General features: G+C 52.2%; 72 protein-coding genes and 1 pseudogene. 39 read left to right on the plus strand and 34 right to left on the minus strand.

The window, feature by feature from the left end:
• Positions 1 to 81: 81 nt before the first annotated feature.
• From ACVBEF_RS02630 to ACVBEF_RS02660, 7 genes are all read left to right on the plus strand, one after another.
• On the plus strand, positions 82 to 378 hold the full coding sequence (locus ACVBEF_RS02630) for a DUF3579 domain-containing protein (protein ID WP_447122458.1): 297 nt from the start codon (positions 82 to 84) through the stop codon (positions 376 to 378).
• Between the two features lie 359 nt (positions 379 to 737).
• Positions 738 to 3,578 (plus strand): bifunctional diguanylate cyclase/phosphodiesterase, encoded by a 2,841-nt coding sequence (locus ACVBEF_RS02635; RefSeq protein WP_447122390.1) that lies wholly within the window; start codon positions 738 to 740, stop codon positions 3,576 to 3,578.
• A gap of 46 nt (positions 3,579 to 3,624) precedes the next feature.
• Positions 3,625 to 5,016: a class II fumarate hydratase gene (gene fumC, locus ACVBEF_RS02640; protein WP_447122391.1), complete on the plus strand. Its 1,392-nt coding sequence runs from the start codon at positions 3,625 to 3,627 to the stop codon at positions 5,014 to 5,016.
• Between the two features lie 103 nt (positions 5,017 to 5,119).
• Positions 5,120 to 6,910, plus strand: a complete 1,791-nt coding sequence (locus ACVBEF_RS02645) for an autotransporter assembly complex protein TamA (RefSeq protein WP_447122392.1) — start codon at positions 5,120 to 5,122, stop codon at positions 6,908 to 6,910.
• Positions 6,911 to 6,975: 65 nt separating this feature from the next.
• A complete protein-coding gene (locus ACVBEF_RS02650; RefSeq protein ID WP_447122393.1) occupies positions 6,976 to 11,001 on the plus strand; it encodes a translocation/assembly module TamB domain-containing protein in 4,026 nt (1,341 codons plus the stop codon).
• A 1-nt stretch (position 11,002) separates the two neighbouring features.
• Positions 11,003 to 11,530 (plus strand): YgjP-like metallopeptidase domain-containing protein, encoded by a 528-nt coding sequence (locus tag ACVBEF_RS02655; RefSeq protein ID WP_447122394.1) that lies wholly within the window; start codon positions 11,003 to 11,005, stop codon positions 11,528 to 11,530.
• Positions 11,527 to 12,129, plus strand: coding sequence for a DUF938 domain-containing protein (locus ACVBEF_RS02660; RefSeq protein ID WP_447122395.1), 603 nt, complete (start codon positions 11,527 to 11,529; stop codon positions 12,127 to 12,129). The genes ACVBEF_RS02655 and ACVBEF_RS02660 overlap by 4 nt, the downstream gene beginning before the upstream one ends.
• An 18-nt stretch (positions 12,130 to 12,147) precedes the next feature.
• On the opposite strand, the gene ACVBEF_RS02665 is transcribed toward ACVBEF_RS02660, so the two are convergent.
• A complete protein-coding gene (locus ACVBEF_RS02665; RefSeq protein WP_447122396.1) occupies positions 12,148 to 13,539 on the minus strand; it encodes an MFS transporter in 1,392 nt (463 codons plus the stop codon).
• A 194-nt stretch (positions 13,540 to 13,733) separates the two neighbouring features.
• Between ACVBEF_RS02665 and pabB the strand changes: the two genes are divergently transcribed.
• Positions 13,734 to 15,710, plus strand: a complete 1,977-nt coding sequence (gene pabB, locus ACVBEF_RS02670; RefSeq protein ID WP_447122397.1) for an aminodeoxychorismate synthase component I — start codon at positions 13,734 to 13,736, stop codon at positions 15,708 to 15,710.
• Here pabB and ACVBEF_RS02675 read toward each other — a convergent pair.
• Positions 15,704 to 17,068 carry an MgtC/SapB family protein gene (locus tag ACVBEF_RS02675; protein ID WP_447122398.1) on the minus strand — a complete coding sequence of 455 codons (1,365 nt, stop codon included), beginning with the start codon at positions 17,066 to 17,068 and terminating at the stop codon, positions 15,704 to 15,706. The genes pabB and ACVBEF_RS02675 overlap by 7 nt on opposite strands.
• 131 nt (positions 17,069 to 17,199) lie before the next feature.
• Between ACVBEF_RS02675 and ACVBEF_RS02680 the strand changes: the two genes are divergently transcribed.
• Complete coding sequence (locus ACVBEF_RS02680; RefSeq protein ID WP_447122399.1) at positions 17,200 to 17,454, plus strand: AbrB/MazE/SpoVT family DNA-binding domain-containing protein; 255 nt, start codon at positions 17,200 to 17,202, stop codon at positions 17,452 to 17,454.
• Entirely contained in the window at positions 17,454 to 17,822 is a 369-nt protein-coding gene (locus ACVBEF_RS02685) for a type II toxin-antitoxin system PemK/MazF family toxin (protein WP_447122400.1), read from the plus strand. The genes ACVBEF_RS02680 and ACVBEF_RS02685 overlap by 1 nt, the downstream gene beginning before the upstream one ends.
• A gap of 23 nt (positions 17,823 to 17,845) precedes the next feature.
• On the opposite strand, the gene ACVBEF_RS02690 is transcribed toward ACVBEF_RS02685, so the two are convergent.
• On the minus strand, positions 17,846 to 18,787 hold the full coding sequence (locus tag ACVBEF_RS02690) for a LysR family transcriptional regulator (RefSeq protein ID WP_447122401.1): 942 nt from the start codon (positions 18,785 to 18,787) through the stop codon (positions 17,846 to 17,848).
• Positions 18,788 to 18,970: 183 nt separating this feature from the next.
• Here ACVBEF_RS02690 and ACVBEF_RS02695 point away from each other — a divergent pair, with 183 nt between their 5' ends.
• Positions 18,971 to 19,747: an SDR family NAD(P)-dependent oxidoreductase gene (locus ACVBEF_RS02695; RefSeq protein WP_447122402.1), complete on the plus strand. Its 777-nt coding sequence runs from the start codon at positions 18,971 to 18,973 to the stop codon at positions 19,745 to 19,747.
• Positions 19,748 to 19,755: 8 nt separating this feature from the next.
• Positions 19,756 to 20,679, plus strand: coding sequence for an SMP-30/gluconolactonase/LRE family protein (locus tag ACVBEF_RS02700; RefSeq protein ID WP_447122403.1), 924 nt, complete (start codon positions 19,756 to 19,758; stop codon positions 20,677 to 20,679).
• Positions 20,680 to 21,069: 390 nt separating this feature from the next.
• Here the strand turns inward: ACVBEF_RS02700 and ACVBEF_RS02705 are convergent, their stop codons facing one another.
• Together ACVBEF_RS02705 and ACVBEF_RS02710 are read right to left on the minus strand one after the other, a co-directional pair.
• A complete protein-coding gene (locus ACVBEF_RS02705; protein ID WP_447122404.1) occupies positions 21,070 to 21,741 on the minus strand; it encodes a serpin family protein in 672 nt (223 codons plus the stop codon).
• A 3-nt stretch (positions 21,742 to 21,744) separates the two neighbouring features.
• Positions 21,745 to 23,910: an FUSC family membrane protein gene (locus tag ACVBEF_RS02710; RefSeq protein ID WP_447122405.1), complete on the minus strand. Its 2,166-nt coding sequence runs from the start codon at positions 23,908 to 23,910 to the stop codon at positions 21,745 to 21,747.
• 151 nt (positions 23,911 to 24,061) lie between these two features.
• Between ACVBEF_RS02710 and ACVBEF_RS02715 the strand changes: the two genes are divergently transcribed.
• Positions 24,062 to 24,205, plus strand: a complete 144-nt coding sequence (locus ACVBEF_RS02715) for a hypothetical protein (protein ID WP_447122406.1) — start codon at positions 24,062 to 24,064, stop codon at positions 24,203 to 24,205.
• Between the two features lie 101 nt (positions 24,206 to 24,306).
• Here ACVBEF_RS02715 and ACVBEF_RS02720 read toward each other — a convergent pair whose 3' ends face one another.
• Positions 24,307 to 25,962 (minus strand): hypothetical protein, encoded by a 1,656-nt coding sequence (locus ACVBEF_RS02720; RefSeq protein WP_447122407.1) that lies wholly within the window; start codon positions 25,960 to 25,962, stop codon positions 24,307 to 24,309.
• 235 nt (positions 25,963 to 26,197) lie between these two features.
• Positions 26,198 to 27,109, minus strand: a complete 912-nt coding sequence (locus ACVBEF_RS02725) for a hypothetical protein (protein WP_447122408.1) — start codon at positions 27,107 to 27,109, stop codon at positions 26,198 to 26,200.
• Positions 27,110 to 27,487: 378 nt separating this feature from the next.
• On the opposite strand from ACVBEF_RS02725, the gene ACVBEF_RS02730 reads away from it, so the two are divergent.
• From ACVBEF_RS02730 to ACVBEF_RS02765, 8 genes are all read left to right on the plus strand, one after another.
• Positions 27,488 to 27,592: a potassium ABC transporter ATPase gene (locus ACVBEF_RS02730; protein ID WP_447122409.1), complete on the plus strand. Its 105-nt coding sequence runs from the start codon at positions 27,488 to 27,490 to the stop codon at positions 27,590 to 27,592.
• The gene (gene kdpF, locus ACVBEF_RS02735; RefSeq protein WP_322236400.1) at positions 27,589 to 27,678 is read left to right on the plus strand and encodes a K(+)-transporting ATPase subunit F; all 90 of its coding nucleotides are present in this window, start codon (positions 27,589 to 27,591) and stop codon (positions 27,676 to 27,678) included. The genes ACVBEF_RS02730 and kdpF overlap by 4 nt, the downstream gene beginning before the upstream one ends.
• On the plus strand, positions 27,678 to 29,510 hold the full coding sequence (gene kdpA, locus ACVBEF_RS02740) for a potassium-transporting ATPase subunit KdpA (RefSeq protein WP_447122410.1): 1,833 nt from the start codon (positions 27,678 to 27,680) through the stop codon (positions 29,508 to 29,510). The genes kdpF and kdpA overlap by 1 nt, the downstream gene beginning before the upstream one ends.
• A gap of 14 nt (positions 29,511 to 29,524) precedes the next feature.
• Positions 29,525 to 31,612, plus strand: coding sequence for a potassium-transporting ATPase subunit KdpB (gene kdpB / locus ACVBEF_RS02745; protein ID WP_447122411.1), 2,088 nt, complete (start codon positions 29,525 to 29,527; stop codon positions 31,610 to 31,612).
• Positions 31,613 to 31,622: 10 nt separating this feature from the next.
• On the plus strand, positions 31,623 to 32,219 hold the full coding sequence (kdpC, locus tag ACVBEF_RS02750) for a potassium-transporting ATPase subunit KdpC (RefSeq protein WP_447122412.1): 597 nt from the start codon (positions 31,623 to 31,625) through the stop codon (positions 32,217 to 32,219).
• A 444-nt stretch (positions 32,220 to 32,663) separates the two neighbouring features.
• Entirely contained in the window at positions 32,664 to 35,495 is a 2,832-nt protein-coding gene (locus tag ACVBEF_RS02755) for a DUF4118 domain-containing protein (protein WP_447122413.1), read from the plus strand.
• Between the two features lie 10 nt (positions 35,496 to 35,505).
• The gene (gene kdpE / locus ACVBEF_RS02760; RefSeq protein ID WP_447122414.1) at positions 35,506 to 36,204 is read left to right on the plus strand and encodes a two-component system response regulator KdpE; all 699 of its coding nucleotides are present in this window, start codon (positions 35,506 to 35,508) and stop codon (positions 36,202 to 36,204) included.
• Positions 36,205 to 36,208: 4 nt separating this feature from the next.
• Positions 36,209 to 36,433, plus strand: coding sequence for a hypothetical protein (locus ACVBEF_RS02765; protein ID WP_447122415.1), 225 nt, complete (start codon positions 36,209 to 36,211; stop codon positions 36,431 to 36,433).
• Here ACVBEF_RS02765 and ACVBEF_RS02770 read toward each other — a convergent pair.
• Both ACVBEF_RS02770 and ACVBEF_RS02775 read right to left on the minus strand, forming a co-directional pair.
• Positions 36,419 to 37,588, minus strand: coding sequence for an IS4 family transposase (locus ACVBEF_RS02770; protein WP_447122416.1), 1,170 nt, complete (start codon positions 37,586 to 37,588; stop codon positions 36,419 to 36,421). The two genes, ACVBEF_RS02765 and ACVBEF_RS02770, sit on opposite strands and share 15 nt — an antisense overlap.
• 450 nt (positions 37,589 to 38,038) lie before the next feature.
• The gene (locus ACVBEF_RS02775) at positions 38,039 to 38,803 is read right to left on the minus strand and encodes a carbonic anhydrase (protein WP_447122417.1); all 765 of its coding nucleotides are present in this window, start codon (positions 38,801 to 38,803) and stop codon (positions 38,039 to 38,041) included.
• A 178-nt stretch (positions 38,804 to 38,981) separates the two neighbouring features.
• Here ACVBEF_RS02775 and rpiA point away from each other — a divergent pair, with 178 nt between their 5' ends.
• Positions 38,982 to 39,653, plus strand: a complete 672-nt coding sequence (rpiA, locus tag ACVBEF_RS02780; RefSeq protein ID WP_447122459.1) for a ribose-5-phosphate isomerase RpiA — start codon at positions 38,982 to 38,984, stop codon at positions 39,651 to 39,653.
• 73 nt (positions 39,654 to 39,726) lie between these two features.
• Here the strand turns inward: rpiA and gltS are convergent.
• The 4 genes and pseudogenes from gltS to argA form a co-directional block, all read right to left on the minus strand.
• A pseudogene (gene gltS, locus ACVBEF_RS02785) lies at positions 39,727 to 40,934 on the minus strand (sodium/glutamate symporter).
• Between the two features lie 395 nt (positions 40,935 to 41,329).
• A complete protein-coding gene (locus ACVBEF_RS02790; protein ID WP_447122418.1) occupies positions 41,330 to 44,101 on the minus strand; it encodes a M16 family metallopeptidase in 2,772 nt (923 codons plus the stop codon).
• A 280-nt stretch (positions 44,102 to 44,381) separates the two neighbouring features.
• On the minus strand, positions 44,382 to 44,654 hold the full coding sequence (locus tag ACVBEF_RS02795) for an oxidative damage protection protein (RefSeq protein ID WP_447122419.1): 273 nt from the start codon (positions 44,652 to 44,654) through the stop codon (positions 44,382 to 44,384).
• Positions 44,655 to 44,733: 79 nt separating this feature from the next.
• Complete coding sequence (argA, locus tag ACVBEF_RS02800; protein WP_447122420.1) at positions 44,734 to 46,044, minus strand: amino-acid N-acetyltransferase; 1,311 nt, start codon at positions 46,042 to 46,044, stop codon at positions 44,734 to 44,736.
• A 187-nt stretch (positions 46,045 to 46,231) separates the two neighbouring features.
• Between argA and ACVBEF_RS02805 the strand changes: the two genes are divergently transcribed.
• Complete coding sequence (locus ACVBEF_RS02805) at positions 46,232 to 47,203, plus strand: XdhC family protein (protein ID WP_447122421.1); 972 nt, start codon at positions 46,232 to 46,234, stop codon at positions 47,201 to 47,203.
• A gap of 117 nt (positions 47,204 to 47,320) precedes the next feature.
• Here ACVBEF_RS02805 and ACVBEF_RS02810 read toward each other — a convergent pair whose 3' ends face one another.
• Together ACVBEF_RS02810 and ACVBEF_RS02815 are read right to left on the minus strand one after the other, a co-directional pair.
• Complete coding sequence (locus tag ACVBEF_RS02810) at positions 47,321 to 47,686, minus strand: hypothetical protein (protein WP_447122422.1); 366 nt, start codon at positions 47,684 to 47,686, stop codon at positions 47,321 to 47,323.
• Positions 47,687 to 47,694: 8 nt separating this feature from the next.
• On the minus strand, positions 47,695 to 50,979 hold the full coding sequence (locus ACVBEF_RS02815) for an nSTAND1 domain-containing NTPase (protein WP_447122423.1): 3,285 nt from the start codon (positions 50,977 to 50,979) through the stop codon (positions 47,695 to 47,697).
• A 264-nt stretch (positions 50,980 to 51,243) separates the two neighbouring features.
• Between ACVBEF_RS02815 and ACVBEF_RS02820 the strand changes: the two genes are divergently transcribed.
• The 6 genes from ACVBEF_RS02820 to ACVBEF_RS02845 all read left to right on the plus strand — a co-directional run bounded on the left by ACVBEF_RS02820 (position 51,244) and on the right by ACVBEF_RS02845 (position 60,016).
• Positions 51,244 to 52,053: a hypothetical protein gene (locus ACVBEF_RS02820; RefSeq protein WP_447122424.1), complete on the plus strand. Its 810-nt coding sequence runs from the start codon at positions 51,244 to 51,246 to the stop codon at positions 52,051 to 52,053.
• Positions 52,054 to 52,296: 243 nt separating this feature from the next.
• Positions 52,297 to 54,375, plus strand: coding sequence for a hypothetical protein (locus ACVBEF_RS02825; protein WP_447122425.1), 2,079 nt, complete (start codon positions 52,297 to 52,299; stop codon positions 54,373 to 54,375).
• A gap of 180 nt (positions 54,376 to 54,555) precedes the next feature.
• Positions 54,556 to 58,587 (plus strand): ATP-dependent RNA helicase HrpA, encoded by a 4,032-nt coding sequence (gene hrpA / locus ACVBEF_RS02830; protein WP_447122426.1) that lies wholly within the window; start codon positions 54,556 to 54,558, stop codon positions 58,585 to 58,587.
• A 132-nt stretch (positions 58,588 to 58,719) separates the two neighbouring features.
• Complete coding sequence (gene dcd / locus ACVBEF_RS02835; RefSeq protein ID WP_447122427.1) at positions 58,720 to 59,286, plus strand: dCTP deaminase; 567 nt, start codon at positions 58,720 to 58,722, stop codon at positions 59,284 to 59,286.
• Between the two features lie 26 nt (positions 59,287 to 59,312).
• Entirely contained in the window at positions 59,313 to 59,579 is a 267-nt protein-coding gene (locus ACVBEF_RS02840; protein WP_447122428.1) for a hypothetical protein, read from the plus strand.
• Positions 59,580 to 59,827: 248 nt separating this feature from the next.
• Entirely contained in the window at positions 59,828 to 60,016 is a 189-nt protein-coding gene (locus ACVBEF_RS02845; protein ID WP_447122429.1) for a hypothetical protein, read from the plus strand.
• A gap of 104 nt (positions 60,017 to 60,120) precedes the next feature.
• On the opposite strand, the gene ACVBEF_RS02850 is transcribed toward ACVBEF_RS02845, so the two are convergent.
• Together ACVBEF_RS02850 and ACVBEF_RS02855 are read right to left on the minus strand one after the other, a co-directional pair.
• Positions 60,121 to 62,385: an Orn/Lys/Arg family decarboxylase gene (locus ACVBEF_RS02850; RefSeq protein WP_447122430.1), complete on the minus strand. Its 2,265-nt coding sequence runs from the start codon at positions 62,383 to 62,385 to the stop codon at positions 60,121 to 60,123.
• 232 nt (positions 62,386 to 62,617) lie between these two features.
• On the minus strand, positions 62,618 to 63,124 hold the full coding sequence (locus tag ACVBEF_RS02855; RefSeq protein WP_447122431.1) for a dihydrofolate reductase: 507 nt from the start codon (positions 63,122 to 63,124) through the stop codon (positions 62,618 to 62,620).
• A 359-nt stretch (positions 63,125 to 63,483) separates the two neighbouring features.
• Here ACVBEF_RS02855 and ACVBEF_RS02860 point away from each other — a divergent pair, with 359 nt between their 5' ends.
• From ACVBEF_RS02860 to ACVBEF_RS02875, 4 genes are all read left to right on the plus strand, one after another.
• The gene (locus ACVBEF_RS02860) at positions 63,484 to 65,064 is read left to right on the plus strand and encodes a glucan biosynthesis protein G (protein WP_447122432.1); all 1,581 of its coding nucleotides are present in this window, start codon (positions 63,484 to 63,486) and stop codon (positions 65,062 to 65,064) included.
• Positions 65,037 to 67,634, plus strand: a complete 2,598-nt coding sequence (gene mdoH / locus ACVBEF_RS02865; RefSeq protein WP_447122433.1) for a glucans biosynthesis glucosyltransferase MdoH — start codon at positions 65,037 to 65,039, stop codon at positions 67,632 to 67,634. The genes ACVBEF_RS02860 and mdoH overlap by 28 nt, the downstream gene beginning before the upstream one ends.
• 231 nt (positions 67,635 to 67,865) lie before the next feature.
• Entirely contained in the window at positions 67,866 to 69,260 is a 1,395-nt protein-coding gene (locus ACVBEF_RS02870; RefSeq protein ID WP_447122434.1) for an efflux RND transporter periplasmic adaptor subunit, read from the plus strand.
• Between the two features lie 11 nt (positions 69,261 to 69,271).
• A complete protein-coding gene (locus ACVBEF_RS02875; RefSeq protein ID WP_447122435.1) occupies positions 69,272 to 70,735 on the plus strand; it encodes an efflux transporter outer membrane subunit in 1,464 nt (487 codons plus the stop codon).
• 162 nt (positions 70,736 to 70,897) lie between these two features.
• Here ACVBEF_RS02875 and ACVBEF_RS02880 read toward each other — a convergent pair whose 3' ends face one another.
• A complete protein-coding gene (locus tag ACVBEF_RS02880) occupies positions 70,898 to 71,983 on the minus strand; it encodes a hypothetical protein (RefSeq protein ID WP_447122436.1) in 1,086 nt (361 codons plus the stop codon).
• A 413-nt stretch (positions 71,984 to 72,396) separates the two neighbouring features.
• Here ACVBEF_RS02880 and ACVBEF_RS02885 point away from each other — a divergent pair, with 413 nt between their 5' ends.
• Positions 72,397 to 72,519 (plus strand): hypothetical protein, encoded by a 123-nt coding sequence (locus tag ACVBEF_RS02885; protein WP_447122437.1) that lies wholly within the window; start codon positions 72,397 to 72,399, stop codon positions 72,517 to 72,519.
• A gap of 69 nt (positions 72,520 to 72,588) precedes the next feature.
• On the opposite strand, the gene ACVBEF_RS02890 is transcribed toward ACVBEF_RS02885, so the two are convergent.
• The gene (locus ACVBEF_RS02890; protein WP_447122438.1) at positions 72,589 to 73,563 is read right to left on the minus strand and encodes a thymidylate synthase; all 975 of its coding nucleotides are present in this window, start codon (positions 73,561 to 73,563) and stop codon (positions 72,589 to 72,591) included.
• Between the two features lie 352 nt (positions 73,564 to 73,915).
• On the opposite strand from ACVBEF_RS02890, the gene ACVBEF_RS02895 reads away from it, so the two are divergent.
• Together ACVBEF_RS02895 and purU are read left to right on the plus strand one after the other, a co-directional pair.
• Entirely contained in the window at positions 73,916 to 74,464 is a 549-nt protein-coding gene (locus ACVBEF_RS02895; RefSeq protein WP_447122439.1) for a bactofilin family protein, read from the plus strand.
• A 160-nt stretch (positions 74,465 to 74,624) separates the two neighbouring features.
• Positions 74,625 to 75,494: a formyltetrahydrofolate deformylase gene (gene purU, locus ACVBEF_RS02900; protein ID WP_447122440.1), complete on the plus strand. Its 870-nt coding sequence runs from the start codon at positions 74,625 to 74,627 to the stop codon at positions 75,492 to 75,494.
• Between the two features lie 88 nt (positions 75,495 to 75,582).
• Here the strand turns inward: purU and ACVBEF_RS02905 are convergent, their stop codons facing one another.
• The 7 genes from ACVBEF_RS02905 to yjgA form a co-directional block, all read right to left on the minus strand.
• Complete coding sequence (locus tag ACVBEF_RS02905; RefSeq protein ID WP_447122441.1) at positions 75,583 to 75,948, minus strand: copper-binding protein; 366 nt, start codon at positions 75,946 to 75,948, stop codon at positions 75,583 to 75,585.
• 181 nt (positions 75,949 to 76,129) lie between these two features.
• Positions 76,130 to 76,633, minus strand: a complete 504-nt coding sequence (locus ACVBEF_RS02910; protein WP_447122442.1) for a cupredoxin domain-containing protein — start codon at positions 76,631 to 76,633, stop codon at positions 76,130 to 76,132.
• A 31-nt stretch (positions 76,634 to 76,664) separates the two neighbouring features.
• Positions 76,665 to 77,069 (minus strand): Cu(I)-responsive transcriptional regulator, encoded by a 405-nt coding sequence (gene cueR, locus ACVBEF_RS02915; RefSeq protein WP_447122443.1) that lies wholly within the window; start codon positions 77,067 to 77,069, stop codon positions 76,665 to 76,667.
• The gene (locus ACVBEF_RS02920) at positions 77,059 to 79,551 is read right to left on the minus strand and encodes a heavy metal translocating P-type ATPase (protein ID WP_447122444.1); all 2,493 of its coding nucleotides are present in this window, start codon (positions 79,549 to 79,551) and stop codon (positions 77,059 to 77,061) included. The genes cueR and ACVBEF_RS02920 overlap by 11 nt, the downstream gene beginning before the upstream one ends.
• A gap of 209 nt (positions 79,552 to 79,760) precedes the next feature.
• Positions 79,761 to 80,429 (minus strand): alpha/beta hydrolase, encoded by a 669-nt coding sequence (locus ACVBEF_RS02925; RefSeq protein ID WP_447122445.1) that lies wholly within the window; start codon positions 80,427 to 80,429, stop codon positions 79,761 to 79,763.
• Between the two features lie 21 nt (positions 80,430 to 80,450).
• Positions 80,451 to 81,086, minus strand: coding sequence for a molybdopterin adenylyltransferase (gene mog / locus ACVBEF_RS02930; protein ID WP_447122460.1), 636 nt, complete (start codon positions 81,084 to 81,086; stop codon positions 80,451 to 80,453).
• Positions 81,067 to 81,666, minus strand: a complete 600-nt coding sequence (gene yjgA / locus ACVBEF_RS02935) for a ribosome biogenesis factor YjgA (protein WP_447122446.1) — start codon at positions 81,664 to 81,666, stop codon at positions 81,067 to 81,069. Before yjgA ends, mog begins: the two co-directional genes overlap by 20 nt.
• 357 nt (positions 81,667 to 82,023) lie before the next feature.
• On the opposite strand from yjgA, the gene pmbA reads away from it, so the two are divergent.
• Positions 82,024 to 83,388, plus strand: coding sequence for a metalloprotease PmbA (pmbA, locus tag ACVBEF_RS02940; RefSeq protein WP_447122447.1), 1,365 nt, complete (start codon positions 82,024 to 82,026; stop codon positions 83,386 to 83,388).
• Positions 83,389 to 83,489: 101 nt separating this feature from the next.
• On the opposite strand, the gene ACVBEF_RS02945 is transcribed toward pmbA, so the two are convergent.
• From ACVBEF_RS02945 to ACVBEF_RS02975, 7 genes are all read right to left on the minus strand, one after another.
• The gene (locus tag ACVBEF_RS02945) at positions 83,490 to 83,744 is read right to left on the minus strand and encodes an AbrB/MazE/SpoVT family DNA-binding domain-containing protein (protein ID WP_447122448.1); all 255 of its coding nucleotides are present in this window, start codon (positions 83,742 to 83,744) and stop codon (positions 83,490 to 83,492) included.
• Between the two features lie 37 nt (positions 83,745 to 83,781).
• The gene (locus tag ACVBEF_RS02950) at positions 83,782 to 84,495 is read right to left on the minus strand and encodes an ABC transporter ATP-binding protein (protein WP_447122449.1); all 714 of its coding nucleotides are present in this window, start codon (positions 84,493 to 84,495) and stop codon (positions 83,782 to 83,784) included.
• Complete coding sequence (locus ACVBEF_RS02955) at positions 84,492 to 85,253, minus strand: ABC transporter ATP-binding protein (protein ID WP_447122450.1); 762 nt, start codon at positions 85,251 to 85,253, stop codon at positions 84,492 to 84,494. Before ACVBEF_RS02955 ends, ACVBEF_RS02950 begins: the two co-directional genes overlap by 4 nt.
• Entirely contained in the window at positions 85,253 to 86,140 is an 888-nt protein-coding gene (locus ACVBEF_RS02960; protein ID WP_447122451.1) for a branched-chain amino acid ABC transporter permease, read from the minus strand. The genes ACVBEF_RS02955 and ACVBEF_RS02960 overlap by 1 nt, the downstream gene beginning before the upstream one ends.
• Positions 86,141 to 86,143: 3 nt before the next feature.
• On the minus strand, positions 86,144 to 87,025 hold the full coding sequence (locus tag ACVBEF_RS02965; protein WP_447122452.1) for a branched-chain amino acid ABC transporter permease: 882 nt from the start codon (positions 87,023 to 87,025) through the stop codon (positions 86,144 to 86,146).
• Between the two features lie 109 nt (positions 87,026 to 87,134).
• On the minus strand, positions 87,135 to 88,292 hold the full coding sequence (locus ACVBEF_RS02970) for an ABC transporter substrate-binding protein (protein WP_447122453.1): 1,158 nt from the start codon (positions 88,290 to 88,292) through the stop codon (positions 87,135 to 87,137).
• Positions 88,293 to 88,517: 225 nt separating this feature from the next.
• A complete protein-coding gene (locus tag ACVBEF_RS02975; RefSeq protein ID WP_447122454.1) occupies positions 88,518 to 88,745 on the minus strand; it encodes a hypothetical protein in 228 nt (75 codons plus the stop codon).
• 214 nt (positions 88,746 to 88,959) lie between these two features.
• Here ACVBEF_RS02975 and ACVBEF_RS02980 point away from each other — a divergent pair, with 214 nt between their 5' ends.
• Positions 88,960 to 89,670, plus strand: a complete 711-nt coding sequence (locus ACVBEF_RS02980; RefSeq protein WP_447122455.1) for an NYN domain-containing protein — start codon at positions 88,960 to 88,962, stop codon at positions 89,668 to 89,670.
• Between the two features lie 54 nt (positions 89,671 to 89,724).
• Here ACVBEF_RS02980 and argH read toward each other — a convergent pair whose 3' ends face one another.
• Positions 89,725 to 91,119, minus strand: coding sequence for an argininosuccinate lyase (gene argH / locus ACVBEF_RS02985; protein ID WP_447122456.1), 1,395 nt, complete (start codon positions 91,117 to 91,119; stop codon positions 89,725 to 89,727).
• Positions 91,120 to 91,518: 399 nt separating this feature from the next.
• On the opposite strand from argH, the gene ACVBEF_RS02990 reads away from it, so the two are divergent.
• On the plus strand, positions 91,519 to 93,117 hold the full coding sequence (locus ACVBEF_RS02990) for a hypothetical protein (protein ID WP_447122457.1): 1,599 nt from the start codon (positions 91,519 to 91,521) through the stop codon (positions 93,115 to 93,117).
• The last annotated feature ends 17 nt before the right edge of the window (positions 93,118 to 93,134 follow it).

Consider the following 93,134-nt stretch of genomic DNA (forward strand, 5'->3'; position numbering starts at 1 on the left):
GTCTCCGACTCAGTAGTTCTATGCCGAGTACCACGGACAAGCACGAATCGATCCTCAAATGCGCCTGCCCGCGAATTTTTTATTCAGGGATTAACTTCTGACGGAAGACAGTTTCGCCCCAGCGACTGGGCGGAGCGATTATGCGGCGCGATGTCCTGTTTCCGACCTGAGGGTAGTGGCGGACGCAATGCGCATCTGCAATATTCTCCCTATGTCCGACCTGTGATGTTGAATGGCGTGCGCTCAGTCGTTGTCAATGAAGATTTACGCGAAATCGAGCCGCTGGCTTACCATTTTGTCGTCAACTTTGCCAAAGATAATGATTTGCAAATCGTGCATGCTTGCCTTTTGCCTGATATAGATTCATCGAATAAATAGCCAATAGCCAATCGCCGGGTAGAGGGATCTGTCGATGCTTCAACTGGCGTACATCACCTAGGAGCCTGTCGGACTTAGGGATAATCGGCTGCAAAATGTGCTGGCCGGTCCATATTTCACCAGCTTCTTGACCAATAGCTCGCTAGGGCGCTGCAAGTTTGACTAAGAACCAGCGACAAAATCTGTCCTCGCCCAGCATATTTTTGGCCTCGATCCCCTAACTCCGACAAGCTGCTAGTATCACCAAAAAAAATGTATAAAATTTATTTCGGCATTACTGTAAAAAAGACATCACAGTAAGACGTTTCCAAGCCAAAGTCCGTGTAATATTTCGCACAATTATGTGCCATGGAGTGGAAATGTTTCGAAGTAATAAGCCATTCATTTTGCCCATTGCAGCCGTATCAGGATTGTTGCTTGGCCTCACTATTACGCTGGCTGGATTTGTCGGAGTGCGGTATCTCGAGCGCCAGAAAATACAGGCCGATTTCACGCAAAGCGCCAACATTCAAATACGTAGCATCGTCAACGGCTTCGCAGACGTGGTCTATAAGTTACGAACAGTCACGCAATTATTTGCCGTGGTTGATCACGTTAGCCGCGAACAATTTCATGACTTTACAGCGGCATTATTAATTCATTCGCCCTATATTCAGGCACTTAGTTTTCAGCGTTTGATGTCACCACTACAGCGTGCCGCTTATGAAGTTGACATTCGTAAGCAGTATCCTGACTTTCATGTCCGTGAAATGCCGGGTGCCAAGCCAGAAGCAAGCTCCCCCGAGACACGCTACCGTGTTGTTGATTATCTGGAGCCGATGAAGGGTAATGAAGCTGCGTTCGGCTTGAATATGACCAATAATCTGGCGCAGATCGAGGCGATTGAACGTGCCCGCGATACCGGTCAACCATCGGCTACTGGCGTGCATGCCGTTTCACAGCCCCGGGCCTATAAATATGGCGTCGTTATTCTCGCCCCAATTTATCAGCGCGGTGCAATCCTCACAACTGTGGAAGACAGGCGACAGGCTGTGATGGGATATGCAGGGGCGGTGCTACGCGCCGAAGAAGTCATCGGGAAGTTGTTAGTCAGAGAGGACAATGGGCCGCTGACCGATATAGCGCTCAGCGTGTACGCCAATGCGGCACCAGTTGCCTCGGGTCTGATCTATCGAAGCGGCAATAAAGCCCTGAATTCTCTTGCATCCCCCAACGCCCTGTTGACGTGGATTTTCCAGGACCAGCAGTCCAGCATCGCACGTAGTTTCGACGTTGGCGGAAAGACGTGGTTTATCGTCGCCACCACAGCGCAACCCGGTTTTATCAAGGATCATCTCGGGTCCTTGCTAGTGCTCATCGTGGGAAGTTTATTGAGTTTGTTTGGTGCTGCCTATGTGTATGCCGTCACCACGCGCTCGCGACGCATTTTGCAACTGGTGGATGTCCGTACCCGGCAAGCCCGGCTGGCAACTGAATTAATGAAAGAAGACAGTGTTGCGCGCAAACGTGCAGAATTAGCGTTGCAATTATGCGAGCGGGCGATTGAAGCCAGCGCCCACGCGATTATTATCATGAGTGCGACCCTGCGCGATCATCCTGTTGAGTATGTTAATCCAGCGTTTGAACGTATCACCGGTTACACCGCCGATGAGGTAATCGGACGCAATATTGCCGTACTACACGGTCCCGATACCGATCAGGCTGGCGTCATAGAAATTCGTACCGCCCTCAGAGAACAGCGCAGCGCCAACGCGATATTTCGGAGTTATCACAAAGATGGCGCGTTGTTTTGGAATGACGTCTACATCGCACCGGTCAAGGATGATGCTGATAACGTCACCCATTTTGTCATCGCCTTGTATGACATTACAGAAATGAAGCGCTACGAAGCTGAACTCGAACATCAAGCCCGCTACGACACCTTGACCGGGCTGGTTAATCGTAACGTGTTGCGTGATCGCCTGAGTCAGGCAATTGTGTACGGCGCGCGTTACAACCATCAGATATGGGTGTTATCGGTTGATCTGGATCGCTTTAAATTCGTCAACGACACGCTCGGCCACACCGCAGGTGATCAGGTATTAAAGAAGGTCGCCGCGCTGCTCAAATTATTTACGCACGAAGGCGATACCCTTGCACGCCTAGGGAGTGACGAGTTTGTCCTGATTCTGCCTGAGGGACGCCAACAAGGTGTGAGCGTCCAATTGATACGGCAGATCATGGAAGCGATAGAAATACCGCTGGAGATCGAAGGAAAAAACTTTTTCCTGACATGCAGTATCGGCGTAGCCGTCTATCCCGATGATGGCCAGGATGCGGAGTGTCTGCTCAAACATGCCGATATCGCCATGTGTCGCGCCAAAGAACTGGGTAACAATAACTATCAGTTCTACACCGCCGAAATGAACGAACGCGCGCTGGAAAGATTGCAAATTGAAAGCGACTTGCGCAGCGCCTTGATGCGTAATGAATTCGTCCTGCATTACCAGCCGCAACTTGATTTGCGCACCGGTCGTATCATAGGCATGGAAGCGCTGATCCGCTGGAACCATCCCACGCTAGGGGTCGTAGCGCCGGGGCGGTTTATTGATCTGGCAGAAGAAACGGGCCTCATTGTCCAGATCGGTGCCTGGGTATTGCGCACCGCTTGCGAAGACATCAAAGCGTTGCAGCTCAAGGGATTGGGCTATTTACGGGTCTCAGTTAATTTGTCGGTACGCCAGTTTTATCAGCATAATCTGGTGGAGTCGGTCGTCAAGGTATTAGAAGAAACCGGTCTTGCACCGCATTATCTGGAGTTCGAATTAACCGAAAGTCTGGTGATGACCGACGTACAATTGGCCGTCAGTATTCTGGAACATTTAAAAACGGTTGGTGTGCAATTGTCGATTGATGATTTCGGAACCGGCTATTCCAGTCTGGCGTATCTGAAGCGCTTTCCCATTGACGCCCTCAAGATCGATCAGTCTTTTGTGCGCGATATTACCCGCGATCAGGACGATGCCGCCATCGTTACCTCGATCATCTCACTGGCACATAATCTACGCTTGCAGGTGATTGCCGAGGGAGTCGAAACACGCGAACAATTAGCCTACTTACAGCGCCATCGGTGCGATGAAATGCAGGGTTATTATTTTAGTCCGGCAGTGCCTGTCGGCGAGATTGAGACGATGTTGCGTGAGGGTAAATCACTATCCTAAGGCTGTCGCCTTGCGTGCCAATCACAATTCACTTTTGGAGCGAACCATGACCACGACCAGAATCGAACGCGATACCTTCGGCAATATTGACGTCCCGACAGAGCGGCTGTGGGGCGCACAGACCCAACGCTCACTTGCGCATTTCCATATTTCTACCGAGCGCATGCCGACCGAATTCATCACCGCATTAGCAGCTGTCAAATATGCTTGCGCCCAAGTCAATCTGGACCTTGGAAAACTCCCCGCGCAGAAGGCTGAGGCCATCATGCAAGCGGCAGAAGAAGTCATCGGCGGCAAGCATCCGGACGAATTTCCACTCGCCATCTGGCAGACTGGTTCCGGCACTCAAAGCAACATGAACATGAACGAAGTGCTCGCCAATCGCGCCTCTGAATTAATCGGCGGTGAACGCGGCGAAGCACGGTTAATTCACCCCAACGACGCCGTTAATTTAAGCCAGTCGTCGAACGATATTTTCCCCACTGCAATGCATGTCGCAGCGGTAACGGGCATTAGCGTATCGTTACTACCAGCATTGCAGGCCTTGCGCGCGACCTTGCAAGAAAAATCGCTGGCGTTCGCCGACATCGTCAAAATTGGCCGCACCCATTTGCAAGACGCAACGCCGCTCACGCTAGGTCAGGAATTTTCAGGCTATGTTGCGCAGCTTGATTTTGCCGAGCGCATCATCGTCGCGTCCTTAGACGGCCTGTACGCACTTGCTGCTGGCGGCACAGCCGTTGGCACCGGGATGAATGCGCATCCCGAATTTGGCGCCCGCGTTGCCGCCGAATTGAGTAACTCTCTCGACCAGCCTTTTTGTACTGCAGAGAATAAATTCGCCGCGTTGGCCGGTCACGACGCCTTGGTCGCCGCCCACGGTGCATTAAAAACTCTGGCTGCGGCCCTGATGAAGATCGCCAACGATGTCCGTTGGATGGCCTCCGGACCGCGATCCGGCTTGGGTGAACTGAGTATTCCAGAAAACGAACCCGGCAGTTCGATCATGCCTGGCAAGGTCAACCCAACTCAATGCGAAGCGCTCACCATGCTCTGTTGCCAGGTATTCGGCAACGATGTCGCCATCAATTTCGGCGGCGCGTCTGGTAACTTCGAACTCAATGTATTTAAACCACTGATTGCACATAATTTTTTGCAAAGTGTCCGCTTGCTGGCCGACGGCATGTTGAGCTTTGATCATCACTGCGCACGCGGTATCGGTGCCAATGAAGATCGGATTGCCGATTTAATGGCGCGTTCTCTCATGCTGGTCACCGCACTGGCCCCGCATATCGGTTACGATAAGGCCGCGCAAATTGCCAAGCATGCGCATCACGATGGCAGCACATTAAAGCAGGCCGCCCTCGATCTTGGTTATGTTACCGAGCAAGAATTTGCAGAATGGGTACAGCCTTCTAAAATGACGGCTCCACATTAAAGAACTATGTTTCAACTCCTATTTTCCTATTCAAAATCGTGGATCGATGTTGCGTTTGTCCACGGTTTTTTTTCGTCTGTTTCTTCTGTTTTGTCTATTACGTATGACGACGCGCCCAGATAAGCCGGCATCATGCCGGGTCTCTCCTATTTTCGGCATTCTGTTCAGTCTGCTGTGCCTTCCGACAACTGCAGCTCTGGCAGCCTATAAGGTTGAGATTGACGCCCCGAGCGCTATCAGCGCATTGCTAAAAGAGCATCTGGATCTGGTGCGCTACAAGGATCGCGATGATCTCAGCGATGATCAACTCAAGTTCATGCTCGATACCGTGAACGATCAAGTCACACAACTCGTCTCCACCGAGGGGTATTTTTCACCGACCACCGAGATCACGGTCGAGCCGGGCGAGATCAAACTTATCCGTCTGAAAGTCGATGCGCATGAGCGCACTATCGTTTCCACCGTCAAGCTCGATATCACCGGACATGTGGTCACAGAAGTGCCGGAAAGAATCGGCCGTATTGAGCGCAACTGGCGTCTGCCCGTCGGTCAGCCATTTCGCCAGAGTGATTGGGATGCAGCGAAAGAACACAGTTTGGGTTTACTGCAATACAAAGGTTTTCCAGCGGCCAAAATTGTGCGCTCCGAGGCCCGGATTGAACCTGAGAATAATGATGCGCAATTGTCGGTCCAGTACGATAGCGGACCGTCCTTTACCCTCGGCCCGTTAGAAATTAGCGGTACTAAGCGCTATCCGCAAAGCATTATCGAGAACATTAATCCGCTCAATGTCGGTGAGAACTACGATCTTGATCGCTTACTGTATTTGCAGCGTCAAATTCAAAGCACCGGTTATTTCGGCAATGTGATCGTCGGTATCGATGACGATCCGGCGCATCCGACGTTAACCCCGGTGAAGGTGCAAGTGACTGAATTTCCAGCGCAACGGGTGCGTGCCGGTGTCGGCTATGCGACCGATACCGGCGCACAGGTGCAAGGAAACTATACAAATTTCAACGTATTTGGAAATGCCTGGGTGTTTGATAGCCAGGCTAAGCTTGAACAACAGCGTCAGTATGGATCGCTGCAACTCAATATGCCGCCGGACCAACGTGGCTTCGTCAACGGCATCAATACCTCGATCGATCGTACGACCCTGCAAGGGGTCGACTTGCGCAGTCAGCGCATAGGCTTAAAGCGTACACGCACGTTGGAGAACTACGATACGACACTGACGCTCGATTTTTATCGCGATTCTTTACAGCAAACCGACGGTGCAGTACTGCCAACCAATACGGTTGTTTTACCGGGCAAGCACCAAGCCGTCGTGCCCGGATTTAGCTGGACCCGGCGCGATGTCGACGATCAGATTTTCCCGACAGACGGTCATATATTTTCAGTTCAGACAGGCTTAGCCGTACAAGGGTTGCTGACCGACCAGAGCTTTTTCCGCGCGTATCTACGGTACAAGAAATTCATCCCCATAGCCAAACGCGACATCATGATTTTTCGTATAGAGGGTGGGGCGGTATTCACCAAGGGCGGCAGCGCAGAAGTGCCTGCGTCGCTGCTGTTCCGCGCCGGTGGCAACGAATCTGTGCGTGGGTATGGCTATCAAAGTATTGGTAACACGCAAAACGGTACTGTCTATCCAACTAAATATATGGTCACCGCTAGTGCCGAATATCAGCACTGGCTCAATCACACCTGGGGTGGGGCTGTGTTTTACGATATCGGCGCGGCCACCAATAACTGGTCCGACAAGGAAATCAAAGTCGGCACGGGCGTGGGTTTGCGCTACCGTAGCCCGGTTGGCCCGGTCAATGTTGACCTTGCTTACGGCGTGCAGGCCAAAAGCTTCCGGCCACATATTTCGCTCGGGATTGCTTTCTGAACGTCAGTTTTGACAAGTCCTGATAGTTACGCATTTTATTTATTTTTCACAAGAAGACATAGCGCATGACCAGAGCATCAACATCTGCAGAACCTGATCCAGACCAGCCTTCCAAAGGCCAGCGCAATGGCGGCTCGCATGTTCTCCGCAGAATAGTCGCATTATTTTTATCTCTGCTATTGATCGCCGTGTTGGCAACGGTCGCCTTGTTGGTCGGTGTGCGTTCCGAATCCGGCACACAGGCAATCTGGAAAGCCGCTATCGGTTTATCCCAGCACCATCTCAGCGGCCAGTTCGAAGGCGGCACGCTCAAAGATGGCATACGCCTGAAAAATGTCGTCTACCGCGACGCGACGCAGCAATTTTCTATCGATAAAATTGACGCCGACTGGCAACTGAGTTTCTCTCCGCTCAAGTTCAGCGTAGGCCATCTGCACGTCGGCACTGTGAACGCTAAGATGCAGCCCAAACCGTCCGAACCATTAACCCTGCCAACCAGCCTGCGACTGCCGCTGGCCTTGTCGCTGGAAAATATCACGCTCGATAAACTGGTCATCGAGCAAGGCGCGACGGTGACCGAATTGCGCAATCTGTCTCTGCACGGACAATCCGATCGCCTGCACCATACGCTGGTAGTCGAGCAGCTCGATACCCCATTCGGTAGTGCTAACGCCACGCTGCATGTACAGGGCGACGCGCCCTTCGTCATTAGCGGCGGTGCGCAATTGCAGGGCGCGTACGCGCAGGAAAAATATCAACTCGATCTCACTGTCGCCGGATCATTGTCGGCATTGAATCTCGACCTCCATGGCAGTGGCGATAAATTGCGCGCCACCGCCAACATCGCCGCCACCCCATTCGCGACGATCCCTTTTCAACGCATACAACTGCGCGCCAGCCACGTTAATCCAAAATTGTTCAGTGCCGCAGCGCCGCTCGCCGATCTGAGTATCGAGGCTGATCTGGCCCCGGTCACAGCATCGGTCACGACCAATGCCGATTTGAGCATGCTCGCAGTCAGCGGCCCGCTGCGCATCACCAATGCCATCCCGGGTGCCATCGATAAAGATCGCCTGCCGCTGATGTCTGCCTCTGCCAGGTTACGGCTGGACGCACACAATCAGCAGCTCTCTGAGGTGCAGATAAAGTTAGTCGATAAAGCCACCATCAACGGTGCCGGTGAATACCATAGCGATGGCAAACAAAAAAACACCGGCAAATTTAACTTCGAAGTTGCCGGTCTTGATTTACATGCCTTGCACGGCCAGTTACAAGCAACGCAGTTACGCGGACCTGTCGGCATTGTACTGGCACCGCAGACGCAAGCCATTACCTTGGCGCTTGCCGATCCGCATTATTCGGCCAAAGTCGACGCTCTGATCGACGCACAGAAAATCGATATCCGCCAGGCCCAGTTGCTTGCCGGGTCGGCGCATCTGGACGCGAGCGGAACGCTGGGGCGTGAGGGCGAAATGGCCTACACGGTCAAGGGAAAGTTGCGTGATTTCGATCCCGCTTTATGGATAAAAAACAGCGCATCGAAAAAAATTGTCACTAAAAATCACATCAATCTGGATCTGGATGCGGCAGGTAAGTTGACCCCGGCACTCCAGCTAAAGCTGAAATTCAATGTTCTCGACAGCGTCTATGATAATTTGCCGATGACCGGCAATGGCGCCATTAATCTGATCGGAAAACGGCTGCTGCCAAGTGATGCGCAATTGTCAGTGGCCGGAAACAACGCACAGTTAAACGGCAGTTTCGGCGCGAGTGGTGACCGTCTTAACGTCAAAATCGAGGCCGCACAATTACAGCGATTAGGCTTTGGTTTATCCGGCGCACTGTATCTGGACGGGCAAGTAACCGGCAGCATGCAACGGCCTGCCGTGAAGGCCAGTTACCGTGCAGAAAAATTACAATTCGGCGGGCATCAGATCGACAGTTTGTCCGGGCAAGCTGACATTGAGACCGACCTCAGCGCTAAGCTCAGCGCTGCTGCGAACCGGCTGCAACTGAGCATCGATGCGCAGGGTTATCGCGGACCGGACATCGTGCTCAAGACAATGAAGGCACATCTTTCGGGCACCTTTGGCAGTCACAGCCTGACGCTGGAAAGCGCCGGTACTGTGCGCGAAAAACCATTGGACCTGAGCGTCGCCGCACAAGGAAAACTGATCGACAGCGCGACCGGATACGGTTGGCAAGGGACCTTAAACACATTCAAAAATCAGGGCACTCCCCGCATCTCGCTTGATACGCCGCTCACGATTAGCGTGGCAGCCGATAAGCTCGTGTTAGGTGCTACGCGCCTGACGATTGCAGACGCCGTCCTGGAATTAAAAAGTTTAACGATCGACCACGGCAAAATACAATCGGCGGGTGCGATCAATACGCTGAAGATCGATACCGTACTCGATTTGATCCACGAATTTACCGGGAATGCACCACCGATTAAAACCGATTTGGTGCTCGACAGCCGTTGGGATGTCGGATTGACCGACCACGCTACCGGCTTTGTTGAGATCAATCGTCGTAGTGGCGATATTCGTTTGAATACAGGGCGCGGCGACACGGCGTTGAGCTTATCTGAACTACGCTTGCGGGCCGATTTTCAGGGAACCCAGGTCAAGCTCAATGCGGCATTGGCAGCCCAGCGGATCGGGACCGCCAATGCGCAAGTACAACTAGGATTGACGCGTGTAGGAAATAGTCTGACGCTCACAGATAACGCCTCATTGTCTGGCACCGTCAACGCCAGCGTACCGCAATTGAAAACCGTCGGCGGCCTGATCGGGCCGCAGGTTGCTTTGGATGGCAGTCTGACGATGGCATTAACGCTGGCGGGTACCTTGGGTCAGCCTGTGATGTCCGGTCCTGTCACCGGCGATAAACTCGCTGTGACCCTGTTTGATCAGGGCATAAAATTGCGTGACGGGGTGGCCCGGATCAATGTGGAAAAAAATGTCATCGCGTTGCAGCAGTTAGAGTTTCATGGCGGTGACGGTACATTGCGCGCCAGCGGACGCATCCAGCCAGGCAAATCCAATCCCGATTTAAGCGCAACGATCGTGGCTGATCGCTTGCAGCTTTTTGCCAGCCCGGATCGCCAATTAATGTTATCGGGGCAAGCCAAGGTCGCCAACGTGAATGCGCAGTTGCACATCGACGGCAAGTTCACGGTCGATAAGGCGCTGTTTGATTTACCCAAGAGCAGTGCGCCTGTGCTGGGCGACGATGTGGTCATCGTGCGGCGTGACACCAAGACGCGTGCTACGGCCCTGACTGACACAGAAAAAATGACCAGGACCGCAGAAAAACCCGCTGGCAGCCTGAGCCCGATCATGAATATCGACGTTGATTTCGGCAGCAATTTCCGCTTTCGCGGTAGCGGTGCCGATTTGCGTTTGGGTGGGACCATGACGGTGCATAGCGAACCCTTTTCACCATTGCGCGCCAGCGGCACGATCCGTGTGACTGACGGAACCTACGAAGTGTTTGGCCGCAAACTAGCGATTGAGCGCGGTCTGATTAACTTCAGGGGACCGATCAATAATCCGAACATTAATATTCTCGCCATGCGGCGCAATCAGGATGTTGAGGCCGGTGCAGAAATCAGTGGCTACGCATCGGCACCGAGGATAAAACTGGTGTCCGAGCCGAACGTTCCCGATGAAGAAAAGCTCTCCTGGCTGATGTTCGGCCACGGCAGCGACAGCAGCGCGCTTGGCCAGCGCCAGGCAGCAGGTCAGGCCTTAGCATTTTTGGGTAATTATGGCGGCAAAAAAATTGCGCAAGGCATCGGGCTCGATGAGTTCTCGATCGGATCAAGCGAATCTGGTTTGACAGATGAGCAGGTTGTCAATATCGGCAAAGCGATTACCGACAAAATCAATCTCGGCTATGAACAAAGTCTGACCGGAGCGGCCAGCGTATTGAAACTCACCTGGCAATTCTCGCGCCGTTGGTCAGCGGTCTTGCGCGGCGGCACGATCAATGGATTTGACGTACTGTTTACGCGCCGCTTCGATCAGTTTTTTAAAGATAAGACCGCTACCATTCCGGCCGAAAAAAAGGATGCGGAGGCACCATAAAATGACGCCACTCAAATACCTTCAAGCCTACCCGCAGGCATTGCAAGACCAGATCCGCCAGCTCATCTTAGAGAACCGTTTGGGCGACTATTTGCTCAAAAAGTATCCGGGCAAGCATGCGGTGCAAAATGACAAAGCCTTATACGCCTATACCCTTGGGCTCAAGCAGGCACATTTAAAAAATGCACCGAATATCGATAAAGTGCTCTACGACAGCCGACTTGATCTCACGCATAAAGCGCTGGGTTTGCATACCGCTATCTCACGCGTGCAGGGCGGCAAACTCAAGGCCAAAAAAGAAATTCGTGTCGCTGCTTTATTTAAAGAAGCCGCCCCGGAATTTTTGCAAATGATCGTCGTACACGAACTGGCGCATCTCAAAGAGCAAGATCACAACAAAGCGTTTTATAAACTTTGCGACTACATGTTGCCGGGCTATCACCAGCTTGAGTTCGATCTTCGGGTGTTTTTGACGTATCGGGAACTACTAAAAAATACGCCGGTAATGGCTGATAAAGGATCGCAGTGAACCAACAATTTTCTCTAGCCTGCGAGCGTAATCGCCAGCCAATCGCCATCGTTCTGGCGACGCAATTGACAACGCCGCAACGGGTACTCGAAATCGGTAGCGGCACAGGTCAGCACGCGGTGTATTTTGCGGCCCAATTTGCGCAAGTGATCTGGCAAACCAGTGATCTGCCGCAAAACCATCCGAGTATTTTGGCCTGGCAGCAGGAGGCAGGATTGTCAAATGCATTACCGCCACTCACGCTCGACATGGACGATGCGGCATGGTCGCACACGCTCACTGATCAGTACGATGCGGTGTACACGGCCAATACTTGCCACATCATGTCGTGGCCGCAAGTGCAAACCATGTTTGCTGGGGTGGGGCGTGTGTTGACGTCAGGCGGTCGCTTCTGGACCTATGGGCCGTTTAACGTCGATGGGCAATTCACTAGCGCTAGCAACGCGGCTTTTGATGCCAGCCTGAAAGAATATGCGGCGCATATGGGGATACGCGATATGGCCGAGTTAATCGTTTTAGCGGCAGCGAACGGTCTAACGTTACGGGCCGATCATCCCATGCCAGCGAACAACCGTTTGCTGGAATGGGAGCGGGTTTGATTGACTAGATTAACCGGATTAAGCGCGACGCCCTGTCATTTCTGCGCCAGCATCCGGGCGCAGCTTCATGGCAAACGGCAGCGTGCCCAGAGCGATGATGGCAATGGTTAAAAATGCCGGCCAGAAGTCGGCGCTGACGATGGTGGCATGGCCTTGCAGATGATTCGATAATTGCAGTGCGTAACCGCCGACTGTTACGCCCATGCCGATGGCGAGTTGCTGGGCCACGCTGGTTAAGCTGGTGGCCTGACTCATTTGTTGCGGATTGATATCGGCGTAGGCGATGGCGTTAATACTGGTGAATTGCATGGAGCGGATACAGCCGCCGATGAGCAACAAAGCGCCCGTGATGACATGGGGGGTATCGGCGGTGAGTGCGCAAAATGCCGCCATCGATGCCGCACCGAACAGGGTGTTATACATCAGCACGGTGCGAAAGCCAAAGCGTTTTAGCACCACCGTAGTAATGGTTTTAACAAACATTGCACCGATGGATGATGCGCAGGTGAGTAAGCCCGATTGAAACGGTGACATCCCGAATCCAAGCTGAAACAACAGCGGCAGCAAGAACGGCAAAGCACCGATCCCAATTCGAAACAGCGAGCCGCCATAAATATTCATGCGCAGCGTAGGAATCGACAGCAGACGCAGATTGAGCAGCGGATGCTCGCAATGAAACGCATGCCAGACATACGCCGCTAGCGAGAGCGTGCCAACGACCACGCAGATCAGGGAGACGTCACTATCGACCAGATGGCGACCAGCGCTGGCCAGACCAAACATCAGACAAGAGCAGCCGATGGCTGAGAGTAAAAAACCGATCCAGTCGAGCGGTACGGTTTGCTCTTCGCGCAGGTTTTGAATATATCGATTGGCAAGATAGATGCCGAAGATGCTGATGGGGATATTGATAAAAAATATCCAACGCCAATGAAAATACGTCGTGATAAAACCACCTAACGGTGGCCCGATAACCGGGCCGATCAGCGCTGGAATGGTCAGATAACTGAGCGCCTTGACCAGATCGGCTTTGGATACCGTGCGCAAAATAACCAGCCGCCCGACCGGGACCATCATCGCGCCGCCGATGCCCTGAAAAAATCGCGCGGCAACAAATTCGGTCAGCGTGTGCGACATCCCGCACAGAATCGAGCCGAACATGAACACGCCGATGGCGGTACGAAAAACTGTGCGCGCGCCAAAACGATCGGCCATCCAGCCGCTAATCGGAATGAACACCGCCAGACTCACCAGATACGAGGTCATCGCCAGTTTCAGCGCAATCGGACTTTCGCCCATATCGAGGGCCATGGCCGGTAATGATGTTGCAATCACAGTCGCATCCATGTTCTCCATGAAGAGCGCGCAGGCGACGATTAAGGGGGTAAGGAAAACGCGAGAGATTGCCATTAGTGTGATGAGCGGGGGTGAGCAGGTATGAGTACTTGGCCCGACTTTGGGAGCCGAATAGCCTGATTTAAAGCCGCCTAGTATAGCCCTTTGGCGTATCCTTCGTTGATCGGGTAGCATACTTGCCTGTCCCTGTTTTTGGATCATTTTGCGCATCCACAGCGCTCTTTTGGAACTGCGATTCTGCAATAAATATGACCGTAACCCTTCCATCCAGCTCCACCATGAATTCAGATTTTTTCGACGTAATACCAACGGAACCAGAGAGCGCAGCCGTCAACGTTACCAACGTTACGCATCCCGATCAGGGATGTTTTGCGCTACTCGACGACCGCAGCGCTGGGCAAACTGCCGCCGTTTCGCGTTTGTACACCGGCTATCAGCGCACCTTGCAATGTCATGATATCGGGCAATTTGCGTCATTGCTCGAGCAGATGCAGCAAGCGTTGCGAGAGGGTATGCAGGCGGTAACGCTATTGCGCTACGAGTTGGGCGCTGCGCTGCATGGGGTGCCAGCGGTTGCCGTTGATGCGCCGCTGGCAGAAGTATTGCTCTTCACGCACTGCCAGAAATTGACCATGACAGAGGTTGATTCCTGGTTGGAACAGCATGCTTGTGAAGAAGAACGTAAAGCGATGGCCGCCGGCTCCGCCTGCATCCCCGTTTCCGGCATCGCTAAGGTGCGACCCAATATCGATACGACAGAATTTAACGCCGCCATCGCCCGCATCCACGCCTATATCGAAGCTGGCGACACCTATCAGGTGAATTACACCTACCGCCTGCATTTCGATGTTTACGGCACGCCACTGGCCTTGTACCGACAATTACGCGAACGCCAGCCCGTGCCTTACGGTGCACTGATCGCCTTGCCGGACGGTCGCGCTGTATTGTCCTTATCGCCGGAATTGTTTGTACGCCATGCGCAAGGCGTGTTGACTGCGCGCCCGATGAAAGGCACCGCGCCCGCCAGTGGCGATCTGCTACAAAATCAGCAGACTGCGCTGGCGCTCGCTGCCGATCCCAAAAATCGTGCCGAAAATCTGATGATCGTTGACTTGCTGCGCAATGATCTGGGCCGCGTAGCACAGCCCGGATCGGTACATGTCCCCAAGCTGTTTGAAGTCAGTCGCTACAACACCGTGCTGCAAATGACCTCCACCGTGCAGGCGCAATTGCGCGACGATGTCAGTCTGACGGAATTGATGATCGCGCTGTATCCATGCGGCTCGATTACGGGTGCGCCCAAGCTGCGTACGATGCAGATCATTGCCGAACTAGAGGCGGCCCCACGGCATTTGTATACCGGTGCAATTGGCTGGTTCGATGCACCCACAGGCGAGCGCTGCATTGGCGACTTCTGTATGTCAGTGCCGATCCGTACCTTGCTGCTGGACACCGAAAGCAGCGACGGCGTACGACACGCAGAGATGGGCGTCGGCGCAGGCATCGTGCACGACAGCGTCGCCGCAGACGAATATGCAGAATGCGCCTTGAAAGCAACCTTTCTGACCGGTCTGCGCGCACCATTTTCTTTGTTTGAAACCATCTACGCCACGCGCCAAGACGGTTGCCGTCATCGCGATCTGCATCTGGCCAGATTGCAATCTTCGGCTACTTATTTTGGATGTGTGTTTGATGCGCCGCAATTACATGCCCGTCTCGACGCACACTGTGCGGGCTTGACCGATACCGGCGCTTACCGCTTGCGTTTGAGTTTGTCGGCCGATGGCACAATTTTGATCACGAGTGCGCTGTTGCTGGCGCTTACTCAGCCTGTGAAGGTCTTGCTTGCCAGCACACCTATGCAAGCTAACGATCTGTTTTTACGTCACAAAACCACCTGGCGCAGTCGCTACGATCAGGCTTGGAAATACGCTGAGCAGCAGGGCGCTTTTGATATGCTGTTTTTTAATCAGGACGGCGAGTTGACCGAGGGCGGGCGCAGCAACGTCTTTGTCAAACTAGCCGGGCGCTGGTACACGCCGCCGCTAGTCTGTGGTTTGCTGCCGGGCGTGATGCGCAATGTGATCCTCAATGATCCAGCTTGGGATGTCTCGGAGCGAAAACTCAGCCGGGAAGATCTGCAGGCTGCAGAGCAAGTCATGCTCTGCAATGCGCTGCGTGGCACGTTGGCGGCGGAAATTGTCTGGCAATCCCCGCCTCAATAAAACTGCTCCAGCATCGGAAACTGTTGCACCAACAGCGGTATCACGCGCGCCGAGGTCAGCGCCCCGACAATCCCGATCACCGAGATCGATACCATCGCCAGCGTCAAACGTACCGTCAGGCTGCGATTGCGGGCACGTAATATCAACGGCAGATTGATCAGCACGCTCGCCAATGAGGCGATGACTGCGCCGGTTGACACGACGTGCGCCGATATTGCATTGCTGGTGAGCAAACTAGCCGCTGCCGCCACTGCACTGGCGCTGGAGACTATCCCGCCGATCAGGCTGACCGCGTAAAAACCCAGTTCGCCAAAGCTGTTCTGGGTGATCACGCCTGCGATGTGCAATATCAAAAACAGCAAACCATATTTGAGCGCAGCGGTGATCGAAAACGGCAGCGGCAGTGTCACCGGCTCAGCCTGACTATCGTCGGTGGTGCGATGCGCATTGCGGTCCATAAAGAACCAGCCTGCGTTGACCAGCAGCATCAAAAAGAACGGCACAGCAGCGGTCAGCGCCGCTTCCCGGGCAAGAATAAATAGCAGGCAGGCATTGCGGATCGTCATCGCTGCCGTTGCCAGCAAAATGCCGCGATAGGCGGCGCTGACCGTCTCCGGATGGTGGTCTTTGGCGCGCGCCGCCATTTCGTTGACGGTCACGCTGCTGTTGACCAGTCCGCCCAAAAATCCAGCCAATGCGATGCCGCGGGTGCCGTAGATTTTCCACAGCACATAGTTGATAAAGCCAATACCGGCAATCAAAATCACCGTCACCCAGGCAGCGCGTGGCTCAATCAGATTCCACGGTCCGATAGTGCCCATCGGCAGCGCCGGATAAATCACAATCGCCAGAATCGCCAGCATCAAGGCCGAGCGCATTTCGGCCTCGGTCAGGCCAACGCTAAATCCTGCCAGCCGATCTTTCCAGGCCAGCAGTGCCGTGACGATCACCATCACCGACGCCGGTGTTGCAGTATGGCCTTTGCCGCACAAAATCCCGATCACGCAGGTAATGAGCATCGCTGCCGAGGTAGTGAGCTCGGTGCTCAGATGGGTACGTAACCGTTGCAGGTTTAAAAATACCGTCAAGCCGCCGGTCATGAATAAAATCAAATACGCATAACCATCGCCCAGAATGCCGCCCATGCCGCCCAGCAACGCGATCAGGCCAAAGGTCCGTAATCCGGCTTCTTTGCCGCGCCGCTCGCGCTCTAGCCCAATCAACAGACCCAACGCCAGCGCCAGACCGAGGCGGGTCAGGCTGATTAAGTAAGGCCATTTCACTTCTGGCAAAGACATGCCGATCTGAATCAATGGCTGTGCGGCGATGGTGAGGGTATGGGGATCGGTGATGGTCATGGCGGGCTATGTTATTGCTATGGGGGAAACTTTACACTGAACGTGGTTGTAGTGTGGGATTTTCTATGTGTCAACGCGTTGACACATAGATTTTTTTGTATATACTCGTATCTACATTTTAAGGAGTTACCATGAGTAAGACCGCAACCTTAACAGTGCAACAATGGGGTAATAGCCTGGCGGTGCGCATACCCGCAGCGCTTGCGCGAAAAGTCCACTTTGTAGTGGGGCAGCCAGTAGAAATTTCTACCGATGATTTCGGCGTTGTCGTGCATCGCAAAGGTTCGCCTAAGCTCACGCTAGAGCAAAAGCTCGCAGCATTTGATCCGACTATGCATGGCGGTGAAGCAATGGCCTCTGATCCCATAGGCGGGGAGGTATTTTGATGGCAGGCAAGGGCAAGGTATGGATTCCTGAACGACGCGATATTATCTGGATTGATTGCAGCCCCCAAGTCGGACGGGAGATGAAAGACGCTCACCCATTGCTGGTCTTGTCTCCAAGAGCATTCAACGACCGGACCCGGATTGTCATTGGATTGCCGATGACAACGGCTGAGTCCAACGAAACCAATCCATTTGCGGTGAAATTCGTTGGAGCCAGGGGTAAGGTCAGTTATGTCTTGGCACACCAGCCCAAAAGCTTTGATTGGCGCTTGGGAAACGCGAAACCGCATCCCTGGCAAAAGGTCTCTGAAGAAGTGTTGATTCTGGCAGGAGAAATGTTGAATCAAATTATTACTATTTCCGAATAATCATCGCGCCAGATGGAGATGCTTCAATACGTCGTCTTAGCCGCCTCCCGAATCGCCTGCTGCAAAATCTTCGCCCCCGGCGACAAAATATGATTGCGGCGCGTAATGATCCCAAAGCCATCCATCTTGCAGGGCAGTTCAATGGGCAGAATCGATAGCACATTGAGTTGCGCATAAAAGCGCGACACTTCAATCGGCATGACATGCAAAAAGTCAGTCTGTTGCAGCAAGCTGATGATGGCCAGCGCAGCGGTGGTGTCGATCACATTGGTGGGCGGCGGCAGGCCGTTTTTGTGAAACATCATATCGCTGCGATGGCGCAAAATACTGCCGCGTGGCGAGAGTATCCAGCCCGCACCGGCAATGTCTTTCAATTGCAAGTTGGAAGTATTGCGCAGCGGATGGTCAATCCGGGCCACTGCGCAGACCGGCTCATCGGCCAGTTCTTCATAGGCCAGATCATCGTTACCCTCCTGATCCAGAATCCGCCCCACCATAAAATCGAGGGAGCCGCGCTGCATGCGTTCGAGCAGGATATTGCTGCTCTCGATTTCAATGCCGATGCGTAGCATGGGCGAATGTTGCTTTACGCTGGCAATCGCCGCTGGAACCAGATTCATCCCCGGGGTAAGGATCGCCCCGACATCGACCTGACCGGATAATCCGGATTTAAGCGCCGTAATGTCGTTATGCGCCTGCGACAGGCTAGTGAGCGCCATGCGTGAATGGCGGATCATCGCCTCGCCATAAATAGTCGGACGCATCCCGCGCGGCAGGCGATCGAATAACTGCACGTCGAGCATGTCTTCCAGATCTTTCAACTGCTTGGAGGCGGCTGGCTGCGTCATGTTTAAGGCTTCGGCGGCCCGATGGATATTGCGCTCTTCATCCAATGCAATGAGCAGCAAAAGTTGACGTGTTTTGAGTCGCGCCTGTAGAAACCAGTTACTGTCGCTGTGTGACATACTCGCCCTCAATAATTGTTTGTTTGACCATTTTTGTTGATGATACGTTAAAAATGATACCAAATTCAGTATCAAAGTGGCATAAAAATTCATTAGAAAGATATCGCAGCACTCTTTACACTAGGGCTATACTTCCGGCCGCATTTTGCCCGCCCCCTCCATTCATCTCAAAGGATTCATCGCATGAATACAACTTTCGCCAACTATCCCAGCCTGACTGGCCGCTCGGTATTGATTAGCGGTGGCACCACCGGTATTGGCGCCGATATGGTGGCGCAATTTGTTGCACAGGGCGCTAAGGTCAGTTTTCTTGGTCGTAATCGTGAGGCGGCAGATGAGTTGATCGCTTTTTCAGTGGCGCAGGGACCGGGCCTGCATACGCCCCTCTTTTTGCCATGTGACGTCTGCGATATTGCGGCACTGCAAGCCGCAATTAGTGCCGCGCGTGCGCATTTCGGGCCGATTTCAGTGTTAGTCAATAACGCCGCAAATGATCATCGTCACAGCATTGCTGAAACCACAGTTGCCAGTTGGGATAACGGCATGGCGGTCAATTTGCGTCATCAATTTTTTGCCGCACAAGCGGTGATGGACGATATGCAATCACTGGGCGGCGGCTCGATCATCAATCTCGGATCGATCAGCTGGAAAAACAAAACCGGCGGCATGCCTGCCTACACCACCTCCAAAGCCGCGATTCAAGGTTTGACGCGTTCTTTGGCACGCGATTTGGGGCCGCTCAATATCCGTGTCAACACGCTGGTGCCGGGTTGGGTCATGACCGATAAGCAGGTCAAATTGTGGCTGGACGAAGCCGGTGAGCGTGAGATCGATCAGATGCAGTGCCTCAAAGCGCGTCTGGTGTCTGCCGATATTTCGCGCATGGCGATGTTTCTGGCAGCCGACGACAGCAAAATGTGTACCGCGCAAGATTTCATCGTCGATGGCGGCTGGGTTTGATCTGAGAAATGGACAAGCAAATGACAACCGCTGGCTTACTCATTGATGGTCAGCATTTACTCGGTGAAGGTGTGCTGTGGTGCGAGCGCACCGGACGTTTGCTGTGGACCGATATTCTGGCCTCGCGCTTATGGTGTCATACACCCGCTAAGGGGGATGTGGCGTCATTCACCCAAAGCTGGGCGATGCCCGAGATGCTGGCCACCTTTGCGCTGACCAACGATGATGATCGCCTGCTGTTAGGGCTGGCTTCGCAACTGGCGTGGTTCAATTTTTCCAGCGGTAAGATCACGACGATTGTGACGGTGGAGGCAGAGTTGGCGGTCACCCGCATCAATGACGGGCGCTGTGATCGTCAGGGCCGATTTGTGTTCGGTACCAAAACCGATGCGCCCGATCATGCGGCGACTTGCAGCTTCTATCGCCTCAATATCGATTTAACGCTGGAGCGCTTGCCGCTGGCCGCCGTGGCGATCAGCAACAGTATTTGCTTTAGCCCGGATGGCGCTACGATGTATTACTGCGACACGATTAGTAACACCATCCGCTGTTGCGACTATGCATCTTTAGATGGTGCTGCGTCGCTAGTGGCTTTTAGCAACGACCGTCTGTTCGCCGACATGCACGATCAGCCCGGCTCGCCCGATGGCTCCACCATCGACAGCGAAGGCTGCTTGTGGAACGCACAATGGGGCGGCTATCGCGTAGTGCGCTTTACGCCCGATGGCAGCGTAGACCGGATCATTGCGATCCCGGTCTCGCAACCGACTTGCGTGGCCTTTGGCGGCGCTGGTTTGTCTACTTTGTTTGTGACGACAGCGCGTGAGGATTTATCGATTGATGCGATATTGGCCGAGCCACATTCTGGTGGGGTCTTTAGTGTTGCGTCGGGTGATATACGGGGTTTGCCGGAAGGGCGGTTTCTTGGTTAGAGGGTGAGATTGATGATGCATGCATGGCCACATTTCATCATCAATTTTTAGGACTCACGCAAAATTGCCTCAGCGGCGTTGTGCTTTTTTCGATGATTTACTGAGTGCGCCTTTTCGGTTGCGGATCAGCCATGCGAAAGATAAAAGGCACACTTCCATCCGGTGCTACTAAGAGCATGTCTGCGGGCTTGTTGACCTTGATATCAGGGTAAGAGGACATGTCCTCAGCTTCGAGACACTGCGTATACGACAGCGCTGCTGTCCCTAATTCGTCATTGATGAGGCGAATATGTTGCTTAATAGTGATGGTCCCTTTACTACTTTCAGACAGTTGATTAAGCCCATTAATACTGATTGTTCTGAAGCAATCAAAATCACACTTTGGCATACTCAGATTAATTGTCTGATTTTTGAGATCAAGGCCAGCAAGTCCTTTCTCTGCGATTGTTTCCAGAAGAAAGTTTCGCGCGGCGACACTTGGGCTGACGTCATCTCTGTTGTCGGCAAGGCAAGCAGCATATTGTAATTTTTTTCGAATTCGCCTTTGTAATTGATTTTGACGATAGTCTGATGGAATGGCCCAAAGTCGACATTGATAGCGAAAGTTGTCTTGAGTTTTTTCATCATGTCTACACTTATTGGATCTGTTCCATTGACGTAGAAGAGCTCCGGTTTTGTGTTGCCTGTATAAAATTGATCGTTCCACGGCGCTGTAAAAGACGTTGTATTCACTAATAAAAGTGAGACTTCATCAAGTTCTGACGGAGCTAATTGAATGTCGTTGATGAGCCCGTCTGTTGCTTTACTGACCGTCTGTTTGACCATCTCAATGGTATTAGCGACGCTCCTCGGATTCTCAAAGTCACACGACTTGACATCCCCGATATCAGGCAGCAATTTAAGTACGTTAAGTTGATCTGCGGATAAAGGGTAATTCTGATCGTAGATCACTTGAGTTTGACTCTCGAATCTGACGTTGGGGTTGTTCCCATCCTCTGCGTGGAGATCTCTTAGGTAGGCACTATTTTCCTCAGGGACGGACGACATATCAATAGAAATCACCGATTAACGCAAAATCCGCCCAATATCCGCACTACGCAAAGAAATCTTATCGGCGTCCTGATACAACAATCCGATACGGCGTTGCAGCGGCCACCAACCGGACCATAGCGTTGTCTCGGCTGTGATATCGACACTCGCAATCAGCGCTTCATCGGCCCGCACTGACGCCGTAGCCTTTGCATTGAGCACCTGTTCGGCTTGCGTGAGTGACAGGCAAACATGCGTCGTCGCTTGTTCCAACAGCGCATTGACGGCAGGGCGTGGCAAGCTGCCCTGATGGCGTTTAAGCAGCAGACGCAGGGCTGCCACGTGTGCCATGACCAGATAATTCTGGACGATAAATTGATTCAATTCTTCTGCCGCCCGATGCTTGCTGGCCGGTTCATCTAGCATGCGCACCAGCGTGGAAACCAGATCGGCAATGTTGTCGAGAAAACGTTTGCGACAAACGCGATAAATAAAATCGTCAGGCGTTTTAGCTTGCAACATATTATTTGCCGCTTCCAGATAACGCTGGTTACTGCTGAGTACGCGGCGGATCAGTTGCGGCAAGGTGCGGTATTCCCAACTCGGTAATACAAAGCTGAAAGCGGTTGCGATGGCGGCACCGATAAGGGTGTCAAACAAACGCTCGCCGATAACGTGGCCGCTGCTCGGAATGACCAGATTGATTTGCAGCAGAATCTGCATACTCGCAGCAATCGCGGTGTAGCGATATTTGACGTAAATGAAAGCGGGTGCGGCCACGGTAGCTAAAAACAGAAAGCCCAGCAGCGCCACCGGTTCGTGGACGAAATGCAAAATCAGCGCGGTGGCGACGCAACCGATCAGCGTGCCGAGCAGACGATCGCCACGGCGTTGCTTGGTCTGGCTAAAACTGGGTTTGAGGATGATCGCAATCGTCAGCACGATCCAGTAGCCGTGCGAGGTGTAGGGCAAATGCTCAGCAATGAACAGCCCGACAGAAATCGCCATCGCCACCCGCAAGGCAAACCGAAACACCGGCGATTGCCAGCGTAGATTCGCAATCAGTACACCCAAATGATATTTTTGCTGGGTCAGGAACGGCGTCATATCGGCCCCTAACATTTCTGGTAATTCGCCCTGTGTCCCTTGGGTGGCGAGGTGTAGCTTGCCGATCATGTCGATGGTTTCGCGGATTTTGTTGTAAGTGCTGCGCAGTAGTGTGAGCGCTTCTTCCGGTATTTTTCCGTCCAGACAGTCTTGTTGCAACTGTTCCAGCTCAGCCTCGATGGCGCGCAGTTCTGCCTTGTAACTGACGGTCTGAAAAGAAGCGCGCTTGCGGGTGACAGAGTAGGCGATGGATTCGATATCCTTGGCGGCCTTATTAATGACGTCGCGGAAATAGGTCAGGATATCCGCATCGGCAAAATGGTCGCGTAGTTGAAGATAGTCGGTATGGGTTGACAGGATGTATTCGTAGAGGTCAAACATACCAAAATGGACCTGCACCAGAATCGCATTCTGCTCACTTTTAGGCCCACGCAAAATCAAATCGCGGGAAGCTTGCTGTTTTTCTGCAAGCACAATTTGTTGCCGTACTAGTCGATTAAATTGATCGCCCAGCTCGACGTGCATGTCATAAAAATCGCCCTTGATATCGATATAGCGCGCCAACTCGAACAGCGCCTCGGCCAGTATTTGTTGCTTAATCCGATTACGCAAAAACCATGACACCACCATCGAATACGTCAGATAGACCAAGCCGCCAGAGAGAAAAAATCCGGTATGTAGAAATGCGCCACCGATAGAGACGCTGTTGCCCATCGATAACGTCATCGCAAACAGGGCCGCAAACTGGAGCGGCATGGCTTTTTTGCCGTAGACCACCATCATGCAAGCCAAAAATGTCACCAGTACCAGCATCGTGCTCAACAACCATTGAAACGGCGCGCACAGACTAATGATGAGCGTGACGATAGAACAGAGGATCACGCTTGAGAGCATCTCATTGAACTTATGCCGCAAGGGGCTGGGCAAATCCATCAGGCTAGTCGACAGCGCGCCGATACAAATCGTCATCGCGGTTGGCAAATCGGTGAAAGGCAACGCCAGCAACGTCATCCCGACAACACCGGTTGCGATTCGCAAGCCTGTATAGAAATAGTGACTAAAGATAAACGTGCGCAGATCCAGTGCGTAATGCATAAAGTGGTTTCTATTGTTGGGTGTCGTTGGCTAACCGAATAGTGTGAGCAAGATTCACGAGAAAATATGATAGCCCGCAAAAGCTAACAGAGGCTTAACAAGTTTTCTATATAAAATTTTAAAAATGGCATCTGACTGCACAACCCCAACCATGACGCACGCACAACTCAAAGCTAAAGCGCTTGAGAATCCGGCTGTGAGAGCCAAGTATGAGCGACGCAACCGTGAAGAATTTGTCATCCTCGATGAAATGCTTGCCGCTCGTAAAGAGGCAAGCCTTATTCGGAGCGCGTAACGTAAGCATCGGTCTGTATTGCCGTAGCAATTATGCGTAAGCCCTAAGAATGCATAAAGCCGACTTCACCGTCGGCTTTATGCATTCTTACTACCCATATTTTAAGAACCATCGAGTATCAAATTCGTGTTAACCAGCCATCGGTTTTGAGCCTGATCGAACCCGATATCTGCATTTTCAAGCCGGTAGCGCTTGTTCATTATTTCCCTAAGATCACTCAGATATTGTTGATATGGCGCAGTAGTAGCATATTGAGCCAGGGATTGATCTCCTTGAGGTGGTTCCTCCAAAGCCTTTTCCTGTCTCATCAATTCTTCCAGCTTTGTCTGGATGTCGTTCGACTGTAACGATAATTCCCTGGCTTCTTTAAACGGAACTGGTGAATCAGCACCACGCGCTAAGAACTCAAAGACGACATCTGGATTTTTCTGGAGTGCATTGACGTCACGGACCACCTGTCTAATGATGCTCATCATTTGACCATATGGCATATTAGTCGGATTCAAACGATACGGAAGAGCAGGAATATCAAGGAGTTGTACTGTGTCAATTTCTTCCCATGCCTTCAGCATTTCCGTAATGTGGTCGACCTTTCTTTGTATTGAGTGCATAGCGTTAGCGAGCTTTTGACGCGTTTCGTCAAAGACCAGGCGTTTCACGGCAATATCGAGCATATCCTGTAATGATGCTTTTCCCTCCTTGATATCTGTGAGGATCTGGCGTGCCTGAGTGCGAAGTTCCAAATCCATAAATGTCATCACCGGACGATCCAGACATGTTCCCATCGCACTCACACCCAACGTCGAGATATACGGGACAAATGGTGCAGGATCGTTTTGGATGACTTTCAAGACCCCTTTCATGCGAGCAACGAGCGCAGCGTAGGCTCTATAGCTGATAGCACCCTCCGGAGCACCTTCATACAATTTTCCCAGTAAGGCACTTAACGATTCTGTCCATGGTGTATGAACAGGATCTTCGGTCCATTTGGTCCATGCTTCCATATCGATCCCGGTGCGTGCCGATTCCGGTAATGCGTTCACCCAGTCTTGAATGTTCTGGTCTAACCTGGCGGAATGATTAATATCGATTTGAATGTCAAGATTTTCGATAGCCGCGCCATTGTTAAGGAATTTTAGAATCCCTTGGCCAAAATCACATACGGCATTCGTCGTTGGATTTTTTGCCCCCAAGATCGGTACAAATGCCATGAAGCCCATTGATAAGGCTGATTGCTTACCTGTTGCGACCGTGTCCGCAAGACGATCTCCCCACAATGCTTTCGCAATCGTACTAGTGCCAATGTCTTCGGCTAGTTCGCCTGAACCGCATGTCTTGGAGATGAAGGCTGCGCCCATTAAAAGTGGCGTAACAACGGTATTGACTGGAAGGAGTATTGGAAATGCAATGACCGTAGCGAGGTTGCTAATTAATGTCGCCAGAAAGGGATGTCGTTGCGCAAATGATGGTGTCGCCGATGCTCTATTAATAATCGGTACAAATGCACTCGGAATGTGACTACTTTGCAGGACACGTACGGATACCTGGGAGACTTCAATCTGGATATGGTCTGACGGTCCGGGATTGTCATGGGCACCGACGCCGCTCCCATTATCTTCAAAGTCGTTTTGAGCGCGCAGTGTGGAAGGATCAGACTGGCTACGTCGAATACTGCCAGAAGTTGGTTCGATATCGCTGGGCCATGTACTTAAACACGCGTTTGTTGTGCTGTGAGAGTGAGCGGAAGAGATCGCCATAAAATGCCTTTCTTTACCTGAAATGTATCGGACTTACGCAAAATCGCCCCAGTGGGGTTACGCCCGCCTGGCCTTACTAAGTAAGGCTGCATAATTGTTTAGACCAGGTACCTCGACGCAGACAATGCCACTGCACGGCCAGGCGGGTGTAACGACCTATAAACGATTATGCAGACTTACTTATCGTAATGTCTTCGTCAGTCTGCCTTTGGGACAATTTTGCGTAAGTCCTAATTTAAAAGATATGTTTGTTTTTCTGCAGCACCGCTTCGCCGCGCGATAGCCCGCTATGGGCTTCTATCCAAAAAGTCTTTGCACTCCCGGCAAGCGCATGCAACAACCCGGAAAAATCCTCTGCCATCGCCTCCACAGGAAGATCCTGTTGTAACGTCAGCAGCACCGTATCTCGCACAGGATGGACGCTCAATAACACGCGCCCGCCCGCGCTCATCACAAAGTTATTCCACAACAAGCCTTGCCATAGTTTTTCGCGCGGCAATGTTGTCTCCATGCCGAGATCGATACGCACCTCGAAACGATCCGGTGCAGTTTTGCCATGCCGCAACAGCATGTCGACACCATCCACCGACAATGTGTCTGCGTCGTTGAGCAAGTACTCCCTCTCAGCCAAGCCGATGTGGTCGCAAAATGTCGCAACTAATATTTTCCAGTCGATAGCGTCAGGTCGCGCAGGAAGTGTGACGCGTTGCAGCGGTGTCAACGACTGGATGTCGGCGACCGGCCGTTGGGATGGTAATGCCGCCCAATAAGCGTCGGCACAGGCGACCAGACTGCGCAACCAGCCTGCAAGGGCGGCGCCAGTGGTGTGAGCATCAAACGGATATTGGGCGGTGAGAATGACGTGATTGTCGTCCGGCGTGAGGCTAAAGCCCAGAATGCCATAGCCCCCCCATTCAAAATTACTCACCAGCAGCCGATACCAGATCCATTCCCGCTGATCCTGATCTGCCATCCCCATGTCCAGACGTCCCTGAAGAATGCCGGGTGCCGCCATGGCGTCAACCTGCAAAAGCAAGTCGTGTCCACCGACGCGCAACAACCCTGTCTGGTGCAGGCGCGCCACATCCTGTACGCCTGAGTGTTCACACATCTGTACCAATAAGCGCTCATAGTCCGATTGCGTCATGACACTCCTTTTGATTATTCGTCCCTTTTTGTATCGTTTTGCGGCGCGCGATGTGTTTGCGTTCTGTCGGTATATGTACTCCTCCGTATGCATCAGAGCCTTTGCATCGGCCGCTATTTTGTGTACGTAGACTTCTCATTTGTGAGCCTATTTAAAATATTTCTGACGCTCTCTTCCTGATGAAATTCTCGCAACTGCAAAACAGTAGAGCGTCTTGACGTGCATCTCAACAAACCAGAATGCATATCGAGAAGGACAATCACGCATATTTCTCCCCATTTTTACACTTTGTTTACACCCCGCCACCGAGTCTTTACACCATTTTTAGAGCCTTCCCCGTAGCCTGTAACAGTTGAAATAACTTTAATGAGAGCAATGATGGACGCACTAATGGACGCACTCTATGTGGTCGCGATGTTGGTATTTTTTATACTGACATGGGCCTTGGCCGTGGGTTGTAAAAAGCTTGAGGAGCGCAAATGAACCCGTTTTATGTGCTCGGCGCGGTCGTCACCGTCGCGCTGCTGGTGTATTTGATATTGGCGTTGCTGAACGCGGAGGATTTCTGATGACTACGCAATCGTTCCTGCTGCTAGCGACATTTTTGATCGTCCTGCTGGCGCTGAGTTATCCGCTCGCCAAATGGATCGTGCATATCGCCGGGGATGATGCATTGCCCGGTCTGGGCTGGTTGTCGCGTGGCGAGCATGGCTTGTATCGCGTCGCCGGGATCACATCCAAAGACGAAATGGGCTGGAAAAGTTATGCGTTGGCACTGCTGATTTTTAATCTCCTCGGTGCCTTCGTCACCTATTTACTTCAGCGCGTACAAGTCTGGCTGCCGCTCAACCCGCAGCATTTTGCCAACGTCTCGCCCGACTCGTCCTTTAATACTGCGGTCAGTTTTATCAGCAATACCGACTGGCAAGGGTATAGCGGCGAGTCCACGATGAGCTATCTGACCCAGATGCTGGCGCTGGCGGTCCAGAACTTCTTTTCAGCCGCGACGGCGATTGCGGTGGCGTTTGCGTTGATACGCGGTTTTTCTCGTCATTCGTCGCAATCGGTGGGGAACTTCTGGCGCGATATGACGCGCTCCACGCTCTATTTATTGTTGCCGTTGGCGCTGATATTTTCAGTGTTCTTAATGGGGCAGGGCGCGATTCAAAATTTTGACGCGTATAAAGATGTGTCGCTAGTGCAATCGCTGACGTATCAACAGCCTAAAGTCGGCGCAGACGCTCAGCCGATCAAAGACGCCAGCGGCAATCCCGTGATGGAAACGCTGACCACGCCGACCCAAACATTACCGATGGGCCCGGTCGCGTCGCAAGAGGCGATCAAGATGATCGGCACTAACGGCGGCGGCTTCTTCAATGCCAATTCAGCGCACCCGTATGAAAATCCAACGCCGCTGGCCAACTTCATGCAGATGCTATCGATTTTCTTGATTCCGGCTGCGCTCTGTTTTGTGTTCGGACGCATGGTCGGTGACATTCGGCAAGGCTGGGCGATATTGGCGGCGATGACGCTGATCTTCATTATCGCGGCCGTCGTCGTAATGATTGCCGAACAGCAATCCCATCCCGGCCTCAGTGCATTGGGAGTCGATCAGGCCCAAAGCCTGTTGCAGTCCGGCGGCAATATGGAAGGCAAGGAAACCCGTTTCGGCATTAGCGCCTCCGCCTTGTTTGCGGCCATCACCACCGCGGCTTCATGCGGTGCAGTCAATGCCATGCACGATTCCTTTACCGCACTCGGCGGCATGGTGCCGCTGGCGTTGATGCAGATGGGCGAAGTGGTGTTTGGCGGAGTCGGCTCGGGTCTTTACGGGATGTTGGTGTTTGCCATCATGGCGGTGTTTATTGCCGGATTAATGATAGGCCGCACGCCGGAATATCTGGGCAAAAAAATCCAGGCGTTCGAGATGAAGATGACCGCGATTGCGATTCTGATCGTGCCTTTGCTGGTGTTGGGCGGCACCGCCATTGCGGTGATGGTCAGCGCAGGCGTGGCTGGTATTTTCAACCCCGGTGCGCATGGCTTCACCGAGATTCTGTATGCCTTTAGTTCCGCGGCCAACAATAACGGCAGCGCCTTCGGCGGTCTGTCAGCCAATACGCCGTTCTACAACATTGCACTGGCCATCACGATGTGGTTTGGGCGTTACGTGATCATCGTCGCCATTCTGGCCATTGCCGGTTCGCTCGCCGCCAAGAAAAAGCTGGAGCCGAACGCCGGCACCATGCCGACCCACGGTCCTTTGTTTGTCGTGCTGTTGATCTCCATCGTCTTGCTCGTTGGCGTGCTGAACTATGTACCAGCATTGGCGTTAGGACCGGTCGTTGAACATCTGCAAATGATTGGCGCACCGGTGCTGGCTCCGGTACTGGCTAACTAATAATAAGGATCATCATGTCTTCCAACACGCGTAAAAAATTGACGTTGTTTGATTCAGCGCTGCTGGGTCCGGCGATCATCGCTTCGTTCCAGAAACTGACACCGCGCACGCAGTTGCGCAACCCCGTCATGTTCGTCGTCTATGTCGGCAGTATTTTGACCACGCTGCTGTTTTTTCAAGCCTGGTTTGGCAAAGGTGAAGCCAGTCCTGCTTTCATTCTCGCCATTTCGGTCTGGCTCTGGTTCACCGTTCTGTTCGCTAACTTTGCCGAGGCGCTGGCAGAAGGCCGCAGCAAAGCGCAGGCCGAATCATTGCGTGCGCTCAAGCAAACGGTGACGGCCAAAAAGCTCGATCATCCAACTAAGCACGACGGACTGCTCAGTGAATTTACCCCGATCTCGGCGAGCGAATTGCGCAAGGGCGATGTCGTCCTGATCGTCGCCGGGGACGTGGTCCCCGTCGATGGTGAAGTCATCGAAGGTGTGGCCTCGGTCGACGAAAGCGCCATCACCGGCGAATCCGCGCCGGTGATTCGTGAATCCGGCGGCGATTTTTCAGCCGTCACAGGCGGCACGCGGGTCTTGTCCGACTGGTTGGTTGTACGTGTCTCGGTCAATCCCGGCGAGGCATTTCTGGACCGCATGATCGCCATGGTCGAGAATGCCAAGCGTCAAAAAACACCGAACGAAATTGCTCTGACGATTTTGTTAGTTGCGCTGACTATCGTATTTTTGCTGGTCACGGTCACGCTTTTGCCGTTCTCATTGTTTAGCGTCACGGCGGCCAAAGTCGGCGTGCCCATTACGATTACGGTCTTGATTGCATTGCTGGTCTGCCTGATTCCAACGACCATCGGCGGCTTGCTCTCCGCCATTGGCGTAGCCGGGATGAGCCGCATGATGCAAGCCAACGTGATCGCCACCTCAGGTCGTGCGGTGGAAGCCGCCGGTGACGTGGACGTCTTGCTGCTCGATAAAACCGGCACCATCACGCTCGGCAATCGGCAGGCCGCCACCTTTATTCCTGCGCCGGGTATCACTGAGCAGCAATTAGCCGATGTCGCTCAGCTAGCCTCGCTGGCCGACGAAACGCCGGAAGGCCGTAGCATCGTGGTCTTGGCTAAGCAGCGCTTCAATATCCGTGAACGTGAAATGCAAGCGCTGCACGCCGTGTTTATTCCTTTCACCGCGCAAACCAGAATGAGCGGCGTCGACATCGGCGAACGTATGATCCGCAAAGGGTCTTCCGAAGCATTGAAGCGCTATGTCGCCTTGCTCGGCCATCCCTTCCCTGAGCAAGTCTCGCGCAGCGTGGATGATGTTGCCCGACGCGGCAGCACGCCGTTAGTGGTGGTCGATAACGGCATTGTCATGGGCGTGGTCGAACTCAAAGATATCGTCAAAGGCGGCATCAAAGAACGCTTCGCCGAGTTGCGCCGCATGGGCATCAAAACCGTGATGATCACCGGCGACAATCGCCTGACCGCCGCCGCCATTGCCGCCGAAGCGGGTGTGGACGATTTTCTGGCAGAAGCCACGCCGGAAGACAAACTCAAACTGATCCGCTCCTATCAATCCGAAGGCCGCATGGTGGCGATGACCGGCGACGGTACTAACGACGCCCCGGCTCTCGCGCAAGCAGACGTTGCCGTAGCGATGAACAGCGGTACGCAAGCCGCTAAGGAGGCCGGCAACATGGTCGATCTGGATTCCAATCCGACCAAGTTGTTAGAGATCGTCGAGATCGGTAAACAGATGTTGATGACACGCGGCGCGTTGTCCACGTTCTCGATTGCCAACGATATCGCCAAGTATTTTGCGATCATCCCGGCCGCTTTTGTGACCACTTATCCGCAACTCGCCGCGCTCAATATCATGCATTTAGCGAGTCCGTCGTCGGCGATTATGTCGGCGGTGATTTTTAACGCGCTCATCATCATCGGGTTAATTCCGCTGGCGCTCAAAGGCGTGAAATATCGTGCGATTGGTGCGGCTGCATTGCTGCGTCAGAATTTGTTGGTCTATGGGTTGGGCGGGATTATCGCGCCCTTCATCGGGATCAAGTTGATCGATATGTTGTTAGCAGCATTTCATTTGGTTTAGGAGATTGAACATGAAGATGGCATCTGGTGTGACCTCTACTCCCATGCTGCGTCCGGCTCTGGTGTTGTTTGCCGGGTTGACGTTGGTGTGTGGGATTCTGTATCCGGTGCTTGTTACCGGGATTGGCAAGATCGCTTTTGCTGATCAGGCGGGGGGGAGTTTGATCGTTCTCAACGGTAAGGCGGTTGGTTCGCGGTTGATTGGGCAGGAGTTTTCGGCACCGCAATATTTTTGGGGACGAATATCGGCTACCAGTCCTATGCCTTATAACGGGACCGCGTCTGGTGGTTCTAATTTTGGGCCGAGTAATCCGGCTTTGATGGATGCGGTTAAGGGGCGGATTGCTGCTTTGAAAGCTGCTGATCCTGGGAATGTGGAGCCGATTCCTGTGGATTTGGTGACTGCTTCTGGTAGTGGGTTGGATCCGGAGATTAGTCTGGCGGCGGCTTATTATCAGGCTGGGCGGGTGGCGCGGGAACGACAGCTTAGTGTGGAGGTTGTGCGGGGGATGATTGAGAGTCGGCAGTTGACAAGGGTTTTGGGGGTGTTTGGGGAGCCTCGGGTGAATGTGTTGGAGCTTAATTTGGCGTTGGATAAGAAGGGTTAGATTGGGGGCTGCGGTCGTCGGTATTGAATACGTTTTCTACTCCGTGGAGGCTAGCCGGGGGCGGCCCGGCAGCCGGTCACTTTTTCTTGCTTCGCCAAGAAAAAGTAACCAAAAAGAAGGCGACCGCAAATGCCGCTGCCCTCCGGGTCCCCAAATTTTCCTGCCGCCAGACGGATCAGGCTGATGACATGTTTGAGCGCAGCGAGTTGGTCATCAGACCCGGCTGGCGGTAGGAAAATTTGGGAACCGCGAAGCGGCGGCGGTACCTGCGGTCGCCTTTTCTTTGGTTACTTTCTTTTGGCGAAGCAAAAGAAAGTGACCGGCTGTCGGGCCGCCCCCGACCAGCAACAACGGAGCACAAACCGCATCAAATAACAACGACCGAATCCAAATTTACCCCCTACAATTAACCACCCAACCGCCCACCCCACAGACATCAAAAAAATGTCCTCAAACTACCCAAACAACAACAACGACCACCGCCCCGACCCAGACGCGCTACTAGCCCGTATGCAAACCGAGCAAAATCTGGCAAGCCGTGGAAAGCTAAGGATTTATTTCGGCGCCTCAGCAGGCGTAGGCAAAACCTACGCAATGCTGTTGGCCGCCCACAAACTCCAAACCGAAGGGAGAGAAGTGTTGGCTGGCGTCATCGAAAGCCACGGCAGAGTCGACACCGCAGCATTACTCACAGGGCTAACAGTCCTGCCACTAAAACAACTCATCTATCGCGATAAAAAACTCCCCGAGTTCGATCTCGACGCAGCACTCGAACGCAAACCGTCGTTGATACTCGTCGACGAACTAGCCCACTCCAACGCCCCCGGCTCGCGTCACCCCAAGCGCTGGCAGGATGTAGAGGAGTTATTAAGCGCCGGTATCGATGTATTTACCACCCTCAACGTCCAGCATCTGGAGAGCCTCAACGACGTCGTCGGCGGCATCACCGGTATCCGCGTCGCTGAAACCTTGCCCGACACTGTTTTCGACGCTGCCGACGAAGTGGTTCAGGTCGATGTCCCCGCCGATGAATTACTCGCCCGCTTGCGGCTAGGCAAGGTCTACCAGCTACCGCAAGCCGAACGTGCATCACAGAATTTTTTCCGCAAAGGCAACCTGATTGCCTTGCGTGAGTTGGCCTTGCGTCGTACCGCAGACCGGCTGCAAGGCGATGTCCAGGCATACCGGATCGAAAAATCGATCGGCACAGTCTGGCAAACTGACGCCGCATTGCTGGCCTGCGTCGGCCCGACCATTAATGCCGAACACGTCATCCGCAGCACGGCCCGGCTGGCGACGCAATTGAATGCAGAATGGCGGGCGGTGTATGTCGAGACGCCGCGTTTGCAACGCTTGTCATCGGCGCGGCGCGAGGCGATTTTGGAGACGCTGAAACTGGCTCAGAATCTGGGCGCGACCACGGCCGTGCTGTCCGGGGCCGATGTCGCCACAGTGATTGCGGACTATGCACGCAGCAACAATATTTCAAAAATAATTGTCGGGCGCAGTCAGCACTATGGCAAATGGAAGTGGCAATGGCGTTGGCAGGCGTTGTGGCCGTGGCAAAATAATTTTGCGGCCAAACTTGCGGCGCAAGCTAAGGATATCGATCTTATCGAGATCGGCCAGCCGTCGATTCGGGCAGTGGATAAGTCTGGCGCTGCGTCTTCAAGCGGACGTTATTTGCCAACGCCGAAACAGCTATTCGGTAGTTCACGGATATGGGGTTATGTGTGGGCGGTTGCGGTCACTGTTTTGGTGACGTTGTTGGCGACGCCGATATTGCCGTACTTCGATCTGGCCAATATTGTGATGTTGTATTTGCTCGCTGAGGTGTTGATTGCTGTGCGCTTCGGGCGTGGACCGGCGATCACGATTGCGCTGTTGAGTATTGCTGCATTCGATTTCTTTTTTGTGCCGCCGCGGTTCTCATTTGCGATTAGCGATTTTCAGTATTTGCTGACGTTTGCGGTGATGTTGGCAGTCGGCTTGATCATTACGCATCTGACGACCGGCTTGCGTTATCAGGCACGGGTTGCCTCTTACCGCGAGGCGCGTTCACGGGCTTTGTTTGAATTTTCACGCGAACTCTCCGGAGCCTTGCAGACCGAGCAAATTTTTGAGACTAGCCGTAAATTTTTGCAACGCACATTTAATGCGCAGACGCTGCTGTTGGTGCCGGATATGGCGGGGCGATTGCAGGTGGCGGGCGCCGGGAATGGCGTGGATAAAGATCATCAAACGCTGGACCTTGGGATTGCGCAATGGGCGTTTGATAATGCGAAGAACGCGGGAATAGGGACCGATACTTTACCGGCCAGTAATTATCTGTATTTGCCGTTGATCGCGCCCATGCGTACGCGTGGTGTGCTGGCAATTTTGCCGCATAGTCGCCGCTGGATATTGATTCCTGAGCAGCAACAGCAGCTCTACACTTTTGGGGCGTTAGCCGCCATTGCGCTTGAGCGTGTGCATTACGTCGAGGTCGCGCAAGATGCGTTGATCACGATGGAGTCGGAGCGTTTGCGCAATGCATTATTGTCAGCGCTGTCGCATGATTTGCGCACCCCTTTGACAGCCTTGATCGGCTTGTCGGAGTCGTTGGTATTGTCTAAGCCGCCGTTGCTAAACGCACAGCAAGCGCTGGCGGTCGCGCTGCATGAGGAAACCTTGCGCATGAGCGCGTTGGTGATCAATTTGCTCGACATGGCGCGCATACAAAGTGGCGAAGTGAAACTGAATTTACAATGGCAGCCGTTCGAAGAAGTCGTCGGCAGTGCTTTGCGCGCAAGTGGCTCCGCATTGGCCGGGCATAGCGTAGAAACGCATGTTGCGCATAGCTTGCCGCTAGTGCGTTTCGACGCGCTGTTGATTGAGCGCGTGTTGTGTAATTTGCTGGAGAATGCGGCCAAATATGCACCGCCGTCTGGATCGCCATTAGCGTCTGTGATTCGGTTATCTGCGGTAGTGACCGGACAGTTTTTGTCGGTCACGGTCTCCGATCATGGCCCGGGTTTGCCGCGGGGGATGGAGGAGACCATCTTCGATAAATTTACCCGTGGCGAGCGCGAATCAGCCAAGCCCGGCGTCGGCCTGGGATTGGCAATTTGCCGGGCGATAGTCGAAGCCCACGGCGGTACTATTGGTGCCAAATGCTGTGTCAATGGGAGTCAAAGTGGCGGCGAAAATGGCGGCGCTGAATTCACTTTCACGATTCCGTTAGGTGTGCCGCCAAGCATGCCTGAGCCAGAAGACGACGTCAGTTCATCTTTATAAAGTACCCATCATGAGTCAACTACAACCGATCGCGATTCTGGTCGAAGATGAGCCGCAAATCCGACGCTTTGTCCGTGCCGCGCTAGAAGATGAAGGCTGGCAAATCCATGAAGCCGACTGCATGCACCGAGGATTAATCGATACCGGCACACGCAAGCCGAATTTGATTATTCTCGATCTTGGCTTGCCAGACGGCGACGGTATCGACTTTATCCTCGATGTCAGAAAATGGTCCAAAGTCCCGATCATCGTCTTGTCCGCACGGGTGAGTGAAACAGACAAAATCAAGGCTCTCGATGCCGGAGCCGACGATTATTTGAGCAAGCCCTTCGGCGTAGGAGAATTGTTAGCGCGTGTCCGAGCAACCTTACGCCGCCAGCATCAACCATTGGCAGACGCCGATGGCCTGATTCGTTTTGGCGACGTGACGCTCGATCAGCAAGCCCGGTTAGTGACCAAAGCACAGCAACCGATTCATCTGACGCCGACAGAATATCGCTTGCTAACAGTGTTGGTAGCCAACGCCGGACGGGTTGTCACGAATCCGCAATTGCTGCGCGAAGTATGGGGACCGTCACATTCTGAGAGCGGCCATTATCTGCGGATTTACATGGGCCACTTGCGCCAAAAGCTGGAGGACGATCCCGCGCAGCCGCAATATTTGTTGACGGAAACGGCGGTGGGGTATCGGATTATGTTGTCGGCGTAAGAGGTTGCCGAGCGGATTTTCTGGTTTTGTAGTTGTAGTTGTTTTTGAATTTGCAGGCGCAGCCACAGTTGCCGTTGCTTTTGACGTTGTAGTTGTTTTTGACCTTGCAGGCGCAGCCACCTTTGACGTTGTTTTTGACCTTGCAGGCGCAGCCACAGTTGACGTTGCTTTTGAAGTTGCCGTTGAAGTTGCTTTTGAAGTCAGTACTGTCCGGTTAAAAGTCGAATAAATTCAATTGGTTAGCGTCAATCGGTGTTTCGATTTGCGATGAATCTCGCTGCAAGGCGCATGAGAGCTGTGTTTTTTCGAAAACTGAGACAGAAAGAATCTGTAGCAATGTATATAAAGAGGCATTGAGTTGAAGCTCCTTCTTGACGATGGCAATAAGTACGTAAGTGGAGACGGCGCACCAGATTTGTGTCTTCACGGCGTTCTCGCTGATACCGAGAAATTTTTTGATACGCAGATGCTGCTTAATCCATTTAAAGAACAATTCGACTTGCCAGCGACTCTTGTAAAGAGCTGCAATCGTCAGCGGTGGGAGAGTCGTGTTGTTAGTCAGGAATATGAGTGTCTTGCCGGACTCCGGATCCTTGAAACGAATACGACGCACATGCTCTGGATAATCCTTGGATGCGTAATGCCCGTTGAAAGCGATGGTCTGATCGCAAATCACACCGGATGCTCTGTCTGTGCGTGCAGAGTAGACGCGCCTGGCATCCAAATTCGATTTGGCCCTGGTGACAAAAAATGCGCCAGCTTGATGCAGTCTGTACATTCTGGCGAAATCGATATAACCACGATCCATCACATAGAAAGCACCGGCTTCGAGAGGTATGAAGCTGAGTACGTGGGAGTCGGCCATCTTGCCGTCGCTGATATGGATGAAGGCAGGAATAGCGCCACGCAAATCGAGCAGCGTGTGCATCTTGACGGCAGCCTTGGCGGAGCGAAATGGTGCCCAATTGAACAAGCTCAAACACAAATCGATTGTTGTCGAGTCCAGCGCATAAACCGTATTGGTCAAATCCAATCCCACATCGCAGTCGCGATAGAGCTTGCGAGCACGGCGAATAAGCAAGGCGGCCAGATCGGCCCACATACGCCAATCGCGCGACTCGTTGGCATCGGCCAATGTAGAGCGATGCACCGCATGACGCAGCCCCATCGCATAAAGTTTGGAAGCGTTCGCACCCAACGTCACCTCTATGTCGCGCAGACTTTCGCGCCAAGTCAGTTGCGCAAAGGCCATCACCCGAAATTGCTCTGCGCAAGTCATGCGACGTACACCAGAGTTGCCAGAATAACGTTCTACGATGCGCGCAAAACTCGTCCAAGGTATAAATTCCATGATCTGTGCAAATAGCGTCTTGCCGATATTCATAGCTCATCCTCCAAAGTAACGACCTCGGAAAATGATACAAAAATGAGAAATCAAGTTTCAAATCGGCACCAAATAAAATCAGCCGCTAGCCCATGCCAGTATTGGTTCTCGCATGATTCAAAGCGGATTTAACCGGACACTACTGTTTTGAAGTGGCAGTTGACCTACCCCGTCATGTAACGACGCCACATTTTTCAGCCGCCAGACGGATCAGGCTGATGACATGTTTGAGCCGAAGGCGAGTTGGTCATCAGACCCGGCTGGCGGCTGAAAAATGTGGGAACCGCGAAGCGGCGGCGGTACCTGCGGTCGCCTTTTCTTTGGTTACTTTCTTTTGGCGAAGCAAAAGAAAGTGACCGGCTGTCGGGCCGCCCCCGACAAGCATCCACGGAGCACAAACCGTTTTAATTACCAACGAACGAAAAAGCCCCCACCGAGCACAAACCACATCTACCCAACAATCTCTACCTTACCCGTAGCCAGGTTATAAACCCCACCCACAATCCGCACCTTCTTCTCAGCAACCAGCTTACTAAGAATCGGCGCTGCAACCTTCAGTTTCTCCACATTCAACATCACATTCTGTTTAATAGCATTATCCGATTGATTCCCCTTCATATGCGCCACCGCTCGCACCGCCGGCGCAATAGCCGTAGTCAAAGTCTGAATATGCCCTGGAAACTGCTGATGTTTTTCAACCGCAGCAATAGTCGCCCCAACCGCCCCACAGTGCTGATGCCCAAGCACCATAATCAAAGGTACCTTTAACACAGCCGCCCCATATTCCAGACTAGCCAACACATCGGAGGTCACGTAATTGCCAGCCACCCGGGTGACAAAAAGATCCCCGCGCTGCTCATCAAAACATTGCTCCGGTACGACTCTGGCATCGGCACAGCTCAAAATGCTGGCGTAAGGATTTTGTCCGCCGACCAACGCCGCGCGATCTTTGGAAAATTCAAACGGTTGTGATTTGCCTGACATATAACGCTGATTGCCTTTGAGCAGACGTTCGAGCGCGGCGTCTGGACTGAGGATGTTTTGGGCTTTCGGCGGTGTTTTTTCTTTTGGCGGATTATCTGCTGCGAATGCCGTCTGTGTCGCCATCCCGGCGACGCCTAACGTTAATGCGGACAGAGAAATATGTTTTAGAAAGGCACGTTTGCTTGTACTTTTTTCGAGGTGTTGAGATTGTTGGTTGCAGCAGTTGAGCATGGAGATTTTCCTTTAAAGGGCCTTTCGGCAATCGGCAAAGGGATAAATTCCCGGTCGGAAAGAAAAAAGACTTTCCTCGGCTACTACCGGCAGAATTCTTCTCCTTTATCAGAGAATTCCAGGTTGATTGGTTAAAATAGCGCTTTTAATCCTTACTAAGACAAACACCATGGCCGCTATGACGCAGGATGAAATGAAGCAAGCTGTTGCTCGTGAAGCAATTAAGTATGTGGTGGAGCGCGATATTGTCGGTGTCGGCACCGGTTCAACCGCTAATTTTTTCATCGATGAGCTCGCTAAAATCAAGCATTTGATCAAGGGCGCGGTAGCGTCTTCAGAGGCGACAGCGGCGCGTTTGCGCAGCCATGACATTGAAGTGTTTGATTTGAATCAGGTCTTGTCGATGCCGGTGTATATCGATGGTGCCGATGAGGTCAATGCACAGGGAGCGATGATCAAGGGCGGCGGTGCTGCGCTCACGCGGGAAAAGATTGTGGCGTCGGTGGCGGAGAAATTTATTTGTATCGCCGATGGTTCAAAGCTGGTCAATGTACTGGGTAAATTTCCGTTGCCAGTGGAGGTGATTCCGATGGCGCAGGCAGTTGTTGCGCGCAAGCTGGCGCGATTGGGTGGCGAGCCGCGGCTGCGGTTTAAGGATGGGATTCCGCTGATTACGGATAACGGTTGCGTGATCATCGATATGCACGGATTAAAAATCGTCGATCCGATTGCACTGGAAGCGCAGATCAATCAAATTACCGGCGTGGTGTCGGTTGGCTTGTTTGCAAAGCAAGGCGCGAATGTGTGTTTGTTGGGTACGCCGGATGGGGTTAAAACACTGACGTTTTAAGATTGCAAGGTGACAAAAAAACCTGCGACTGACTGAATCAGTGGCAGGTTTTTTTTACGTTTAAAAAAGACGATCAGTTATAAATCGGCAGTGCCAAAAACAGTTTAATCACGATGGCATTGGCGATGTCGATAAAGAAGGCGCTGACCATGGGGACGACTAAAAAAGCTAAGGGCGACGGACCGAAGCGATCGGTCACCGCTTGCATATTGGCAATCGCGGTCGGGGTGGCACCCAGGCCGAAGCCGCAATGTCCGGCGGCTAATACCGCTGCGTCGTAGTTTGATCCCATCACCCGGAAGGTGACGAAAATGGCATACGCGGCCATTGCGATTGCTTGCACCGCCAAAATCGCCAGCACCGGCAGGGCTAATGAGGCCAGATCCCACAGTCGCAAACTCATCAACGCCATCGCCAGGAATAAGGACAGGCTGACATTGCCGATGACCAGAATGGCGCGTTCGAATATTTTGTATCCGAACACTAACGACAGACCGTTGCTGAGCACGACGCCGACAAACAAGACGGTGACAAAGGTTGGTAATTCAAACGCCGTGCCGCTAAGCAAGTTGGAGATCATGGTGCCCACTGACAGGCACACGGCGATCAATGCCAGCGCCTTATAAACGATTGCGGTGTAATCAACTGGACAGCCTTGGGTTGCTCGAAAGTCAGTGGGGCTGCTTTGTCGCCGTCCTTGGCATTGGCATCCGGTAACTTGACTTTGCGCACCAGAAAACCGGCTACAGGACCACCGATCAAGCCGCCTAAAATCAAACCAAACGTCGCGCACGCTATAGCGATTTCGGTGGCGGCGGCTAAGCCATGCTTTTCTGTAAATACCCGTCCCCACGCCGCGCCTGTGCCATGACCGCCGGAGAGGGAAATGGATGATCCCAGCAAGCCTATCAAGGGATCAATCCCCATTAATTTGGCCATGACAATACCAATGGCATCTTGCAGCAGTAAAAAGCCCAGGACGACGCCTAAAAATATGGCCAGCGTGCGGCCACCAGCTTTGAGACTGGCAAGGTTGGCGTTTAAGCCGATGGTGGCAAAGAACGCCAGCATTAAGGGGCCTTGCAGGGTGTTGTCGAATTGAATCTGCACATTGGAAAAACTGCGTAGCGCCAGCAGTATCAAGGCAACCAATAAACCACCGACGACCGGTTCGGGAATGCTGTAGGCCTTTAGTGCTGAGGAAGAGGAGACAATTTTGCGTCCCAGCAGTAATACTAACGATGCTGCAACTAATGTTTCCAAGGTATCTAAAATCAACATCAGGTTTTCTTTCTTAATGGAAATTTATTTCAAAATACGTTCTGCATATTGAATACACCCTTTTTAGCGCTCGGCTATAAAGGGATGTTGTGCCATAGCAACTCTCTAAAATTGCGAGTCCGGATTCTAGCCGTATGGATGCTTGTGGTTGCTGTTTCATGCACAAAAAACAATCAAATAAGCCGATTTATGAGCAAGGCTTGAATACGTGAATATACGAAGTGGTTTGGCGACCGTAGCACTCTTTCCGTGTTACGTTAATGCAACAATAGACAATATCGCAATAGGGATTTTAGAGAGAATCCTTTACATGATTTTGCTTTTCACACTTGAAAAAAATGCCACTAAAGCGGCATTTTTGGTAAAAATTAGGTTATCGGCTTAAAGCTTCGTGCTTAAGGCTTATTCTCGACCGAATTATTTACTTTGGTTTCATCGCGTGCAATGACAACGCTTAGCTTTGCCGGATCGATCCGGTTACGAAACGCGGTGTTGACCTGATCGAGCGTCAATGCATTGATGTTGTCTTCTTGTTGTTTACTCCATGCCAAAGTGCGATCTAAATCCAGTAGCCATACCCAGCCGGCGCTGAGGGTGTCGTCTTGCGCCCGCGACTGAAGACCTTCTTGTGCTATGGCTGACTTGGCGCGTGTCAGTTCTTCCATGGTGAAGCCATCTTTACGCACGCGTGCCAATTCCTCCCGAATGCCCAGATCGACTTTCGCCAGATTTTGTGGCGCGGCGATGGCGTGAATACTGAAGCTGGCAGCATGACTGATCGCGCCGATATGGAGTTCAGAACCGACACTGTAGGACAGGCCATCTTTTTGACGGATCCGATCAACTAGTCGTGATTTCAGACTGCCGCCACCGAAGAGATAGTTGGCAACCGTCAGGGCCGCATAGTCGGGGGCGTCATCGCGCATGTCCAGATTCAGACGGGCAATATAGACGCCATTTTCTTTATCCGGTGTATTGATGACTTCGTTGATGGTGCTGACGTCAAAATTTTTGTGCAGGATGCGCTCATAGGGAACGCTACTTTTCCAGTCGCCAAATTCTGTCTTTAGCACAGTAGTGGCAGCGACCGGATCAAAATCACCAACAATGGCTATTTCGCCTTGCGATGCACCATAAAACGCCTTGTGGAAAGCGATGGTCTCAGCTAGCGTGACGGCCTTGAGACTGGCTATTTGTTGATCGATGTCTTGCGTTGAGAACCAGTGCCCTTGTGGGTAAAGGTTGAAATGCTGCGCCATCGCTTGCGTGGCAAGGGTGCCGGGATCGTTGCGTGTGGCTTCGAACTGGACTAACGTTTCTTTGCGCAGAAGTTCAAATTCAACGGGATCAAAACGTGGATGCTTAAATGTGCTGGCGATGAGTTTCAGTGCGTCCGGCAGATTGCTGCGCGTAGTCTGAAAGTTATGCAGATTGCCGCTGAGTTTGAGTGCGGAAAAGGCATCGGCCAGTTGTTGGCGATTGAGCGTTGTCGTGCCACGACTGAGCATTTCATCGGCCATATATGACGCCATTTTTTTGCCGAACACTGTCTTTTCATCACCCCATCCGAACATCATATTTACCGAGACGGTTTCGCCTCGGGTTTTTTTGGGGAGTAATGCCAGTTTCATGCCGCCTATCGTCAGATGCTGTGTGCGGGCATCGATATTGGCGTAAGACGGATCAAACACTTCACCCGCAGCCACCCCTTGTTGCGGCTTGTAATCCTTCATAACGTCGGCCAACGCCGGTGCGGCAGGGACTTCGGCGCGCTGTGGGTGGTCCTCGGGTAAGAAGATGCCAACGGTTCGGTTATCGCGTTTGAGATATTTTGCAGCAGCGCTGGCGACCTGTGCCGAGGTTACCTTGGCCAGTTGATCGCGCCCTAAAAATAGTAAGCGCCAGTCGCCTAGCGCAATTGCCTCGGACATTGCAATACCGATTTGTTGTGGATCGTTGAGCAGCTCTTCATAGTTATGCGCGTTGTCGCGTTTGACCCTATCCATTTCTTCAGTGGTAGGGGGGATGCTCGAGAATTGTTCAATCGCCTTGACTAAGGCTGCGCGTACCGGCTCTATCGCTTCATCTTTTTTAACAACCGCACCGATGATGAACAAGCCGGGGGCATAGCCGCTCATTTGATGTTGAAATACCGCGGTCGCCTTGCCGGTTTCGACGAGGGCTTTATACAGTCGTCCGTTGGGGGTATCTGCCAGTATGTCAGCAGCTAACGCCAGCGCATCACTGTCCGGGTGGAGTGCGCTCGGCATTTTGTAGGCGACGGCGACGATTTGGATATCGCCCTTGCGGCGCAGGGTGAAGTTACGCTCACCGTCCTGAGTTGGCTCGACCGTCCAGAATTCAGGCAGCTTGCGGGTTGGCTTTGGCATTTTTCCAAATGCATCATTGACCCATTTCAAGGTTTGCGCAACGTCGAACTTTCCTGCGATCAGGAGGACTGCATTGTCGGGCTGGTAATAGGTTTTATAAAAGGCTTGCAGGTTTTCTATCTTCACGTTCTCCACATCGCTGCGGTTGCCGATGGTGGGTTTGCCGTAGCTATGCCAATCATAGGCGACGCCTTGCAGGCGTTTGAAGAGGACGCCTGCGGGTGAGTTTTCGCCGCTTTCAAACTCATTGCGCACGACCGTCATTTCACTATCGAGATCTTTTTTAGCGATGAATGAATTGAGCATCCGATCCGCTTCGAGTTCGATAGCCCATTTCAGATTGTCGTCGCTGGCTTGCGAAAATTCATAATAATTGGTGCGGTCTAGCGAAGTGGTACCGTTGAATGTCATTCCGCGCTGGCTGAAATTTTCAGGAATCGCCGGATGGGTGGGCGTGCCTTTGAACATCAGATGTTCGAGCAAATGAGCCATCCCGGTTTCACCGTAATTCTCAAAACGCGAGCCAACCAGATAGGTCATGTTAACGGTCACAGTAGGCTTGGTGGCGTCCGGCAGCAATAGCACTTTGAAGCCATTGTTGAAGCGGTATTCGGTAATGCCTTCAGCCGACGGGCCTTTGGTGACACCGGCTGGAATAGCCTGGGCATTGGCCGTGTCGGGAGCAAACATCAGTACGCTGGTCAATATCAGCGTCAGTGATGTTGACAATAAAGTCGCCAATAACCCGGGATGACGGTTCTTGCGAAATAGTTGCATAGAGGTTCCGATCAATGAATGTTCTGATAGCAGAATAATAGGAGAAAACCGTGTATTAGTACGTATTGATACGCGTTAGTTCACCGACAATACCGATCAGATACATGGTGATAACTAACCATCTGAATGAAGGATAAAAATGTATCCCGGAGTCGCCGGTAATATTCTGAGTAGGGAGAGCGTCGCAGGATGCTACCACTTGCATGGATCGTCAGAGAGCGATCATGCGCAAGTGGTAGTTGAAAAGAGGGGGGGGCAATGAAGATGGGTTGACTGGGATTTATTCTGCTGGCGGCACGTAACCGACGGCAGCATCTGCGCCGTTACCGAAGAAATGATTTTCCATTTGCGTTGCCAGATATTTGCGCGCACGCACGTCCGCCAGATTCAGGCGATTTTCATTGACCAGCATGGTTTGATGCTTGAGCCAGGCGGCCCAGGCTTCTTTTGAGACGGTCTCATAAATCCGCTTGCCGAGTTCTCCCGGATACGGTGGGAAATCCAGTCCTTCAGCTTCTTTGTCAAGTTTGATGCAATGAATAGTACGTGCCATGATTTTTCCTTTTAGCTACTGTAGAGATGTGCGCCGGCTTCAAAGAGCGCGGCACGGTAAGTGATGAAAAAATAAAACGTTAAAGTTGCTTGATCAATACCAGCGATTTACGCTGCCAGTTATACATATGTTGCCGATTCTTCGGGAGATCGTCGACGCTGGCGTAGACAAAGCCACGGCGTAAGAACCAATGCGCAGTACGGGTAGTGAGGACGAATAATTTGGTCAGGCCAGCGGCGCGCGCCCGGCTTTCCATATGTTTGAGAATTTTTTCGCCATCGCCTTGCGCCTGAACTTCCGGGTTGACCGTCAGACACGCCATTTCGCCCATTTTTTCGTTAGGGAACGGGTAGAGCGCCGCGCAACCGAACAGCACACCATCATGGTCGATCACGGAGAAATAATGGATCTCACGTTCGATCAATTCGCGTCCGCGCTTAACTAAGGTGCCGTCGGCCTCCAGCGGTTCGATCAGTTTGAGGATACCGCCGACGTCTTCAATCGTCGCCTCGCGCAGGCTTTCCAGATTCTCGTAGGTAATCATGGTGCCGATGCCGTCATGCGTAAACAATTCAAGCAAGGCCGAACCGTCGGTGGCAAACGGCACGATGTGCGCACGTGCCACGCCAGCGTTGCAGGCCTTGATCGCGTGCTGCAAATAGAAGGCCGAATCTAATGGCAAACAACTACTTTGGAGTACCGCTTGCGCCTGATGCGAGGATAGCTCGCGGATTTCAGCGTCGCCAGCGTCTTTCATTAACGGGGTTTCGCTGATAAAGATCAGTTTTTCCGCACGCAATGCAATTGCGGCGGCTACGGCAACGTCTTCCATCGACAGATTGAAGGCTTCGCCAGTCGGTGAAAATCCGAGCGGAGAGAGCAAGACCAGATTACCGGCATTCAAAATCGGATGGATAGTTTCGTAGGCGATTTTACGCACCACGCCGGTTAATTGCAGATCGGCACCGTCGATGACGCCGAGCGGGCGGGCGGTGACGAAGTTGCCGGAAATGATCCGAATCGCCGCATGCGCCATCGGCGTGTTGGGCAAGCCCTGACTAAACGCAGCTTCGATATCGAGGCGCAATTCGCCAGCCGCTTCTTTGGCACACTCAAGGGCTGCGGCGTCGGTGATGCGCAAGCCGTTGTGAAAACGGGTCTCAACGTTGCGCAAGGCCAACTGTTCTTCAACCTGTGGTCGCGAACCGTGCACGATGACGATTTTGATCCCCAACGCGTGCAGCAGCGACAAATCCTGCGCCAGCACCGGCAAAGCGCCAGCCATGACGAGCTCGCCCGGAAAGGCGATCACAAATGTCTTGCCGCGAAAGGCATGAATATAGGGCGCAACAGAGCGCAGCCATTGGACGAATTCGGTGGTGTTTTCCATGCTGTGCATTATATACATGACGCTGGGAGACAGCACTACTGCGGGACGCCGAATCGGCGCTAATTCATTGACATAGTCCAATCTCCGCGTTGGCCTGTGGAAACGCAGTCTTTTCTATATGATGCATCAACATAATTGCTGGAGATGATTATGTTGCCGAGTAGCGCATATAAAAAGGAAAACAGACATGAATGCAGTCGATTACCAGGTATTACATAGCGCTGTCAGTTGGCTGCGCCAAGGTAAGCGCGTGGTGATGGTGACCGTGGTGCGCAACTGGGGGTCTGCTCCGCGCCCACTCGGCTCGCTCTTTGCGATGACTGCCGATGGCGACTTTACCGGATCGGTATCGGGCGGCTGTGTGGAGGACGATTTAATGGCGCGTTTTGCGGCGGCGTTTCCCGATCGGATTGAGGTTGTCCGTTACGGCATCACCGCCGAACAGGTGCGCCGTTTTGGTTTGCCGTGCGGCGGCACGCTGGAACTGGTGGTGGAGCCTTTGGTTAACGCGGCAGCGTTGGAACCGTTGCTGGAGGCGGTTGCTTCCCGGCGGTTGGTGCAACGGCGCTTGAATCTGAAGACCGGCGTGACCGTGATCGAAGCAGCCGTCGTCGATGTCACAGTGCGCTGTAACGATGATGAGTTGCTACAGGTATTTGGTCCGCGCTGGCGCTTGTTGATTATTGGCGCAGGCCAAGTTTCGGAGTATCTGGCGCAGATGGCCCCGGCAATGGATTTTTCGGTATATCTGAACGACCCGCGCGAAGAACAGCGGCGCAATTGGCAAACGCATTCGTCGGGGTATACCGCGGCAGTCGAATGGCTTGACGGCATGCCCGATGACGCCGTGCTGGCGTTTGCGCCGGATCAGCGCACCGTCATCGTTGCGCTCAGCCATGATCCGAAAGTCGATGATATGGCGTTGATGGAGGCCTTGAAGACCGATGCGTTTTACGTCGGCGCGATTGGCTCGATGGCCAGTACGGTTGCGCGTAAGGCACGGTTGCTCACGCTCGACGTGACGCAGGCGCAAATTGACCGTTTACATGCGCCGATTGGGTTGCCGATTTTGAGTCGGTCGCCTGCGGAGATTGCGGTGTCGGTGTTGGCGGAGTTGATTGCGTTGCGGAATGTGGGTGTGGGGGTGTTACCGGTATGAGCAGGGTGGGTTCCGGAGCAAGGAGATGGGGCTGATTGAGAGATATTTTGCTGAGCGAGTATATGGAATATTCTCGCTCAGGCTTAAGGGTTAGTACTAATTCCGGCGTCGGGTTGATCAGTTGTACTGATTGTGAACTTGTGGGTCAAAGGAGAATGGGACTTCGCTGTCTTTGAAAAGCAAATTGATATTCATGGTGCAAGTGGCAGAATTGGCATCGACTGTCATCATTAATTTACCGTCATTTGGTATGCTCGCAGGGCTCATTTGTTGTGTCAATGCTCCTGATTCCTCAAATCCGGCAAATATAACGTCCTCTGGCGTCGGGCCGATCAGTTGGAAACTAATGATTGTGTTGGGTTGTGTCACGGTGAGGTATGGTGGATTGCATGTCACTTGGTAAGTGCCACTTCCATCGTTGGATGGAAGCGCAATGACTAGCATATTAAGAAATACTGGCGGGATCGGGAAGATGGTTGTCATGGGGTCTTTTAAGGGTAATGTGAGAGATATTTTAAATAGGCTTCCTCACGATAGCCAATTTGATTCATCCAGACTGCCGTAGCGACCACTGTATCGCCCTCGGCAATGCAGCGATGGGAGCGTATCCAAGGATTAAGCACTTTGAAATTAGTACTGTTCGACGCTTCTGTGCCCAGCAAGGTGATCACTGCCTTGCAGTCGGTGACGGCATCATTACGATTACCGCGCTTATGGGCAATCTCAGCACGTATCAGAAATGTATTGGCGAGCAGCGTGCGCGTATTTATATTCATTCGATTGCGTACATATAATTCGTTAAGGCGAAGCAAGACATCGTTAATGGCTTGAGTAGCTTCTTCGAGTTGCCCAACACCCAGTAACACGCTGGCTGTGCGTTGCATGGTCAGCGCGTATAGCCGGGTCCACTCTGCATTTTTTGGGTCGAGCTTGGTCAGGTCGATGATTTTTTTGCGTACAGCGGATAATGGGATTAGCTGCGTTTGGGCCTCATGCTGATTCCCTGTGATACGTAACATCTCTAGCTGGCCAATAATCATGTTGGCCTCCCACTCACGGTTACCCGGTGCTGCATGAATTATTCTGTTCAGTATTTCATCGGCTTGGCTGTAATCGTTCAATGCTGACTGGTCTAAGCCACGGCTCAGCTTGAGTGCAGCCTGATGATGCAGTGCGATCGCCATTTTACTGGCCCACAACAGGTCGTTGGGTGCCGCTTGATGTAGTGCTTTTATCACTATCGACTCGCGCTCGTACAAAGCCTGAGCTGCGGCCAAGTCACCTATAGCTTCATCGGTAGATCCAGCCCATGACAAGCTATCGGCAAAATCTGCCGCCAGCATCAAGTCTTCCGGCTTTTGCGCCATCGCTCTGCTTTTTAGTGCAATCGAGGCTTGAAATTCTCTTTCCGCTGTTTGCGCGTCGCCGCGTCTTAATGCCAGCGTGCCGAGATTGTTGTGCGCATACGATTGTTCAATCCACGCATCGATATTTAATGGTTCCAGTGCGCTCATTCGGTCGGAGTAGTCGCGATATAGCGAGAAATATTTATGCGCCTGATCCCATTCGTTTTGATTGAGCTGAATTTGTCCCAGCCAAAATACATTTGCGCCAATTTGTTTCAGTACCTCTGTGTCCTTGGGCGTAATTTCTAATTGCTGCCGCAAGATAGCGTTACCCGCCAGCAGCGCATCGATCGCCCCTTTCGGGTCACCCCGTGAGATGCGCACTTCTCCAATAACTTCCAGCGCCTTAGCCCGGTGCGTCATTGAAACCGCGTTCAAATCATCGTCGGCGGAGCCTGCCAGATATTCGAGGGCTTTGGCGCTGACGCTGTCGAGCAGGTCCAGTCTGGCCAGCGGTCTGAGTTTGTCGGCGAAATCGCCCAGCATGAATCCCATCAAGTGTTCTGCCTGATCGCGCCGTTGCTGGGCGCTGCGCTTGGCGTTGACGGCTGTTACGCCAAATAAGGTGGCGAGCACGGCTAGCGCGAGGATCAGAATGATGACACCCAGCCGCAGCCGTTCGCGGCGCAGGGCTTTGCGGCTCGATGCGGTGATCAATAGCATTTCGTCGGGCGACAAGGAAAGTGCGGTCGTCGTCAACAACGTACGCGCCTCGTCCAGTTGTTTGCCATGCGGCAGCAGCAAATCGGCTGTCTGGCCTTCCGCGACCCAACGCGCAGTCGATTGGGCTACCCGGGAGCGAATTCGCAGGCTGCTGCGATGGGTTGCTATCCAATCGATGGCCCGACTCCAACGTCGTAGTAGCGCTTCATGGGCAATGCTGAATCCTGCTGCGCTGCCGACTAGCGCGCTGACAAACAAACGCGCCTCAACTAAGGCATTCACCAGTTCGCGCTCTGCGTCCGAGTTCAGGGCCGCATAAGGGGCGCTGCGCCTGGTAGCGGTATCGCTATCGGCCGATAGTGTCACGATCAGGGAGAGTATCCGCGGCAAAGCGGCGCGATGCTGTTCGTCCAGCATGTCGACCACCTCGTCGGCGCGGCTGCCGATGGCACCTTCAAGCCCGCCGAGTCGTTGATAAGCCTCGATACTGAGCTCGCCGTCGCTGCTGCGCAGTCGATACAGTTCGTGCAGCGTGTATTGCAATAGCGGCAGGGCGTCAGGACTGGCAAAGGCGCTCTGGCACAGCGTATCGTCAAGCCGCGCCTGGGTCTGTGGGTCGACGCCAAACGTCAGATTGGCAGCCTTGGCCGGCAGGCGAATGATCTGGGCGATTTCGGCAGCGGTCGGCGGCGTTAAATCGAAATGGCCGCCGTTCGCCTTGCCTTCGAGTAGTGCTGGAAACTCCGCAATCTGCGTATAGAAATCATTGCGGCAAGCGAGTATCACGACCACATTTTTTGAGCGTGCCAGTGTGTCGATCGCGGCGATGAATTGCTGGCGTTGCTGACGGGAAATATGCGGGAGCGTGAAGCTGGATTCGAAACGGTCGAGAAACAGCAACAATTTCTGATGCCGTGCAATCGCCATCGGCCCTAGTGCCGCATCCAGCGCGGCGATCACTGCTGTGAGATTCTCTTCAATCCGTTGGCCGAGCGAGAACGCACTCTCTCCGGCAAATAAAGGGTTGCCTTCTGTTTGCCAATCCAGCATGGCACCGGCGAGGCCGACAAATAACTGACCATCGCCTAGCTCGACTAAGTCCAGCGTGGCGCTGGAGATCACGCCTCCCCAGTCTGCTTCGCGCTGCCGTTCTAAGCGGGGTAATAGTCCGGCCTGAATCAACGAGGTTTTGCCCGATCCGCTAGAACCCAGTACCAGCAGTAAAGAGCGCAACGCCAAGACCTGTTTTGTCAGAGCCAATGCCAGTGCATCGATGGCGTCGTCGCGCCCGAAAAATACTGCGGCATGATCGGCGTCGAACGCTTGCAAACCCAGAAATGGCGAGGTATCGCGCCAACTTCCCTCAACCAGCATTGCCGCAGGACTGTTATCGAATACCACTTCGGCGATGACGCGATAGCCGCGCTTGCGGATGGTTTCTATGTAGCGGGGAGCGTGCGCATCATCGCCGAGCAAGCGGCGTAACTGGGTGATGGTCTTGTGAACCGGATTGTCGCCATACAGCGTGCTGCCCCAACATTGCAGCAGCAGTTGTTCACTACTGACGATGGTGTTGGCATTGGTGCACAGGGCTACCAGCACGTCCATGGCGCGCGGTTCCACACGGTGCACTACTGCGCCGTTTGTGAGGGAATTTCCAGCTCGGCTGACTTGCCAATTGCCGAAACAAAAATCGACATCTTTCATGTTTTTCCGTCCGGAAGGTTAATCCGGCGGGATCCGATCTTCACCATAAAATCTTTTAAAAACAGTCACTTAGAAATCGGAAGGAAAGCAGAAGGTAACTTTTTATTAATTCGTCTAAAGTTTATAGCCAGCAGTGAATATTACCAATAAATCATTACATTAATGTATATATTTAATAAGTTTTATGCGATTCAAGCATATTTTATTTGCTCGCCAGCTCTTTTTTTCTGTGCCTGCAAGGTGCATGACAACCATATCGAACCCATGAAAACTGATCTTATGTTGCCGCTTGTCAATCACAACACCAGTTTTATGCCGCCCTTTGCAGCAATCAGTTCAAACACCGGAGAGCTACTGTTGCCGGTCGAAGTCCAATCTGCCCTGAACCACGTACTGGGTAGCAACGTCTTTCGCAAAGCGCGAACCATGAGCAGACTGCTGCGCTTTCTGGTGGAAAAAGCGTTGTCAGGGGATGCGCGGGAAACCAGCGAATATGCCATCGGAATCGGCGTGTTCGACCGTAACTGCGCCACCTACAGCACCTGTGACGATCCCACAGTGAGGGTACAAATTGGTCGCTTGCGAGACAAACTCGCCGCCTATTACGCCGATGCCGGGGCCCATACGGATCTGAGATTCATCATTCCGGTAGGCAGTTACATGCCCAAAATTCAGAAAGCGACAACCCACGCTGCTGCGAAACCGCAGAATTACTTGCTTGCGGTGATGCCGCTGCTGCACTTATCGCAGGATCCGCAAGGCGCGGCCTTTACCGACGGATTGAACGAAGAACTGACCTGTCAGCTTTTTAAGACCTTTGGCGACAAGGTCGTAACGCACAAGTATGTCGGCCCGGCTACGGTTATTCCGTCAGGAGTGCGGCATTTGCTAGAAGGCAGCATCCGGGTCAGCGGCGATTTAGTGCGCGCTTCATTACGTTTGATTGATGCCAGCGTCGGTTGTATTGCCTGGTCGGAACAATTCGATTACGGCGGGCCGTTTGGGATCGCTGTTCAGGAGCAGGTTGCGGTGGGGGTTTGCGGCGGATTGAAGGGGTATTTTTCGCATGTTTAACGTCTTAGTGCTGAGGGAATTGGCGCGGAATCTGGACGGCTCATTCCATTTGTGGCTGAATTTTTGCCATTTCACTATAAAACATGATGCCGGAAAATTTAATCGGGAAAAATCACATGTCGCATAGTGTTATCAGAAATGCACTATTTAAAATCCTGGAAATTTCTGGGATTTTAAATATTCAATATCAAAGCTGTGATGGTTTTGATATCAAGTTGTACATAAAAAAACTTAGGAATTACGATGATTCGCTCTATTTGCCGTTTGTTGTTCATATTATTTACCTGGCTTCCTGTATTGAGTATGGCGCATGACCATGAGGGCACAGCTGATTCAAAAGGCATCATATTTACGCCAGCTTCAACAACAGAGGAATTCATCGAGGTACTGAATGAATGTGTTGATAAAAATGATGTTAAAAATGTATTCCTGCAATCCGGTTTAGGTGATGATCGGTTTCCTATCGCGACGTTAGGAAATAATCAGGCCGAGGTCAAGGTTTTTTATAGTCAGGGAATTATTCTTCAATACGGTTTTAATTTTGCGTCCGCGATTGCCGCTTTCTATAAAGCGAGCAGTCTTGATTCAGATGCAGCAATGCCGTATTGGGGGATTGCTTTATCTGCAAATTCTAATATTAATAGTAACGCGACACATGGTTGTAGCCGTTTGTCTTACAGAGCAATAGGGGATGCTTTATTGAAAGCTGAGGCGCGAAAAGTTAATTTTGACGCGATAAATAAATACGGCGTTACGCAATTAAACCGTGAGGTCGCCTACGCTAAAGCGTTTAAAACGTTATTTACAGATAATGTCAATGGCACGGTATCGACTACTGATAAAAACAAGCAAGCCTATGTAGACGCAATGAAGGAGTTGTCAGAGAGTGATAAAAATGATTTAGACGCTGCTACTTTATATGCGGATGCCTTGTTAAACATGACGCCGTGGAAATGGTGGACTAATCACACAGGCAATCACGCTACGCCAACCCCGGATGTCGTAAAAGCACTTGGGATAATCGAATACGTATTAGCGAAAAACGACCAATATGTTGGTGCCAATCATTTATATATTCATGCGATAGAAGAGTCCACACAGTCCGAATCAGGTATTCCGATGGCGAATCGTTTGCCACGGCTGACCCCCGCCTCGGGCCATTTAGTGCATATGGCTTCGCATATCTATCAGCGCATTGGCGACAATGCGGGTTCCAGCGCGATGAACTATGCGGCGGTGTCAGTTGATCGTGCGTATGCGAATCAACACCAGGTCCAGGACGATTATCTATTGCATTATTTAGGCCACAACATTCATTTTTTGACGTGGACGCTTGCAATTGAGGGTCGTCATAATGAGTCACTGAATATGGCAAGAGAGCTCGTTAATAATACAATTACCTATGCAAATAGCCTTTATCTGTGTGAACATTTTCCCGAAGAAGTGCGTACCAAAGTAGATTATTTTTTTACCGTTCCATTCTATTTTTCTGTACGCTTTCAGGATTGGAAATTTTTGAATGCAATGCATAAGGAGGTAGAGGAAGGCAGGAGAAAAGTGAATGACACTTGCAAACAGTTAAATACTGAAAAAAATCCAAATGCCTGGAAACCTCTGGAAACATCTTATACTGATGTTATGTATGCTTATGCAGATAATTATCGTAAGATAAGTTCTTCTGCTAATAGCGATGCAAAGTCGGCGCTGATTAACTTTTGGGATGCAACCGATCAATATTGGAAGGCGACAAAAAATAATGTACAGCAGCCGCCAACATACGGAAATAATGATGCGTGGAATTTAATTCGTATTTCTAATATTATTTTAATTAATAAAGCATTGGAAAATAATAATATTAAATTAAGTACTATTAAAGAGTATTTAAATAGTATTAAAGATGATTCAGGTAAAATTAAATTTTATGCCGAGCAATTGCTTAAAGATCTCAATATTAGTACTGATATCAATAACGATGTCATTATTGCGTTATGGAAAAATGGCATCATTATTCAAAATCACTTATATTACAACGAGCCGAGAGACTGGTATTACACTCTGGGAGAATCATTAGGCTACGCTTATCTTACTCAAGGGAAATATGCCGAGGCGCAGAATGCCTTTACCGCTGATTTAAAAGAAAATCTCCTTGGCGGACGATCACTCTGCGGAAAAGTCCTGGCAATGGAAAAGCTGGGAGAGCCTTATTATCAGGTTGATAAATTCAAAAAAGAATTTGCAACGGCCTGGCGCAATGCAACGATACCGGCTACACCGGGAAAAACTACCGGTAATATGATGGAGCCTTGTTCTAATCCGCAATAAGCCGTAATAAGATGGTTTGAATGACTGTTTAATACATCGGGAAATGCTGTTAATTCAGATTTCCCGATTATTTCGTTAAATTTCACTCGATTTGCAGTAATCCTGCTGTGCTTTACCGACAGAAATATCCCCGCCTCAGCAACCGCATAACCGACCCCCACTCTGTATAATCTGGTCCCCATGCCAGCACCAGAATCCAATCCACCTTCGCGGCCCGCTGATCCAGCCCGGCCGCCACGCTCTGAAGCATCGAAGCCTCAGAAAAATTCATCGTCACCGGCGCAGTCACGTCCACCAAGACCGAACGTTAAGCAGCCCAGAGCGCCAAGGCCTGCGCCCGAGCGTAATCCGCTACCGCCCATCGTTTTTCCCGAAGAATTACCAGTCTCTGGCCGTCGTGCAGAAATTGCCGAGGCGCTGCTAGCGAATCAGGTCATCATCGTGTGCGGTGAAACTGGCTCCGGTAAAACTACGCAACTACCTAAAATTTGTCTGGAACTGGGTCGCGGCTTGAACGGTTTGATCGGCCACACCCAGCCGCGCCGGATTGCGGCGTCGTCTACCGCCAAGCGGATCGCGCAAGAGTTGGGTTCACCCTTGGGTGAGCACGTTGGTTTTAAGGTGCGTTTTAACGATACTTTGACCAAGGGGGCTTGGGTCAAGTTGATGACCGACGGGATTTTGCTGGCCGAAACCCAGACCGATCCGATGTTGTGGCAATACGACACCATCATCATCGATGAGGCGCATGAGCGCAGTTTGAATATTGACTTTCTGCTCGGCTATCTAAAGCAGTTACTTCCCAAGCGGCCTGATCTGAAGCTGATTATTACGTCGGCCACGATTGATGCGGATCGCTTTGCCCGGCATTTTGGTGTGGGCGATAAATTGGCCCCCGTGATTGAAGTCTCGGGACGCTTGTATGAGGTTGAGGTGCGCTATCGGCCGGTTGATAACGCGGACCGTAGTGGTGTTAATCCAGCGCTTGCCGCCGCCGTGAAGCCTGGCGCACCCAATGCGGCCCAACGCGATCGTGATCAGCGCGATTTGATGGATGCCGTGGTGGACGCGGTCGATGAGTTGGCGCGGGTCGGCTCCGGCGATGTGCTGGTATTTTTGCCCGGTGAGCGCGAGATTCGCGATGCCGCTGAGGCCTTGCGTAAGCATCATCCGCCGCATGTCGAGATTTTGCCGTTGTTTGCGCGGCTGTCGGCGCAGGAGCAGGAGCGGGTATTTAAGGTTTCCAATGCGCGCCGGATTGTGTTGGCGACCAACGTGGCGGAGACTTCGTTGACCGTGCCCGGGATTCGTTACGTGGTCGATGCCGGTTTGGCGCGGGTTAAGCGCTATAGCTATCGCAACAAGGTTGAGCAATTGCAGATCGAGCCGATTGCGCAATCGGCGGCAAATCAACGCGCCGGGCGCTGCGGGCGTGTGGCGGCGGGTGTCTGTATCCGGCTGTATGACGAGAAAGATTATCTTCAGCGGCCTAAATTTACCGAGCCGGAAATCATGCGCTCATCGCTGGCTTCGGTGATTTTGCGCATGAAATCGCTGCATTTGACCGATGTTGAGACGTTTCCGTTTATCGAGCCGCCTCCCGGGCGGGCGATTGCCGACGGTTATCAATTGTTGCAAGAGTTGGGTGCGGTCGATGATGATAATCGGCTGACTAAAACGGGCCGTGAATTGGCGAAGTTGCCGCTTGATCCACGGGTCGGCAGGATGATTCTGGCGGCGCTCGATAACGTTTGCCTGACCGAAATGCTGATTATTGCAGCGGCGGTGTCGGTACAAGATCCGCGTGACCGACCGATGGATGCACAGTCTGCGGCGGATCTGGCGCATAAAAAATTCGCCGATGAAAAGTCTGAATTTCTCAGCTATTTAAAAATCTGGACATGGTTTGAAGATGCTATTGAGCACAAGAAAACCAATCGCCAACTACAAGACAATTGCCGGGCGAATTTCTTGTCGCAACTGCGTTTGCGGGAATGGCGCGATGTCCATTCGCAATTGTTGACCATCGTGCGCGAGCAGGGCTGGCGACTCAATGAAGCGCCGGCGACTTACGATAATTTGCACACGGCGTTGCTGACCGGTTTGCTGGGCAATGTCGGCTTTAAGGCCGAGGACGAGCCGCACTATCTGGGCGCACGCGGCATTAAGTTTCATATTTGGCCGGGATCATCGCTGACCAAAAAAGCTGGTAAATGGGTGATGGCGGCGGAGCTGGTCGATACCACGCGTTTGTATGCCCGTTGCATCGCCCAGATTCAACCGGAATGGCTGGAAAAAGTCGGCGCGCATTTATTGAAAAAAACCTACGGCGAGCCGCGCTGGGAAAAGCGCATGGCGCAGGTCTCTGCCTCGGAGCGGGCCACGCTGTACGGTTTGGTCGTCTATAGCCAGCGCCGGATTAATTTCGGTCTGATCAATCCAACAGAAGCGCGCGAAATATTTATCCGCGACGCCTTGGTGGGCGGCGAGTACGAGACCCGTTCGCCGTTTTTTGCGCACAATCAAAAGTTGATCCGTGAGATTGAAAATCTCGAGCATAAATCACGTCGCCTCGATGTGTTGGTTGATGAGGAGTTGATTGCTGCGTTTTACGACAAACTGATTCCGGTCACGATCTGCAACGGCATTACCTTTGAAAAATGGCTCAAAGATACGCTGCCTGCCAATCCAACCCTGCTGTATCTGAATCGCGATGATTTGATGCGGCATGAAGCCGCTGGCGTGACGACCGATTTGTTTCCTAAATTGATGCGGGTGGCCGGGATCGAGATGGGATTGTCGTATCACTTTGAGCCGGGCACACCACGCGATGGCGTGACGCTGACGGTGCCGTTGTACGCCTTGAATCAGGTCTATCTTGATCGCTGCGATTGGCTGGTCACCGGGATGCTGAAAGAAAAAGTCCATCTTTTACTCAAATCATTGCCGCAAAAATTGCGGCGTAATTGCGTGCCTTTGCCCGATTATGCCACTGGATTTTGTGAGCGGATACAGGCGCGCAGTGCCTTTGGTCACGGCAATTTGCTCGATGCTTTGATTGCTGATGTACGGACCGAGACAACGGTGGCGGTACGGATATCGGACTTTAAGGTAGAAACCTTGCCAGCCCATCATTCGATGAACTTTAAGGTCATCGACGAGCATGGCCGCCAGCTGGATATGGGACGTAATCTGGCGGCGTTGCAAGCCGAACTGGGCGGGCAGGCGCGGGAGAGTTTTCAGAAGCTGGCCGAAAAAACCAGCGTTGCCGCGCATGAAGGTGCCGCTGTACAAGGTTCGCAGGTAACGGCGCATCGTCCATCTGCGCCCGTTGCTGCAAAGAGTAGCGCGGCCAATAGCAATCTCTGCAATCTGACGAGCTGGACCTTTGGCGAGTTGCCGGAGTTGCTGGAAATCGCGCAGGGCAAGCAAACGCTGATTGGCTTTCCGGCGCTGGTCGATAAGACGGCGCACTGCGATCTGGAAGTTTTCGACGATCCGAACGAGGCGGCGCGTATACATCGGCTGGGATTGCGCCGCTTGTTTGGGTTGCAATTGAAGGAACAACTGAAGTTTCTGGAAAAAAACATTCCCGGTTTGCAGCAAATGGGCATGCAGTTTATGGCGCTGGGCTCGCAAGAAGAATTGCGTGACCAAATCATTTCGGCGGCATTGGAACGGGCCTGCCTACAAGCGCCACTGCCAACCAATGCCGCGCAATTTATGCAGCGCAAGGACGAGGGCAAGTCGCGTCTGGGCTTGCTGTGCAACGAGCTGGCGCGCATGACGGGGTTGATTTTGGCGGAATATCACGGTTTGCCGAAGAAGTTGCAAGGCGTTAAGGCGCACGCAGCAGCGGTGGTGGATATTCAGGCGCAAATGGCGTGCTTGGTCAGCAAGCGGTTTATTGCTGAGAACGATTACGCGAATCTGACCCATTTCCCGCGTTATCTGAAGGCGATAGGCGTGCGGCTGGAAAAGTTGCGCGCCGATCCGAGCCGCGATGTGCGTTCTCTGGCCGAGTGGACGCAAGTGGCGACACCATGGCAACGGGCGCAAAAGGACAGGCAAGGCAAGGCTGATCCGAAAATGCAGGAATTTCGCTGGTTGCTGGAAGAACTGCGGGTCTCCTTATTTGCACAGGAACTAAAGACGCCAATGCCGGTGTCGGTGAAACGGCTGCAAAAAGTATGGGAGACGATGCAGCGCTAATGCTGCGCTTTGCAATCTCATCACCGGTTGATTCGCGTAAAATTGCGCAAATCCCGCTTAATTACATTTAACTGCGTACATTTAACTTCGCACATTTAACTTCGCACTTAACTTCACCAAAAAGAGAACACTATGGCTATCAAATCCGACAAATGGATCCGCCGCATGGCACAGGAAACCGGCATGATCGAGCCATTTTCCCCGCAACAGGTACGTGAAGAAAACGGCAACAAGATTGTCTCCTACGGCACCTCGTCGTACGGCTACGATATCCGCTGCGCCAATGAATTCAAGATTTTTACCAATATCAACTCCACCATTGTTGACCCAAAGAATTTCGACGAAAAATCTTTCGTTGATTTCAAAGGCGACGTCTGCATCATTCCGCCGAATTCGTTTGCCTTAGCGCGCACGATGGAATATTTCCGCATTCCACGTAGCGTATTGACGATCTGCCTGGGTAAATCGACTTACGCCCGTTGCGGGATTATTGTCAATGTGACGCCGTTTGAGCCGGAGTGGGAGGGCTATGTCACCTTGGAGTTCTCTAATACAACGCCATTGCCAGCGAAAATTTATGCCGGTGAAGGTTGTGCACAAGTGTTGTTCTTTGAGAGCGATGAGGTTTGCGAGACTTCGTACAAGGATCGTGGCGGGAAGTATCAGGGGCAACAGGGTGTGACGTTGCCTCGGGCATAGGTCGTCTCAGTTCAGCGAGGCAAGGCATGAGTAAAAAAATTATCATCATTGCTGGTCCGAATGGTTCTGGTAAAACTACATTTGCTCGTCCATTCCTGACACAGGAGGCTGACTGTCCACGCTTCATTAACGCCGACTTGATTGCTTCTGGCTTGTCACCCTTCGCACCAGAGGCTGCTGCAATTAAAGCGGGGCGGATAATGTTGAAGGAAATTGATCTTGCAATAAAGTGTGGAGATAGTTTCGCCTTTGAAACAACATTATCTGGCGTATCCTATTTACGTCACATTTGAGACTGGCGAGATATGGGTTACCACGTGAGTTTGTTTTTCCTTAGCTTGCCAAATGTTGAAATCGCGATTGCTCGGGTGGCTGAACGGGTTAAAGAAGGCTGACATAATATTCCTGAAAGCGTGATACGAAGGCGGTTTTCTGTCGGAATGTCTAACTTTCAATTGGCTTATCGGGACGCGGTTGATGTGTGGGCGTTATATGACAATTCTGGCAATGGACCAGTGATGATTGATTGGTGAGAAAATTCATGAACCAGCAAGATGTCAGTATGGCAAAAGACAAAGATCTGGCGGCATCGATGGCGGCAATGAAGCGTGCAGCGGCTTCAGCGAGACAGCTTGCTATTGAAAAGGGTACTGCGATTATCGTAGTGCAAGATGGAAAAATCGTTCGATTGACGGCTGATGATTTAAAAAAAGAGCGCGGAGAGCGTTAATCACGTTATTACTTCTTTTCAGAGTCAAGTCTAAATAATGCCCTGCAAGTCATTCAGACTTCAGGGCATTATTCATATCAGGCGACTTTTCAGGTGTTTAGCGGTTATTGCCGCACACAATCCACAAAATAATCCCGCTTCCCATTAACTTCCCGCTTCACCAACCCATGCACATCCGTCTCAAAGCCGGGGAATTTCTCGTTGAAATTACGCGCAAATTTCAGATAGTCAACGATGGTTTTGTTAAACCGCTCGCCCGGAATCAATAACGGAATACCTGGTGGATAGGGCGTGAGCAGAATCGAAGTTACGCGGCCTTCTAGTTGGTCAATCGGTACGCGGTCGATTTCACGGTGGGCCATTTTGGCAAATGCATCCGACGGTTTCATGGCCGGTTGCATTGCTGACAGATACATTTCGGTCGTCAGACGGGCGATGTCGTAGGCTTTATAGGTCTCGTGAATTTGCTGGCATAAATCGCGCAGGCCGAGGCGTTCGTAGCGGGAGTTTTTGCCGTTATTGGCGCGGGCGAACTCGGGCAGGATGCGCCAGATCGGCTGATTTTTATCGTAATCGTCTTTGAATTGCTGCAGCGCTGTCAGCAGGGTGTTCCAGCGGCCTTTGGTGATGCCGATGGTAAACATGATGAAGAATGAATACAGTCCGCATTTTTCAACGATGACGCCGTGTTCGGCCAGGTATTTGGTCACGATGGAGGCGGGGATGCCGCTGTCGCTGAACTTGCCTTCGAGGGACAAGCCGGGGGTGACGATGGTGGCTTTGATAGGGTCAAGCATGTTGAAGTTGGGGGCCAGATTGCCGAAGCCGTGCCAGTCGTCTTCGGCCTTGATGACCCAGTCTTCACGCGTGCCGATGCCGTCTTCAGAAAACGAATTTGGTCCCCAGACCTGAAACCACCAGTCCTGGCCCCATTCCTGATCGATTTTTTTCATGGCACGGCGGAAGTCGAGCGCTTCCAAGATGCTTTCTTCGACCAGCGCTGTGCCGCCGGGGGCTTCCATCATGGCCGCGGCCACATCGCACGAGGCGATGATGGAGTATTGCGGCGAGGTCGAGGTGTGCATCAGATAGGCTTCGTTGAAGGCGTCCTGATCGAGCTGCACGGTTTCCGACTCGCGCACCAGCACTTGCGAGGCTTGTGACAAGCCAGCTAGCAATTTGTGCGTCGATTGGGTCGAGAAAATCATCGATTTCTTGGCGCGTGGACGATCTTTACCGATCGCGTGCATGTCTTTGTAGAAGTCATGGAAGGTCGCGTGCGGCAGCCATGCTTCGTCGAAATGCAGGGTGTCGATTTCACCATCGAGCATGTTTTGCAAGGTTTCGACGTTGTAGATCACGCCGTCGTAGGTCGATTGCGTAATGGTCAGAATGCGGGGCTTTTTGTTGACGGCTTCACGCGCAAAGGGATTGGCTTCGATCTTGGCGCGGATGCTTTCCATGGTGAATTCTTCGAGCGGAATCGGGCCGATGATGCCGAGGTGATTGCGGGTTGGCATCAAAAAGACGGGAATTGCGCCGGTCATGATGATCGAGTGCAGGATCGATTTGTGGCAATTGCGATCGACTACGACGATGTCACCCGGGGCGACAGTGGAGTGCCAGACCATCTTGTTGGAGGTCGACGTGCCGTTGGTGACGAAGTAGCAATGATCCGCATTGTAGATACGGGCGGCATTGCGCTCTGACTCGGCGATGGGGCCGGTGTGGTCTAGCAATTGGCCGAGTTCTTCTACCGCGTTGCAGACGTCTGCACGCAGCATGTTTTCACCGAAAAATTGATGAAACATCTGGCCGATGGGCGACTTTAAAAAGGCCACGCCGCCGGAGTGGCCGGGGCAGTGCCAGGAGTAGGAGCCATCTTGCGCGTAATGGACCAAGGCCCGAAAGAAGGGCGGCGAGAGGCCGTCCAGATAGGCTTTGGCCTCGCGGATGATGTGGCGGGCGACGAACTCTGGCGTATCTTCAAACATGTGGATGAAGCCGTGCAGTTCGCGCAGGATATCGTTGGGGATATGGCGCGAGGTGCGGGTTTCACCGTACAGATAAATCGGGATGTCGGCATTTTTATAGCGTATCTCTTCGACAAAGGCGCGTAGCGATTTGAGCGCATGGTCGGTCTCTTCAAGTGAGCCGGCACCGAACTCTTCATCGTCAATCGACAAAATAAAGGCCGACGCACGCGATTGTTGCTGTGCGAATTGGGACAGATCGCCATAGCCGGTCACGCCCAGGATTTCCATGCCTTCCTTTTCCATCGCTGCGGCAAGTGCGCGGATGCCGAGGCCGGAGGTGTTTTCTGAGCGGAAGTCTTCGTCAATGATGACGATGGGGAAGCGGAATTTCATGAGGTCGTCTCCAAGAGGCGGGAGGGTGAATAAACAGAACTAACAACCAACGCTGCATTGCCCATATTGAGGCGCAGGGTTGCTAATCGATGGCATGACATTTGCATTTGCCTTGCTCAAGCGCAATGACGACACGAAAAAGCAGAAAGTCGAATTCTCGCAGATATGCGGAAAATGTGGGGGCGAAATGACCCGAAAACGACCTGAAAAACATGGAATACAACAATGGCTGTCAACGTTTTTGATATGTCACAAAAGCGTAATCAAATTGATTGGTGCCGGAGTGGTGCGATTCTCGGGATATTTCTTGCCATTGTTGCGGATCGCGGGCCGGAAAGAAGGCGTCGCAGTCGAAGCATTTGTCGATTTCGGTGACGATCATGCGTGTGCAGAGAGCTTGTGCGAGCTTGTAGATTTCTGCGCCGCCGATGATGAAGGCCTGTTCGCCGTTGGTCTGCTGTTGCGTCTGATGAACTAAAGCGGCGGCTGCCTCCAGCGAAGTCACTGTTTCGACGCCGTCGTGATGCCAATCCGGGTTACGGCTGATGACGATGTTGCTACGGTTGGGGAGCGGGCGACCGATGGACTCAAACGTTTTGCGCCCCATGATGATCGGATGACCTGAAGTGGTGCGTTTGAAATGCGCCAGGTCTTCAGGCAAATGCCAGGGCAGCGTGTTCCGAATGCCGATGCCATTGTGGGCGTCTGTTGCAACAATGATAGTGAAAATAGTGGGCATAAAGGGTACAGGTTTGGGCGATGGGGGATTTTAATGGATATCGGGGTTCTCTAAGAAATATCTTGGCAGTCCAAGATTGGGGCGGTTAAAACCACGTCATCTTTCTATATGAGGACTTATCAAAATGAACTTTGTCTCCTGAGAATGTTCTTAATGGATTGCTAATTTACTTATTGGCAATTGAGAAGTATCTCGGTTTCTATGTGTGCTTATTACAGAAATTTCTTTTATGTTGGAAAATTTTTCTGATTACAATAATCACACACATGAGCACGCAAATGTGACGTATCGCATAGCGCGGTCAGTCAGGAAGTCCTGTCAAATAATCGAACACCACAGCAGTACCAACCGGGAATCCAATGCCATTACCCATTTTTTATCTGGTGAAATCGTGTTTTTCTGCACCTAAGCGTGCAATGTTAATGTCGGCATGTATGGCGGTGACATGTTTTTTGCCTAGTCTCAATGCATCTGCTTTTGGTTTTAACGATGTTGCCCAGCGCGCCAAAGAATTGTCGGCGAAGGCATACATTAAGCCGGTCTCGAATGTGCCAAAAGAGATCGATGATCTCAGCTTCGAGCAATATAAAGATATTCGATTTAAACCTGAAAAGTCCCCTTGGAAGAATGCCAAATTGCCATTTGATCTGGCTTTTTTTCATGAAGGGCATTTGTTTGATCAACCCGTAAAAATGCATGAAATCAATGGCAATGTGGTGCGTGATATTCGCTTCGATCCGAATAGTTTTGACTATGGTGCAAATAAGATCGACGCTGCTGGCCTGAATAAACCCGGCGCGCTCGGATTTGCCGGGTTTCGAGTCCATTCTTTAATCAATAGCAGCACTTATAAAGATGAAGTGCTGTCGTTTTTAGGGGCGAGTTATTTCCGTGCGGTGGGCAAGGATCAGGGCTATGGGTTATCGGCGCGCGGGTTGGCGGTCGATACGGCATTGAGCTCGGGAGAGGAGTTTCCGCAGTTCGTCGAATTTTGGATACAGCGCCCCAACGCGGGCGAAAAACAGGTGACGATTTACGCGCTACTGAATTCGCGGCGGCTCACCGGTGCGTATAGTTTTGTCCTCAAGCCCGGTGTCGATACCGCCATTGATGTCAAGGCGCAGCTCTATTTACGCGAGAGTGTCGGCAAGTTGGGCGTAGCGCCGCTGACCAGCATGTTTTTTTATGGCAAAAATCAGCGCTCGCAAACTGAAGATTATCGGCCCGAAGTCCATGATTCCGACGGCTTGCTGGTGGCGTCCGGGTCGGGTGAGTGGATCTGGCGGCCATTGGTCAATCCCAAACGCCTGCTGGTGACGTCTTACACGACGAGTAATCCGGTCGGTTTCGGTCTGATGCAGCGCGAGCGCAATTTCTCGGCCTATCAGGATTTAGACGCGCGCTATGAAAAACGTCCAAGCGCCTGGGTGCAGCCGAAAGGACGCTGGGGCGCGGGGCGCGTGGAATTGGTCCAGATTCCGACGCCGGACGAAACCAATGACAATATCGTGGCCTATTGGGTGCCGGATAAACCACCGAAAGTGGGACAGCCGTATGTCATTGAATACACCTTGTTGTGGCAAAAAGAGGCTGAAATGCGCTCGCCTTTAGCGTCGGTCATGCAGACCCGTCGTGGCAGTGGCTTTCAGATTAAACCGGATGACGCCGTCAATCTGTTGGTGGATTTTGAGGGGCCTGCTCTCAAAAAATTAGCGGCCGATAAGAAGACCGATAAAACCCCCGACGCGATTGTCAGTGTCGACGATAACGGCAAGCTGTTGAGCAGCGACGTGGTCCGCAATGAGGTGACCGGCGGCTGGCGTGTCAATATCAGAGTGCGCCGAAATGAAGACAATAAACCCGTTGAATTGCGCGCTTTTCTGCGCAATGGCAATACAACTTTATCTGAAACGTGGAGTTACATATTACCGTCCAACTAGCCCACAAAGCCGCTTTGCCGGAGAACGAAGAACACTCTCTTGCCGCAGCTTATCTGGAACGCCTTGCGCTGTCACCCGGACAGCGTACGGCGTTATCCGAACGCACGCATGGCGCCACATCGGTAGGGGAAATAGCGTCCTTGCATCTGGCATTAGCGGATATGGGTGGTGCTGATCCTGAGGCTGATGTTGCTAATCCGGCCTACGCATCTGTCGCCCATCGTTTGCGCCTGGCTTACGGAGCGCCGCCCGATAGCGACGCATTCAAGGTAAAAAGCGCCGCGCCGGAAGTCATTACCGACGCCGCTGGCCGCACCCGGATCACGCTTGCCGTGCCGCTCAATCGCACGCCCATCGTCGCGCATCCGTGGGGAACGCTCAATCCCTTAGTGCGCTGGATCGAAAACGCGAATCATGCCTTTGATCGTCGCCCCGGTCTGAAGTCCAGACGGCGTGCAACTGCCAGGGAAGCTGCGCAAGAAACCAGCGTCTTACAGCCGGTTGCCAAAGAAAAAAATCACGACCCCGGCGCAGTCCTGGGCCACAACGGCAATCTGCGACGCATCGTCCTGATCGCATTGATGCTGGCACAGACGGTGCTGGCGACGTATTTCATGAGCACAGTGCTGCCGTATCACGGCACTAAGCCGATGGAAATGCTGACCTTGGCCTTGTTTGCGATTCTGTTTTGCTGGGTCTCGGCGGGATTTTGGACCGCGATGGCAGGTTTTCTGGTGCTCATGCGGGGCACGGATCGCTACATTATTTCACGCGAAGAGGCAGCGCCCGGACCGATTCCGGCGACCACCAGAACCGCGATCGTGATGCCGATCTGCAATGAAGATGTGACGCGGGTTTTTGCCGGTTTGCGCGCGACGTTTGAGTCGGTGAAGCAGAGTGGCGAACTGGGACGTTTTGATTTTTTTGTCTTGAGCGATAGCGGCGACCCCGATATCTGCACCGCAGAACTCGATGCCTGGGTCACCCTGTGTCGCACGCTGGGTGCTTTTGGACGGATTTTTTATCGGCACAGGCGGCGTCGGGTCAAGCGCAAGAGCGGCAATATCGATGACTTTTGTCGACGCTGGGGCGCGAATTACGATTACATGATTGTGCTAGACGCTGACAGCGTCATGAGCGGGACTTGCCTGACTACGCTGGTGCGTTTGATGGAAGCCAATCCAAGCGCCGGTATCATCCAGACCGCCCCGCGCGCGGCTGGGCGCGATACCTTGTATGCGCGCATACAGCAGTTTTCAACGCGGGTGTATGGGCCGTTATTTACCGCCGGTTTGCATTACTGGCAATTGGGTGAATCGCACTATTGGGGCCATAACGCGATTATTCGTCTGGCCCCGTTTATGGCGCATTGCGCATTGGCCCCCTTGCCCGGCGAAGGTTCACTCGCTGGTGAAATTCTGTCGCATGATTTTGTTGAAGCCGCCCTGATGCGCCGCGCCGGGTGGGGGGTCTGGATTGCCTATGATCTGGCCGGTAGTTTTGAGGAAATGCCGCCGAATTTGCTCGATGAACTCAAGCGCGACCGCCGCTGGTGTCAGGGCAATTTGATGAACTTTCGGCTGTTTCTGGCGCGTGGCATGCACGGCGTGCATCGGGCGGTATTTGTCACCGGTGTGATGGCGTATTTGTCGGCACCGTTATGGTTCGGATTTTTAGTACTTTCGACCGTATTGTTGGCGATGCACACCCTGATTGTGCCGGCATATTTTGTCACGCCCGGCCAGCTATTTCCGGTCTGGCCGGAATGGCATCCAGAGCAGGCGCTGATGTTGTTTAGCGCGACGGCGACCTTGTTGTTTTTGCCGAAAATTCTCAGCGTGGTCTTGATCTGGGCCAAAGGCGCTCGTGAATTTGGCGGCGCGTTGCGACTCACTGCCAGCATGCTCATTGAATTGCTGTTTTCAATGTTGTTGGCCCCGGTGCGGATGTTATTTCACACCCTGTTTGTCGTGGGTGCATTTCTCGGTTGGTCGATCAGCTGGAAATCGCCGCCGCGTGAAGATACCGAGACGACCTGGAGCGAAGCGTATCGACGCCACGGCTGGCATACCGCGCTGGGCGTGGTGTGGGGCACGGGCGTGTATTTTCTGGAGCCGTCCTATTTATGGTGGTTGTTGCCGATTGTCGGCTCTCTGGTGGTGTCGATTCCGCTATCGGTTTTTTCCAGCCGGGTGTCGTTGGGGCGCAGCTTTCGCCATGCGCGCTTATTTGTGATTCCGGAAGAGGTCAATTTGCCGCCTGAACTGGCGGCGACGACGGCTTATAACGCCGCTGGCAGACGCTTAGCCGGGTTCGTTGAGGCGGTGGTCGATCCGACGATCAACGCCTTGGTCTGCGCCGCCGTCACGGCGCGTCCCAACATCCCCGCTGCGAGTCTGGCGGCCCATGCCGCATTGGTGCAATGCGCGTTGCTAGAAGGGCCTGCCGGTTTGTCGCCGCGTCAGAAAAGCGCGCTGTTAGACGATCCGCTGATGTTGTCGCAATTACACTTCGCCGTGTGGAGTTCGCTCAACGCCCATCGCCAATGGCGGGAACGGATTGTGATGTAAGTCGGGTATGCCACTTTTTGCGTGTTATTGCAGTGCGTGCCAGGTAACAACTGTTACCAAACTATTCCGCCAGGCTTGAGGCTACGGCTGGGATTGCGTCTAAAATACACCCTTCGTTTATACATTCGAATTATTATTTATTTGCCAATATTTGGGCCGCAACGAATTCTCAAATTCGTTGCTGCAAAAAACCGACCCTGCTGCTTTTTTTGTTTATTTTCCCGCGTACCGATGACAGTTGATCTGAATAAAAATCCCCCGTCCATTTCTCAGGATGCCTTCCGCACATTTCCTCGCAGAGGATTCATCGCGGGATTGTCTCTTGTGATCATTCTCAGCGCGAGCGTCGTGCTCAGGCAGGTATTGGCGCAGCAGCCGAAACCTGCTGCGATCTTGCAGGCTGGAGCGGCAGATACGATCAATCCACCAGCGCCGGTCAAGTTTGATACCGTGACCATTCAACGCGGGGATATCTTGCAGACCGTAGAGGCGGCAGGTAAATTGCAACTGTACAAATATGCTGATGCGAATGCGCAGGTTGTCGGTCAGATTAAGGATGTTCTGGTGGCCGTTGGCGATACGGTAAAAGCAGGCAAGATGGTGGTTGAGATTGATCCGACCTTGCAACCGGCCAAGGTTGAAACCAATCGGGCCCAAATGGCACGGCTACAGGCTGAACTGGCCGATCAGCGCGCCCAGATGGATTTTGCCGAGTTGCAATTCAATCGGCAGACGCAATTAAAAGCACAAAACGCCACGCGTGAAGAATCCTTTGAATCGAGCCGGATGAGTATGTCTTCGGCCAGCGCCAGAGTGGACGCGATTAACGCGCAAATCCGCCAGGTTGAGGCGACCTTAAAACTCGACGAAGAAAGTCGTCAGCACACCCAGGTGTTGGCCCCGATTTCCGGCACCGTGGTGTCGCTCAATGCACGTCCCGGACAAATGGTGGGTGCGCCGCAGCCGGCGACGGCGTTGATGCGGATTGCCGATCTTTCCAAAATGACGGTGCAAGCTCGCGTGGCCGAAATTGATGTCACCCGCTTGCGGCGCGGCATGACTGCCAATTTCACCACGCCCGGCTATCCTGGCAAGCAATGGTCGGGCAAGCTGCGGCAAGTCATTCCGGTGCCAGCCGATGGCACTGGCGAGCAAGGCAAGCAGACTTTTTATAACGTCTTGTTTGAAGTCGATAATGCCGAGCAGGAATTGATGAGCGGCATGAGCACGCAAGTCCAGTTTATTGTTGCGCAAGCTCAAGGTGTGGTGTTGATACCGATTAAATTATTGGGCAATCCCGATGCTGACGGTTTGTATAGCGCCAATGTATTGAGTGCTAACTTGCAACTCAGTGTGCGCAAATTGACGATTGGTTTGCGCAACGAGCAGCAAGCCGAAGTGTTATCCGGTCTGGCCGTTGGCGAACAAATGCTGGTCGGGCCGGTGCCTGCTATCCTGCTCAAGCCGAAACAAATAAAGCCGATCGTGCCTGGCGTGACTGAAAATGTGACCAATACGTCAGCTAACACCAAAGTACTTCCTTCTGCGGCGTTGCAAACGTTGACTCAAAGTCCTGCGCCAGCTAGCGTTGCAGAGGGCAAAAGCACGGCATCGGGGGCGCGTTAATGGTGGCGCTCATGAGATGCACGATGCGCCGTCTGTTTTCTTTTTTTCATCTGAAATTTTCGTCAGCCCCATCCTCCTCCTCGCTATTGTTGGGCCTTATGTGCGCCGCCTTAGCCGGATGTGCGCATAAAATCCCGCTATCGGAACCGCCTCCGGCGGTAGAAATGCCCGCTGGCTGGACCTTGAGCGGGAAAGCCGGCGATCAGGAATGGCCCGATAACGATTGGTGGAAACGCTTCGGCAGCAATGAGCTGACCGAGCTGGTTAATCAGGGGCAGAAAAGTAATCTCGAAATCGCCGCAGCGCTTTCACGTGTGCGCCAGGCTGAAGCGCAGGCGCGGATTGCCGGTGCGCCGTTGTTACCGGCTGCTGACTTTACTTTAAGTGGTAATCGCGATTTGCCGCTGGCCCATAGCGGCAGCGCCAGCACCTCAACTAATGGAATGTTTGAGGTCAGTTATGAAATCGACTTCTGGGGCAAAAACAAGGCCAGCCTTGCTGCGGCGCAAGCTTCGTTAAACGCCAATATCTATGATCGCCAAACCGTCGCATTGACGGTCACCAGCGGCATCGTGTCGACCTTTTTACAAGTGTTGTCATTGCACGACAGGCTCGACATCGCGCACGAAAACGTCGCCAATGCAGAACGCGTGCTGGTTCTGGTCGATGCGCAAAGCAACGCCGGGGCGGCGTCTCCGCTGGATTTGGCGCGCCAACGCTCCGCTGTGGCCGGGCAAAAAGCCTCGATTCCCGATTTAATGCAGCAAGAGCGTGAGGCCCAATCGGCATTAGCCATTTTGCTGGGACTCTCATCGCAAAACTTCAAGGTCGGCAATCATGGTCTCAACACCATCACCTTGCCGGATGTCACGCCAGGCTTGCCGTCAGAACTGCTCTCGCGTCGGCCCGATATCCGACGGGCCGAGGCCCAACTTGCCGCAGCCAATGCCAACGTCGCAGTGGCACGTGCGGCGTTGTTCCCGAGTATTCGACTGACTGGTTCAACCGGCGCACAAAGCAGCGCCTTGCTATCGTTGTTCAATGGCCCGAATTTACTTGCCAACGTTGGCGCATCGTTGGTGGCACCGATTTTTGATGCCGGACGTCTCAAGAGCGAACGTGATTTAGCCATCGCGCAAAAGCAAGAGTTGGTGCAGCTTTACCGCTCGACCGTGATTGCCGCGTTGTCCGAAGTCGATACTGTGCTGGGTCAAATTCGTAGCTTAGACGAGCAGCGGGTGTTGAAAACAACGGAAATGGAACAGGCGCGGTTTGCGTTTAATTTGTCTGAAATCCGCTATAAAGTCGGCGCAGAAGATTTGATGACCGTGCTCGATACCCAGCGTGCGCTATCGGACGTGCAGAACGAATTAGGGAAGCTGAAATTGAAGCGCTTACAGGCGACGGTGTCTTTGTATAAGGCGCTTGGGGGCGGCTGGCAGGATGACGCCAGTATGCAAAAAGTCAGCGAATAGGACATCGACAGGCTGCCAGAGTACGCATTGCCAAGTCAGGCGCGGTATGCAACAAAAATATGCAACGTCGGGAAGAACGAATGATTCTGGAAACGGCGGCGGAAAGACCGCCAATTGATATTCCGCGAATATGCGCTGCACTGCATATTCGCGGATTAGGGTTTAGCGTTTTTTGTCTGACTTTACGGTAAATTTTAAGTAATTAGCGACCATCCTCGGTACTGTATCTTGGGCTTGACTGAACACTATGGGGGGATGATCCTGTTTAATCGCACCTATCGTGCTCGAATACCCTCCATCAACAGCTATTGCAAAATTCGATTTTGACAATCGATTTATCCGTGCCATGACTTGTGCCAATGATGCCAAACTATAACCTTGTACATTACGTTCCCTGGCAGGGGCGAGGACTAGCCTGATACGGTTTTCAGGATGAGGATAATTCGGCAAACTCATGCATGCACGCGGATTTAGAACCAGAGCATGAATCACTGATCCAAATCCGATTCTATCGCCATCTTTAATAGAAAAAATTGGAGGAAATTTAAATCTGGGATCTTCATCCAACATTTTTTGCGTGATACACGGGACCCCCTCTTCGGCTAAAACAGGCCACAGTTGTATGCTGGACCTGTCAGCAAATACAATTTCTATGGCAACATCCTCATACTCCGATGGTATCGGAGCACAACGAATCTCTTTTCCATCTGAGATGACTTTTCCGATGGGCGTCCCTAGTGGATAAGGACAACCACGATCTTCATGCTTAAAGTAGCCGCCGTTGATAAACACCGTGGTTCCAGAATTTTCCTCTCCATTATTTTCATTAAGCAGTTCAGCAAGATTAACCAAGTTACCATCTGGACTATTAACAACACTGCCGGTAAATTTGGGATCAAGGGAAAACCAGACAAGTTCCTGAAAATCTGGTGGTTGCTCTAAATCGACCACTCCCGTTAGTTCGAGCTTCTTGGTATTCCCTTCAAAAGCACACCTTAATCCCACTTGTTCAAAATCTTTTCTTGAACCCCTCAATTTGACAAGAACAGCCATTTTGTCCAGGGCTTTTACACTGATTATTTCACGTACGCGCTTTCCTATCTTTTTTGCTTCAAAAACAGCTTCAAGTTGATCGACAACATTTTTAACATTACGAAACCTCGAGGGTATAACTGAATCATTAGCACCTGCCTTCAAAGGTAGAAAAGGCACCATTGGAATTCCGCCAGACGAAAAAATATATGACATGTCATCCTTTTTGAATAAATAAAGTTACGCAGCCTGCAGCGTATGAAGTTGAAAACAGACCTACCATGTTAGACAAAATCGGCAATTCTGCACGATAACAACTCGCATCATCACTAACAAATCGCTCATTGGGATAAAGGCCTCTTGGAGCGATGGGTGATTTGGTGCTGCGTTCAATACGGAGAATTTCCCTTGCATTGAAGGCACTCCATAGCGGACATGAAGAAATCTGCATCCCGATACAAGCAACACAAAAAGTGCGTAGCAGTCTTACCAGATGATAGGCGGGGATGGCGATAAGGCCATTGAACAAGGTTTGGCAAATGCCGTCTGGTACAAATGCGCGCTGACACGGCCGCAGATGAAAGGCTTGATGCGACGTCAGGATGCTGCCGCAATTTAGGGATACGCTGATGTGGTTTAGCCTGATCGCCACATCCGGCGTGCTGGCGTACCTGACCTGGAGCACGCTATGTGTGATCCGTGCTTTTATACTCTGCGGCACGATACGCCGGTCCGGCGCAGTCTCGCTATAAGGACAAATATTGACCAATCTGTCGAGAATTTGCGTGCCGGTCCAACTGCCGTTTTCAGGCCAAAAAAACTTAAACGGCCATTGGTGCTGTCAAGGCCGGGTGATGCTGATAATCAACCAATGAAAAATCAGACGGTTCTATTTTTTCTAGCCATTCTGGTTCGTACCGTCCTGTCGCCGCAAAATCAGGAACACGATCAGCAATCACTAAACTTGGCGCAGCGTATGGTTCACGCTTTAATTGTTCTTGCAGCATATCGAGATGATTTTCGTAAATATGTGCGTCGCCAATAAAATAGGTAAACCAGCGCGGCTTATAGCCTGTCAATCGGGCGACCAGATGCAGTAGGGCCGCGGCCTCAGCCAGATTAAACGGCGCGCCTAAACCGATATCATTGCTTCTGATGTACAAACACAGCGAGATTTCTTTAGTCGCCGCATTGGGCAGGAATTGATAGAGAAGATGGCAGGCCGGAAGCGCAACGGCGTCTAAGTCGGCGCAATTCCAGCCATGAAACAAGATACGCCGACTGCCGGGGTTGGCGATGATGGTGTCGAGGCAATCGCGCAGTTGATCGATGGCTTTGTATAGCAGCACCTTTTCTTGCCCGTCATCTTGTACGGAAGAGATCAGTTTGAATCCATTTTTCTGCGCATCCGTGATTTGCGCAGCCTCCGTTGTCGCCAGTAGTTTGTACGCAGGCCATGCGCGCCACTGAACGCCATACACCGGGCCCAAATCGTCTTCGCCGAGTCGATACGGGTTGGCTCGCCACGTCGCATTTTCATTGGCGTTCTGATCCCAGACTTTGCAGCCTAGTGCACGAAAATCTGCCGCACTTCGCGATGCTCTGAGAAATCCGCACAGCTCCCCGACGATCGACTTAAAAGCCAGTCTTTTGGTGGTGACAGCAGGAAATCCTTCTTTCTGAAGATCAAACCGCATCATCGCGCCCGGCATGCTGATGGTTCTGATGCCTGTGCGGTTTTCTTGCCAACTTCCGTTGTCAAGAATCATCTGTACGAGGTCGAGATATTGCTTCATTTACATTTTCTCCGGCGCGCTACAAGGCAAAAAGTGCCGTCAGCTATTTTTTTATGCAACTGACAGTATACCGATTGGATGTCGATCTTTAATAGAGGTTTGAGAGTCGTGTTGCGGGAATAATGGGGTAGGCCTTGTAAAATTGAAAACTTCGCTGAAATGCTTTCTTTTTGTTACAAAATGAAAGGCCGGAAAGCGTGAATTTCAGAGGTTTTTTCTGTATCGTAAGCGATGGACTTTTGACCCGCCAGATGTTGTTATTCGGGTTTTAATTATTTTTTATTTGCGTGTCAATGTCTATGGTTGTCATAGATGGCTGCCATAGATACGCGCACTACTTTCAGGAGATATGATGCTTCGTTCAGAAACGCTTTTTGGTAAGCGCGAAACCCCCACACCGACTTCCCCTCTCGGATCATCGAACAGCTTGTCGTCTAATAGCCCTTCCAGTTTTGCTAAACCGATTAATCCAGTGAGTACACCTGCAGCAGTTCCCCCACAGTCAAGCGCTTCGAGCACCAACGAAGGCGGCAGCAAGCTCATCGTCGGTCCGAATATCAAACTGAAGGGCGTAGAAATTACCGATTGCGATACCTTGGTAGTTGAAGGACGGGTTGAAGCGACGATGCATTCGCGCGTCATTCACATTGCCGAAAAGGGCGCTTTCAAAGGTTCTGCTGAAATCGATCTGGCTGAAATCCATGGTGAATTCGATGGTGATTTGATCGTCCGCGAAAAACTGGTGATTTATGCCACAGGCAAAGTCTCGGGAAAAATTCGTTACGGCAAAGTCGTGATTGAAGAAGGCGGCCAATTGATTGGCGAAGTCCAAGTAGTCGGTACCGCCCCATCTAAAGCAGCATTGACCCCGCCGGTAGCGGTTGCATCGACCACCGTTTAATTGGTTAATGTGTAATTAAAGTTTAACGTCAGATCCAGACTAACCCGGGCCGCTGTGAAAGCTAGCCCGGGTTTTGTTCGTCTGCTGCAGGCATGCGACAATAGCGCCTTTCGCCTACAGTGCGTTTCAGCACGGGCCATTTCTTCACAACAAGAAAAACATGAGCCATCCAGAATATATCCTTACCTTGTCCTGCCTCGATCAGCGCGGGATTGTGCATCGCGTGTCCGGTTTTCTGGCCGAATATGGTTGCAATATCATCGATTCAGCCCAGTTTGGGGATGCGCAATCGCAACTGTTTTTTATGCGCGTGCATTTTTCGTCAGAAAATCCGGCGATTGCTGATGAGGCGTTACGCACAGCCTTCGCTGCATTAGCAGCCAGCATGCAAATGAACTGGCAATTGAACGATGCGGCAAAAAAACCGCGCATGTTGTTGATGGTGTCCAAAATCGGGCATTGCCTCAACGATTTGCTGTTTCGTTACAAAAGCGGTTTGTTGCAGGTGGAGATTCCGGCGATTGTGTCTAATCACACCGATTTCTATCAATTAGCCGCCAGCTACAACATTCCTTTTCATCACCTGCCGCTGGCGAACGGCGCATCGGCTAGCGCTAAGCAGGCGCAAGAAGCCCGCATTTTGGAGCTGATCGAATCGCAAAACGTTGATTTGGTGGTCCTGGCGCGCTATATGCAAATTTTGTCACCAGCGTTATGCACGGCGTTGACGGGCCGGGCAATTAACATCCATCATTCTTTTCTCCCCAGTTTTAAAGGTGCCAAGCCCTACTATCAAGCGCATGACCGGGGCGTGAAGCTTATTGGCGCGACGGCGCATTTTGTCACCGGCGATTTAGATGAAGGCCCGATTATCGAGCAGGATGTGGCCCGGGTAGATCATGCGATGGCACCCGATACACTCACCGCCATCGGGCGCGATGTGGAATCTGTGGTGCTGGCGCGTGCGGTGAAATGGTTTGTAGAGCGCCGCATTTTGCTCAATGGCCATAAAACGGTGGTATTCAAGTAGGCGTTTTTGCCTGTTTCAGAGAAATACCCTGAATAGCAAAACAGGCACCTAGAGCGCCTGTTTTGCTATTCAGGGAGACTGACACCGACTACGAATTCATTTCTAAACTGATAATGGTCAATGCGCCGTCACATTTGTTAATCGAAAATTTGACCGCATCGCCAGACTTAAATTGATGCAGCATCTCGCTATCGCTGACGTTAAACGCCATTGTCATCGCCGGCATCCCGAAGTTGGGGATTTGGTGATGTTTAATGGTGATGGCGCTCTTGATCGGATCGACTTTAACGATCTCGCCATCGACCAATGGCAATGCACCGTTTTCATTCGGTTCATTCGCCATTTCTGTACTGGCAGGTTGATTGGTCGTGTCAGCCATGCTGGTTAAGGGGATGCCGATCAACAAAGTGGTCACAATGACCATTAAATTACTTAATAGGTACAGGTGATTCATTGAGAGTGATCCTTTCTGAGTAAGTCTGCAAAATCGTACTGTCTGCATCTGGGGGCTTAGTCTAAATAATGATGGGGCCTTACTTTATTCGACTAAGATTTTCCTATGCTCGGTGACAGAGGATAAAAAACAAACAAGTTTTACAGGTCGTTACTTGTTACTTAATCAGAAACATCGATCATTATTTACCAGCCATGACCTCAATCTGCCCCTTCATTCCCGCTTCAAAATGCCCCGGCTCCAGACAGGCGAAATCGACCGTCGTGACCTGATTAAACTTCCATATTAATTCCCCGGTTTTGCCCGGTGCTACGGTGATTTGATTGGCCTCGTGGTGCTGCATGGCCGGCATTTGTCGCATCATTTGAGCGTGTTTAGCCAGCTCGGCAGTATTTCCAATTACCATTTCATGCGCGAGTTTGCCATTGTTAGCGACGATGAATTTGATCGTTTCGCCTTGTTTGACACTGACATTAGCAGGGCTGAAGCGCATGTTGTCGGCCATGGCGATGTTGACGGTGCGGCTTGCTGCGCTGGCTTTTCCGGGCACGCCTGTTGCGCTATCGCTAGCAGAGTGTTGATGGGCATTATCGGCATAGGTCACGTTGGTGATCGTCAGTGCACTCAAGGCCAGAGCTGCAAAAAAAGAGGATGAAAAAGACGAAGAAGAGAAGGGTGTGTTCATAGTTTGTCGCTTTAATAGTAATGGAGTGAAATTAATCTTTGGACAGTCCGTCCAGAATCGGACAATCAGCCCGAGTATCCCCATGACAACTTGCCGCTAGCCGTTCCAGCGTCAGCTTCATGGCCTGCAATTCACTGATTTTTGTATCTAGCTCCCGCAGATGTTCTTGCGCTAGTTGTTTGACCTTGCTGCTAGGGCGCGACTGGTCTAGCCACAGACCGATGAGGGCGCTGATTTGTTTCATCGAAAACCCCAGTATCCGGCTTTGACGTATAAAGCGCAGTAAATGCACATCGCGTTCGGAGTAGGTGCGGTAACCGGCCTCGGTACGGATTGCTGCCGGAATCAAGCCAATCTCTTCGTAATGCCGAATCATCTTGGCAGAGACGCCGGAGGCCTGCGCCGCGCCGCCAATATTGACGCGCTCAGTATCCATTGTCGATCTCCTCCGAAGATGACATTGACCTATCTTTCTCCGGTTGCCAGCGCCGCAACAGTAAGGCATTACTCACCACGCTAACACTGCTAAACGCCATGGCCGCACCGGCTAGCACCGGATTTAAATACCCCAACGCGGCCAAGGGAATCCCAACCACGTTATAGGCAAAGGCCCAAAACAGATTTTGTCGGATTTTGTAATAAGTCCGGCGCGAGATCGTGATGGCATCAGCGACTAACGCCGGATCGCCGCGCATGAGGGTAATCCCTGCTGCATGCATGGCGACATCGGTCCCGGTCGACATGGCGATGCCCACATCGGCGGCGGCCAGGGCCGGTGCGTCGTTGATACCGTCGCCGACCATGGCCACGACCGCGCCGTTTTTCTTTAAATTGTGTATGGCGGCGGCTTTGTCAGCGGGCAAAATTTCTGCATAAATGTCAGTAATCCCGAGTTGTTTGCCAACAGCGTTGGCGCTGCCCCAATTGTCGCCACTGAGCATGGCGACCCGGATCGAGAGTTGCTGCAAGCGTGTAACAGCCCTTTTGGCCGAGGGTTTGACGCTATCGCCAAACGCCAATAATCCCCGCACAATTGGCTTGCCAACAACATCGATGGGAGTACTTGCACACCAGGAAATCGTGCGGCCATCTGCCGCCAATAAAGATGCGCGTGCCGCCAAAGGACCAAGATCAACGCCCAGCTCCTGCATCCAGCGTGTACTGCCGAGATAGTAGAGGTCTTGCTCAATACGTGCCTCTACGCCACAGCCAGCGACGGTGCGAACTTGCGTGGCGATGGGGAATGACAGATTTTGTGCCGCAGCGGCGGTAAGGACTGCACGCGCCAGCGGGTGCTCACTACTGCGTTGGACCGCTGCTGCCAGGGTCAGCAATGCAGTGGCATCGTCGCCGTCACCGTGACCCAGGCTAGCCTGATAAGCGATCAGGGTAGGGCGGCCAGCGGTCAGGGTGCCGGTTTTGTCGAAAGCGACGACGTTAATTCGATGGGCTATTTCGAGCGCTTCTGCGTCTTTGATCAAGATCCCGTAACGCGCCGCCACGCCAGTGCCGACCATGATCGCAGTCGGCGTTGCCAGCCCCAGCGCGCAGGGGCAAGCGATCACTAACACGGCGACGGCGTTGAGGATGGCTTGCTCCCAGTTACCGTTAGTGAGGCCCCAGCCGAGCAGGGTCAGCAAGGCCACCACCAATACAACCGGGACAAAAATTGCGCTGACCTGATCGACCAGACGTTGAATCGGCGCTTTAGCGGCCTGCGCCTGCTCAACCATACGAATGATGCGCGCCAAGGTGGTTTCGGCCCCTATCGCGGTAGTGACAACCAGCAGCACGCCCTCGCCATTGATGGCCCCGGCACTGACCTGATCATCCGGTTGTTTGGCTACCGGCAGGCTTTCGCCGGTGAGCATGGACTCGTCAACATGGCTGCGTCCTTCGGCAACCTTGCCATCGACTGCGATACGTTCTCCGGCACGTACCACGATGATGTCATGCACGCGCAATGCTGCGATGGCGACCTGATGATCTATCCCCTCACGCCGGACAGTCGCATGTTCGGGGCGCAAGGCCTGCAAGGCGCGAATCGCATCGGTGGTCTGGCGTTTGGCACGCGTTTCCAGCCATTTCCCGAGCAGCACCAAAGTAATGACCGCCGCCGACGCTTCAAAATACAAGTGCTGACCGGCCATTACGTGCAGATTCGGTATCAATAATTGATACAGCGATAGCCCAAACGCTGCACTCGTTCCGAGCGCCACTAGCACATCCATATTCCCGGTGCCAGCTTTGAGCGCACGCCACCCAGATCGATAAAACCGTGCGCCAAGCCAGAATTGCACGGGGGCCGCAAATAGAAGTTGCCACCAACCAGGCAATTGCCACTGGCTACCAAACACCATCAGCAGCATCGGCATGATCAACGGGGCGGTGAGAAGGGCGGATACGGCGACCGGCCACCAACTTGGCCATAACCAGTTTGAACTGGCCGATTGCGTTTGCGAGGATGCTGCGGTTGGCAACGCTGCCGTATAACCAGCGGCTTCGACGGCAGCGATGAATTGTTCAGATGACACCGCGCCGACCGTCTCGATGAAGGCGCTATCAGTGGCCAGATTGACGGTGACAGCCTGTACACCCGGAATTTTTTTGAGGGCTTTCTCCACCCTCCCGCTGCACGAGGCGCAAGTCATGCCCGTGATGGCGAGCGTCATTGCTTCTTGTTTAACCTGATATCCCGCTTGTTCTACGGCAGCCACCAACGCGCCAATAGCGGTCGTTTGATCGGAGGCGATAGTCGCCACCTCTGTGGCCAGATTGACACTGACATTCCTGACCCCGGCAACTTTGTGTAATGCTTTTTCGACCCGTCCAACGCATGACCCGCAATGCATCCCTTCAATGGGTAATTGAAATTCGGTCAGGTTATCGGTGCTGAGTGCGCTAAGAATGTTGTCCATAGAAAAGTCCCGCTAAAACAATGAGAATGAGACGATGATAGACCTTCCTACAATAGTAAGGTCAAGATACATTTTATCGATTGTTTCTTGAACGCCATACTGCTAAACCTTACAGTGTGCTGTGATGAGCGCCATGAAAAAAGCCAGATTTCTACAATGTAAAAATCTGGCTTTGCTGTTTGTGCGGCTTGTATCTTCGCGCTGAAAGCCTACGATAATATCCGACGCAACCAGCTACCGATATCGGCGACTTCTTGTACACACACTGAATGCTGCATCGGATACGTATGCCATTGAATCTGATACCCGAGTTGCTGCAAAATCTCTCGGGACTGTTCGGCCCGGTTGAGAACAACCACCGGATCAGCACTGCCATGCGCCATAAAAATCGGCGTGTCTTGATTGGCGGCGGAGCGCTCAGCCTCAACCTTGTCACGCAGCGGCAAATAGCCCGACAAACACATGATTCCTGCCAGTTTTTGTGGATAACGCAAACCGGTTTGCAAAGCCATTGCACAACCTTGAGAAAATCCGGCGATGACGATTTTGTCCGCAGAAATCCCGCGCGTAATTTCTTGCGCAATGAGCGCGTCAATCTGCGCCTGCGAATTGCGTAATCCGGCTTCATCTTCGCGCTTGACCAAATCGGCCGAAAAAATGTCGTACCAGGCTGGCATGACATGGCCGTTGTTAATAGTCACCGGCATAGTGGGCGCATCGGGAAACACAAAGCGAATGCCCGGACAGCCGTGCAGGTCCAGTTCTTTAACGATAGGCACAAAATCTGAGCCATCGGCACCCAGGCCGTGCATCCAGATAACGCTCGCCGTGGGTGTGGCCGAAGTGCTGATTTCTTGGGTATTGAGGAGTGTGGTCATGGAAACTGGATGCGTGAATAGTTAGACGGTGGGTGGGCGGAGTGCCGATTTGGGCCGAAATACCTTACAGATAGTCGCGTCGGTCTCAATATACGGACCGCCAATCAGATCGATGCAATAGGGAATGGCGGCAAAGATGCCAGAGACTTTTTGCTCGCCATTGGCATTCTTCAGACCTTCGAGCGTTTCCCGGATTGATTTCGGTTGTCCTGGCAGATTGAGAATGAGCGCGGCGTGGTCGGCAGTTTCGCGAATCACGGCAACCTGACGCGATAAAATCGCGGTCGCAACGAATTGCAGGCTGATTTGTCGCATTTGTTCGCCAAAGCCGGGTATTTCCTTGGTCGCCACTGCCAGCGTTGCTTCCGGGGTCACATCGCGCCGCGCCGGACCGGTGCCGCCCGTGGTGAATACCAGATCGCAATGATATTCATCGACTAAGGCAATCAGGGTTTGTTCGATTACTGCCTGCTCATCGGCGATCAGGCGGGTTTCTGCCATCCACGCACTGGTCAGCACGGCGCTCAACCAGTCTTGCAAGGCAGGAATCCCTTGATCTTGATAGACGCCGGTACTGGCGCGATCCGAGATCGACACCAGCCCGATTTTCAGGCGGCGTTGCTCTGAGGGAATTTTGTTAGAAATCGTCACGCTCATCGTCTTCATCGCTGATGTCGTCATCACCTTCGTTCGCATTTTTCTTGTTCAACTCTTTTAACAGTTGGAAAATCTCGCGATACGCCTTAGGCGGTTTGTTTTCAGCTTGCTCTTTGCGTGCGTTGCGGATCAAGGTGCGGGTGTGCTGTACATCCAGATCAGGATGTGCGGCCAGCAACAAGGTCAATGCGCCATCGTCTTTGAGCAGGCGATCGCGATGCCGTTCCAGCGCGTGCATGGACGCGGTATCGGCTTTCGACAAGCCTCTCCAGCTATCGAGCGTTTTCTGGATCTCGGCCAGTTCGTGCGGTTCTAAAGTCCGCATTTTTTTGCCGACATATTGGGTCTGGCGGCGACGGCCTTCGTGATCCTTGATTTGCTGGCATTGCAAGATGGCGTCACGCACATCTTCAGGCATCGGTACGCGTTTAACGCGGTCGCGCGATTCGGCGATCAATTCTTCGCCAAGCTTTTGCAGCGCAGTCATTTCGCGCTTCAGTTGGGATTTGGACGGGCGGTCGTATTCTTGTTCGAACTCGGTGGACTGAAAGCCGCAGGAGCCGCGATTTGGATTTGGCATGATGTAGGGGTAAAACCATTGTCTTTAAACGATTGCTATGATAACCGTTTTAGCATCAGGCGTTGTCGCTCATTCACGGCTCATTTGCCTGTTTTAAGGGCATTTTGATGCAGCAAACATGCGCTAAGTCATTGAATTTCAGAGAAATAGATATATTCCGTAATGATGGTAAAAAGATAAATTATTTAGTCTGAAAAATCACCGTATCTCCGATTGGGAATAGCCGGAAGCGATAAATAGCGCGAACCGCATGATCTTTTCAGCACCTATATTAGTTATCCGAAAGACTGAGTTAAACTGCGCAATCGACCGCGCTTTTGCGCACCAACCCTCACGTTCACTAAAGAAAACCAGCTCATGAGCGCATCCGTATTTATCCATACTCAAGACCAGTTACAACAACTTGCCCAAGACGTTTTGCGTTACGCACGAGAAAAAGGCGCTTCTAACGCTGCCGTCGATATCAGCGAAGGCAGCGGCCTCTCGGTCGGCGTGCGCCGCGGTAGCATCGAAACCATCGAGCAAAACAAAGACAAAGGCATGGGCGTGACCGTCTATCTGGGCGAAGAAGGCCACACCCGGCGCGGCAACGCCAGCACCTCCGATTTTTCGGCGCAGTCGCTCAAAGACACCGTGGACGCGGCCTATAACATCGCCCGCTTTACTGCCGAAGACGATTGCGCCGGTTTGCCCGATCAAGACATGCTGGAAATGCATCCGCGCGACCTCAAACTTTGCACGCCGTGGCTGATCTCCACCGAAGAAGCCGTGGCCTTAGCGCAACGTTGCGAAGCGGCCGCGTTTGCCGTCGATAAGCGCATCAGCAACAGCGAAGGCGCTGGCGTGTATGTCCAGCAATCGCATTTTGTGAGCGCCAATTCACGCGGTTTCATGGGTGGCTATCCGTTCTCGCGCCACACGTTGTCGGTCTCGCCCATCGCTGGCAAGGGCGGGAAAATGCAGCGCGATAGCTGGTATTCGTCTGTGCGCGATCCTAAAAAAATGGCCAAACCGGAAGCGGTAGGCCGCTATGCCGCTGAACGTGCGCTGGCACGTTTGAATGCGCGTCAACTTGATACCCGCAAATGCCCGGTCTTGTTTGAAGCGCCGTTGGCAACCGGCTTGCTAGGCGCTTTTGTGCAAGCGGTATCTGGCGGGGCGTTGTATCGCAAATCGACTTTTCTGCTCGATACCCTCGGCAAATCAGTATTCGCGCCACACATCCAGATCGTCGAAGATCCGCACATCGTCGGCGCAGTCGGCTCATCTCCGTTCGACGATGAGGGTGTCAAAACTCAGCGTCGCGACGTGGTAAAAGATGGCGTTGTACAAGGCTATTTCTTATCCACCTATTCAGCCCGCAAACTCGGCATGACGACTACCGGCAACGCTGGTGGTGCGCACAATCTGACTTTTGCTTCGTCATTGACCAAGCCGACTGATAACTTCAAGGCGATGCTGAAAAAATTGCATACCGGGCTATTGGTGACGGAATTGATGGGGCAGGGCGTTAATTACGTGACCGGCGATTATTCACGCGGTGCGTCCGGGTATTGGGTCGAGAACGGTGTGATTCAGTATCCGGTTGAGGAAATTACGATTGCCGGGAATATGAAAGAAATGTTGGCGCAGATTGTGGCTATCGGGGCCGATACGTTGACGCGGGGGACGGCGCAGACTGGATCGATTTTGATTGAGAGTATCACGGTTGCGGGGAATTGATTACAGCGTATTAAAGGCAGTATTTGTGAAACACCATAAAATCCGTTCGTACTGAGTAGGCAATACGTTACTCAGTACGAACGGATTTTTGAATTCAAATATCAACAGCCTGTTTCACGTCCAACCGGCCTAATGCGATTCCAGCTAGCTACATCATCAGGTACAGACGCACTCTGATCACATTGTGCAATCAAGTCTGCCAAAGCATAAGCAGGCCGTTTCGATTTCAACAGTACCCCTTCAGGGCGAATATCAACTGATAACTTGTCGCCAGGCACGACCTTGAGTTGGCTAAGTAGCTCCGCAGGCAAACAAACAGCAGCGCTATCACCCCACTTTTGAATTAAAAGTTCCATTTGTAGGTTTCCTTAATGTCGCTATTTCAAGGCTATATCAGCCACCCAAATACGCCTCCAACACCTTCGGATTGTGCAACAAATTAGCCCCCGTATCAGTCAACACAATCTTCCCGGTTTCCAGCACATAACCATGCTGCGCAATCCGCAACGCTTGCCGCACGTTTTGTTCGACCAGCAAAATAGTCAGTCCGGTACGGTTGATTTCCACAACGATCCGAAAAATTTCCTGAATCATCAGCGGGGCCAGTCCCATGGACGGTTCATCGAGCAGCAATACGCGTGGCTTTGCCATCAGGGCGCGGCCAATGGCGAGCATTTGTTGTTCGCCGCCGGAGAGATTGCCGGCCAGACCTTGCTTGCGTTGTTGCAGTACCGGGAATAGCGAATAGACCCATTCCAGATCCTGTGTAACTTGCGCTTTGTCACTGCGGGTATAGGCACCCAGCGCCAGATTTTCAGCGATGGTCAGCGTGGTCAAAATAGCGCGGCCTTCGGCGACTTGCACTACGCCGCTTTGGACGATTTTGTGCGGCGATAGTTTGGTGAGGTCACGATCATCCAGCAATACTTTGCCGCGCGTCGGCTTGAGCAAGCCTGAGATCGCCAGCAATGCGGTACTTTTTCCTGCGCCGTTGGCTCCGACCAGTGCTGTGATTTCGCCTTCGTTGAGAGTCAGGTTAATACCTTTGACCGCCTCGATATGACCGTAAGAAACCGCCAGGTCTTGCACGCTTAAGATAGGCTTCATGACGCTTCTTCCTTACCCAGATAAGCTTCGATCACTTCCTGATTATTTTTGATTTGATCGGGCGTGCCTTCGGCGATGATGCGGCCAAAGTTGAGCACGGCGATGCGGTCGCACAAGCCCATCACAAAGCGCATATCGTGCTCGATCATAAAGATGCTGAAACCGCGTTCCTTGATGTTCAGAATCTCGCGCATCAACTCGGTTTTTTCGGATGGATTCATCCCGGCGACAGGCTCATCGAGCAGCAATAATTTCGGCTTGGTGGCAAGTGCCCGGGCAAACTCCAGCTTGCGTTGTTCGCCGTAAGACAAACTATCGGCCAGCGTGTGCGCCTTGTGGTCGAGACGTACCCACGACAATAATTCCAGCGCTCTTTCGCGTGCTTTGGCCTCGATATTGCGATAGCCGGGCAGATTAAGCAGCAAGCCGACGATGCCGTAATCCATATGATCGTGCATGCCGACGACGACGTTTTCGAGCAGCGTCATTTCCTTGAACACGCGGATATTCTGGAAAGTACGGGCGATCCCGCGTTCGGTAATTTTATGCGGCGCAACTTTGCCGATATCCTGACCGTCAAAGGCAATATTGCCGCCCGAGGCGCGCAGCAAGCCGGTGATCAGATTAAAGACCGTAGTTTTGCCTGCGCCGTTAGGGCCGATCAGACCGAAGATACCGCCTTGCGGGACGGTCAGATTGACGTCTTGTAAGACTTGCAGGCCGCCGAAATTTTTGCTGAGATTGTTAAGTTGTAGCATCAGCTTGCCTTTCCAGTCTGCGCGCTTGGTTTGTTTTTTCTGAAAAGATTACGCATCCGGCGCGGGTCCCAAATGCCCTTCGGCAAATACAGAATCACCAGCACCAGAATGATGCCATTGGCTGCCAACCGGAAATCTTTGAAATGACGCAGTACTTCCGGCATCAACGTCAGCAAGGTCGCGCCCAGAGTCGGTCCGATCAGATTGCCAGTACCGCCGAAGACCGCCATCGTCAGGATATCTACGGCGTTTTCAAACGCATAATTTCCCGGCCCGATCGTAAAGGTGTAATGCGCGTTAAGCGCACCAGCCACACCAGCGATGGTCGCGCCGATCACAAACGCCAGCAGCTTGTATCCGGCCACATTGACGCCCATTAAACGGGCTGCGATTTCATCTTCTTTAATGGCCTCAAATGCACGCCCGATTTTGGAGCGTCGGATGCGTGCCAATACATACAACGTGACCGCCAGCAGCAACACGATATGCCACCACTCGGTTGTCGGAGGAATGCCATTGAGCCCCATCGGGCCGCCGGTAATATCCATATTCAGCACCACCACCCGGACGACTTCGCCAAAGCCCAGCGTCGCCATCGCCAGATACACGCCCGACAAACGCAGGGTCGGGATGCCGATAATCAGCGCCACCAGCGCCGGTAAAGCCCCACCCACCGCCAGCGCTACCGGAAACGGCAAGCCGGTGTTCATGCTGATTAAGGCTGCAGCGTAAGCGCCTATCCCCATGAACGCCGCATTTGCCAGCGACAGTAAACCGCACGATAGCGTGACGTAAATTGATAGCGCCAGCATCGCATTGACGCCGACGCTGAACACCACCGTGTTATAGGTTGCCCAGAAACTCTCCCACCATTCCATGAAGCTCATCGGTTACGCCTTTCTTTCCAGCACTTTGCCGAACATGCCTGAGGGCCTGACCAACAAGATCAAAAACAGTAAACCGAAGCCAACCGCATCGCGAAAGTCGCTCGAAATATAGGCCACCGTCAACACTTCCGCGAAGCCCAGAAACAGCCCGGCGATCATCGCGCCACGGATATCGCCCATGCCGCCCAGAATGATCACAGCAATCCCTTTATGCAGCATCGGCTGCCCCATAAACGGCGTAATCGCATTGAACGACAAACCAACCAAAACGCCCGCCGCGCCACCCAAAGCCGCCGCCGCAAATGACGTCAGATAAAACAGACCTTCAACATTAATGCCCAGCAGATATGCCGCCTTTGGCGACTCCGCAATGGCGCGCAAGGCGCGTCCCAATTGCGTGCGGCGCATCACGACCAGCAACACCAGCATGAGCACAAACGAAATGACGACGATGCCAATCTGCACGGCTGTCAGGTGCACGTTACCGAACGTAAAACTGTCTTCCGGGATGATCCCCTGCGGAAAACGTTTGTTTTCAGCGCCAAACAAACCTTGCGCAACATTCGTCAAAATAATCGCCACGCCGATGGTCGCAATCATAGGTGCCAGATGCGGTGCATTGCGTTTGCGCAGAGGTCGCAACACCACATAATCGACTACCAGACCGATCACGCCCGATCCCAGCATCGCCAGCAACATTGCCAGCCAAAGCGGCAGCGCTAATTGCTCGACCAGCAGAAGCGCCATATAACTACCTAGCATAAAAATCGCGCCGTGCGATAAATTGATCACGCCGAGTACGCCAAACACCAGCGTGAAACCTAGCGCAAAGAGGGCATATACACTGCCCAGCGTAAGCGCGTTAATAAGTTGTTGTTCGAGCATAGGGAAAATCTTTATAGGTATCGCAAAAAGAGCAGAAAGGAAAAACCAAAGCGAAAGGCACGCCGATGTTATCGGTGTGCCTTTTTATACTTCTTTGCAGCAGAAAAATTTACTTCAACAGAACGAATTTCCCACCTTCAGCAATATTCACAATCGCTTCTTGCTGCGCGTCATAACCGACCGGTTTGCCGCCTGCTTCGGGTGCTTTGCGGAAAGCAAAGCTACCAGTTGCGCCCGCAATTTTCACCGCTGGCAACGCATCGCGCAAAGTGATCCGATCAGCCGCTAATGCACCGCTTAACTTCACCGTCTTGAGTGCTGCTGCGACGATATATAACGCATCGTAAGCCTGCGCCGCAAACTGATCAGGGTCGGTGCCGAACTTTGCCTTGTAGGCCGCAATGAATGCTTTGTTTGCTGGCGTCATGTTCTCCGCCGACCATGGGCTGCCCATGATGGTGCCGTCACCAGCACCTTTGGCAATCTCAAACAGCTTAGGTGAATTCAAGCCATTGCCGCCGATAAACGGTTGCTTCATGCCGAGCGCGCGGGTTTGTAAAATGATGTTCGCCGCTTCTTCAGTCAGGCAAGAGCAGACGATAGCATCAGGATTGGTGGCCTTGATCTTGGTCAACTGCGCCTTAAAGTCAACATCGCCCTTGGCATATGCCTCAGTGGTCGTGACCGGAATGTTTTGCGTAGCCAGCGTCGCTTTAAAAACGTCGTAACCGCTCTTGGTGAAGGCATCGTCATTGCCATAAATGATGGCGACTTTTTTGATCCCGAAATGCTTCACCGCAGCACGCGTGGTTACCGGCAAAACGTCGGCTTCCATCACTGAGTTACGAAACGTAAAAGGTCCCATCGCGGTGATCCCGTCGGCGGTATTGCTGGTACCAAAAGCAACTACTTTCGATGCATTCGCAATCGGGTCGGCTGCAAAAGCTGAATTGGATAAAGTCGGGCCAAATACCAGCAACGCTTTATCCTGGAAAATCAATTTTTTAAAGACGTTAATCGCCTCTTCTTTTTTGCCTTGCTCGTCTTCGATGATCAGGACTAATTTGTCGCCGTTGACGCCGCCCTTGGCGTTGACCTCTTCAGCTGCCAAGGTAAAGCCGTTTTTGATGGCAACGCCGTATTTGGCCGCCGGGCCGGTCAGCGCTGCAGCCAGACCGAGTTTGACATCAGCGGCCAGCGCAGAATGCGCCAAGGTTGCGCCAAGTACCAGCGCGGTCAATGTTTTGAGCATGGGTGTTAATTTCATTTGGAGTTCTCCCTTTGTGGTGCGAATTCTTGGTGTTTTTTGCGTTTATTGTGCGTGTACGTGAGGTGTACGCATGTTCCACTATTTCATAGCGGTGGGAGAGTATAAAGGACTTTTTAAGTTAGGACTTATGCAAAATCGCCCCGGCGACGTTGTGCGCACCTCTGGGGATTTTGGAGGTGATCCATCAACATAATCAGACTCATCGGAAACAGACCGCCGGTTTCAATCCCCGGCAACACCGGCCACAGCAAAAAATGTTAGCCCTAACAAGGCAAAGCCGATAAAGCCGATGGTGATGCACTGCAGCAGCATGAACAGATACGGTTGTGGGTGAAGGCTGGAATTGTCATGCCGTGCAATCTGTAGCAGATAGCACTGGTTATGCATTTTTAGCAATATATCGATTTTTTTAATCTCCCGGCTTAACTTGCTCCATAGAAACTCGTTCAAATGACAGATTTGTAATTACTATGCGTTATTAACGTTTCAATAGCTACATAGGCATACCTAAATAAGCATGCCTAAAACATTATTCGTTATTGATGGCAAGGTCATTCTTGTGTATTATTGGCTCACGACTCACCCCTCGACCGTCTTGCCAGGCTAGATGCTCTTGGGGCGACAGGCCGCCTCCGGGCGGCTTTGTCATTTTCAGAGGATATTTTTGAAAACCATCGTCTACATTGACGGCTACAACCTTTATTACGGTTTGTTGCGCCGATCTCCGTATAAGTGGCTGGATCTATATAAGCTATTTCAGCAACATGTCTTAGACGATCAGGCTGATGTCGTTGAAGTGAGGTATTACACCGCACCGGTCCTTGGTCGGATGTGTGATGATCCGAATTCTCCCAAGAGGCAGCGGACATACTTTCAGGCATTGCGCAAAATGCCACCGCACAAAGTCACTATTATTGAAGGTAAGCATCTTGCCGCAACACCATACCAGCGTCTGGTCAGGCCTCTGCCAGCTGCTCCTGAGCTCAAACAAGTGCAAGTCTATGCTTTTACTGAAAAACACACGGATGTTAATCTGGCATCAGATTTGATTACGGGTGCCTGGACCCAGGCATATGAACAAGCTGTGATCTGTACTAACGATACTGACATCGTTGGCGCTCTTTCTGTAATCCGCGACCATCATCCTGATTTAAAACTGGGCTTGGTCGCGCCGATTAAAGGTAACGATCACAGAAAGATGGCATTTGATCTTGTGCAAAAAACTGACTGGGCAAAGATCCTCAGCCCGGTGCATCTTGAAAACGCATTATTTCCCGATAAGATACCCGGCACAGCGATACGCAAGCCCGATGAGTGGAGGATCGAAGCAAAGATACCCGTTAATGAATCGTCACCCACATGTCGCAATGATTGAGCCGGACGAGTCACCCGGGCACTAACCTCCGTGACTCATCTTTGCGAAAAATCCTTACCCCAATTCCGCCCGCAAATGCGCAATCGCCAACCGCACCTGACGCGGAGCAGTCCCACCAATATGATCGCGCGCGGCAACAGAGCCTTCCAGCGTCAAGACCTCAAATACATCCCCTTCAATCAACTTAGAGAATGCTTGCAGTTGCTCTAAAGACAGATCACTCAAATCGCAACCCTGATCCACGCAATGGCGCACAGTCAATGCCACGGCTTCGTGCGCGTCGCGGAATGGCAGCCCTTTTTTGACCAGATAATCAGCCAGATCGGTAGCAGTCGCATAGCCCTGCAAGGCAGCGGCACGCATGGCTTCTGGCTTGACGGTAATGCCGCTGGCCATGTCGGCGAAGATGCGTAGCGTGTCGGTCAGGGTGTCGACGGTGTCGAATAACGGTTCTTTGTCTTCCTGATTGTCTTTGTTGTAGGCCAGCGGCTGGCCTTTCATCAAGGTCAACAGAGCGATCAAATGACCGTTGACGCGGCCGGTTTTGCCGCGGGCCAGTTCAGGTACGTCCGGGTTTTTCTTTTGCGGCATGATCGATGAGCCGGTGCAGAAGCGGTCGGCGATATCGATGAAGCCCACACGTGGACTCATCCAGATCACCAATTCTTCTGACATGCGTGAGATATGCGTCATCACCAGCGCAGCTGCGGCGCAAAATTCAATCGCAAAGTCGCGATCCGAGACGGCATCGAGCGAGTTGCGGCAAACGTCATCAAAACCCAGCGTGGCGGCAACGCGTTGACGATCAATCGGGAACGTAGTGCCAGCTAGCGCGGCTGCGCCCAGCGGCAGGCGGTTGACGCGTTTGCGACAATCTTGCATGCGCTCGGTGTCGCGCCCGAACATTTCGACGTAGGCTAAAACGTGGTGACCGAAGGTGATCGGTTGCGCCACTTGCATGTGGGTGAAGCCGGGCAAGATCGTGTCGGCGTGTTGCTCGGCTAGCGTCAGCAGGGCTAAGCGCAGGTCGCGCAGCAAACCGCAAATGTCGTCGATTGCGCCGCGCAAATACAGGCGGATGTCGGTTGCGACCTGATCGTTGCGGGAGCGTCCGGTGTGCAAACGCTTACCGGCGTCGCCAACTAGTTCGGTGAGGCGTTTTTCGATATTAAGATGGACGTCTTCGAGGTCTAGCAGCCATTCAAACTTACCAGTGCCGATTTCGTCTTGAATCTGGGCCATACCTTGTTTGATCGCGGCAAAATCGTCGGCATTGATGATGTTTTGGTGTGCGAGCATGTCGGCGTGTGCCAGTGAGCCTTGTATATCGACTTCAGCCAGACGTTTATCGAAAAATACCGATGCGGTGTAGCGTTTGACGAGGTCGGAGACTGGTTCGGAAAAGCGCGCAGACCAGGCTTCGGCCTTTTTGGAAAATTGTTCTGTCATGGTATTGGATGGTGTGAGGATTCGATGATGGTGTCATCAATTGCGTAAAAAATCGCACTGATTTATCCCTGAGGTAATGCGCGATTATAAAACAAGCTTGCATTTTTCCTGTGATTGAGAGGGATAGATTTCAATTTTTTTGTTGTTAAACAGTCTTCGCAACAGAGTTTGTATTGTCATTTCAGCACTGTTTTACTCTTTGGAATTTATGCTTGACGACTTTAAGAAAATCGGTCGGTTGCTAAAATACGACGATATTGGACATTCATAAGTAATTAGTTTCATTTAATTAAAAATATTTCTTTGAATGTTACTATTTGTAAATAATGATACTTTTAATTATGCAACTTTTGCATTTTGCATCCTCTCCGGTAACTAGCCCAAACAATGGAATCTTAAATGATTAACAATAAAAATACTCTAATGTCAATTGCTGTTGCTTTGGCATTAGCCGCATGCGGAGGAGGAGGATCATCATCCCCAGCAGCGACGGCGGCACCATCGACTGGATCTGGCACGGCGGTTGACGGCTACCTCAGCGGCTCAGCGGTGTTGTGCGATACCAATAAAAATGGCGCGACGGATACCGGTGAACAAGTTGTGCTGACCAATAGCGCGGGTAACTTTACATTTTCACCAGCTTGCACGAGTAACATCGTTGTCAGTGGCGGTACAAACATCGATACAGGTCTGCCATTTAACGGTGTCTTGAAAGCACAGGCAGGTAGCACTGTTGCAACACCATTGACTAGTTTGATGGTCGATGCAGGTTTGACTTCTGCACAGATTGCCGCCTTCGTCGGTTTGCCGGTTGGTTCCGATCTGACCAAACTCGATCCTGCTGCGGCAGGCAATGCGGATGCCCTGAAGAAGACGCTGGCGTTGCAGCAGATCATTCAGCAAACGACCAATACGATTTCCGGGCTGGGTCAAAATTCAACAACTACCTCGCTCCAGGCGGTCTATCTGGAAGTCGTTAAAGCGGTGGCGGCAACGCTGCTCGCTAATCCGACCGCTTCATTGATCGATGCTAGCGGTAACGTCGCCAGCGGGTTAGTCAATAGCGTGGTGCAGCAATCGGTCACTAACGTGACAACTTCCTCAAATACAGTGTTAGCAACGGTGAAGACCGTAGTGGCAACATTGAGTCCGGCGCGCGTCGCTGGTGTGGCGGCAGCAGCGATTACGGCTCAGGCACAAACCCTGGCAACCACGACTTACTCGCCAGCTCTGGTGACTTCGTTGCAGTCGGATGTTACGATCACCAATACCTTGACCGCTGTAGCAACCTTGTTAGTGCCAACTAATCTGCAAAGCGTTGCCAGTGTTGCTGCTGCGTTGACGACGCTGTCCTCTGCAAATACCTCACTGACCAGCACGCCTCAGTCAAAAGCTGCAGCGGCAACGGCGTTAAATACGCAAGCTAGTAACGTTGGTCAGACCATTAATGCGAGCACTCTGAGCGCGCCGACTAATTATCTGTCCATCGTCAACGATCAGATTGCCATTAACGGCATCACCTACACACTTGACCAGTTCAATGCGGGTATGGTGGCTACTTCGGCGGCGAATGCTTCTCTCGATACTTTCGCCTTTTCGTTGCTGGCGAAGGGTAATCCAATTCCTGCAAATGCCAGTAACGTCAGAACTGAAAACATCAAGGTAGCGTTAGAACTGTCGGACACGGTCGCCAGCAAACGCTCACTACAAGTCATCATTGATACCGTGACGATATCGATTGATGCAAACGGCAAGCTTTCGATCTCTGTACCTGCTACTGCCAAAGTGTATATCTATGGTCAGACCAGCAGCAATGTCATGGCCAATCTGACGTTGACCAATCTGGCTACCGACCTGGTCGCTGTTGATGCCAATAATGCTGTGAGCTTCAATATGGGCAGACTATTTAACAAGATTGTTAATGGTAATAATTCTGTATTGTCAAACTTGCAGTACCTCAAAGGATCGATTCGTGCTTGTCCGTGGTACTCGGCATAGAACTACTGAGTCGGAGA

This window comes from Glaciimonas sp. GG7 (genome assembly GCF_052976905.1).

Bases quoted from the DNA above. Each gene is read 5' to 3' on its own strand.
- cueR (WP_447122443.1), bottom strand. From the start codon at position 77,069: ATGGATACTGAGCGCGTCAATATTGGCGGCGCGGCGCAGGCCTCCGGC.
- ACVBEF_RS02720 (WP_447122407.1), bottom strand. From the start codon at position 25,962: ATGGCGATCTCTTCCGCTCACTCTCACAGCACAACAAACGCGTGTTTA.
- ACVBEF_RS02960 (WP_447122451.1), bottom strand. From the start codon at position 86,140: ATGAGCTTCATGGAATGGTGGGAGAGTTTCTGGGCAACCTATAACACG.
- argH (WP_447122456.1), bottom strand. From the start codon at position 91,119: ATGACAGAACAATTTTCCAAAAAGGCCGAAGCCTGGTCTGCGCGCTTT.
- ACVBEF_RS02655 (WP_447122394.1), top strand. From the start codon at position 11,003: ATGACGCCACTCAAATACCTTCAAGCCTACCCGCAGGCATTGCAAGAC.
- yjgA (WP_447122446.1), bottom strand. From the start codon at position 81,666: ATGCCAAATCCAAATCGCGGCTCCTGCGGCTTTCAGTCCACCGAGTTC.
- ACVBEF_RS02790 (WP_447122418.1), bottom strand. From the start codon at position 44,101: ATGCAACTATTTCGCAAGAACCGTCATCCCGGGTTATTGGCGACTTTA.
- ACVBEF_RS02770 (WP_447122416.1), bottom strand. From the start codon at position 37,588: ATGAATATCGGCAAGACGCTATTTGCACAGATCATGGAATTTATACCT.
- ACVBEF_RS02890 (WP_447122438.1), bottom strand. From the start codon at position 73,563: ATGAAGCAATATCTCGACCTCGTACAGATGATTCTTGACAACGGAAGT.
- ACVBEF_RS02710 (WP_447122405.1), bottom strand. From the start codon at position 23,910: ATGCATTACGCACTGGATCTGCGCACGTTTATCTTTAGTCACTATTTC.
- ACVBEF_RS02990 (WP_447122457.1), top strand. From the start codon at position 91,519: ATGATTAACAATAAAAATACTCTAATGTCAATTGCTGTTGCTTTGGCA.
- ACVBEF_RS02690 (WP_447122401.1), bottom strand. From the start codon at position 18,787: ATGTCACACAGCGACAGTAACTGGTTTCTACAGGCGCGACTCAAAACA.
- pabB (WP_447122397.1), top strand. From the start codon at position 13,734: ATGACCGTAACCCTTCCATCCAGCTCCACCATGAATTCAGATTTTTTC.
- kdpC (WP_447122412.1), top strand. From the start codon at position 31,623: ATGAAGATGGCATCTGGTGTGACCTCTACTCCCATGCTGCGTCCGGCT.
- ACVBEF_RS02825 (WP_447122425.1), top strand. From the start codon at position 52,297: ATGATTCGCTCTATTTGCCGTTTGTTGTTCATATTATTTACCTGGCTT.
- ACVBEF_RS02840 (WP_447122428.1), top strand. From the start codon at position 59,313: ATGAGTAAAAAAATTATCATCATTGCTGGTCCGAATGGTTCTGGTAAA.
- ACVBEF_RS02845 (WP_447122429.1), top strand. From the start codon at position 59,828: ATGAACCAGCAAGATGTCAGTATGGCAAAAGACAAAGATCTGGCGGCA.
- ACVBEF_RS02665 (WP_447122396.1), bottom strand. From the start codon at position 13,539: ATGGCAATCTCTCGCGTTTTCCTTACCCCCTTAATCGTCGCCTGCGCG.
- fumC (WP_447122391.1), top strand. From the start codon at position 3,625: ATGACCACGACCAGAATCGAACGCGATACCTTCGGCAATATTGACGTC.
- ACVBEF_RS02810 (WP_447122422.1), bottom strand. From the start codon at position 47,686: ATGACAACCATCTTCCCGATCCCGCCAGTATTTCTTAATATGCTAGTC.
- ACVBEF_RS02860 (WP_447122432.1), top strand. From the start codon at position 63,484: ATGCCATTACCCATTTTTTATCTGGTGAAATCGTGTTTTTCTGCACCT.
- pmbA (WP_447122447.1), top strand. From the start codon at position 82,024: ATGAGCGCATCCGTATTTATCCATACTCAAGACCAGTTACAACAACTT.
- rpiA (WP_447122459.1), top strand. From the start codon at position 38,982: ATGACGCAGGATGAAATGAAGCAAGCTGTTGCTCGTGAAGCAATTAAG.
- ACVBEF_RS02675 (WP_447122398.1), bottom strand. From the start codon at position 17,068: ATGACCATCACCGATCCCCATACCCTCACCATCGCCGCACAGCCATTG.
- ACVBEF_RS02645 (WP_447122392.1), top strand. From the start codon at position 5,120: ATGACGACGCGCCCAGATAAGCCGGCATCATGCCGGGTCTCTCCTATT.
- ACVBEF_RS02895 (WP_447122439.1), top strand. From the start codon at position 73,916: ATGCTTCGTTCAGAAACGCTTTTTGGTAAGCGCGAAACCCCCACACCG.
- ACVBEF_RS02730 (WP_447122409.1), top strand. From the start codon at position 27,488: ATGGACGCACTAATGGACGCACTCTATGTGGTCGCGATGTTGGTATTT.
- ACVBEF_RS02965 (WP_447122452.1), bottom strand. From the start codon at position 87,025: ATGCTCGAACAACAACTTATTAACGCGCTTACGCTGGGCAGTGTATAT.
- ACVBEF_RS02945 (WP_447122448.1), bottom strand. From the start codon at position 83,744: ATGGAACTTTTAATTCAAAAGTGGGGTGATAGCGCTGCTGTTTGTTTG.
- kdpA (WP_447122410.1), top strand. From the start codon at position 27,678: ATGACTACGCAATCGTTCCTGCTGCTAGCGACATTTTTGATCGTCCTG.
- ACVBEF_RS02715 (WP_447122406.1), top strand. From the start codon at position 24,062: ATGACGCACGCACAACTCAAAGCTAAAGCGCTTGAGAATCCGGCTGTG.
- mog (WP_447122460.1), bottom strand. From the start codon at position 81,086: ATGAGCGTGACGATTTCTAACAAAATTCCCTCAGAGCAACGCCGCCTG.
- ACVBEF_RS02725 (WP_447122408.1), bottom strand. From the start codon at position 27,109: ATGACGCAATCGGACTATGAGCGCTTATTGGTACAGATGTGTGAACAC.
- ACVBEF_RS02755 (WP_447122413.1), top strand. From the start codon at position 32,664: ATGTCCTCAAACTACCCAAACAACAACAACGACCACCGCCCCGACCCA.
- ACVBEF_RS02850 (WP_447122430.1), bottom strand. From the start codon at position 62,385: ATGAAATTCCGCTTCCCCATCGTCATCATTGACGAAGACTTCCGCTCA.
- ACVBEF_RS02885 (WP_447122437.1), top strand. From the start codon at position 72,397: ATGTGGTTTAGCCTGATCGCCACATCCGGCGTGCTGGCGTACCTGACC.
- dcd (WP_447122427.1), top strand. From the start codon at position 58,720: ATGGCTATCAAATCCGACAAATGGATCCGCCGCATGGCACAGGAAACC.
- ACVBEF_RS02920 (WP_447122444.1), bottom strand. From the start codon at position 79,551: ATGGACAACATTCTTAGCGCACTCAGCACCGATAACCTGACCGAATTT.
- ACVBEF_RS02775 (WP_447122417.1), bottom strand. From the start codon at position 38,803: ATGCTCAACTGCTGCAACCAACAATCTCAACACCTCGAAAAAAGTACA.
- argA (WP_447122420.1), bottom strand. From the start codon at position 46,044: ATGGAAAACACCACCGAATTCGTCCAATGGCTGCGCTCTGTTGCGCCC.
- ACVBEF_RS02685 (WP_447122400.1), top strand. From the start codon at position 17,454: ATGGCAGGCAAGGGCAAGGTATGGATTCCTGAACGACGCGATATTATC.
- ACVBEF_RS02925 (WP_447122445.1), bottom strand. From the start codon at position 80,429: ATGACCACACTCCTCAATACCCAAGAAATCAGCACTTCGGCCACACCC.
- ACVBEF_RS02795 (WP_447122419.1), bottom strand. From the start codon at position 44,654: ATGGCACGTACTATTCATTGCATCAAACTTGACAAAGAAGCTGAAGGA.
- ACVBEF_RS02950 (WP_447122449.1), bottom strand. From the start codon at position 84,495: ATGAAGCCTATCTTAAGCGTGCAAGACCTGGCGGTTTCTTACGGTCAT.
- ACVBEF_RS02695 (WP_447122402.1), top strand. From the start codon at position 18,971: ATGAATACAACTTTCGCCAACTATCCCAGCCTGACTGGCCGCTCGGTA.
- hrpA (WP_447122426.1), top strand. From the start codon at position 54,556: ATGCCAGCACCAGAATCCAATCCACCTTCGCGGCCCGCTGATCCAGCC.
- ACVBEF_RS02815 (WP_447122423.1), bottom strand. From the start codon at position 50,979: ATGAAAGATGTCGATTTTTGTTTCGGCAATTGGCAAGTCAGCCGAGCT.
- ACVBEF_RS02910 (WP_447122442.1), bottom strand. From the start codon at position 76,633: ATGAACACACCCTTCTCTTCTTCGTCTTTTTCATCCTCTTTTTTTGCA.
- ACVBEF_RS02955 (WP_447122450.1), bottom strand. From the start codon at position 85,253: ATGCTACAACTTAACAATCTCAGCAAAAATTTCGGCGGCCTGCAAGTC.
- ACVBEF_RS02875 (WP_447122435.1), top strand. From the start codon at position 69,272: ATGAGATGCACGATGCGCCGTCTGTTTTCTTTTTTTCATCTGAAATTT.
- ACVBEF_RS02855 (WP_447122431.1), bottom strand. From the start codon at position 63,124: ATGCCCACTATTTTCACTATCATTGTTGCAACAGACGCCCACAATGGC.
- kdpB (WP_447122411.1), top strand. From the start codon at position 29,525: ATGTCTTCCAACACGCGTAAAAAATTGACGTTGTTTGATTCAGCGCTG.
- ACVBEF_RS02650 (WP_447122393.1), top strand. From the start codon at position 6,976: ATGACCAGAGCATCAACATCTGCAGAACCTGATCCAGACCAGCCTTCC.
- ACVBEF_RS02880 (WP_447122436.1), bottom strand. From the start codon at position 71,983: ATGTCATATATTTTTTCGTCTGGCGGAATTCCAATGGTGCCTTTTCTA.
- ACVBEF_RS02820 (WP_447122424.1), top strand. From the start codon at position 51,244: ATGAAAACTGATCTTATGTTGCCGCTTGTCAATCACAACACCAGTTTT.
- ACVBEF_RS02970 (WP_447122453.1), bottom strand. From the start codon at position 88,292: ATGAAATTAACACCCATGCTCAAAACATTGACCGCGCTGGTACTTGGC.
- ACVBEF_RS02805 (WP_447122421.1), top strand. From the start codon at position 46,232: ATGAATGCAGTCGATTACCAGGTATTACATAGCGCTGTCAGTTGGCTG.
- ACVBEF_RS02905 (WP_447122441.1), bottom strand. From the start codon at position 75,948: ATGAATCACCTGTACCTATTAAGTAATTTAATGGTCATTGTGACCACT.
- ACVBEF_RS02680 (WP_447122399.1), top strand. From the start codon at position 17,200: ATGAGTAAGACCGCAACCTTAACAGTGCAACAATGGGGTAATAGCCTG.
- kdpE (WP_447122414.1), top strand. From the start codon at position 35,506: ATGAGTCAACTACAACCGATCGCGATTCTGGTCGAAGATGAGCCGCAA.
- ACVBEF_RS02635 (WP_447122390.1), top strand. From the start codon at position 738: ATGTTTCGAAGTAATAAGCCATTCATTTTGCCCATTGCAGCCGTATCA.
- kdpF (WP_322236400.1), top strand. From the start codon at position 27,589: ATGAACCCGTTTTATGTGCTCGGCGCGGTCGTCACCGTCGCGCTGCTG.
- ACVBEF_RS02700 (WP_447122403.1), top strand. From the start codon at position 19,756: ATGGACAAGCAAATGACAACCGCTGGCTTACTCATTGATGGTCAGCAT.
- ACVBEF_RS02870 (WP_447122434.1), top strand. From the start codon at position 67,866: ATGACAGTTGATCTGAATAAAAATCCCCCGTCCATTTCTCAGGATGCC.
- purU (WP_447122440.1), top strand. From the start codon at position 74,625: ATGAGCCATCCAGAATATATCCTTACCTTGTCCTGCCTCGATCAGCGC.